Here is a 115343-nt window from a genome sequence, read left to right as displayed (position 1 = left end):
CACCTACGGTGACCTGCACCAGGCGTCGGGCGAGCACGCGATGAACCGCCTGCTGGATCGCAGGCCCGACATAGACGCCGTGCTGTGCGCCTCCGACCAGATGGCCGTCGGGGCGCTGCGCGCGCTGAGCCGCACCGGGCGCCGGGTCCCCGACGACGTCGCCGTCGTCGGCTTCGACGACTCCCCGATCGCCGGCCGGGTCCGCCCCCGGCTGACGACCGTACGCAGGCCCATCGAGGACATGGGCGTCCGCATGGCCCGCGAGCTGCTCGGCCGCATCGCCGGGGAGGCGTCCTCCGGCCAGGGCGTCGTGCTGAACACGAAGCTCATCATCCGCGACTCCGCGTGATTCTCCGGCCGCGCAGGCCGACCCCCTCAGCAGCCGGCCCCGGCGGGCCGGTGGTGCTCCCCGTCAGGAGGAATCCGCCCATGAAGAGACGGCAAAGGTGGCGACCGTTCCTGGTCGTCCTGTCGCTCCTGGCCGGCATGTTCGCCGCCGGCACCGGCGCGCACGCCGCCGACGTGCAGTGCAAGGTCGACTACTCGGTCAACGACTGGGGCTCGGGCTTCACCGCCAACATCACGCTGACCAACCTCGGTCCGGCGATCAACGGCTGGACCCTGAAGTACTCCTACACCGGCAACCAGAAGCTCACCCAGGGCTGGAGCGGCAACTGGACGCAGTCCGGCCAGGACATCACCGTCACCAACCTGAGCTACAACGGCACGATCGCCACGAACGGCACGACCAGCTTCGGCGCGAACTTCAGCTACAGCGGCACGAACGCCAAGCCGACGTCCTTCTCCGTCAACGGGACGGTCTGCAACGGGGCGCACCAGGCGCCGACCGTGGCGCTGACCAGCCCGGCCGCCGGTGCGACGTACAGCTCGGGCGCGACGATCCCGCTCGCCGCGACCGCGAGCGCCAGTGACGGCGCGACGATCAGCAAGGTCGAGTTCTACAGCGACACGACGCTGCTCGGCACCGACACCTCCTCGCCGTACTCCTTCAGCTGGACGAACGTGCCGGCGGGGGACTACTCGCTGTACGCCAAGGCGTATGACAGCCAGGGCGCCACCGCCGAGTCCACGCCGGTCGGCGTGCACGTCGCCAGCGGCCCCGCCGTCGTCGCGAGCCCGACCGCGCTGACCGTCCAGCAGGGCAAGACCGGGACGTTCGGCGTGAAGCTGTCGAGCCAGCCGGCCGGCAACGTGACCGTCACGGTCGCGCGGGCCAGTGGGAACACCGGCCTCTCGGTCTCCGCGGGCGGCACGCTGACCTTCACCTCATCCAACTGGTCGACCGCGCAGAACGTCACGATCAGCGCGGACTCCTCCGGCACGGGCGCGGCGACCTTCACCGCCAAGGCGACCGGATATGACACCGCGAGCGTCACCGTCACCGAGATGAAGTCGAACGGCGCGTACGAGGACCGGTTCCTCACCCTCTACAACAAGATCACCGACCCGGCCAACGGTTACTTCAGCAAGGAGGGCATCCCGTACCACTCAGTGGAGACGCTGATGGTCGAGGCGCCGGACCAGGGCCACGAGACCACCTCCGAGGCGTACAGCTACCTGATCTGGATGCAGGCGGTGTACGGGAAGGTCACCGGCGACTGGAGCAAGTTCAACAACGCCTGGGCGATCATGGAGAAGTACATGATCCCGTCCCACGCGGACCAGCCGACCAACAGCTTCTACAACGCGAGCAAGCCCGCGACGTACGCGGCCGAGCACGACCTGCCCGACCAGTACCCCTCGCAGATCGACTCGAGCGTCACCTCCGGCCAGGACCCGATCGCGGCCGAGCTGAAGTCGGCCTACGGCACCGACGACGTCTACGGCATGCACTGGCTGCAGGACGTCGACAACGTCTACGGCTACGGCGACACCCCCGGCGGCGGCTGCGAGGCGGGCCCGAGCACCAACGCGCCGTCCTTCATCAACACCTACCAGCGCGGCCCGCAGGAGTCGGTCTGGGAGACCATCCCGCAGCCGACCTGCGACAAGTTCACCTACGGCGGCAAGAACGGCTACCTGGACCTGTTCATCAAGGACTCCAGCTACGCCAAGCAGTGGAAGTACACCGACGCCCCGGACGCCGACGCGCGCGCCATCCAGGCGGCGTACTGGGCCGACACCTGGGCCAAGCAGCAGGGCAAGGGCTCGGACGTGTCCGCCACGGTCGCCAAGGCGGGCAAGATGGGCGACTACCTGCGGTACTCCTTCTTCGACAAGTACTTCAAGAAGATCGGCAACTGCACCAGCCCGAGCTGCCCGGCCGGAACCGGCAAGGACAGCGAGCACTACCTGCTGTCCTGGTACTACGCCTGGGGCGGCGCGACCGACTCCAGCGCCGGCTGGGCCTGGCGGATCGGCGACAGCGCCTCGCACTCCGGCTACCAGAACCCGATGGCGGCGTACGCCCTGACCAACGACTCGGCCATGGCGCCGAAGTCCGCGACCGGCGTCGACGACTGGAAGAAGAGTCTGCAGCGGCAGCTCGAGTTCTACCGCTGGCTGCAGTCCTCCGAAGGCGCCATCGCCGGTGGCGCGACCAACAGCTGGGGCGGCGCGTACGGCACGCCGCCGTCCGGCGACTCGACCTTCTACGGCATGGCCTACGACTGGGAGCCGGTGTACCACGACCCGCCGAGCAACCAGTGGTTCGGCTTCCAGGCGTGGTCGATGGAGCGGGTCGCCGAGTACTACTACGTCACCGGTGACACCACCGCCAAGACCGTGCTGGACAAGTGGGTGGCCTGGGCCACGGCCAACACCCAGCTGAATCCCGACGGGACCTACCAGATCCCCTCGACCCTGCACTGGAGCGGCCAGCCCGACACCTGGAACCCCTCCAGCCCCGGCTCCAACGCCAACCTGCACGTCACGATCGCCGACTACACCAATGACGTCGGCGTGGCCGGGGCGTACGCCAAGACCCTGGCCTACTACGCGGCCAAGTCCGGCAGCACCACGGCCAAGTCGACCGCGCAGACGCTGCTCGACGACATGTGGGCCAATGACCAGGACGGGATCGGCATCTCGGTGCCGGAGACCCGTACGGACTACAACCGGTTCACGCAGGCGTACAGCACCTCCAACACCAACCACGACGGCGTGTACGTGCCCTCCGGCTGGACCGGCACGATGCCGAACGGCGACAAGATCGACAGCAACGCGACGTTCCTGTCGCTCCGCTCCTGGTACAAGCAGGACCCCTCCTGGTCGAAGGTCCAGTCGTACCTGAACGGCGGAGCGGCGCCGGTCTTCAACTACCACCGGTTCTGGGCGCAGGCGGACATCGCGACGGCGATGGCGACCTACGGCCAGCTCTTCAACCAGTGATCGACCGCTCCGGGGGCGCCGGCCGGCGCCCCCGGAGCACCCCACGCCCCCTCCGCCCCGCCCGATGGAGCCGTTCCGACCCCGGAAGCGCTCCGAACCGTCCTGAGGAGGACACACCCTTGTTGAAAGTCAACCCCCGCCGCGGCGTCGCGCCGCGGATGGACCGGGCAGTCGTGGCGATCGCCGCGCTGCTGCTCGGCCTCGTCTCCGTGCTGTTCGGCATGGGCCGGGCCCACGCGGCCGCTGGCTGTAAGGTGACCTGGTCGGTGAACCAGTGGAACAACGGCTTCACCGCGAACATCGGGATCACCAACCTCGGCGACTCGCTCAGCTCCTGGACCCTGGAGTGGGACTTCGCCGGGAACCAGCAGGTCACCCAGGGCTGGAGCGGGACGTTCTCCCAGTCCGGCAAGCACGTGACGGTGAAGAGCCTGTCCTACAACGGCAGCCTCGCCACCAACGCGTCGACGTCGCTGGGCTTCAACGCCTCCTACTCCGGGACGAATGACGCCCCGACGTCCTTCACCCTCAACGGCACGACCTGCACCGGGTCCGCCGGAGGCGGTACCCCGACGCCCACGCCGACCCCGACGCCCACTCCGCCCGGAAACGGCGGATCGCACGCCGACAACCCGTTCACCGGCGGCAAGGGCTACGTGAACTCCGAATGGTCCACCGAGGCCAAGAACGACGGCGGAAGTGCGATCGCCAACCAGCCGACCGCCGTGTGGCTGGACCGCATCGCGGCGATCAACGGAGTCAACGGCGGGATGGGCCTGCGCGCCCACCTCGACGCCGCTGTGGCGCAGGGCGCGAGCTATGCGCAGTTCGTCATCTACGACCTGCCCGGTCGTGACTGCGCGGCGCTCGCCTCCAACGGCGAACTCGGCCCGACGGACATCGGCCGCTACCAGACCGAGTACATCGACCCGATCGCCTCGATCATGAGCGACTCGAAGTACGCGAACCTCAAGATCGTCACCTACATCGAGCCCGACTCGCTGCCGAACCTGGTCACCAACGTCAGCGGCAACACCGCGACCACCCAGTGCCAGACGATGCAGCAGAACGGCAACTATGTGAAGGGCGTCCAGTACGCGCTGAACAAGCTGCACGCGATCAGCAACGTCTACACCTACCTCGACGCCGGCCACCATGGCTGGCTCGGCTGGGACAGCAACTTCGGGCCCGCCGCGCAGCTGTTCGCCACGGTCGCCAAGGGCACCACGGCGGGCGTCAACAGCGTCGACGGCTTCGTCATCAACACCGCCAACTACTCTCCGACCACTGAGCCGTACCTGCCGGTCAACGACCAGACCCGCGCGTCGACCTGGGTGGACTGGAACTACTACGTAGACGAGTCGAGCTTCGGCGCGGCCTTCCGTCAGCAGCTGATCTCCGACGGCTTCCCGTCGAGCATCGGCATGGTGATCGACACCTCCCGCAACGGCTGGGGCGGGTCGGCCCGGCCGACCGGACCGAGCACGGCGAGTGACATCAACACCCAGGTCAACGCCGAGCGCGTCGACCGCCGGCCGCACGTCGGTGACTGGTGCAACCAGTCCGGCTCCGGCCTGGGCGCCCGGCCGACCGCCGCTCCGGCCGCCGGCTTCGACGCCTACGCGTGGGTCAAGCCGCCGGGCGAGTCCGACGGGTCGAGCACCAGCATCCCGAACGACGAGGGCAAGGGCTTCGACCAGATGTGCGACCCGACCTACGGCGGGAACGCGCGCAACGGCAATAGCCCGACCGGTGCCATGGCGAACGCCCCGCTGTCCGGTCACTGGTTCTCCGCGATGTTCCACCAGCTCCTGCAGAACGCCTACCCGCCGGTGCAGTAGGACACCGGTCGCCATGACGCGGGCCTGACCCGCGCCACCGACGCCGGGCGGAGGCGGTGCCTCATGTCGCCTCCGCCCGGCCCACCAGGAAGCCCTGCGGCCACGCGGGGAAGCCCCGGAGAGTGACCTTCCCGGGGCGATCGAAGGACTGGGCACCGGGGTCGGACCCTACGGTGGGAGCGCCGTGACCCCGGTGCCCTTTCGTCATGTTCGAAAGTCTCTGGTTGAACGGCAACCTTTCCCGGCCCTGCGGCGACTGGACGGATAGAACGCCGGGGCCGCCACCGAACGGTGTGGGAGCGCCGGGTGGCCCCGGCGTCTCTCCGACGGTGACTCAGTGCCGCGCCCCGGACTCCGCGATCCAGTCGGGCAGGGGCTCGCGGGCCGCCAGCCACGCAGAAGGAATGCCGTCCACGCCCGTGTGGGCCGCGACGATGCCGCCGGTGATCGCTGCGGTCGTGTCGATGTCCCCGCCGACGGCCACGCAGGTGCGCACCGCCCGCTCGTAGTCGGACAGGTGGCGGACGGCGGCCCACAGGCAGAACGGCACGGTGTCCGCGGCGAGGACCCGGGAACCGTTGCCGAGTTCGTACGCCGCCTCCTCCCGGGTCCGGTCGAGCAGGCCCGCCGCCCGCTGGACGCCGTCGTGCACGGCACCGCGCGGGGTGTGCGTGAGGACCGCGTCGAGGAGCCCGTCCGCGTCTTCGCGCGTGACGTACGACGCGGCGACGGCGACCGCCACCGCGCCGGCGACGCCTTCGGGATGCGCGTGCGTGACGACGGCCGAGGCGGCCGCCTCCAGCGCGACGCGTTCGAGGTCACCGGGGTAGTAGGCGCCGAGCGGCGCGACGCGCATGGCGGCTCCGTTGCCCATCGACCCGCGACCGCCGAACTGTGCGGGGGAGACGGTGCGCCAGGACTCGCCGTCGCGGAGCGCCCGCAGGAGGACGACGGTGCCCGGTCCGTACCCGCGATAGGGGTCGTACCGGTCGGCGAACGCGGCGGCGAGGGCGTCGCGGTTCACCTCACCGTGCCGGTGCAGGACGTCGAGGAGGTTGCAGGCCATCTCGGTGTCGTCCGTCCACGGCCAGGGAGCGGGCGGCACGGCGGTCTCGTCGAGGAGCAACGGGCGGTTCTCGGTGGCGAAGAACTGGGCGCCGAACGCGTCGCCGACGGACAGCCCCGCGAGGGAGGCGAGAGCGGTCATCGCCCGTCACGGTAGCGGACGCCGGGACGAACTTACTACGTAAAGGCGGCCGGCCGGGTCCGTCCGGCCGTGTCTCACCGAGCCGTGCGGGCCCGTCTTCCGGTCCGCCTCTTGACGTGGACGGTTTCCGCCGTGTTTCATACTCCTCACTCCCGTAAACGTTTACGGAAGCCGCTTCAGCGGTCTGTAAACGTTTACGGCAACAAGAACGACAACCACGGGTGCTGCGCGCACTCGTGGGCGAGGCCGGAGGGAAGCCGTGGCTCAGGGACCGACGATCACGACGATCGCCGCGCGTGCGGGGGTCTCGATCGCTTCGGTGTCGCGCGTGCTGAACGGGCTGCCGACCCGCGAGGACACCATACGGAAGGTGATGGCCGCGGCCGACGAGCTCGGCTACGTGCCGAACGCCGCGGCCCGCTCGCTCAAGTCCAACCGCACGTACCAGGTCGCGTTCGCGATGGCCGACATCGGCAACCCGACGTACGTCGCGATGGTCCGGGAGATCCAGCCCGTGCTGAAGGCCGCCGGGTACCGCCTGGTCCTGCACTCGACCGACGGCGACGTCGACGACGAGCTCGACGTGCTCCGGCGGCTGGGGGAGCGTTACGCCGACGGGCTCATCATCAGCCCGCTGCGCGGTTTCGCGCAGCAGCACCTCGACCTGCTGGCCGGCGCGCCGGCACCGGTCGTCGTGATCGGCTCGGTGCCCCAGGACACCCCGGTCGACAACGTGCGGACCGACTCGCGGACCGGCGTGCGGCTGGCCCTGGAGCATCTGTACGGCCTCGGGCGGCGGAGCATCGGCTTCCTCAACGGCCCGCTCGACACGATCCCGGGCGCGGCGCGCGCCGCCGCGTACACCGACGCGCTGGCCGCGCTCGGCCTGCCGTACGACCCGGACCTGGTGGAGGTCGGCGACTTCTACCGGGCCGCGGGCGCCCGGGCGGCGCACCGCCTCCTCGAACGCTCCCGGCCGGACGCGCTCCTGTGCGCCAACGACCTGATCGCGCTCGGCGCGCTCGACGCCCTCCGGGAGGAGCGCCTGCGGGTGCCGGAGGACGTCGCGCTGGTCGGCATGGACGACACCGAGCTGGCTACCGCGGCCTGGCCGACGCTCACCAGCGTCAGTCTCGGGTCGGCCGAGCGCGGCCGGCGGGCCGCCGAACTGCTCCTCGACCGGCTGGAAGACGGCGCCGCCGCGCCCCGGATCGTCACGGTCGAGCCCACGCTCGTCGTACGCGCCTCGACGGAGGGAGCTTCGTGAGCCCAGTGACCGCAACCCGGCCCGCCGCCCGCCCCTCTCGAGCCGGACGCCCGGCGTCAGGCCCGAGGCCGCGCCCCAGAGGCGACCGGGGGACGCTGCTCCTGCTGCTGCCGGCCCTCATACCGGTCCTGCTGTTCAGCCTCGGGCCGCTGCTGTACGGCATCTACCTGTCGTTCACGGACGCGCGCGGCGGCCGGAACGCCGTCATCTCCTTCGTCGGACTGAAGAACTTCGGTGACGTCCTCGCGGACACCGACTTCTGGTCGTCGTTCAAGATCGGTCTGATCTGGGCGGTCAGCGTCACGGTGCTGCAGTTCCTGGCCGCGCTCGGCCTGGCGCTGCTGCTGAACCAGAACCTCCGGTTCCGCACGTTCGCGCGGGTGCTGGCGATGGCGCCGTGGGCGATGCCGCCGATCGTGATCGGGCTGATCTGGCGGCTGGTGTACCACCCCAACGCCGGCATCCTCAACGCGATCCTGCAGGACCTGCACATCCTCGACCACAACGTCGACTGGCTCAACAACTTCAGTACCGCGCTGCCGGCGATCATCGTCGTCGGCGTCTGGACCGGGATGCCGCAGACCACCGTGGTGCTGCTCGCCGGGCTGCAGGGCGTGCCGAAGGAACTGCACGAGGCCGCCGCCGTCGACGGCGCGAGCGTGTGGCACCGCTTCTGGAACGTGACACTTCCGCAGCTGAGGACGGTGATCGTCACGATCACCGCGCTGGACTTCGTGTGGAACATCAACCAGTTCGCCATGGTCTACGCGCTGACGCAGGGCGGCCCCGGCGGCCGTACGCGCCTGCCGATGCTGTTCGCGTACGAGGAGGCGTTCCGCTACGGGTTCTTCGGGTACGCGGCGGCGCTCGGCGTCGCGATCACCCTCGTCGTGCTCGTCGTCCTCGGCTTCTACCTCTGGCGCCAGATGAAGGAGAGCGCCCGGTGAAAAGCACCCTGAAGTACGCCGGGCTGCTCGGCTACATCGTCTTCCTGGCCTTCCCGCTGCTGTGGCTGCTGTCGACGGCGTTCAAGACGCCGCGCGAGATGGCGACCCTGCACCCGCGCTGGATCCCGAAGCACCCGACGCTGCGCAACTTCAGCGACGCGTTCGCCGCGCAGGACCTCACCGGCAGCGCGGTCCGCAGCCTGATCGTCGCCGTCTCCGTCGCGGTGCTGACCGTGGTCATCGCGCTCCCTGCGGCGTACGCGCTGGCGCGACGGCGTTCGGTGTTCAACCGGATCGCGATCGGCTGGGTGCTCGTCAGCCAGGTCTTCCCGGTCGTGCTGATCATCATCCCGCTCTTCATCATCCTGCGCCGGCTCGACCTGGTGAACACGCTGCCCGGGCTGGTCCTCGTGCACGTCACCTTCGTCCTGCCGTTCGCGCTGTGGATGCTGCAGGGGTACGTCCGCGGGGTTCCCCGCGAGTTGGAGGAGGCCGCCTCCGTCGACGGCGCCGGGCGGGTGCGGACGCTGGTCAGCGTCGTCGCGCCGCTACTGGCTCCCGGGGTCGTCGCCGCCCTGCTGTTCTCCTTCATCTCCTCGTGGAACGAGTTCTTCTTCGCCCTGGTGATCCTCAAGGACCCGGACAAGGCGACCCTGCCGCTGACGCTGGTGAAGTTCACTGGCGCGGAGCAGGCCGCCCGGCTCGGCCCGCTGGCCGCCGCGTCCCTGTTGGCCACCATTCCCAGCCTCATTTTCTTCGCCATCATCCAACGCCGGCTCCGCTCGGGCCTTACCGCCGGCGCCGTCAAGGGTTAGTAGGAGGTACCCATGCGTCGCGGTCTTCGCTCCGCGTTCGCGGTCGCCGCTGCCACCGTCATCGGCCTGACCGCCGGCTGTTCCGGGGGCGGCAACGACTCCGGAAAGCCGGTCACCCTGAAGTTCCTGAGCCTGGCCTGGCAGAAGGACTCGCTGGCCGCCAACAAGCGGCTCGTCGCCGAGTGGAACAAGGCCAATCCGAAGATCCAGGTCCAGTACGTCCAGGGCAGCTGGGACAACGTCAACGACCAGCTGGTGACCTCCTTCGAGGGAGGCGACCCGCCGGACGTCATCCATGACGACTCGTCCGCCCTCGCCGGGTTCGCCGGGCAGGGCTACCTCGCGGACCTGACCAAGCTGATCCCGACCGAGCTGAAGAACGACATCCCGGACGCCGCCTGGGGCACCGCGACGTTCGACGGCCAGGGCGGGCAGGGGATCTACGGGGTGCCGTTCCTGCAGGAGTCGCAGGTCATCCTCGCCAACAAGAAGATGCTCGACGCCGCCAAGGTGCGCATCCCCACGGCGGACAACCCCTGGACCTGGGACGAGTTTCAGCAGATCAGCAAGAAGCTCACCGTCGGCAAGCGGTACGGCATCGCGTGGCCGCTCAAGTCGCCGGTGAACAAGGTGCTCAACCTCTCGCTGAACTTCGGCGGCACGTTCTTCCAGACCTCCGGCGGCAAGACGACGGTCAAGGTCGGCCCGCAGGAGAAGGAGGTCCTGCAGCGGATCCACGACCAGCTCTACAAGGACAAGACCGCCGACCCGTCGACGCTCGGCATGGGCACGACCGACCCGCTCCCCGGGTTCTACGCGGGCAAGTACGCGATGGTGCCCGCCGGGATCTACCTGCGCCAGCAGGTCGTCGAGCAGGCGCCGAACGGCTTCCAGTGGGTGACGATCCCGCCGCTGAAGGGCCAGACGACCCAGCAGGGCGCGATCTCGCAGACGCTGTCGGTCGCCGCCGACAGCAAGCACCCCAAGGAGTCGATGAAGTTCATCTCCTGGTTCCTGAACGGGCAGCACCAGGTGGACCTGGCCAAGGGTGACTGGTTGATCCCGACGAGCAAGACGGCCGCGCAGGACCCGTCGCTGACCACCGACAAGAACGGCTGGAACGTCGCGACCGCCTCGGCCAAGAGCCTGATCCTCGCGCCGTACCTCAAGGTCAACGGCTTCGACGAGTTCAAGAGCAAGGTGGCGACGCCGGCCCTGCAGTCCTACTTCGCCAACAAGATCACGATCGACCAGTTGGCGCAGAAGCTGACCGAGGACGGCAACAAGGTCCTGGAGCGCTACAACAAGTGAGCGAGTTCCGCGACCGCGCCCGGGGGTGTCTGCTCGGCCTGGCGGCCGGCGACGCCCTCGGGCGGCCCGCCGAGAACCTCACGCCCGAGGAGATCACCAGACGGTGGGGCCGCCTCACCGAGCTGGAGCCCGGGCCGGACGGCGGCCCGGCGGGCACCGACGACACCGAGTACGCGATCTTCGCGGCGTCGCTGCTGACGGCACATGGCTCGGCGCTCACCACCGAGGACGTCGTCGCGGCGTACGAGGAGCAGGTCCTGCCGATCACCGGGCCGATGAAGGGCGCGGGCTTCTCCGAGCTGGGAACGGTCCAGGCGCTGCGGCGGGGACTGACCCCGCCGCTGACCGGACGCCGGCACGACCACGGCTGGTCCGACGGCCTGGCGATGCGCGCCGCCCCGTACGGGGTGTTCGCGGCGGGAGATCCGGACGAGGCGGCCCGGCTCGCGGCCGTCGACGGCGCGGTCAGCCACAGCGGCGAGGGGATCCTCGGCGGGCGGGCCGTCGCGGCGGCGGTCGCCGTCGCGATGACCGGCGCGTCGCCCGCCGACGTCGTGGCCGGCGGACTGGGCGCGGTCCCGGACGACTCCTGGACCGCCCGCAGCGTCCGCGCGGCCGTACGGATCGCCTCCGGGCGGGACCGGGACGGACTGGCGACGGACCTGCACGAGGCCGTGGTCGTGCGGCACTATCCGTGGACCGACCTGGCCCCGGAGGCGGTCGCGCTGGCGTTCGCCGCGTACCTGGTCGGCGACGGCGACGTCGAGGAGTCCGCGGTCACCGCGGTGAGCCTGGGGCGCGACGCCGATACCACCGCGGCCATCGCCGGGGCGCTCGCGGGGGCGGGCCGCGGCGAGGGCGGCGTCCCGGAGCGCTGGGCGCGGGCCATCGGCCCGGTCCGCGGCGCCTGCCTGCCCGCCGTGGCGGGCCGGGACGTCCGCGAGGTCGCCGAGGCGCTGGCACGGGCGCGTACGGCGTCGGACGGCTGAACGAGCGGAGGAGACAGATGTCATCGGGGGATGTACCGGACCGGGTCCGTGGCGCGTTCGCCGGGCTGGCGATCGGTGACGCGGCCGGCTGGCCGGCCGCCCGGCACCGGTGGGGCCTGCTGGCACCCTGGACCCGCCGGCTCGGCCGCGAGCTCGACGGCTTCGCCGAGGACCACCGGGTCACGACGCTGCCGGTGCCGTTCGCACTGAACCAGCCGGTCGCGGCCCTCGGGATCGGCCCGTCCGACGACGCCGAGTGGCTGGCCTGGACCGCGCGCACGCTCGGCACCGACCGCCGCGCGGCGTTCGAGGCCCTGGGCGACGACGTACGGGCCCGGATCTCGGTGCGCACAGCGCTGGACAACCTGGCGCGCGGTGTCGGCCCGCCCGCGAGCGGCCACGACAACCCGCACTTCTTCGACGACGCCGCGGCCGTGCGGGCGGTCGCGTTCGGCGCCGCCCAGCCGGGAGAACCGGAGACGGCGTCGCGGGCCGCGCGCGCCGACGCGCAGATCACCAACGCCGAGGACGGCGTGCACGCGGCCGGCGCGATGGCCGCCGCGATCGCCGTCGCGGTGGCCGGCGCCCCGGCCGGCGACGTCGTCGCCGCCGCGCTGGCCGAACTGCCCGCGGGCACCGCGATCCACCAGGCGGCGACCGCCGCGCTCGACCTGCCCGGCGACGCGTTCGGCCTCGTCCCGAGCCTGGACGCGGCCCTGCAGGACCACGTGTACAGCTACGGCGTCGCGGCGGCGCGGACGGTGCCGGTGGCGCTCGCCCTCACCCGCGCGTCGGACGGCGACCTGGCGCGGGCCGTCCCGGCCGCCGCCTGTCTCGCGTCGCTGGCCGACTCGGCGCCCGCCCTCACCGGGGCGCTGACCGGCGCGGTCACCGGATGGGCGGCCCTGCCGGAGACCTGGCGGGAGCGCGCCCGGCACCTCGCCGGGTGCTGCCTGCCGGTACTCGCGGGCGCCGATCTCATCGCCATCGCCGATCGACTCAGCGGTCCCGGAGGGGCCGGGACCGCTTACCAGGAGGAACAGGCATGACTCCGTTGCAGGACAAGGCCGTCGGGGTGCTCGTGGGCGCGGCGGTCGGGGACGCGCTCGGCGGGGCGACGGAGGGGTGGACCCCCGAGCAGATCCGGGAACGCTACGACGGCCCCGTCACCGGCATCGTCCCCCCGTACTTCGCCGACTGGCGCAACGCGCGCCCGATCGCGCCGTACCACAAGGGCGACGGGCACGTCACCGACGACACCCTCATGACGCACGCCCTCGTGCGGGTGTACGAGAGGGCGGGCGGCCACCTGGACGCGTACTCCGCCGCCGAGCACCTCGTGCCGGAGATGATGGGGGAGAAGCGCTGGATCCCCGAGCTGGAGGCGGAGGCACTGCCGCTGCAGCGGGTGTTCCTCGCCGAGAAGTGGCTGGTGCTCCGGCTGCACTACGGCCACATCGACCCGCGTGAGGCGGGCGTGGGCAACATCGTCAACTGCGGCGCCGCGATGTACATGGCGCCGGTCGGCGTCGTCAACGCCGCCGACCCCGACGGCGCGTACGCCGAGGCGATCGACCTCGCCGGGGCGCACCAGTCCAGCTACGGCCGGGAGGCCGCGGGCGTGTTCGCGGCGGCCGTGGCCGAGGCGATGCGGCCGGGCGCCACGCCGGACTCGGTCGTCTCGACCGCCGCGCGGCTCGCCAAGGACGGCACGAAGGCGGCGATCGAGGCGGTCTGCGAGCGGGCCCGCGACCACGCGCGCTGGGAGGGTTCCTTCGAGGCCCTGCGCGAGGCGATGCGGCCGTTCGACACCGTCGCCGACACCTACCGCGACCAGGGGATGGGCGCCCGGCGACCGAGTCGCACGCACAGCATCGAGGAGCTGCCGCTCGCGCTGGCGTTCCTGCTGATCGCGGGCGGCGACTACCGCGAGACCGTGCTCGGCGCGGTCAACTACGGCCGTGACGCGGACTCGATCGCCAGCATGGGCGGCGCCATCGCCGGCGCGCTGGGCGGCAGGGCGGCCGTACCGGCCGACTGGCGCGAGGACGTCGCCGTCGCCAGCCGCCTGGACCTCGAGGCGCCCGGTCTGGCGATCGCGGCGGTGGCCGATCGCGTGCACGCCGCCGACGTGGCCCGGCGGCGCGCGCACGAGCAGGCGTTCGCGGAGCTGCGGTGATGCGGCTGACCTGGGTCCAGCCCGAGGACCTGATCGGGCATGAGCTCCGCCAGGCCGCGCAGGACGGCCGCGACGTCGCCGACGTCACGGCGCGCTGGCACGCCGCCGGCGGGCACGACGCGCCGCCGCGCGCGGGCGCCTCGCCGGAGCCGGCGTCGCCGCAGCTGCGGACGCTGGCCGAGCAGCTGCTCGACGAGCTCGCGGCGGTGCCGTCGCCCTACGACGAGCCGACCGAGCTGGACGAGATCATCGCCGCCTCCCCGGACTGGCCCTCCGCCGCGCCGCGCCCGGCGTCGCTCGATCGGCTGCACGGCGCGTGGCTCGGCCGGGCCGCCGGGTGCGTGCTCGGCAAGCCCGTGGAGAAGATCCCCCGCACGGGCATCCGGGAGATCGCCGAGGCGACCGGCAACTGGCCGATCCGCGGCTGGTTCACCGCCGAGGGACTCCCCGCCGAGCTCGCCGAGCGGTGGCCGTGGAACCGGCGCAGCGCGGCCAACAGCCTCGCCGAGAACCTCGACGGGACCCCCGAGGACGACGACCTCAACTTCCCGATGCTCGCCCTGGCGATCCTGGAGCGGTACGGGCGGGACTTCACGACCGACGACGTCGCGCAGGCCTGGCTGGACGAGCTGCCGGGCGGCCGCGTGTTCACCGCCGAGCGGGTCGCCTACCGCAACCTGCTGCTCGGCGTCGAGCCGCCGCGCACGGCGACGTACCGCAACCCGTTCCGGGAGTGGATCGGCGCGCAGATCCGCGCCGACGTGTACGGCTGGGTCAACCCCGGCGACCCGGCGGCCGCCGCGTCGATGGCGCACCGGGACGCTCGGCTCAGCCACACGGCCAACGGCCTGTACGGCGCGATGTTCGCCGCGGCGATGTGCGCGGCCGCCCTGGTCGCCGACACGGTCGACGAGGTCGTCGAGGCCGGACTGGCGGTGGTGCCGCCGGAGTCCCGTCTGGCGCGGGCCGTACGGCAGGCCGTCGCGTCGGCCCGTACGGAGACCGACTTCGAACGGGTCGCCGACGGGCTGTACGAACGCCACGGCGACCTGCACTGGGTGCACACGATCAACAACGCCGCGCTGGTCGCCGCCGCCCTCGTCGACGGCGCGGGCGACTTCACCCGGTCGATCGCGGCCGCGGTGGCGGGCGGCTGGGACACCGACTCCGACGGCGCGACGGTCGGCTCGGTCGTCGGCGCCCTCCTCGGCGCCGGGCGGCTGCCCGACCAGTGGACCCGGCCGCTGCGCGACCGCGTCGCGAGCAGCCTGACCGGATTCGACGGCGTACGCCTCAGCGACCTGGCCGCCCGCACCGCCGTCCTCGCGGAGCAGCGATGACAGAACGGAGGGACGGATGACCCGCCCGCTGGACGGCGTCCGCGTCCTGGACCTGGCGACCCTGTTCGCCGGGCCGATGGCCGCGATGTTCCTCGGTGACTTCGGCGCCGAGGTCGTCAAGGTCGAGCACCCCCGCCGGCCCGATCCCGCGCGCGGGCACGGCGCGGCCAAGGACGGGATCGGCCTGTGGTGGAAGATGCTCGGCCGGAACAAGCAGACGATCACCCTGAACCTCTCGGAACCCGAGGGGCAGGACGTCCTGCTCCGCCTGGCCCGCGACGCCGACGTCATCATCGAGAACTTCCGCCCCGGCACCCTCGAACGCTGGAACCTGTCCTACGAGCGGCTGAAAGAGGCCAATCCCGGCCTCGTGCTGGCCCGGGTCACCGGTTTCGGCCAGTTCGGCCCGTACGCGCGGCGGCCCGGTTTCGGAACGCTCGCCGAGGCGATGAGCGGGTTCGCGGCGATGACCGGCGAACCGGACGGGCCGCCGACGCTGCCGCCGTTCGGACTGGCCGACGGCATCGCCGCGCTCGCCACGGCGTACGCGGTGATGACCGCGTTGCGGGCCCGCGACCTGACCGGCGACGGGCAGGTCGTCGACCTGTCGATCCTCGAGCCGATCCTGACGGTGCTCGGCGGCCAGCCGACGGGCTACGACCAGCTCGGGCTGGTCCCGCCGCGCACCGGGAACCGGTCGGTCAACAACGCGCCGCGAAACACCTACCGGTGCGCGGACGGCTCCTGGGTCGCCGTCTCCACCTCCGCGCAGAACATCGCCGAGCGGGTGATGCGCCTCGTCGGACGGCCCGAGTACGTCGACGAGCCGTGGTTCGCCACGGGCGCCGGCCGGGCCGCGCACGCCGACGAGCTGGACGGGGCGGTGGCGGCGTGGGTGGGGGAGCGGACCCGGGACCAGGTGCTCGCCGAGTTCGAGAAGGCCGAGGCGGCGGTCGCGCCGATCTACGACGTGCGCGACATCATGGCCGACCCACAGCTCGCCGCGCTGGACGCGATCACGACCGTCGACGACCCGGACTTCGGCCCGCTGCGCATGCAGAACGTCCTGTTCAGGCTGTCGGCCACGCCCGGCGAGCTGCGCTGGACCGGGCGAGCGCACGGCGCCGACACCGACCACGTCCTCGGCGCGGCCGGCCTGACCGCCGACGAGATCGACGCGCTCCGCGCCCGCGGGGTGATCTGAGAGTGCCGGCGCCCCGTACGTCTCCGTCGGACGCGCTCGCCGCCCGTGAGGTGAACTGACCGTGCCCACGCTGCTGTACGTCCCCGCCGACCGGCCCGACCGGGTGGCCAAGGCGCTCGCCACCGCCGCCGACGTGGTGATCCTCGACCTGGAGGACGCCGTCGCCCCAGCGCACAAGGACGCGGCCCGAGAACACGTCTCGGGGTTGCTGGCGGATCCGCCGCGTCCGATCCAGGTGCGCGTCAACGACGTGCGGACCGCATGGGGCCGCGCCGACCTGGCGGCCCTGGCCGCACTGCTCCCGGCGACGGACGGCGTCCGCCTGCCGAAGATCGAGTCCGTGGACCAGGTGCGGCGGATCGCGGAGCTCGTCCCCGGGACCGGCCTGCACCTGCTCCTGGAGTCGGCGCTGGGCGTCGAGCGGGCCCACGACCTGGCGACCGCCCACCCGGCGGTGGCCTCCATCGGGCTCGGCGAGGCCGACCTCAAGGCCGACCTCGGCGTGGCCGACGAGACGGGCCTGGTCTGGGCGCGGTCCCGGGTCGTCGTCGCGGCGAGGGCCGCCGGCCTGCCCGCTCCGGTGCAGTCGGTCCACCCCGACATCCGCGACCTGGACGGGCTGGCCGCGTCCTGCCGGCTCGGCCGCGCCCTCGGCTTCCGCGGGCGGGCGGCGATCCACCCGGCCCAGCTGCCGGTGATCGCCGAGGTCTACCGCCCGACGGACGAGGAGATCGCCGCCGCCCGCCGCGTGGTCGCGGCCTACGAGGAGGGCGACGCCACGGGAACGGGGGCCGTCGCCCTCCCCGACGGCGGTTTCGTCGACCTCGCCGTCGTCCGCCAGGCGCGGAACGTCCTGGCCGAGGCCGCCGGCGGGCGGTCGATGACGACCTGATCCGTGTGGCCGGATCAGGGGAGGCGGACGACGTCGCCGGTCGTCACGCTGGCGTGCGCGGCGTCGAGCACCGTTGCCGTCGCGACCGCGTCCCAGGGGTCGACGGGCAGCGGGCCGGTCCCGCGCACCGCCGCGGCGAACGCCGGGTAGAGCAGATCCCACCGGCCGCGCTCCGACGGGACGGGCTCGGCGTGATCGCCGCGTCGTACCTGCCCCCAGTGCTCCTCCGGCTCCGCGCCCCAGCGATCGCCCTCCGAGGCCGGAGATGCGCCGGCGAGCAGCATCGCCTCCTGCCCGTCGACGCCGTCGACGAGGTACGCGCCGGCGGTTCCGCTCGCGCGGAACCGCGGGCCCGGCGCCCCCTGCCGCCAGCTGCCCCACAGATGGGACCGCGCGCCGTCTCGGTGGGTCAGCGCGACGAACACGTCGTCGTCGAGCCCGCCATCGCCGACGTGCCACTCGGCGTACACCCGCTCGACCGGGCCGCACAGCACGAGCGCCTGGTCGACGAGGTGACTGCCGAAGTCCAGCAGCGTGCCGCCGCCCGCGGCCGGCGGCCCCGGGTCGGGCGCGAACCGCTCGAACCGCGACTCGAATCGCGTCAGCGTGCCGAGCGTCCCCGCGTCGACCAGCCGCCGCAGCGTACGGAAGTCGGAGTCCCAGCGGCGGTTCTGGTAGACCGTCAGGGCCACGCCGAGCCGCTCGGCCAGCTCCACGGTCTCCCGGGCGGCGCCCGCGTCCAGCGCGAACGGCTTGTCGCAGACCACCGCGAGACCGAGTTCGAGCGCCTGCCGCGTCAGCGGGAGGTGCGTGTCGGCCGGTGTCGAGATCGCCACCGCCTCGGCCCCGGCGGCGGCCAGTTCCTCCAGCGACGCGTACGCCGGCCGGTCCAGCTCGGCGGCGACCTGTTTCCGGCGTTCGGGGGAGGTCGTGACGACCCCCAGGAACGCGCACTCCGGGGCCGAGGCGAGCAGCGGCGCGTGGAAGTACCGGCCGCCGAAGCCGTATCCGACGAGGCCGATGCGCAGCGGTGCGGTCATCGTGGGTCCGTCCTTTCTCGGTGTCACTGGAAACGGCCGGGGCGGAACGACTCGAGCAGCGGGTTGGCCTCCCCGGTCACGATCTCGTCGGCGAGCAGCTCACCGGCGATCAGTCCCAGCGTCGCACCGCTGTGCGTGAAGGCCACGTGCAGGCCGCTCACCTGGTCGAGCTCGCCGAACACCGGCTCGCCGTCGCCGGGGATCGGCTTGCGGCCCACCCCGTAGGAGTCGAGGACGAGCACGGGGTTGCCGGTCAGCACCGCGGACGCCTCGCGCAGCAGCCCCTCGACGGTGGCCTCCTTGACCTCGTACGTGCCGTCGGCCCGCTCGACGACCTCGCGCGCGGCGGCGTCGGAGTCCATCACCAGCGCACCGCCGGGAGCCGGGCGCACGGCGACCCACGGAGTGTTCAGCACGGCCCGCAGCGCGGTGCCGGCCGGCTTGGCGCGTACGAGCAGCGCCGGCGGTGTCGCGTCGTCGATGGTCGCGCCGAACCCCCGGGCCATGCGCGGAACGTCCGCTCCCGTCGCCACCAGGGCGGCGTCCACCTCGATCCGCTCGCCGGACGCCGTCCGCACGGCGGTGACCCGGTCGCCCTCGGCGGCGACGGAGGCGGCACCGGCGCCCTCGACGACGCGGCCACCGGCCGCCGTGAGGTCGTTCACGAGCCACGAGATGAGCGGTACCAGGTCGACCCAGCCCTCACCCGGGTTGAAGATCGCCCCGTCGTCGGAGATCGCGGCCGGGTCGACGCCGGGCGTCCAGTCGGCGACCTCGTCCCGCGTGAGCCAGTGCGCGTCGTACCCGTTGCGCCGCATGTGCTCGAACGCCGCCCGGTGCCCGTCGGCCTCCCCGGGTGCGGCCCAGGTCAGGCCTCCGTCGAACGTCAACCAGCCGGCGGAGGACGGCACACGGGCCGCGAACGTGCGGTACCGGTCCATGCCCAGCAGCCGCAGCCGGTGGTACGCCTCGGAGCGACCGCCGCCGAAGGAGTTCAGCCACGACAGCGAGCGGCCGCTCGCCCCGTCGGCCGGCCGACCCGCCGTGACCAGGACGACGTCCGCTCCGCGCCGTGCGAGCCGCGCCGCGGCCGACACCCCGATGATGCCGCCGCCCAGGACGGCGACACGGGGCCGGGACAGGGAAGTACGCATGACAGAGCCTTTCAATGAATCGAGTAGCGATGCCGTACGGAGACGGCGCACAGAGAGCGATGCGGCGGCGCGTCAGAGCGGGGCGGTGCTGGACCGGACCTCAAGGCGGGTCGGAAGAACGATCCGCGCGCCCGGGCGGTCCTCTCCCCTGATGCGGCGGAACAGACGCTCGGCGGCGGTGCGGCCCATGTCCATGGGGGACTGGGCCACCACGGTCACCGGCGGGTCGACGAGGGCGGTCCAGTCCAGGTCGTCGAATCCGACCAGCGACACTTCGGTGGGGATCTTCACGCCCCGCTTGCGCGCGGCCGTGAACACCCCCTGGGTGGTGACGTTGTCGGCGGCGAACACGGCCGTGGGCGGCTCGGCCAGCATCAACAGCGCATCGGCCTCCGCTTCGGCGTACCGGACCGCGTCGAGGCTCGTGAAGCGGACCAGCTCTCGCGCCGAGACGGCGTCGTAGGCGTCCAGCGCGGCGAGGTATCCGCGGATGCGGTCGATCGAGGGACGCACCGCGCCCCGTACGCCCAGCCTCCCGGTGTCCTCCCGAACGACCAGCTCCGGCCCTTCGTGCGGAACCACGGACGCGACCAGGCCCACCCGCCGGTGCCCGAGTTCCAGCAGGTGCGCCATCGCGCCGTAGGCGGCGGCCTCGTTGTCGATGACGACGCTGTCGGCGTTCATCCTGGCGCTGGTCCGGTCGAGCAGCACCACCGGGACGCCGCGCTCCTGGGCCCGCCGGAGGTGGCCCATGTCGGTCACCGAGATCGGCGACACGACGATGCCGTCGATCTGCTTCTCCAGCAGCACCTTGATCGCGTTGCGTTCGACGTCGAGCCGGTCGTCGACGTTGAACAGGATCGCCTCGTAACCCTCCTCGTGGGCGACGTCGCACACCCCGCGCATCGCGGCGGCGAAGTAGGGGTTGGCGATGTCGGCCGCGACGAACCCGATGCTCCGGGTGCCGCCGGAGCGCATGCTGCGCGCGACGACGTTGGGCTCATATCCCAGCCGCGCGGCGGCCTCCTGGACACGTTCGCGCAGGTCGTCCCGGACGCGGCCGTAGTTTCCGAGCGCGCGCCCCGCCGTGGCCACCGAGACGCCGGCCTCGCGGGCGACGTCGGCCACGGTCGGGCGTCGCCGGCCGTTCCTGGCGCCCGTATCGCCTGCCATCACAGGACCTGCGCCAGGAACTTCTTCAGCCGGGGCGACCCGGGCGCGTCGAAGATCTGCTCGGGCGGACCGGCCTCGACGACCACACCGGCGTCCATGAAGACCACCGTATCGGCGACCTGACGGGCGAAGCCCATCTCGTGGGTGACGACGACCATCGTCATCCCGCCGCGGGCGAGGTCGGCCATCAGCTGGAGCACGCCCTTGACCAGCTCCGGATCGAGCGCGCTGGTCACCTCGTCGAACAGCATGACCTCGGGCTCCATCGCCAGGGCGCGGGCGATGGCGACGCGCTGCTGCTGGCCGCCGGACAGCTGCGCGGGCCGATGCCCGCTGCGGTCGGCCAGGCCGACGTCCTTGAGGCGCTGCATGGCGGTCGCGGTGGCCTGGTCCTTCGGCATCTTCTTGACGGTGGTCAAGGCGAGCGTAACGTTCTGCAGCGCGGTTTTGTGGGGGAACAGGTTGAAATGCTGGAAGACCATGCCGATGCGCTGCCGCAGCACGTTGACGTCCAGGGTGGAGGTGTCCTCGCCGTCCAGCAGCACCTGCCCGGAGGTCCGCGTCTCCAGGCCGTTGAGGCACCGCAGCATCGTGGACTTGCCCGAGCCGGAGGGGCCTATGACGCACACGACCTTCCCGGCGGGCGCCAGGAGGTCGGCGCCGCGCAGGACCTCCAGCGGCCCGAACCTGATCCGGATGTCGCGGGCCTCCAGCGACGAGCCCCGGTAACGCCGCCCGGTGGTGGCGGCCGGCTGTGACGATGTCACGCGAGCGCTCCTTCCGCGTTGACGGCCGGTGCCTCATCGGCGACCAGGGCACGGCGGGAGCCCTCGCGCAGCCGGCGGTCGATGTGATTCACCAGGTGGGTCAGGGGGACGGTCAGCAGCAGGTAACACAGGCCGGTCGCCAGCAGCGGGGACAGGTTCCCGGTGGCCACCGAGCTGTCCTGGCCGATGCGGAAGAGTTCGCGCTGGCTGGTGACCAGGCCGAGGAAGTAGACGAGGCTGGAGTCCTTGATGATGGCGATGAACTGGTTGACCATCGCCGGCAGCACTCGCCGTACGCCCTGGGGCACGACCACCAGGCGCAGCGCCTGGCCGTGGGTCATCCCCAGGGCCCGGCACGCCTCCCCCTGGCCCTTCTCCACGCTCTGGATCCCGGATCGAAAGATCTCCCCGATGTAGGCGGCGGACATCAGGCTCAGCGCCAGGATGGCCACCGGGTACGGCGACTCCAGCCAGCCGATCTGCGCCGAGAACACGCCCTCACCGACCATGAGGATGGTCAGCGCCGCGGGCAGGCCGCGGAACAGGTCGGTGTAGACCCGGGCCGGCAGCCGCAGCCACCAACGATGCGACAGGCCCATGACGGCCAGCACCATCCCGATCACGCTGCCCAGCAGCGAGGACAGGATCGCGAGGACCAGCGTGTTGCGCAGCCCGTAGGTCAGCAGGTCCGGCAGCACCTGGCGGATCAGCTGCCAGTCGAAGAAGTTCCGGAGAAGGTCGTTCACGACTTACCCCTTGGCGGTGTAGGGGGGCAGTTGGCCGCCGGTGGGCACCGGGTCCTGCGGGAAGTACTGCCTGTACAGCTTCAGCCAGGTGCCGTCGGCCACGACCTGCTTCAGCGCGCCGTTGAGCGCGGTGACCAGCGTGGTGTTGCCCTTACGCACCGCCCACCCGGCGGGGAAGGCCGTCGCCGGGATGGTGATCGGCTGGACGAGGTGCAGGTCGGGGTACTTCTTGATGATGGCCAGGTTCGGGTCGAAGTCGTTGAAGAACGCGTCGACCCGCTTGTTCTTCAGGGCCAGGTCGGCGGAGTTGTCGTCGGGGAACCGTACGACGTTCGCGCCGGGGATGAAGGTGCTCGTGTTGGCGTCCTCGATCGAGCCCTGCAGGACCGCGACCTTCTTGCCGCGCACCGTGCCGACGTCGGCGGTGATCCCACTGTCCGGGCGGGTCAGCACGCCGAAGTAGCCGGCGAGGTAGCCGTCGGAGAAGTCGACCATCTTCTTGCGCGGCGCGGTGATGCCGACGGCGGCGGCGACCGTGTCGAACTGCCGGTTGTTGACGGCGGGCAGCAGCGCGGAGAAGTCGAGGGAGACGAAACTCGTCTTGAGGTTCAGTTTCTGCGCGACGGCGTCGATCAGGTCGATCTCGAAGCCGGCGAGCTTGCCGTTCTCCTCGTAGGAGTACGGCTTCATGTTGTTGGTGGTGCCGACCTTGAGGACGCCCGCCTTGGCGACGCCGGTGGCGGTGCCCGCCTGCGCGGACTGCGTCTTCGAACCGGAGCCGCAGCCGGTCACCGTGAGCAGGGACACCGCGATCGCGGCGACCGCCGCTCGTGCCGCGGAAAGCTTTCTCATCGATTCTCCAATGCGTCGGGGAACGGCGTCATGCCGTGAGGTCGAACGGGGCTGGTGGAGGGAGAAGGCGCCGGACGCGGTGCTGAGTTCGCGCGCGTGACCGAAGGCCGAACGACGCTGGTCGGCGACCGAGAGAACGTTCTCTCGCTTCGATTGCAGAGAACGTTCTCACGCAGCCGTTCCGTCGTCAAGACCCTGTGGAGGCGCCCATGGAAACAGTGGTGACCGCGCTCGCGCGGGCGTGCGGCGGCGGGGTGGGCACCGCTGTCGACGGGGTGCGATGCGTGGTGTGCGGCGCCGGAACTCTTGACGGCCGCCGTCGATCGGACCATTATGAACATACGTTCATGAACGCATGTTCATTTCGTCTGTCGAGTGGGTCGTGATGTCGCAGATCGTCAATGCCGTGCAGGCCGAGGCGTGGAACGGGTACGAGGGGGAGCACTGGGCCGGCCATGCCGACCGGTACGACGCCGTGAACAGCGGGTTCAACCGGTTCGTCCTGGAGGCGGCCGCGATCGGCGAGCGGGATCGGGTGGTGGACATCGGCTGCGGCAACGGGCAGCTGACGCGGCTCGCCGCCCGTACGGCCCGATCCGGCCGCGCCCAGGGGATCGACCTGTCCGCGCCGATGCTCGCCAGGGCCCGCGCCCGCGCGGCCGAGGAGGGCGTGGCGAACGTGACCTTCGAGCAGGCGGACGCGCAGGTCCACGCGTTCCCGGCGGGCGGCTTCGACGCGGCGATCAGCCGGTTCGGGGTGATGTTCTTCGCCGACCCGGTCGCCGCGTTCGCCAACATCGGCCGCGCGCTCCGGCCGGACGGGCGGCTCGCGTTCGTGTGCCTGACCGGGTTCGAGGGCACCGACCTGGGGGCCGTCTTCGGGGCGATGGCCGCCCATCTGCCCCGGCCCACCGGGCCCGACGGCCGCGGCCCCACCTCGTTCGCGGACCCCGCGCGCGTACGGGAGGTGCTGACCGGGGCCGGATTCGGCGAGGTCGACTGCACGCGCGTCGAGGCGGACCAGACCTGGGGCCGGGACGTCGCCGACGCCGCCGCGTTCATCCGTGACTGGGGGCCCGTCCGATACCAGTTGCGCCAGGCGAGCCCCGAGGCGGCGACCCGGGCGAGCGACGCCCTCGCGACCGTGCTCCGGTCCTTCGCGAGGCCCGACGGCGTGCGGCTGCGCGGCACGGCATGGCTGGTGACCGCGCGGCGCCCCGCCTGAGGGCCGCCGCTCCCCGCGCGGCTCACTACGATGCCTGCTGATGGCACCGAGAAGAGCGGCGGCGCTCCGCGACGGCGGCGAGCAGAGCCTGCGCGCACACCTGATCGCCACCGCCGAACGCCTGATCTCCGAGCGCGGCACGGCCGGGCTCACCGTGCGCGGGATCGCCCGCGCGGCCGGGGTCGCCGACGGAGTGCTCTACAACCACTTCGCCGACAAGGAAGAACTGCTGGCCCACGCCCTGCGGGCCCGCGTACGGGCCGTTGAGCGTGCCCTCGGCGAGCTGCCCGAGCCGGGCGGCGGCACCATCGAGGGCAACCTGCGCGCCTACCTCGTGCACGGTCTGGACCTGCACCGGGCGATCCTGCCGGCGTTCGCCGGGCTGCTCGCCCAGCCCGAGGTCCTCGCCCGGTTCGCCGACCTGGTGCGGCCGGGGGACGACTGGCGGGACCGGCTGATCGGCTACCTGCGGGCCGAGCGCGAGCTGGGGCGGCTCGCCCCGGACGCGCCGGTGGAGCCGGCGGCGCGAATGCTGGTCGGCGTCTGCCACGAGACGGTCCTGTCCCAGTTGCTGCGGCACGCCGGGGCGCCGGACACCGCGCCCGCCTCGCCGGACGAGATCGACGCCGTGGTCGCCGCCGTGCTGCGCGGCATCGGCCGCTGACCGGTCCCTCGGTCCAGAGCCCGCAGGACCGGGGCGTCGCTCGCGCGGCGGCCCGGGGAGCGGTCCCCGGCCGGGTCGGGCCGGACGCCGCCGGGCGGGCGGCAGCGGCGGCCCGATAACGTGCGGCCATGAGACTCGGTGTCCTGGACGTCGGATCGAACACCGTTCACCTGCTGGTGGTCGACGCGCACCACGGCGCGGCGCCGCTACCCGCCTTCTCCCACAAGGACGAGATGCGGCTGGCCGCGCACCTGGAGGGCGACCGGCTGTCCGCGGAGGGCGCGGCGCTGCTGGAGAGCTTCGTGGCGGACGCCATGCGCATCGCCGAGGACAAGGGAGTGGAGCGGCTGATCGGATTCGCCACCTCGGCGGTCCGTGAGGCGGCCAACGGAGAGGACGTCCTGGCGAAGGTCCGCGCCGAGAGCGGCGTGGACCTGCAGGTGCTCCCCGGGGAGGAGGAGGCGCGGCTGACGTTCCTGGCGGCCCGGCGGTGGTTCGGCTGGTCGGCCGGCCGGCTGCTGCTCCTGGACATCGGCGGCGGCTCCCTGGAGATCGCCGCGGGCGCCGACGAGGACCCGGACTTCTCGGCCTCCCTGCCGCTGGGAGCGGGAAGAGTGACCCGTGACTGGTTCTCCGCCGATCCGCCGCCGCCCGAGGAGGTGCGCGCGCTGCGCAAGTACGTCCGGGCGGCGATCGGCCGCGAGGTCTCGGGGGTGACCCGGCGCGGCACGCCGGACCACGCCGTGGCGACGTCCAAGACGTTCAAGCAGCTCGCGCGGATCGCCGGGGCCGCCCCGACCGGGCAGGGCCCCCTGGTCCAGCGGGTGCTCAGCCACGCGGACCTCACCGAGTGGGCCGAGCGGCTGGCCGGGATGACCGCGGCCGAGCGCGCCGAGCTGCCGGGGGTGTCACCGGGCCGGGCGCCGCAACTCGTCGCCGGGGCGATCGTCGCGGACGCCGCGATGGACCTGTTCGAACTGCCCGAGGTCATGATCTGCCCATGGGCGCTGCGGGAGGGCGTCATCCTGCGTCATCTCGACGCGTTGCCCGCGTGGACCTGACCCGCCGCGCGTACCGGCCACGGCCAGGAATGTTGACACGTGCGCGTTCGCGGCCAACTATGAGCAGGATTAATCATGATCAGGCTCGGGCCGGATTCGGGGTGCCAGCCCGACGACTCCTCTCGGGAGGTAGCGGGTGCTGTCATGGCGTGACCGACCGGTCGCGATCGCCGTCTCTCTCGCAACCCTGACGCTGGGCGCCTTCGCCGCGGTGCCCGCCGCGGGCGCCGCGCCCACCGCGGGCCCGCGGGTCACCCACGATGCCCACGCGGTGACCCTCACGGTGCCCGCCTCGGCCGGAGCGCCGGGATACTCCGTCAAGGTCGCCACCGGCTCACTGACGATCACGACCAGACGCGGCGGGCACACCGTGCTGGCCACCGCGGGCGGTACGACCGGCGGCCTCCGCTTCCGCTCCGGCGGAGCGTGGCAGCGGGCCACCAAGGTCACCCACTGGTCCTGGAAGAACGGCGTCCTGCGCCTCGACGCCGCCACCACCCGGGACGGCGTCACCGCCGAGGCGCTGATCACCCCGAAACCCGACCGGTACGCCCTGTCCTGGAACGTCAAGGGCGGCAGCGCCGACCAACTGGGCCTCGCCTTCGACCTGAAGTCCGCGGGCCACTGGTACGGCCACGGCGAGGCGGCAACCTCCAAGGGCGGTCCGACCACGGACCAGCCGTGGCCGCTCGACGCCGGCAACGTGCACGACAGCGCCTTCGGGCCGGCGTCGTACGAGATGGTCGACCCGTTCTGGTACACCTCCAGCGCCACCGGGCTGCTCGTCGACACCGGCGAGGTGATGGACGTCGCCATCAACGACGCGAACGACGGCCTCGGCCGCTTCACCGTCGCCTCCGGCGGCACCTACAACGCGACCGTCTTCGTGGAGTCCGACCCCTTCCAGGTCTACCGCGACCACACCGGCGTCGTCGGCAAGCCCGCCAAGAGCGACGCCACCTACACGCAGTTCGAGAAGCCGCTCTGGAACTCCTGGGCGCAGTTCTACACCAAGGTCGACCAGACCAAGCTCCTCGACTACGCCCAGAAACTGCACGACAACGGCATCCCCGGGCACACGATCCAGCTCGACGACCGGTGGGAGTCCAACTACGGCAACCTGACCTTCAACACCAAGACCTTCCCCGACGCGCGCGCGATGTCGGACAAGATCCACGCGATGGGCTATGACTTCGGCCTCTGGGTCACCCTGTGGATCAACCTGGACTCCACCAACTACCAGTACGCCGTCGACCACGGCTACCTGCTGAAGGACAAGGCCGACCCCACCAAGCCGTGCACGGTGAGCTGGTGGAACGGCACCGCCGGCATCGTCGACCTGGCCAACCCCGACGCCAAGGCCTGGTACGTCGCGAACATCAAGAAGCTCATGAGCACCTACGGGGTGGACGGGTTCAAGTTCGACACCCGCTTCTTCGACGACACCTGCGCGCCCGACAAGGGCTACCAGCGCGCCGACTACCAGCGGCTCGGCGCGCAACTGGCCGACCAGTTCGACCTGCAGGGCGCGGGCATCCGCGTGCACTGGAGCGGGTCGCAGCAGACCGGCTTCGTCATCCGCCAGGTGGACAAGGGGACCGGCTGGAACTCCCTCGCCGCCTCGGTCGCGCAGAACCTCGCGATCTCCACCATCGGCTACCCGTTCGTCGAGACCGACATGATCGGCGGCTCGCTGAGCCAGCCCGCCCCGGCGAAGGAGGTCCTCATCCGGTGGGCCCAGTCGGCCTCGCTGATGCCGCTGATGTACTCCTCGACGTCGCCGGCGGGAACGAACGACCCGAAGACCGGCAAGCCGGTCCCCTACGACCAGGAGACCATCGACCGGTACCGCGACGCCGTCCAGGCGCACGGCCGGCTCGCGCCCTACATCTGGGACCAGGTGAAGCACAGCGTCGCCACCGGTGACCCGATCATGCGCCCGCTGTTCTTCGACTTCCCGAGGGACGCCGGGGCGTACACGGTGAGCGACGAGTGGATGCTCGGCCCGGCCGTGCTCGCCGCGCCGAAGCTGAGCAGCGGCGACACCCGTGACGTGTTCCTGCCGACGGGGAAGTGGTTCGACGTCAACCGCGGTACGGTCGTCCAGGGCCCGAAGATCCTGCGCGGCTACCGCGTGCCGCTCGACGTCACACCGGCGTTCGTCGACGTCAAGGCCGCGGGCGCCGACAAGGCGATCCGCGCGCTCAGGCGCACCGGCGCCGCGCCGACGGCCGGCTGACCGGAGCGGTACGCGTGACGGCCGCGGCCGGTGACCCCCGTCACCGGCCGCGGCCCGCTCGGCGGCGGCCCCGGCTGGAGCGGTCGCCTCAGGCGGCGGGCGACCAGTAGTCACCCGCCATGACGATGTAGACGAGCATCTTTATCGTCTCGCCGTAGTACGTGTCGCCGTACGGGTTGGTGGCCAGGAAGTTCCACAGCTTGTCGGTCCAGCCCTGGTCCCCGGCGGCCATGGCGGCGACCCCGACCGGGTCGTTGGCCGCCTCGGACTGGTCGTCGGTCTGGGTGGGGGTGCCGTCGAGCTTGGTGTGCGGGTAGATCTTGGCCGGGTCGCCGCCCGCGTGGCTCTTGTAGCTCGCGGACTCCTTCGTCGCGACGCCGACGCTCACGGACGAGCCGTACAGCAGGGCGTCGGTGCCGATGTGCCACGGCACGCGCACGGAGTTGTATCCGACGATGTTGTCCGGCTGACTCTCCTGGTAGTCGGCGGGGGCCGGCTTCGGGCCGGTGGTGTTCGCGTTCACCACGAAGTCCGACAGCAGGTTCGCGGTGGGGGAGTACTTGGCGGTGAACTCCTGGATCACGGCCTCAGTGCGGGTGACGACCTTGTTCCAGTCGTGCGCCGGGTCGTACGCGGCGAAGGCGCGGAGGTGGTCGAGCATGTGGTCGGACGGGCGCGTGTCGGTGTCCGGCCCGTCGTCCTCGCACTTGAGATGCCCGTCGGGGGCCACGTCCGCGGCGTAGAGCTTGGCGAGCCAGTCCTTGGCGGCGGTGGCGTACCCGCCCCACTGCCGGTCGGCGAGGATGAGGCCGTAGCCGACGTCCAGGTCGCCGTCGGTCGCGGCGTCCGGTGTGCCCGAGTCGGCGTACTTGCAGGAGCTGCCGTCGATCTTCCACTGCATCATGCCCTGGGAGTCGCGGTGGGTCGACGCGACGTGCCAGAGACCGTCGAACTCCGTCTGGGCGTTCGCGTCGTACCCGGCCATCAACGGCACGATGTTCATTCCGTAGCCCTGTGCCTCCGAGACGGTGCCCTTGTTCGGCGCGTCCCCGGTCGCGTAGACGAGGTACCCGCCGCAGGCGGCGCGCAGGTACTTGCTCTTCCAGGAGTCGTACTGCTTCTTGACGGCGGCGTCCCGCGCGGACTGGCTCGCGGACGGCAGGACGCCGGTCCGATAGGTCACATGCGCGGGGAAGGGATGGGCGGGCACGGCGGCCGCCCGGTCCGGCCGGAGATCGGCGGTCGACGCGCCGGCGACCGGGCCGGTCATGGTGATGGGGAGGAGGGAGAGAGCGGCGACCACGGTCGCCATGGCAGTGGTCCGGGCCGTTCGGTGGAACATGGCGGGCTCCTCGGAGGGGACACTGCGCCGCCGGTCCGGCATGCCGGAACTTCCCGACGGCTTGTTAGGAAGGTTTCCTAACAAGCTCCGAGGATGAGTCGATTCCGCCCGTACGTCAATAGGGAACGGCGAATGAGCCGGGGCGGGCCGGGAGATCCCCGGTCCGCCCCGCGGCTTCAGTGGTGGTGGCGCACCACATGGTGAACGACCACGTGGTGATGCACCACGTGGTGGTGAGAGTGGCCGCAGGCCGACAGTGCCAGCAACGCCGGCACGAACCCCACGACCGCCGCCGTCGCCAGCCGGATCCGCCGAACCTTCACGTCTTCCTCCGAGAGAGTCGCACCTTCAGGCTTCATCCGGCTTCCCCGGAGAAAACCTCCATGAACGAGATTACAGACGCGGCGCGGCGTTGATCGGTTCCAGCCGATTTCCCCTCAGGCGACGGCCCTGCCGGTGTCTCTCGGTCACAGCCCCATGCAGGCGAGGGCGCGCTGGAAGGCCGCCTTCTGGCCGTCGGCCTGGCCCGCCGCGCCCAGCAACTCCGCCAGGTCGAACCAGGCGCGGGCCGCGGGCCGGTGCGCCTCCATCTTCTCCAGGTAGTCCACCGCCTGGAACAGGGCGGCCACCGCCTCATCCCGCAGGCCGAGGCGCGCCTGTGCGTCGGAGAGCACCGTATAGGCCTCGGCGATGACCTGCCCCGCGGTGTCGCCGAGAAGGTCGGCCGCCTGCCGGGCCAGGCTCGCAGCCTCCACCGGGTTGCCGAGCACGATCTCGGCGCGAGCCTGGTGCAGCAGGCAGGAGGCGAGGTCGACGGTGCTGGTCGCGGTGGACTCCATCTCGCGCTGCGCGTGCCGGAGCACTTCGAGTGCCTCCGCCGCCCGGTCCGGCCGCGCGCAGAGCAGGAAGTGACCGTAGGCCCCCCGGAGGCGGCTCAGGTTGCGGGCGTCGTCCTCCTCGCCCAGGAGCGCGATGGCGCGCTCGGCCAACCTGAGCGCGCCCGGCGCGTCGCCGCTGAGCTCCGCCGCCCACGCGGCGTTCCAGTAGGCGGCCATCCGCGCCTTGGGCGTGCCGATGGCCTCCGCCCGCGTGGTCAGCATGTCGGCGAACTGGCGCGCGTAGGCGAGGTCACCGCGATGGATGTACGCCGCGAGGATCGTGGACCCGAGCATCACCATCGCATCGCTCCACTGGCCGCCCATCGCGGTGAGCTGGTCGAGGGCCTCTTCTCCCACCTGGATGCTGGTCGTCAGGTCGCCGAGCTGCCGGTGGCAGCGGATCAGCGCGGTGTGGACCTTCGCCCACTGGTCGGGCTCGGTGGTGGGCGAGATCATCCCCGCCGCGCGTTCCAGCTCGCCGAGCGCCTCCTTCAGCGCGCCGGTCGCTTCCAACGCTAGGGCGTGCCCCCAGCACGCTTCGTGTGCGAGCCCGGGAATATCGGTCACGGCCGGATGGACCGAAACCTCGGCGAAACGGATCCGCGCCTCGTCGGCCGCGCCGTTCTCCAGAGCGATGTGCGCGTAGCGCAAAGTCTCCCGGAGGCCGGCGATCGCCTCCTCGCTCACGCCGGTCAGCAGGTAGGACTCGGAGCAGTCGAGCTTGCGGGCCAGCAACGCGATCATGCTCGGCGCCGGCGTGCGCTTGCCGCTTTCGATGAGCGAGACATAGCTGTCGGAGAGCTCAGGCCAGGCGAGCTGTGCCTGAGACAGGTTCTTGCGCAGCCGCAAAGTCCGAATCCGTTCACCGAGTGATTCTTGCCCTGGCATCTCGCCCGCCTCTAGAAGAAAATGACACTGCCACAGGAAAGGATAAGAAAGAATGTCACGTCTGCGCAGGGTCATAGCCCTGGTCTTCGTTTCGACTATCGGGTCACTGATCGTGAGCGGAACCGTCGGTTCCGTCACGTCGGCGTCCGCCGGAGCGGCGGGGTCGAGCACCTCGGTAACCGTTGCCCTGTCCGTGCCCGCACCGGGCGACCTCACCTGCTGCTGATCGAGGTCCGAACCGCTGCTCTGTAGTACGAGCGCGGATGTTCGGAATTGTGGTGGGGTGGCCGCCGGGAGGCGACTCCACCACAAACCCCGAGTTCACGGCGATGCCGATGCGCCGTCCGGTCATGCGGGCGTGCTGGAATCAGCGCCCCCGTCGCGGTGTTGTCGAGTGACATGGCGGCCCGACGGGTGGCCGGCATTCGATGACGAGGAGCTCCAATGGCCACGACGACCCTGACCGCCGAGAACTTCGACAAGGCGGCGGGCAGCGACGGCATCGTGCTGGTCGACTTCTGGGCGAGCTGGTGCCCGCCGTGCCGGATGTTCGCGCCGATCTACGAGGAGGCCTCGGCCACGCATGAGGACATCGTCTTCGGCAAGGTCGACACCGAGGCCGAGCAGGACCTGGCCGTGCGATTCGACATCACGTCGATCCCGACCATCATGGCGATCCGCGACGGCGTCATCGTGTTCGCCCAGCCCGGCGCGCTTCCCGCCGAGTCGCTGGAGAGCCTGATCGAGCAGGTGCGCGCCCTGGACATGGACGACGTGCGCAGCCGCCTGGCCAAGAAGGCCTGACATGAACGACGGAGTCCGGTCGGCGACGCCGACCGGACTCTCACCGTGGTCCGCCGGTCAGGACCGGGATCAGGACAGGACCGGGATCAGGCAGAGACCGAAGATCGCGTAGAAGACGGCCGCCACGGTCAGGGTCCGCCCGGAGAGGCGGCCCTTCCACAGCATCGCCAGCAGGTAGACCATGGCCGCCATCGTCACCACTCCCGCCAGGAGCAGGGCGTGGTCGAACCGCCAGGGCGTGAACAGGATGCCCAGTCCGGACGGCACGGTGGCCTGGATCATCATCGCGCCGCTGATGTTGGCGAGGGCGAGAGGCGTCTTGCCCTGCCGCACCCAGATGATCGCGTTCATGATCTCGGGAAGCTCGGTGGCGATGGGGGACAGCAGCAGCGCGGTGACCGACGCGGAGAGGCCGATCATCGGGCCGATCGCGTCGAGTTGGTGCACGAACAGCTGTGACGCGAAGAAGATGATCACAAGGGTGACGAGCGTCTGGGTGACGACGGCCCACGTCGCGGGCACCTCGCGACGGCGCTGCAGGAGCAGCGGCTCGAGGTCGGCGCCGTCGCCGTGCTCACCGCCGTCGCGCAGCTCCCGCCAGAAGTAGACGGCGTACGCGGCGAAGAACAGCAGGCCGAGCCACGGCTTGAACGCGAAGGCCACCAGCCCCACCGCCACCTTGACGACGAAGATCGCCAGGAACCAGCGCTGGTCGCGGGCGAGCTTGCGGACGTCACCGAGGTCCTCCCGCGGCGGAGCCTCGTCCGGGAGGTCGGGAGACGCGGTCGCGGCGGCTCCGGCGCTGACGGGGGCGGCCGTTCGGGCGGCGGCCTGAACCTTCCGCCGTCGCGTCAGCAGCACGAAGCCCGTCACACCGTAGGCCACGGTGGCCAGCGCCAGCGGACCGCCCATCGCCGCGCCGACCCCGATGTCCTTCTGCTGGGCGCCCGAGCCGAACACCACGGCGACGAAGGTCACGACGCTCTCGGGGAGCGCCGTGCCGAACGCGGCCAGCAGGGTCCCCACGGCGAGCGGCCCGACCTTCAGCCGGACGCCGAGCCACTCGACGGCGTTGACGAACCACTCACAGGACAAATAGATCGCGATGGCACAGGCCAGCAGGATCACGACGTGCAGCATGTGTTCCTCGAAGATCGGCCACCGTGAGACAGAGAGCGGACCTCGGCTCACGGTGATCAGCGGTCACCGACAGCCGAAGGTCTCGTCCACCCCTGTCATGGGGCCCGGGCACCGGGAGCGCTCAGGCGCTCCAGTATGTCGACGACCGGCCGGCGGGACTACTCCCCTTCGCGGCGCCCAGCTTACTCGACGTGACGACCACCCGTTCAACGCCCAGAAGTGCTCGCATTCCGCGATACTCGTTCGGTCGCCACCACTTATCCTGATCTTGGAGGCAGTGCCGCATGTCCACCGAACCGCCCGCTTCGGAGCCTCTCTCGTCCGGGGCCGACCGGCGGCGGTTCCTCCTGGTGGGCGCGGTCGCCGCGGCCGGGCTCGGGACGGGGCTCGGCCTGCTGTCGGAGGGCGGGGCCGGCCGCCCGGCGAACCGGCACGGCGCGGCGGCGCGGGGAACGCCCGCGGCCCGCTCGCGGTACCTGCAGATCGTCGCGCACGAGGACGACGACCTGCTCTTCATGACCCCTGACCTGTCCGAGTCGCTGCGGGCCGGATCGCCGCACCTGACCGTCTACCTCAGCGCGGGGGAGAGCAAGGCCGGCGTCCCGCCGGACACCCACGACGTCAACGCCTACGTCGCCGAGCGGGAGAACGGCCTACGGGCGGCGTACGCGCTCATGCTCGGCGTCCGCAACCGCTGGCGGCGGGAGACCCTCAGCGTCGGGACGCTGCGGCTGCTCTCGTACATCCTCGTCGACCGGCCGGACATCCGGCTGGTGTTCCTCCTGGTGCCGGACGGGCGTGACCCGCGGGCCAGTCTGGGGTGGCACACACTGGGCAAGCTGTGGAGCGCCACCGACCACGCGGACGTGTGCGGATGGACGCAGGCGCCGGACGGGTCGCCGTACCGGCGGTGCCTGAGCCGGGAGGACGTGCTGAGCGCGCTCACGGGCCTGATGCAGAGTTTCCGGCCGACGGTCGTGCGCTCCCAGGACACGGCGCCGGACGAGAGGTACAGCGCGGACCACCCCGATCACATCGCCGCGGCCCACTTCGCCGCCGAGGCGGTACGGCGCCACGCCGCGCGCCATCCCGAGCAACTGCTCCTGCAGGTCAACTACCGGGACTACAACGTCCGCAATCTCGCGGTGAACCTCAGCGCGGCCGACAACCGGTACAAGCAGCGCGTGTTCGCGGCCTACTCCGCGCACGACTACCGCATCAACGCCGAGAACCCCCACTGGGACGCCTACGAGGCGCGCATGGTCTACCGGTGGCCGCGCGGCACCGGCTTCACCGCCACGGACGCCGTGTACGCGGTGGGGGCGGGCCGCCTGCTCGTCTGGCGGCGGACGAACGGCGGCTGGTCGGCGCCGCGGTCACTCGGCGACCCGGGCGGCCCCCTCGCCCCGGCCGTGGCCGCGGCCGGGCCGGTGGTCCTCGGCCTGCGCTCCGACACCGGTGAGGTCGTCGCGTACGGCCAGGGGCGCTGGCGGTCGCTCGGCCGTCCCGATCCGAAGAAGGTCCACAACCAGGCCGGCGTCCCGGTGGCCGTGGTCGACGGCTCCGGCATGATCGCCGCGTTCGTGCGCAACGGCCGCGGCGGCGTGAGCGCCCGGTTCCTCGGCACGGGCGGCTGGAGCCGCGCGTGGACCGACCTGCCGGGAGTCGACCTGAAGCAGGTCATCTCGCCGCAGCCGAAGAAGAAACACCATCGGTACGGCGACGTCCAGGACGGCCTGGCCGCGGTCGTCACCGACGCCGGGACGATCGAACTGTTCGCCGCGACCCGCTCGCAGATCCTGTGGTGGCGTCAGCGCCAGCCGGGCAAGCCGCTCGCGTTCGCGGGGACCCTGCCGGTGGCGGGCGCGATCGCACCGCTGGCCGCCGAGGCGGTCGGCGACCGGATCCAGGTGATGTTCCGTGAGCCGTGGACCGGCCGGACCCTGGCGATCTCCCGGGCCATGTCGTCCGCCGTCTGGGACGGCACACTGGCCGTCCGGGCCGCGTCCCACCTCGACGGCGAGCCGCCCGTCGTCGGCGCTTCGCCGCCCTATCAGGTGCTCGGGGTGCCCGCGCCGTTGCCGGACGGCTCGCAGGTGTGCGCCCTCGGCGCCGACGGGCGGCTGCACGTGGCGCCGCGCTCGGCCGCCAGAAAGGCCGCGTGGCGGGCGATCGGCCGCTGATACCATGGTCCCGTGGCGACCATGTTCGAGACGACGACGCCGGGCGAGCCCCGGCGCGACGGCCGCCTGCACTGACCTGCACGGCCGAGGCCCCGGGAGCTATCCCGGGGCCTCGATGCTGTCCCGGTTCGCTCCCGCAACGCGAGAGGAGCGACCATGGAGTCGATGGCGTCCCCCGGACCCGCACAATCGATAGCATTCGATCCCGACATCCCTGACCATCGAGGAGTTCCCGTGTCTGAGCTGCGCATCACCCTCGACGGAAGCGAGCGTGTGGTGGCGGCCGGCACCACCGCCGGAGACGCGCTCGACGCCGACGGCCGCACCGTCATCGCCGCCCGCGTCGGCGGCCAGGCGCGCGACCTGGCGTACGTCCTGCGTGACGGCGACGTCGTCGAGCCCATCCAGATCGACTCGCCCGAGGGCCGCGCCATCATGCGCCACTCCGCCGCGCACGTCATGGCGCAGGCGGTGCAGGAGCTGTTCCCCGAGGCCAAGCTCGGCATCGGCCCGCCCGTCGAGAACGGCTTCTACTACGACTTCGACGTCGAGCACCCGTTCCAGCCCGATGACCTCAAGCGCATCGAGAAGCGGATGCGGGAGATCGTCAAGCAGGGGCAGCGCTTCTCCCGCCGGGTCGTCGCCGACGACGATGCCCGCGAGGAGCTCGCCGCCGAGCCGTACAAGCTGGAGCTGATCGGTCTCAAGGGCGCCGCGGCGGACGAGGAGAGCGTGGAGGTCGGCGGCGGTGAGCTGACCATCTACGACAATCTCGACGCCAAGTCCGGCGAGCTGCGCTGGAAGGACCTGTGCCGCGGCCCGCACCTGCCGACCACCCGGGTGATCCCCGCGTTCAAGCTGATGCGCTCCGGCGGGGCGTACTGGCGCGGCAGCGAGAAGAACCCGCAGCTCCAGCGCATCTACGGCACCGCGTGGGAGTCCCGCGAGCGCCAGGACGAATACCTCAAGATGCTCGAGGAGGCCGAGCGCCGCGACCACCGCAAGCTCGGCGCCGAGCTCGACCTGTTCTCCTTCCCCAACGAGATCGGCAGCGGCCTCGCGGTCTTCCACCCCAAGGGCGGCGTCGTCCGCAGGGTCCTGGAGGACTACTCCCGTCGGCGGCACGAGGAGGAGGGGTACGAGTTCGTCAACACCCCGCACATCACCAAGGGCGACCTGTTCCAGACCTCCGGCCACCTCGGCTGGTACAAGGACGACATGTTCCCGCCCATGGAGCTGGACGGGGCGGAGTACTACCTCAAGCCGATGAACTGCCCGATGCACAACCTGATCTTCGACGCGCGCGGGCGGTCCTACCGTGAGCTGCCGCTGCGGCTGTTCGAATTCGGCAGCGTCTACCGGTTCGAGAAGTCCGGCGTCGTGCACGGCCTCACCCGCGTGCGCGGCATGACCCAGGACGACGCGCACATCTACTGCACCCGCGAGCAGATGGGCGACGAGATCAAGAGCCTGCTCGCCTTCGTGCTCGGCCTCCTGCGCGACTACGGGCTGAACGAGTTCTACCTCGAGCTGTCCACCCGCGACGAGTCGGAGAAGTTCATCGGCTCCGACGAGGACTGGGAGGAGGCCACCGCCGCGCTGCGGCAGGCCGCCGACGAGTCCGGCCTCGACCTCGTCGCCGACCCCGGCGGCGCGGCCTTCTACGGACCGAAGATCTCCGTCCAGGCCAAGGACGCCATCGGCCGCACCTGGCAGCTGTCGACCATCCAGGTCGACTTCAACCAGCCGAAGCGGTTCGGCCTGGAGTACCAGGCCGCCGACGGCTCCCGGCAGCAGCCCGTCATGATCCACCGGGCGCTGTTCGGGTCGATCGAGCGGTTCTTCGGCGTGCTGCTGGAGCACTACGCGGGCGCGCTGCCGCCGTGGCTCGCCCCGGTGCAGGCGGTCGGCATCCCCATCGCCGACGACCACGTCCCGCACCTGCGCAAGATCGCGGCCAAGCTCCGCGAGCGGGGCATCCGGGTCGAGGTCGACACCTCCTCCGACCGAATGCAGAAGAAGATCCGCAACGCGCAGAAGCAGAAGGTGCCGTACATGCTGCTGGCCGGCGACGACGACGTCGCCAAGGACGCCGTGTCGTTCCGCTACCGGAACGGCGAGCAGAAGAACGGCGTCTCCATCGACGAGGCCGTCGACGAGATCGTCAAGGCCGTCGAGAGCCGCATCCAGGTCTGAGACGCCCGTTGATCCCTGGCGTGTGCTGCGCCTAGAACGCAGCACACGCCAGGGATCTCTCTCAAACGCCGATCACAGCCAGCGCAGATCGGCGAACATCCGGCGGGCGGCGCCCGCCGGGCTCGACCACTCTCCGATGTTGCCTCTGCCGAAGGTGACCGCCCGTCCGTCGGGCAGGGCCATGCCCCAGGCGACGAACTCGGTGCCGTCCGCGTCGTCCTCCCGTACGAGCGCGAACATCCGTGGCAGCTCCGGCCGACGGCGCAGCCGTGCTGAGAGCCGGGCGATGAGGCCCCTGCCGTGGTAGACAGAGGGCGCGGATCGTTGGTGCATCGCGACTCCTTCGGTCGGCGTGTGGTCGAGGCGGGTGCCGGGCCGTCAAACTCGGGCACCCGCTTCGACCTTTTTCATTCCCATGCGCATGTGCGTTGGGTAGCTGTACGGTGACACAGAGCAAAGAGAGGTTCAAGGCAAAGCTCAAAATTGGCCTGGGAGGCGACATGGGGAAGCGCGGGCGCGCGACGCTACGGGCTCAGTGGCTCGGTCACCTGCTGCGCGACCTTCGTGAGGCGAACGGCCTCACGCTCAAGGACGCCGCGGAGTACCTCCAGCGCGACCTGTCGATGATCAGCCGCTTCGAGACGGGCGTCTACCCGATTCGCCGCGGCGACGTGATGGCCCTCATCGACCTGTACGGGGTGGAGGAGGCCCGCCAGCGCGAGATCCTCCTTCACCTCGCCACCGAGGTCTGGCAGAAGGGCTGGTGGGACAAGTACTCCGGCCAGGTCGACGGCTCCCTCATCGACCTCGTCTGGCTCGAAAGCCGGGCGGAGTACATCGGTGCCTACAGCATCTTCCCGGTGACCTCTCTGCTGCAGATCCGGGCCTATGCAACGGCCCTGATTCGAGCGGCCGACCCAGACGCTCCGGTCGAGAGCGTCGAGCGATGGGTGGAATTGCGGATGTCGCGGCAGCGCATCCTGGACGGTAGCGTTCAGTTGGACGTTGTACTCGATGAGGCGGCGCTTCGCCGGTCCGTCGGTGGCTCGGAAGTGATGAACGCCCAGATCAGGCACATCCTCACTGCGGCCGAACGCCCGAACGTCGATATTCGCGTCTTGCCTTTCACCGTAGGCGCGCACGCCAGCCCGGACGGTGGGTTTCGACTTATCAAGATGGCGGATCCATTTCCCAAGGTCGCGCACGTGGAGGGACCGGGAGGCTCCCTGTACGTCGAATCGGCCGAAGCGGAACGACTCGCCGCCAGATACGATCGCCTGCGAGAGTCTGCGCTAGACCCCGATGACTCCATCGGCTTCATTACGGCCTTGGGGAAGGAGCTGGCATGACCGGATCCCCGGATCCCTTTTGGCGAGTCAGTACCCATAGTTCCGAGGGCAGCGGTAACTGCGTCGAGGTGGCTGTCGTAACGGCCTGACATGAATGACCGAGCGCTCGTTCGGGACCCGTGGGCGGGGTGCTCGGGAGGCGGCCCTATGCTGCTGGCATGACCGAGTCCGACCATGAGGAACAGTACGGAGTCGGGGAGCCCGACCAGTTCCAGCGCCTGTGGACCCCGCACCGGATGGCCTACATCAAGGGTGAGAGCAAGCCCACCGGGGCGGGAGCGGACGACGGCTGCCCGTTTTGCGAGATCCCGAAGATGAGCGACGAGGACGGTCTGATCGTCCGGCGCGGGGACAGCGCGTTCGTCGTCCTCAACCTCTACCCGTACAACTCCGGTCACCTCATGGTGTGCCCGTACCGGCACGTCGCGGACTACACCGAGCTCGACGACGCGGAGACCGCCGAGGTCGCCCGGCTCACCCAGGACGCGATCACCGCGCTGCGCAAGGCGAGCGGCGCCCACGGCTTCAACGTCGGCATGAACCTCGGCACGGTCGCCGGCGCGGGCATCGCCGCTCACCTCCACCAGCACATCGTGCCCCGGTGGGGTGGGGACACCAACTTCATGCCGGTCATCGGCCAGACGAAGGTGCTGCCCCAGCTGCTGCGGGAGACCCGCCAGCTCATCGCGGACGCCTGGCCGCACGACTGAGGCCCGGTCGAGGCCTCAGCGGAAGTTCCGCGCGGCGAGCAACCATTCCGGCGTGCCCCGCATGTAAGAGATATGAGATTGAAGATCGCTGCGGAGCGGGGCGCGGCCTGGCACGGACCGCGCGACGGCGCCGGCGGCGCATCGCCGGAGTATGCCCTGGCGGCGGAGCCCGATGTCGCCACAGGGCAGGACCACGGCTCGGCCGTGGTCCTGACAGCCGTCTTCCGCCGACACCACCTGGAACTCGTCCGGATGGCGTTGTTCATCGTCGGGGACCAGGCCACCGCCGAGGACGTCGTCCAGGACGCCTTCGCGGCCGTGCACCGCCGGATCGACCGGTTGCGCGATCCCGAGAAGCCGTTGCCGTACATCCGCACGTCGGTGATCAACGGCTGTCGCGGGGTGCTGCGCAGGCGCGCGATCGCGCGGCGCTTCGGCGGCGACTACGAACCGCCCATCTGGTCGGCGGAGTCGGCCGCGCTGCTGGGGGAGGACCGCCGTGAGGTCTTCGTCGCGCTCCGATCGCTGCCGCGCCGCCAGCGTGAGGCGCTGGTGCTGCGCTACTACCTCGATCTCTCCGAAGCCGAGATCGCCGAGGTGATGGGCGTCAGCCGTGGCACCGTCAAGTCGACCACCTCCCGGGCGCTCGCCGCGCTCGCCACCAAGCTCGGGGAGGAAGCATGACCAGGACCGAAGATCGTCTTCGCCAGGCCTTCACCGAGGGGGCCCGTACGGTGCGGCCGGAAACGGTACGGCCGCTGTCCCTCCCGAGATCTCGCCGGCGGTTTCCGTGGGCGGTGCCGGCGATGAGCGCGGTCGCGGTGGCCTTCTCGGTCGCCCTCGTCGTGATGGTCAGTGGGCGCTCGCAGCCGGACGCGGCGGCGGGAGGCGGCGGACCGGCCTTCATCGTGGCGGCGACCGGGTTCGGCGAGTCCCCGAAGGGCGCGTCGCGGGTCGAGGTCCGCGACTCCAGGACGGAGCAGCTGTACGACACCAGGGCGGCGTCGCACGGCCTGACCTTCCAGTACGTCGGCGCCGCTCAGGACAACCGGACCTTCTTCGTCATGGAGGTGCCGATCCGGCAGACCGCGTGCAACACCATCCACATCTACCGCATGCGGGTCGCCGACAGCGGCAAGATCTCCTCCTTCACCCCGTTGGGAACGCGGATCCAGGGCGGGACCATGCGCCGGGAGGCGCTGCCAGGAGGGCTCGCCGTCTCCCCGGACGGCAAAAAGCTCGCCTACGCGGTGCTGCCCTGTGGCATCCCGGCGGACCGTCTCTTCTACAAGATCGGCGTGGTCGATCTGCGGACCGGCGCGCAACGGGAGTGGACGGACCCGCGGGAGAGCGTCGTCTCCAGTCTGTCCTGGACGGCCGACGACCGTAAGGTCGCCTTCCTCCGCCGGGAACCCACCCATCAGCCGGACGACGGGAACCACCCGTTGACCAAGAACGGTGTGGTCAGGCTCCTGGACACGGACGCGAACGGCTCCAGCCTGCTGTCGAGCAGGATCCTGGTCCGCCAGTCCGCGCGGCTGACGAACCTCTGGGCGGCCGCGATCAGCGGGGACGGGGACACGATCAGCGTGGTGGGGGAGTACACGCCGCTCGACGGGGCGTACACGATCTGCGAGATCGCCGTCGCCGACGGTCGGGTGCTCCGCACGCTCTACCACGAGACCATGGACGGACAGCCTGTGCCTCCGCTTCCCAACTGGTCCGGGCGCGTCGCGCTTCGAACCGATCCGAGCGGTCGTCACCTGCTGTTCCACGACGGTGGGAACCTGAACGACGTCGGGTTCGGTCGTATCGACGACGGCCGGTTCCGTACGCTGCAGCACACCGACGCCCATGACGAGGCGTTCGACCCGAACGACCTCGCCTGGTGACGGGAGCCGCTGAGGCACCGCCGTGGGTCCGATACCGGCAGGGCCCGCGGCGAGCCGTCGGCTCCGCCCCGCACCGATGGCGGTTGACCGGCTCGGCGAGAATGAGGCTCATGGGGCGACCGGTTCTGGTGTACGACGGGGACTGCGGCATCTGTACGAAGGCCGTCCGGCTCATCGGGGACACCGGGCCGTCCGAGGGGCGTCGGCTGCGGGTGCCGGCGGACGCCGAGGTCGTCGCCTTCCAGGACGCGGACCTGGCGGCGCTCGGCACGACCGCCGAGCGTGCCGCGTACGAGGTGCTCTGGATCGAGGCCGGTCGCGTCCACGGCGGAGCGCAGGCGGTGGCCCGGGTGCTGATCAGTGCCGGCGGGTGCTGGCGGCCGCTCGGTCTCCTCGTCCGGGTCGCGCCGTTCCGCTGGGCCGCGCACGGGCTGTACCGCCTGATCGCGAACAACCGGCACCGGCTGCCGGGCGGCACCCCGGCCTGCGTCCTGCCCGCTGCCGAGCGCCCCGGAGCCCGCTGAGCGGCGGGCGAGGTCGTCGCGGCCCTGGCGTTTGGACGTGCGGGCGTGGAAGTCAGCCGACCGAGGGGTCGCCGTCCGCCGTCACTGCGCCGTGCGGGTGCCCGGCGCGGCGGCGCCCGCCTGGATCAGTTCGGAGACGGTGACGAACTCGAAGCCCTTGGCGCGCAGCCCGCGGATCATCGGGGAGAGGTTCCGCAGCGCCACGAGGCGGTCCTGGTGGCCAGTGTCGTGCGCGAGCAGGATCGTGCCCGGCGCGGTGTTGTTCACGATGTAGTCGACCAGCTTGGGCGGGTGCTTCTCGTACGTCTTCTCCAGCATCTTGATCGACCACAGGACGAGGTTGTAGCCGAGGACACCCGCCGCGCTGAGCGTCGTGCCGCCGATGTTGCCGTACGGCGGGCGCAGGTGCCGCGGCTCCCGTCCGGTGATCTCCGAGATGGCGGCGTGCGCCCGCCGCATCTGGGACAGCGCCGCCCGGTGGTCCAGTTGCGCGAGGTTCCGGTGCGCCCAGGTGTGGTTGCCGGCCTCATGCCGGTCCATCCGGCCGTGCACGAGGCGGGCGTTGCGCACGAGGCGCTGCCCGACGAGGAAGAACGTCGCCTTGACCTTCTCCTCGTCCAGGATGTCGTGGACCATCGGCGTCCAGTTCGGCATCGGGCCGTCGTCGAAGGTGAGGGCCACCAGTTTCTGGGAGGTGTTCACCGCCCAGGTCACGTCGACGTGCCCCTCGCCCGGCCGCCACGGCCCCGCTGACGGCACGGCCATCGCCGAGTGGGGTGTGGCGGGTGCCGCCTCCGCCGAGTCGATCGCCGCTCCGGCGGCCAGTCCGACCGCCGCCCCCGCGCCACCGAGCGCCACGGCGCGCAGAACCGAGCGTCTGCCGTGCTCCTCAGCCCCCGTATCAGCCATGCCGAGATCATCTCAAACGGTTGGTTAACAAATCGTCATCCCGGAGGATGAGCGATTTGTCCTCCCAGGCGCTCTGGCGCGCCGTGTCGCCCGTACGCCGGGCGTACGGGTGACACGGCGCACGGGCTACTCCTTCGCCTCGGCGACGACCTTCTCGGCGAGGTGCGACGGCAGCGGCTCGTACCGCAGGAACGAGCGGCTGAACGTCCCGGTGCCGTGCGACATCGACCGCAGGTCGATGGCGTACCGCGTGATCTCCAACTGCGGGACCTCCGCCTTGATCAGCGAACGCCCTCCGGCGACCGTCTCGGTGCCGAGCACCCGCCCGCGCCGGGACGACAGGTCCGACATCACCGCGCCGACGTAGTCGTCCGCGACCAGCACCGACACCTCGTCGACCGGCTCCAGCAGCAGGATCTGCGTCTTGCCCGCCGCGTCCTTGAGCGCCAGTTGCCCGGCGGTCTGGAAGGCCATGTCCGAGGAGTCCACCGAGTGCGCCTTGCCGTCGTGCAGGGTGACCCGGACGTCGACGATCGGGTAGCCCGCCATGACCCCGCGCTCCATCTGCATCCGCAGGCCCTTCTCGACCGACGGGATGAACTGCCGCGGGACGACGCCGCCGACGATCTTGTCGACGAACTCGAACCCGCCGCCGGACGGCAGCGGCTCGACGTCGATGTGGCAGATGCCGTACTGCCCGTGCCCGCCGCTCTGCTTGACGTGCCGGCCCAGGCCCTGGGCCTTGCCGCCGAAGGTCTCCCGCAGCGGAACCCGCAGCGGCACGGTCTCCACTTCGACGCCGTACCGGCTGTGCAGCCGGTCCAGGAGCACGTCGGCGTGCGCCTCGCCCATGTTCCACAGCACGAGCTGGCGGGTCTCGGAGTTGTTCTCCAGCCGCAGCGTCGGATCCTCGGCCACCAGCCGGGCCAGCGCCTGGGACAGCTTGTCCTCGTCGGCCTTCGACTTGGCCTGGATCGCCGTCGGCAGCAGCGGATCCGGCATCGACCAGGGCGCCATCAGCAGCGGGGCGTCCTTGGAAGAGATCGTGTCGCCCGTCTCGGCGTGGGTGAGCTTTGCGACCGCGCAGATGTCCCCCGCGATGCAGGAGGACATCGTGCGCTGGGCCTTGCCCAGCGGAGAGGTGATCGCGCCGACCCGTTCGTCGACGTCGTGGTCCTCGTGGCCGCGGTCCTCCAGCCCGTGCCCGGAGACATGCACGGTCTCGTCCGGCCGGAGCGTGCCGCAGAACACCCGGACCAGCGAGATCCGGCCGACGTACGGGTCGGAGGTGGTCTTGACGACCTCGGCCACCAGCGGCCCGCCCAGATCGCAGTTCAGGTCGCCCGCCGGTGAGCCGTCGACCTTGGTGACCGCCGGGATGCCGTGCTCGAGCGGCGACGGGAACGCCTGCGTCATCACCTCCAGCAGCTCGCGCATGCCGATCACCGGCCCGGGGTGGTCCCCGTGCGGGACCGACGTGGCCAGTACGGGATAGAAGCTGCCGCGCGCCACGGCCTTCTCCAGATCCTCGACCAGGACCTTGACGTCGATCTGCTCCCCGGAGATGTAGCGATCCATGAGCGTCTCGTCCTCGCTCTCCTGGATGATCCCCTCGATGAGGGCGCCGCGCTGCTCCGTGAGGCGGTCCAGGAACTCCGGGTCCGGGTCGCGTTCGACGCGCTCGCCGGAGGAGTAGTCGAAGCACTTGCCCGTGAGCAGGCCGATCAGGCCGGCCTCGCACGGGAAGTAGCAGGGCAGCACGCCCTCGCCGAAGGCGTCCTGGCAGGCGGTCAGCACCTCGTCGAAGTCGCCGCGCTGCTGGTCGATCTTGGTGATGACGACCGCGCGCGGCATGCCGACCAGCGCGCACTCCTCCCACAGCATCCGGGTGAGGCCGTCGACACCGTCGACCGCGGAGACCACGAACAGTGCCGCGTCGGCCGCCCGCAGCCCGGCCCGCAGGTCGCCGACGAAGTCGGCGTAGCCCGGAGTGTCGAGGAGGTTGATCTTGATCCCCGCGTGCGTGAACGAGGCGAGCGAGAGGTTCACCGAGCGCTGCTGGCGAATCTCGACCTCGTCATGGTCACTGACCGTCGAGCCGTCCTCGACGCGACCGGGCCGCTGGATGGTACCGGTCGCAGCGAGCAGCGCCTCGACGAGCGTCGTCTTACCCGCTCCGGAGTGGCCGACCAGCGCGATGTTGCGAATCTTGTCCGGCTGGTCGACCGTCGGTGCCCTACCGGCGGCTTGGGGAGCTGTCTTGTCCGCCACGTGCCCACCTCCAAAGGACGGATGGGTGTGACGGGCGCCACACCCGTGGTCACCACCATTACCGTCCCGGCCACATATCACAAGGGGTGACCAGGATCGGGTTGAGGCCTACCTGATATGAGCCGTTCCCACCTGCACCGACGCCACGCACTACGATTGGCCCGCCCGGGGGATGGCGCGGCTACGGCCACGGGGCGATGAAATCGCGGCCAGAAGACGATCAGAGGATGGCAATGCTCAACCAGTTGCGGCCGGCCCTTTCGCGTGTGATCACGCCGGTGGGCAGGGCGCTGGCCCGCACAGGTCTCACTCCGAACGCGATCACCCTCATCGGCACGCTCGGCGTCGTCGGCGGCGCGCTCGGCTTCTACCCGCGCGGCGAGTTCTTCTGGGGAACCGTCGTCATCACGGTGTTCGTGTTCTTCGACATGTTCGACGGCGCCGTGGCGAGGGTGACGGGGAAGACGAGCCGCTTCGGCGCCTTCCTCGACTCCAACATGGACCGGGTGTCCGACGCGGCGATCTTCTCCGGGCTGATCTTCTACTTCGCCCGGCAGGACCACCAGGACCTGCTGATGATCGGCCTCGCGCTGTTCTGCCTCGTGTCCGGCGCGCTGGTCTCGTACGCGCGGGCGCGCGCCGAGGGCATCGGCGTTGGCGCCACCGTGGGCATCGCCGAGCGCGGCGAGCGGCTGATCGTCAGCCTCGTCGCGATCGGCCTCGACGGGCTCGGCGTCCCGTACGTCCTGGCCATCGGGCTCTGGCTCCTCGCCGTGGCCAGCGCCATCACCGTCGTGCAGCGGTTCGTGGCGGTGCGCCGCCAGCTCGAGGTGCTCGAGGTGAGCGAGCCGTCATGAGGGACGAGGCGGCGGACGCGGCGTACGCGCTGGGCTGGGCGGCGGTCCGCCGGCTGCCCGAGCCGGTCGCCCGGGACATCTTCCTGCTGATCGCCGACCGGACCTGGCGGCAGCGCGGCCGCGGCGTGCTGCAGTTGGAGAAGAACCTCCGCCGGGTCGTCGGCCCGGACGTCTCCGAAGAGGACCTGCGCGAGCTGAGCCGCCGGGGCATGCGCGCGTACATGCGCTACTGGATGGAGGCGTTCCGGCTGCCCGCGACCCGGCGGGAGCGGATCCTGTCCGGCATGCGCATCACCGGCATCGAGGACCTGCGCAAGGACGTCGACGACGGGCGCGGCGTCGTCGCGGCCCTCCCGCACATGGGCAACTACGATCACGCGGGCGCCTGGATCACGCTGTCCGGGGTGCCGTTCACCACGGTGATGGAGCGGCTGCGGCCCGAGTCGCTGTACGACCGGTTCATCGCCTACCGGGCGAGCCTCGGCATGGAGGTGCTCCCGGCCACCGGCGGCGACGGCGACGTCTTCCGCACCCTGGCCGCCCGGCTGCGCGAGGGCCGCCTGGTCTGCCTGGTCGCCGACCGGGACCTCACCGCGTCGGGCGTGGAGGTGGAGTTCTTCGGCGAGACCGCGAAGATGCCCGCCGGGCCCGCCGCGCTGGCCATCGAGACGGGCGCCGCGCTGCGCCCGGTCACCCTGTGGTACGAAGGAGCCGACTGGGCGGTTCACGTCCATGAGGAGATCCCCGTGCCCGACGAGGGAGAGCGGCAGGACAAGGTCCGCGCGATGACGCAGTCCCTCGCGGACGTCTTCGCCGGCGGCATCGCCGCCCACCCGGAGGACTGGCACATGCTGCAGCGGGTCTGGCTCGAGGACCTCCGGTGAGATGAGATGAGTGAGACGGCACGGGCGGTGGGAAGGACGGGCGGTCGATGAAGATCGGGATCGTCTGTCCCTACACCTGGGACGTTCCCGGCGGCGTCCAGCAGCACGTCCGTGACCTCGCCGAGGCGCTGGTCGCGCTCGGCCACGAGGTGTCGGTGATCGCGCCCGCCGACGACGACACGCCGCTGCCCTGGTACGTCGTCTCCGCGGGCCGCGCCGTGCCGGTGCCCTACAACGGCTCGGTGGCGCGGCTGGCGTTCGGGTTCCTGTCCGCGAGCCGGGTGCGCCGCTGGATCCGGGAGGGCGGGTTCGACGTCCTCCACGTGCACGAGCCGGCCGCCCCCTCGCTCGGCGTCCTGGCCTGCTGGGCCGCCGACGGGCCCATCGTCGGCACCTTCCACGCCTCATTCGAGCGGTCCCGTGCGCTGTCGGCGGCCGGCCCGATCCTGCAGAGCGCCCTGGAGAAGATCACCGCGCGGATCGCGGTGTCGGAGAAGGCGCGCAAGACCCTCGTCGAGCACCTCGGCGGCGACGCCGTGCTCATCCCGAACGGCGTGACCACCGAGCGCTACGCCATGGCCGAGCCGCTGCCCGGCTGGCCCGGAGACGACGGCGCGCTCGGCTTCCTCGGCCGCATGGACGAGCAGCGCAAGGGCCTGCCGATCCTGCTGTCCGCCTTCGAGATCCTCGGCCGGCGACGGCCTCGGCTGCGGCTGCTGCTGGCCGGGCCCGGTGACGAGGAGGAGATCCTCGCCCGGGTCTCACCGGGTCTTCGCGACCGGGTCGTCATGCTCGGCCTGGTCAGTGAGGCCGAAAAGGTCCGCGCGCTGCACTCCGTCGACGTGTTCGTCGCGCCCAACACCGGCGGGGAGAGCTTCGGCATCGTGCTGGCCGAGGCCATGTCGGCCGGAGCGCCGATCCTCGCCAGCGACATCGAGGCGTTCCGGCGCGTGCTGCTCGACGGCCGGGCCGGGGCGCTGTTCCCGGTCGGCGACGCGGAGGCGCTGGCCGCCGCGGCGGCCGACCTGCTGGACGACCCGCCCCGCCGCAAGCAGCTGTCGGCGGAGGCCAAGACGGCCGTGCGCGCCTACGACTGGTCGACCGTCGCCCGCGACGTCGTACGCGTGTACGAGACCGTCGCCGGGGACGCCACCGTCGTCGAGACGTCGGCGATCTGAGCATGTACCACGTCCTGCTCAACATCGCGCTCGCCGCCGCGGTCGTCATCCTGCTGGGCGTCTACGTCTCCTGGCGCGCCACCCGCATCGACCGGCTGCACGTGCGCCTGGAGACCGCGCGCGCCGGGCTCGACGTCGCGCTCGTCCGGCGCGCGGCGGTCGCCCTGGAGCTCGCCGCCTCCCGCCTCCTCGACCCGGCCACCAGCCTGCTGCTGGCCGCGGCCGCGCACGAGGCCCGCATCGCCGACGCCGACAACCGGGAGTTCGCCGAGAGCGACCTGTCCCGCGCGCTACGGGCCGTCATCGAGCAGCCGGGCTTCCGCGACACCCTGGCCGGCCGCGGGGACGGCGCGGCCCTGCTCGAGGAGCTCGACGCCGCCGCGCGGAAGGCGGCGTACGCGCGCAGTTTCTACAACAACGCGGTGACCGCGACGCGCACGGCGCGGCGCAAACTCCTGCCGCGCCTGCTGCACCTGGCCGGCCGGGCGCCGCTCCCGGAGTTCTTCGAGATCGACGACGCCCCGCCGGAGACCTCGGCCGGAGCGGTACCAGCGCGCTGACCGGCCCGGATGCGCGGGCGGTGCCGTCGGCGGACGAGCCGTTCGGCTAGTCTGGCCCTTTCCCGGAATAGTGGGAGAGGACGCCTCATGTCCGTTCTCCAGCCGCATAAAGGTCCACGCGCCGCCGTGCTGAGCACGGCCGCGCTCACCGTCCTGACGTTCTCGGCGTGTTCCAGCGAGCCGAACAGCGCCGCCCCGCCGCGGGCCGTGGGCACCCCCACCCCGGCGGTGTCCGCCACCCCCTCCCCGTCGGCCCGGGCCGTCCATCCGTTCACCGGCCGGCCGGGCGCCCGGAACGGCCCCGTTCTGGCGGTGAAGGTCGACAACACCCGATCCGCGAAGCCGCAGCGCGGCCTTCGCTCGGCGGACATCATCTACGTCGAGCAGGTCGAGGGCGGTCTGTCCCGCATCATGGCGGTCTACTCCTCGACCCTTCCGCCCCGGGTCGGGCCGGTCCGCAGCGCCCGGATCTCGGACCTGCACATCCTGCCGCAGTTCGGCCGCCCCGCCTTCGCCTACTCCGGCGTGCAGAGCAAGATGAAGCCCTACCTCGCCCGGGCGCCGCTGATCGACGTGTCCCCGGACAAGGCATCCGCCGCCTACACCCGGCTCGGACCGCATCCCGCTCCGTACAACCTGTACGCGTCACCACAACAGCTGCTCGCCGGCGCCCCCGGAGCGACGAAGGCCCGGGACATCGGCTTCCGGTTCGGGACCGCACCGTCGGGCGGCACCCCGACGACGTCCTACACCGCGCGCTACCCGTCGGCGACGCTCGAATTCCGCTGGTCGGCCAAGGAACACCGCTGGCTCGTGTCGCAGGACGGCCGTCCGGACCAGGCCGCCGAAGGCGGGCGGCTCGGCGGCCAGACGGTCGTGGTCCAGCGGGTCCGCACGACCCGGTCGCAGTTCCACGACTTCCTGGGCAACTACACGCCCCTGGTGCAGACGGTGGGGAGCGGCACCGCGACGGTGCTGCGCGACGGCAAGGCGTACGACGCCCGCTGGTCCCGCGCGGCCGAGGATCAGGGCACGACCTTCACCACCCCGTCGGGGCAGCCGATGACGTTCGCGCCCGGCCAGGTCTGGGTCGTCCTCGTGAACGCGGGCCGTCCCGTCACCCCGTGAACGCGGGCATGATCGGGCCTCGGCGGAGCCCGGCACCGGCCCCTCCCACCTGGAACTACCATGGAGAGCGACAAGCGTGATCGATTTCTCCTAAGAGGTAGCCCGTGTCCACTGCCACCCCCGCCCAGCCCACTGCCACCCCGGAGACCGGCACCGCCCGCGTCAAGCGGGGCATGGCGGAGATGCTCAAGGGCGGCGTGATCATGGATGTCGTCACCCCGGAACAGGCCAAGATCGCTGAAGACGCCGGCGCCGTGGCGGTCATGGCGCTCGAGCGGGTGCCCGCCGACATCCGCGCCGAGGGCGGCGTCTCCCGGATGAGCGACCCGGACATGATCGAGGGCATCATCAACGCGGTGTCGATTCCGGTCATGGCCAAGGCGCGCATCGGACACTTCGTCGAAGCCCAGGTCCTGCAGGCGCTCGGCGTCGACTACATCGACGAGTCCGAGGTCCTGACCCCGGCCGACTACGAGAACCACATCGACAAGTGGGCGTTCACCGTGCCCTTCGTCTGCGGCGCCACGAACCTCGGCGAGGCGCTCCGCCGCATCACCGAGGGCGCGGCCATGATCCGCTCCAAGGGCGAGGCCGGCACCGGTGACGTCTCCAACGCCACGACGCACATGCGCCGGCTGCGCCAGGACATCCGGCGTCTCGGCGCCCTGCCCGAGGACGAGCTGTTCGTCGCGGCCAAGGAGCTGCAGGCCCCGTACGAGCTGGTCAAGGAGGTCGCCACGGCCGGCAAGCTGCCCGTCGTGCTGTTCACCGCGGGCGGCATCGCCACCCCGGCGGACGCCGCGATGATGATGCAGCTGGGCGCCGAGGGCGTGTTCGTCGGCTCGGGCATCTTCAAGTCCGGTGACCCGGCCAAGCGCGCCGAGGCGATCGTGAAGGCCACCACCTTCTACGACGACCCCGACGTCATCGCCAAGGTGTCCCGCGGGCTCGGCGAGGCGATGGTCGGCATCAACGTCTCGACGCTGCAGGACTCCGACCGGCTCGCCGGGCGCGGCTGGTAGGGACGACGGGCCCGCGTCGCCGTCCGGGCATGAGGACCGAGCATCCTGGAGAAGGGGCCCCCGGCCAGGGGGCCCGGAGGGCCCGTCACCCGGGCGCGCAAGATCCCGGCACGGTCGGGCCCTCCCCAGTCCGGCGTCGGCGGGCTACCCTGACTGGGCCCGGCGGCGTGACGCTTCCGCGGTACCCGTGCAGTGGCCGCAGGAGGGACGAGACCCATGGCGTGGTCCATCGCGCTCGCGTGTGCGAGCGTTGACGATCCGGTCCGGGCGTTCCGGCAGGGCCTGACCCCGGACCCGGACGCCGCCGCCGACCTGGCGCGGCGGCTCTACCCCGAGTCGGCGATCGTCGAGAGCGGCGACACGGTCCTGGACTTCGCGCTGTGGCCGTTCGAGGACGAGCTGTTCGTCGGCGCGTACGGCGACGCGCTGGTCGTCTGCGACCGGCGGCTCTACGACGTCGACGACCAGGCCCGTACACTCGCCGACCAGATCGCGGCGGCGCTGCCCGGCTCGACCTGCGGCGTGCTCGTCCTGCACAGCATGGTGTCGGGGTGCTGGTTCCGGTGGTACGCCGGCGACCGGCCGCGCCGCGACGTGTTCGTCACGGCCGAGGACGGCGTCGTCGTCGACCTGGGCGAGCGGCTCCCGGCGGAGGCGCCCTTCTGGAAGGCGATCGACGAGGGTGCGCCCGACGTGCCCCTGCCGTTCGACTACGAGGAGTTCGGCCTGGCGCTGGCCCGCGAGTACCTGTTCGGCCGGGGCCTCGGCGAGCGCGGCCGGGACGGCTTCCTGCCCCTGGAGCTCTCGCTCCGCCGGTTCAAGATCCGTTCACTGAGCAGGATGGGCAGAGGCTCTCACTGACCGGCGAGCACCTTCATGTCGGCCTCTTCGATCACCTGTTGCAGGTGCAGGCCGTGGCGCACGTCGAGCTCATGCGGCCTGCCGTCGTGGATCGCCTCGACGAACTCCGCGATCATCGTGTCGTACGCGTCCCGTCCGACCGCGGCGGCGCAGTCCAGCTCCGCCACCCCACCGGGCCCGAAGACCTCCGCGTCGGCGCGGTGCGATCCGGCGTCGTCGGTGGGGAACAGGAACGCCTCACTGAACCGGCCGCCCGGGTGTTCCAGCGTCAGCCCCGTCCATCCCGACGAGTCGACGCGCGCGTGTACGGCGAGGGCGCGCCCGAGGGCGGCGTCGAGCAGGTCGATCAGGTCGGGTCCGAGGGTCCGGAGCACGCCGCGTTCGGCCGGTAGCGCGGGCATCGGCGGGGCGGCGACGCACCGTCCGGTTCCGCCGCGCGGCCGCGTCCGTCGTACCTCCTGGGCGAGGAACTCCCGTACGGCGGACGCGTAGCGCCAGGTCAGGGCCACCTGGGTCGGGGCGCCCGTGGTCCGCGCCGCGATCGCCAGGCGCTCCGCCCCCGCGAGGTCGCCGGCGATCGGCCGGCCGAGAAGGACGGCCCTGCCGTGGCCCAGCGCCATCAGGGCGAGCTCGGCCTGAGCGGCCGGCGGCAGCGCGTACACGATGGCGTCGCACTCCCGGACCATGTCGTCGTGCCGGGCGAAGTCCCGAACGGCGTGGCGTTCGGCGAGCCGCCGCGCGTCCTGCGGCGACGGCGCCCATACGCCGGCGAACACAAGGTCCGGATGCGCCGCGATCGACGGGGCGTAGGCCTCTGCGGCCCGGTGATCCGCGCCGGCGAGGCCGACCGTGACCTCCACACCTCCACCATAGGCTCCGAAGGTTCTCGACCAGCGCCCGATATCCGGTTTGAGGCATTCCGCTCTGGATAATTCGGTCATAGCCTTAATTGCAGCGCCGCATCGGAGCGCAGATGGCACCAGGGGGTGCAGAACAGTGTCCGAGCCCGACAACATCGGTGACCGGCTCAGGTCGCTCCGCGAAGGGCGCTCCCTGACCCGGCAGGAACTCGCGGACGACTCCGGAGTGGACGTCGACCTGATCGAGAAGCTCGAGCACGGCCGGCGGCAGACGGCGCGTTACACCTCGCTGACCAGGCTCGCGGACGCGCTGAACGTCGGGATCTCCCGGCTGCTCGGCGGCCGGCGGCCCGAGGAGCGCGCCCCGGCCATGCCCGACGACGTCCGACAGGTCCGCGACGTCGTCGCGTCGGCGGACTCGATGCCCGGCATGGACGCCGACGACGCCGGCGAGGCCCCCGACCTCGCCGAGCTGAACGCCGCCGTCGACGCCGCCTGGCGCGACTACCGGGCGGGGAACCTGAGGCGGCTCGTCGGGGTCCTGCCGGGCCTGATCGGCGAGGCTCGCCTGGCGTCGAGCGAGCTCGGGCCGGGCGCGGCCGGGCCGCTCGCCGAGGCGCACGAACTCGCCGCGCGCCTGTTCGTGCACTACGGCAGGTGCGACCTCGCCGAGATCGCCACCGAACGCGCGATCCGGGCCGCCGAGGGCGGCAGCGACGAGCTCGAGTGGGAGACGCTCCACGGCACCTACTCGTGGACCCTGCTCTGCGAGGGCCGCCACCGGGCGTCAGAGGAGCACGCGCTCTCGATCGCCGCGAGCACTGAGCCGGCGATGGACGAGACCGCGCTTCGCGACCTGACGGTGTGGGGCGGCCTGATGCTGGCCGCCATGGCGGCGGCCAGCGCGGCGGAGCGCACCGCGTCGATGACCGAGTACCTGGGAATCGCCGGGTCGGCCGCGCACCGGTTCGCCCGCGATCGCCTCGACCACCACGTGGGATTCGGCCCGGCCCGCGTGGCGACGCAGGCCACCCGCGACTACGCGATGCTCCACGAGCCCGGCCTGGCACTGCGCGCGGCCGAGGACGTGCACGCCGACGAGCTGCCGCGCAGGTCGTACGGCCGCCATCTGATCGACGTCGCGCGGGCCCAGGCGGAGATCCGCGACCTGCGGGCCGCGGAGGAGACGCTGCGCGCGGCCGAGAGCCTGTGCGCCGAGTCGTTCTCACCCGCCGGACCGGCCTGCGCCGTGGTCGGCGACGTCGTGGTCGACGTCGGGCACCTGACCCCGGAGCTGCGCCGCATGGCGCGGTCCGTCGCGGTCCAGGTGTGAGGCGCGGCGCGGGCGGGACGCCGGGCGCGGGCCGGAAGGCGACGCGCGGCAGGTGACGGGCGCGGGCCGGGAGGCGACGCGCGGCAGGCGGCGGGCGGGGCGCGCCCACGCGAGCGGGGGAAGATCACTCCCTGCTGTCGTTGTTATGACAGGCACTAGGCTCATTGTCCGTACATCTCATTCTGAAGGGCTGATTCGTGGCTGCTGTCCCGACGATCGGCGTGCTCGCACTGCAGGGCGACGTCCGTGAGCACCGGCGCGCGCTGGAGTCCTGCGGCGCCTCGACGGAGTCCGTCCGCCGTCCGGAGGAGCTCGAGCGCGTCGACGCCATCGTCATCCCCGGTGGGGAGTCCACGACGATGTGGCGGCTCGCGCGGACCTTCGAGCTGCTGGAGCCGCTGCGCAAACGGATCGAACAGGGCATGCCGGCCTACGGTTCCTGCGCCGGCATGATCATGCTGGCCGACCGGATCGCCGACGGCGCCGAGGGTCAGGAGACCATCGGCGGCATCGACATGCTCGTGCGCCGTAACGCCTTCGGTCGTCAGGTCGACTCCTTCGAGGAGGACATCCACGTGACGGGCCTCGACACGGCGTACCACGCGGTGTTCATCCGGGCTCCCTGGGTGGAGTCGGTCGGCGGCGCCGCCGAGGTCCTCGGTCGTGCGGAGTCCGGCGACGCCGCCGGTAGGATCGTTGCGGTCCGGCAGGGGCACTTGCTCGCGACGTCGTTCCATCCGGAGCTCACCGGCGACGCGCGGATCCACCGGCTCTTCCTCGACATGGTGAAGGGAACCCAATGAGCGGCCACTCCAAGTGGGCGACGACGAAGCACAAGAAGGCCGCCGTCGACGCCAAGCGGGGCAAGCTTTTCGCCAAGCTCATCAAGAACATCGAGGTGGCCGCCCGGACCGGCGGAGGCGACCCGGACGGCAACCCGACGCTCTACGACGCGATCCAGAAGGCTCGCAAGAACTCCGTGCCGCTCGACAACATCGAGCGGGCCCGCAAGCGTGGCGCGGGCGAGGAGGCCGGGGGCGCCGAGTGGCAGACGATCATGTACGAGGGCTACGCCCCCGGCGGTGTCGCCGTGCTGATCGAGTGCCTCACCGACAACCGCAACCGCGCCGCCTCCGACGTGCGCACGGCCCTCACCCGCAACGGCGGCTCGCTGGCCGACCCGAACTCGGTGTCCTACCTGTTCAACCGCAAGGGCGTCATCATCGTGCCCAAGGAGGGCACCTCCGAGGACGACGTCATGATGGCGGTGCTCGACGCGGGCGCCGAGGAGGTCAACGACCTCGGCGAGTCGTTCGAGGTGATCTCCGAGGCCGGTGACCTCGTCGCGGTCCGCAAGGCCCTGCAGGACGCCGGCGTCGACTACGAGTCCGCCGAGGCTAACTTCCTGCCGAGCGTCAGCGTCCCCGTCGACGAGGACAACGCCAAGAAGGTCTTCCGCCTCCTCGAGGCGCTGGAGGACAGCGACGACGTGCAGAACGTCTTCGCCAACTTCGACGTCTCCGACGAGATCATGGAGAAGATCGAGGCCTGATCCGCCGGGGCGGGAGCGGCGCCCGGCTCCGGCGCGGGCGTCCCGGGCGATGCCGTAGCGTACCCACGTGGACATTCGCGCGCTCGCCCCGGAGGACCTCGTTGCCGCCTACGACCTGAGGATCCGGGCCTTCGGGCCGGTCGACCAGGCGCAGTGGCTCCGTCAGTTCCGCCCCGCCGTGCGGCGGGGACAGGTCCTCGGGATCTACGACGGCGACCGTCTCGTCGGCTCCGGCCGGTACCACCGGTTCGAGCAGTGGTGGCACGGCCGTCCGGTGCCGATGGGCGGCGTCGCCAGCGTGTACGTCGCTCCGGAGGAGCGCGGCCGCGGGATCGGACGCCGCTTCGCCCGGGGCCTGCTGGACTTCATGGACGGTCTGCCGCTCACGGCGCTGTACCCGGCCACCGCGCCGGTCTACCGTTCCGCCGGGTACGAACACGCGGGCGCGCAGCACTTCGTCACCGTCCCGGCCGAGGCGCTGCGCACGCTCGCCACCGGCCCGGTCAAGGTCCGGCGCGCGGGGCGGGACGACGTCCCGGAGATCGTCGGTGTGCTGCGCCGGCTGCACGCCGAGGCGCGGGACAACGGGCCGATCGACCGCGGCGAGGACTGGTTCCTCGACCTGCTGGACGGCGACGACGTCTTCGCCTATCTCGCCGAGGACGGTTTCCTCGCCTACGGCTGGAGCGCGGACGGCCGGGACCTGATCGTGCACCGCTGCGTGGCGGGTTCCCCTGAGACGGCCAGGGCGCTGTGGGCGCTGGTCGGATCGGGCTCGTCGGTCGCCCGGAGCGTGCACGCCTGCGTCGCCCCGGACGACCCTCTCTTCTGGCTCCTGCGCGACCGTTCCCACGAGGAGATCAAGCGCGTCTCGTGGATGCTGCGGGTGCTCGACGCGCCCGCGGCCGTGGCCGCGCGCGGCTTTCCCGACGGCCTGTCGGCGGAGATCCCCCTGGCGGTCACGGACGAGCAGCGGCCGGGCAACGCCGGCGCGTGGCGGCTGACCGTCGGCGGCGGACACGGCGCCCTGACCCGCGCCGAGGCCGAACCGGGCGCCGTCCACCTGTCCGCGCGGGGGTTGGCCGCCCTCTACGCGGGCGTCCCGATGATCCGCCTGCGCCGCTCGGGCCTCGCGGAGGGGGACGCCTCCACCGACGCGCTCCTCGACGCGGCGTTCGGCGGGACGCCGTACATGCTCGACTACTTCTGATCTCCGATGCGACACGCCGGGGCCGTGGCGGCCCGACGTCGTACGCGGCGAGTAGCCTCGCTGCGAACATCTGTTCGGAGCGGAGAGGAGTGGTCGTGCGGGTACTCGGCGTCGATCCCGGCTTGACCCGGTGCGGGGTGGGCGTGGTCGACGGCGCGCCGGGCGCGCAACTGCGGCTGGTGAGCGTGGACGTGATCCGCACCAGCCCCGACGACGACATCGGGACCCGGCTGGTCGGCCTCGAGCGCGGGCTGGAGCGGTTCCTGGACGAGTTCCGCCCGGACGCGGTGGCCGTCGAGCGGGTGTTCAGCCAGCACAACGTCTCCACCGTCATGGGCACCGCCCAGGCCGGCGCCATCGCGATCGTCTGCGGGGCGCGGCGGGGCCTGCCCGTCGCGCTGCACACCCCGAGCGAGGCCAAGGCCGCCGTCACCGGCAACGGCCGGGCCGACAAGGCCCAGGTGACCAGCATGGTCACCCGGCTGCTGCGGCTGGACGCCCCGCCGCGGCCCGCCGACGCCGCCGACGCGCTGGCCCTCGCCATCTGCCACGTGTGGCGCGGTGGCGCTCAGGCGCGCATCCAGGCGGCGAGGATGAGAAGGTACGGAGTCGAGAGGTGAGCGCGGAGGACGGCCGCTCCCGGGCGGTTCCGGCCGGCCACGGTGAGGACGCACGCCCGGCCGGTCGGCTCGCGGCGCACGGAGGGACAGGGCAGTGATCGCATTCGTCAGCGGGAAGGTCGCCGGCGCCGGACCGGACGGGGCCGTCATCGACGTCGGCGGCGTCGGCCTGTCCGTCCAGTGCACCCCGGCCACGCTCGCCGGGCTGCGCGTCGGCGACCAGGCGCACGTCCCCACCTCGATGGTCGTCCGCGAGGACTCCCTCACGCTGTACGGCTTCGCGGACGACGACGAGCGCGCGATCTTCGAACTGCTGCAGACGGCGAGTGGCGTCGGCCCCCGGCTCGCGCTGGCCATGCTCGCGGTCCACCCGCCGAACGCCCTGCGCCGCGCCGTCGCCACCGAGGACGTCACCGCCCTCACGAAGGTGCCGGGCATCGGTAAGAAGGGCGCCCAGCGCATCGTCCTGGAGCTCAAGGACCGCCTCGGCGCGCCCACCAACGACCTGGACATGCCCCTCCCGGTGACCCGCGCCGTGCCGTGGCGCGACCAGGTGCACGCCGGCCTCACGAATCTCGGCTGGTCCGGCAGGGACGCCGACGCCGCCGTCGACGCGGTGGCCGCCGAGATCGACGGCCAGGAGACTCCGGACCTCGCCACCCTGCTCAAGCTGGCCATGCGAAGGCTGAGCCGATGACCCCGGCGTCCGTCGTACGAGCCGGGCGCGCGCGCCAGGCGGGGCTCGCGTCTCGTATCGGGGAGGCGTACCGGGCCGCTGGGGGAGCGGGTGCGTCCGTCGTACGTTCCGGTGGCGACGCGGGCCGCGTCGGTGGGGGAGCGGGCGCGTGAGCGACGAGCGGTTCGTCTCGCCGATCGCCGACGGCGACGACAAGGTGATCGACGCGGCGCTGCGGCCGAAGCGCCTCGAGGAGTTCATCGGCCAGGCGCGGGTGCGCGAGCAGCTGTCGCTCGTCCTGCACAGCGCCATGCGGCGCGGCCGGGCACCGGACCACCTCCTGATGTCCGGGCCGCCCGGCCTCGGCAAGACCACCCTGGCGATGATCATCGCCAGTGAGCTGGGCGTGCCGCTGCGGATCTCCTCCGGTCCGGCGATCGAGCGCGCCGGCGACCTCGCGGCCGTGCTGTCCACGCTCTCCGAGGGCGAGGTGCTCTTCCTCGACGAGATCCACCGGATGGCCCGCCCGGCCGAGGAGATGCTGTACGTCGCGATGGAGGACTTCCGGGTCGACGTCGTGGTCGGCAAGGGGCCGGGCGCCACCGCGATCCCGCTCGACATCGCGCCGTTCACCCTGGTGGGCGCCACCACCCGGGCCGGGCTGCTGCCCGCCCCGCTGCGCGACCGGTTCGGGTTCGTCGCGCACATGGACTTCTACGAGCCCGCCGACCTCGAGCGCATCATCCAGCGGTCGGCCCGGCTCCTCGACGTGCGGATGGACGACGCGGGCGGCGCCGAGATCGCCCGCCGTGCCCGGGGCACGCCCCGGATCGCCAACCGGCTGCTGCGCCGGGTCCGCGACTACGCGGAGGTGCGCGCCGACGGCGTGATCACCGAGGAGGTGGCCCGGCAGGCGCTGACGCTGTACGAGGTCGACGCCGACGGGCTGGACCGGCTCGACCGGTCGGTGCTGGAGGCGCTCCTGACCAAGTTCGGCGGCGGTCCCGTGGGCCTGTCGACCCTGGCGGTCGCCGTGGGGGAGGAGCCGGAGACCGTCGAGGTGGTGGCCGAGCCCTTCCTGGTGCGCAAGGGCCTCATCGCCCGCACCCCCCGGGGACGGATCGCGACACCGGCCGCCTGGCGGCACCTCGGTCTAGCCCCGCCGCCCACGACGGAAGGTACGCTTTTCGAAGTGGCGGAGGAGTGACGGGGAACTTCTCGGCGCGCGGGTTCGTCCCGTCGTTGCCGGGGTTTCAGGTACTCCTTTACACTCCGGAGCCGGTCGCCGTCAGCAGATGGCACGCCTTTCGCGGCGCGAACAAGTCGACGGCGGGCTCAACTCTCACATCGGAAGGATGCCCCGGTGCAGGGCAACACAACTTTTACAGCGCTCACTCACGTCGTCGCGGCGAAGGGCGGCAGCAACCCGCTGATGTCGCTGCTTCCCCTGATCCTCATCGTCGTGGTCTTCTATTTCCTGCTGATCCGTCCGCAGCGCCGGCGGCAGCAGCAGCAGTCTCAGCTGCAGAACCAGATCGTGCCCGGCCAGCGGGTCATGACGACCGCCGGTCTGCTCGCGACGGTCGCCGCCGTGGAGGACGACGCGCTCGTCCTTGAGATCGCCCCGGGGGTGGAGGTCCGCTTCGTCAAGCAGGCCATCGCCCAGGTCCTGGACGACTCCTCTGATGAGGAAGAGGATGAGGAGTCCGACGAGGCCGAGGAGCTCGCTCAGGAGCACGCCGCCGACGAGCCGACGGCCGACGCCGAGCCGGAGCCCGAGGTCGCGCAGGACGACATCGAGCCGAAGACCGACGCGAAGACCGTCGCGGAGGACAAGAAACCAGCGGAAACGTTGAAGGACGGCGAGCAGAAGGCCGGCAAGAAGCCGTCGGCCTGACCAGCACCTGACCGTAGACGAAGGACGAAAGACGACCGTGGCTCCGCCAAGCAGAAACACTGCAAAACCAGGGCGCGTTCTCCTCGCGCTGTTCGCGATAGCCGTAGCCCTGGTGGGGCTGATGTTCTGGCAGGGCCAAAAGAAGCCCAAGCTGGCACTGGACCTCGCGGGCGGCACCACCGTGACGCTCACCGCGGAGCCCACGAAGCCCGGTGCCAAGATCGGTGACTCCGAGATGGGCCAGGCCATCAAGATCATGCGTGAGCGCGTGAACGGCCTGGGCGTCTCCGAGGCCGAGGTGACCAAGCAGGGCAACAACGTCATCGTCGTCCAGGTCCCCGGTCAGGGGCAGGAGCGGGTCGTCAAGACCATCGGCACCACGGCGAAGCTGGAGTTCCGCCAGGTGCTCGTCGCCGAGCCGGTGGGTGTTCCGCGGCAGACGCCGACCTCCACGCCCAGCCCGACGAGCACGGGCAAGACCAAGGGCGGGGCGAGCCCCTCCAGCAGCGCCAAGCCGTCGAGCAGCGCGAGCGCCAAGCCGTCGGGCAGCGCGACGCCGAAGGGCCGTGCGCTCGCGCAGGCCCTCACCAAGGCGACGCCGAAGCCTTCCACGTCCGGGAAGGCCTCGCCCAGCCCGAGCGCCTCGCAGTCGCTCACCCCCGAGCAGCTCCAGCAGTTGCAGCAGCAGCTCCAGCAGCAACAGCAGCAGCAGACCGGTGAGGACTTCTCCGGCGTCGACCCGGCGGTCAAGGCGCAGTTCGACAAGCTCACCTGCGTCGGCAACGACGTCGGCCAGGGCAGGACGCTGGACCCGGCCAAGCAGGCCGCCGTGTGCGCCAAGCCGGACCCCAAGACCCACAAGGTCGACTACAAGTTCATCCTGAGCCCGGCCAAGATCTCCGGTGAGCAGGTCACCAAGGCGCAGGCCATGCCGCCGGACCCGCAGAACGGCCGGGTGCAGTGGGTCGTCAGCCTCGACCTGAACGGCACCGCGACCAAGTCCTTCGCCACCTTCACCCAGCAGGCGGCCGCGCTCGGCGAGAACAACACCCGCAACCACTTCGCGATCGTCCTCGACGGCACCGTCTACTCCTGGCCGGGTGTCAAGGAGGCGATCACGTCGGGCAACGCGCAGATCGAGGGCCAGTTCAACCAGCAGGACGCCACCGACCTGGCAAACGTCCTGAAGTACGGCGCGCTGCCGCTGAAGTTCACCCAGAGCTCGATCGAGTCGGTCTCGGCGACCCTCGGCAAGGACCAGTTGACCGCCGGCCTGGTCGCCGGCGCGATCGGTCTCGGCCTGGTCGTGCTGTACTGCCTCTTCTACTACCGCGGTCTCGGCTTCGTCGCGATCTTCAGCCTGGGGATCGCCGCGATGCTCACCTACGAGGCGGTCGTGCTGCTCGGGAAGTTCATCAACTTCCGGATGTCCCTGGCGGGCATCGCCGGTGCGATCGTGGCGATCGGCATCACCGCCGACTCCTTCGTCGTCTTCTTCGAACGGCTGCGGGACGAGGTCCGCGAGGGCCGCACGCTCCGCACCGCCGTCGAACGCGGCTGGGTCCGCGCCCGGCGCACGATCATCGTCGCGGACGCCGTGTCGTTCATCGCGGCCCTGCTGCTGTACTGGTTCGCCATCGGCGGCGTGAAGGGCTTCGCCTTCACCCTCGGACTCACCACGCTGATCGACGTGATCGTGGTGTTCTTCTTCACCAAGCCGCTGGTCACGCTGCTGGCCCGGACGAAGTTCTTCGGCCGGGGCCACCGGTTCTCCGGACTTGATCCGAGCACGCTGGGCGTGAGCAAGCGCGCCACCACCCGTCCCGTCGGCACCAAGGAGGCCTGATGTCACGCCTGGGCAACATCGGTGGTCGCCTGCACCGCGGCGAGATCTCGCTCGACTTCGTCGGGCGGCAGAAGACCTGGTACGCCATCTCCGGGCTCATCCTGGTCGTCAGCATCGTCTCGCTGCTCACCCTCGGCCTGAACTTCGGCGTCGAGTTCAAGGGCGGCACGGTCTTCCAGTTCCCGACGAAGCCAGGGCTGACGACCTCCGACGCCCGCGCCGCGGTCAAGGACTCCGGGGTCGTCAAGGAGGACCCCATCGTCCAGAAGACCGGCACCGGCTGGCGCGTCCAGACCGAGAGCCTGAGCTCCGCGGACGTCACGAAGGTCCAGGACTCGGTGCAGCAGAAGCTGCACCTGGCCAAGGCCGACGACGTCAGCCCGCAGAGCGTCGGCGCGAGCTGGGGCAAGGACATCTCCCAGAAGGCCCTCGAAGGTCTGCTGGTCTTCCTGGTCGCGATCATCATCTACCTGTCGATCGCGTTCGAATGGCGGATGGCGGTCGGGGCGATCATCGCCCTGGCGCACGACATCCTCATCACGGTCGGCGTCTACTCGCTCGTGCAGTTCGAGGTGACGCCGTCCTCGGTGGTCGGCCTGCTGACCATCCTCGGCTACTCGCTGTACGACACGGTCGTCGTGTTCGACAAGGTCCGGGAGAACACCCGGTCGCTCACCACCTCGAACACCATGACCTACAGCCAGGCGGCGAACCTCGCGGTCAACCAGACCCTGGTCCGGTCGATCAACACCACGTTCATCGCGCTGCTTCCGGTCGCGGGCCTGCTGTTCATCGGCGCGGGAGTGCTCGGCGCCGGCACCCTGAAGGACCTGGCCCTGGTCCTGTTCGTCGGCATGCTGGCCGGCGCGTACTCCTCCATCTTCATTGCGACGCCGATCGTGGCCGACCTGCAGGAGCGGCAGGAGAAATACCGGACGCTGGCCAAGCGGGTGGCGGCCAAGGCCAACAGCGCCAAGCGCAAGGCCAAGCCGGAGGTCGAGGTCGCCGAGCTGCCGGAGGACGACGTCCAGGACGAGGCCGAGGCATCCTCTGTCGGGGCCGGTGTCCGGGTCGTGCAGAATGGTCCGCGGCAACAGCCACGCCGGGGCGGCTCCAAGGGGCGGCCCAGCGGCAAGAAGAAGCGCTGAGCCGAAGAACGAGCATCGTGCCCATCTCGCGGCGGATCGCCTGATCCGCCGCGAGATGGCGTCTAGGAGGAGGAACGTGTCCTCGCGACCGGTCGACCTGACGAAGCTGATCAACGAGCGGATCCGCGAGGTCCCCGACTACCCCAAACCCGGAGTGGTGTTCAAGGACATCAGTCCGCTGCTGGCCGACCACACCGCGTTCGCGGCCGTCGTCGACGCCATCGTGGCCTACTACGGCCGGGGCACGATCGACAAGGTCGTGGGGATCGAGGCGCGCGGCTTCATTCTGGCGGCTCCGGTGGCGTACCACTTCGGCGCCGGATTCGTGCCGGTCCGCAAGAAGGGCAAGCTCCCGGCGGCCACGTACACCGAGAGCTACGACCTGGAGTACGGCAGCGAGACGATCGAGGTGCACCAGGACGCCCTCGCACCCGGCGAGCAGGTGCTCATCGTCGACGACGTGCTCGCCACCGGCGGCACGGCCGCCGCGGCCGCCCAGCTCGTCCGCCGCTCGGGCGCCGAGGTGGCGGGCCTGTCCGTCCTCATCGAGCTCGGCTTCCTGAAGGGCCGCGACCGGCTGCCCGAGCTGGACGTCCACGCGCTCATCCAGGGCTGAGGCGCGCTCTCCCTCCACCCCTTCGCCGGCGAGCCCGTACGCGTGCCTCTGCGGCCGCGTACGGGCTCTTCTGCGTCGCGGACCGCTCCGCACGACACGCCGAGAGCCCGACCGGCACGGGGCCGCTCTACCGGGCGAGAGCCGGGCCGGTACGAACATCACTGCACGTTGAGAGCCTGGACCATGCGGTTGACGATCGGGCCTGCGGCGTCGGCGCCGAAGCCGGTGCCCTCGGTGACCACCGCGAAGGCGATCTTCGGATCGTCGGCCGGGGCGAACCCGGCGAACCACCGCTCGTTGTACGACAGGCCGGTCTCCGCGGTACCGGTCTTCCCGGCGATGTCGCCGGACACCTTGCCGCGCGCCGTGCCGGTCGAGACGACCTCCCGCATCATGTCCTGGAGCTGGCTCGCGGTCTGCGCGCTGGTCGCCCGGAAGAGTTCCTTGGGCGAGGCCGCCTCGATCTCGGACTGGTCCGGGGAGGTGACGCGCTGGATGAGGTACGGCTTCATCACCACGCCGCCGTGGGCGGCCGCCGCGGCGGCGAGGGCCATCTGCAGCGGCGTCGCGGAGACGCTGCCCTGGCCGATGCCGCTGCGCCCGACGTCGTCGCCGCCCATGTTCTTCGGGTAGACGCTGGCGGCGCTGCGCAGGTTGTTCTCGATCGGGATGTGCTGTCCGAACCCGAAGCCGGACGCCTCGGCGCCGAGGCTCTTCTGGCCCATGTCCAGCGCGAGCTTGCCGAACGTGCTGTTGCACGACTGCGCGAACGCCTCGATGAGCGGCAACTGCCCGCCGTTGCACGGCCCGGAGTCGGCGTCGTTGTGCAGGGGGTTCCCGGAGGGCAGGGTCAGGACGCCGGGTGTGTCGACGGGGCTGTCCTTGCTGAGCCCCCGCTTGTCCATGCCCGCCGCCGAAGTGATGATCTTGAAGGTGGACCCGGGCGCGAAACTTTCATCGATCGCCTTGTTGATCAGAGGGCTGCCGGCGGCCTTGAGCAGCCGCTCGTACGCCTTCGCGGACGCGGTCGTGGAGTGGACCGCGATGCTGTTGGCGTCGAACGACGGATAGGACGCCATCACCTTGATCGCGCCGGTCTTCACGTCGATCGCGACGGCCGCCGCCCGGCGTGCGGTGCTCTCGCGCAGGGCCGCGTACGTCGCGCGCTGGGCCGCCGGGTCGATGGTCGTGTGCACGGTGGCGCCCTGGTTCGTTTTGCCGACGATCGCGTCGAACCAGTGCTGGACGGTGAGCCGCGGGTCGGTGCCGGCCAGCAGACCGTCGGCGGCGGCCTCCACGCCGGTCACGCCGCCGCTCGGCGCGAAGTATCCGGTGATGGGCGCGAACACCTCGGACTCGGGGTACTCGCGCTGATACCGGAAGTCCTTCTGGCCGGTGTCGCGCGATCTGGCGATCACCGTGCCGCCCGCCATGATCAACCCGCGGTTCCGGTTGAACTGCGCGAGGAAGTGCCGGGCGTTCAGCGGGTCGTCGCGCAGCTTCTGCTCCTGTGCGCCCTGGATGTAGGTCACGTTGATCATGAGCGCCAGGACCATGAGCAGCGCGAAGACCGTCATCCTGCGGAGTGTCTTGTTCATCGAGCTCACTTTCGCCGGTGCCGTCCCAGCATCTCGCGAGATCGTCCGGGGCTCCCCTCGGCCCCTGCTCGGAATGGGTGATGGGCGCCGACTGGAAAACGACTACGGATAAACTGTGGTTCCGACGCATGAATTGGGAGGCTGAGTGCCCGGTGAGGTGGTCTCGTCCGACGCGGTATCCGATGCCGCGCTGACCTCGCGGGCCCAAGCGGAGCCCCCATCGCCGGCGGCGCCCGGCGGTCCCCCCGAACCGAAGCCGGATGACGGTGACGCGACGCCAACGAGCGCGGCCGCGCCGTCCGCCGCCCGGGTGCGCAGAAGGCTCGCCCGGCTCGGCGCCCAGCGTGGTCCAATGATGAATCCCGTACTCGAACCTTTGATCAAAACGCTCCGGAACACCCATCCGAAGGCGGATGTGCGTACCGTCGAGCGCGCCTACGACGTCGCCGCCCACCATCACCGCCACCAGAAGCGCAAGAGCGGTGATCCCTACATCACCCATCCCCTCGCCGTCGCGACCATCCTCGCCGAGCTGGGGATGAACACCGAGACGCTCTGCGCCGCGCTGCTGCACGACACCGTCGAGGACACGAACTACACCCTCGACCAGCTCCGGACCGACTTCGGCGACGTGATCGCCGCACTGGTCGACGGCGTCACCAAGCTCGACAAGGTCAAGTACGGCGAGGCAGCCGAGGCCGAGACCGTCCGCAAGATGGTCGTGGCGATGTCCCGCGACATCCGGGTGCTGGTCATCAAGCTGTCTGACCGGCTGCACAACATGCGCACCCTGCGCTACCTGCCGCGGCCGAAGCAGGAGCGCAAGGCCCGCGAGACCCTGGAGATCTTCGCGCCGCTGGCCCACCGCCTCGGCATGAACACGCTGAAGTGGGAGCTGGAGGACCTGGCCTTCCAGACGCTCTTCCCGAAGCGGTTCGACGAGATCGCCCGCCTGGTGTCCGAGCGCGCCCCCCGGCGCGACATCTACCTGCAGGAAGTGATCGAGAACGTCTCGGCCGACCTGCGCGAGGCCAAGATCAAGGCGACGGTCAAGGGCCGCCCGAAGCACTACTACTCGATCTACCAGAAGATGATCGCCCGCGAGGTCGGCTTCGAGGAGATCTACGACCTCGTCGGCATCCGTGTCCTCGTCGACACCGTCCGTGACTGCTACGCCACACTCGGCACGATCCACGCGCGATGGAACCCGGTCCCCGGCCGGTTCAAGGACTACATCGCGATGCCGAAGTTCAACATGTACCAGTCGCTGCACACGACGGTGATCGGCCCGGAGGGCAAGCCCGTCGAGCTACAGATCCGTACCCGCGCGATGCACAACCGCGCCGAGTACGGCATCGCGGCGCACTGGAAGTACAAGGAGGAGACGGTCGGCGGCGGGGCGCCCGGCAAGGCGGGGGACATGGCCTGGCTCCGGCAGCTCCTCGACTGGCAGAAGGAGACCACCGACCCGGCGGAGTTCCTCGAGTCGCTGCGCTTCGACCTGTCGGTCTCGGAGGTCTTCGTCTTCACCCCGAAGGGGCAGGTCCTGGCCCTTCCGCAGGGCGCGACCCCGGTGGACTTCGCGTACGCCATCCACACCGAGGTCGGGCACCGTACGATCGGCGCCCGGGTCAACGGCCGGCTCGTGCCGCTGGAGTCGACCCTCGACAACGGTGACACGGTGGAGATCTTCACCTCCAAGTCGCCCGACGCCGGGCCCAGCCGGGACTGGCTCAACTTCGTCAAGAGCGCCCGCGCCCGGAACAAGATCAAGCACTGGTTCTCCAAGGAGCGCCGCGAGACCGCCATCGAGCAGGGCAAGGACGCCCTGGCCCGGGCGATGCGCAAGCAGAACCTCCCGCTGCAGCGCCTGCTGTCCGGCGAGGCGCTGGTGGCGCTGGCGCACGACCTGCGCTACTCCGACGTCTCGGCGCTGTACGCCGCGATCGGCGAGAGCCACGTGTCCGCGCAGAGCGTCGTGAGCAAGCTCGTCGACGCCCTGGGCGGGGTGGAGAGCGCCGCCGAGGACCTCGACGAGACCGTCATCCCGACCAAGAAGCGACGGTCCAGGCCCGCGGGCGACCCGGGCGTGGTCGTCGCCGGTGACCCGGACGTGTGGGTGCGCCTGTCCCGGTGCTGCACGCCGGTGCCGGGCGACGAGATCGTCGGCTTCGTCACCCGGGGCAACGGCGTCTCGGTGCACCGGGAGGACTGCGTCAACGTCGCGAACCTCCGCACCCAGCCCGACCGCATGGTCGACGTCAAGTGGTCGCCGGGGGAGGACTCGGTCTTCCTCGTGGCCATCCAGGTCGAGGCGCTGGACCGCACCCGGCTGCTGTCCGACATCACGCGGGTGCTGTCGGACCAGCACGTCAACATCCTGTCGGCCTCCGTCGCGACCAACCGCGACCGGGTGGCGATCAGCAGGTTCAGCTTCGAGATGGGCGACCCGAAGCACCTGGGCCACGTCCTGAAGGCCGTCCGCAACGTCGACGGCGTCTACGACGTCTACCGCGTCACGAACTGAGGCGAGTAACGCAAGCGGCCCGGTCTCCACTGGAGACCGGGCCGCTTGCGTTCAGGTTCTCGGGATCAGGAGAACTCGGCGAGAGTGCGCTCGGCCTCCTCCAGCCACGCACGGCGCGCCGCCAGGGCCTCCTCGGCGTCCCTGACGTCCTTGTCGCGGCCACCGCTGCGCGCCTTGTCCAGGCGTGCCTCGAGCTGCTGGATGGAGGAACGCAGCTGCGTGACCGTCGCCTCGGCGCGCGCCCGGGCCTCCGGGTTGGTGCGCCGCCACTCGGACTCCTCGGCCGAGCGTACGGCCTCCTCCACCCGGCGTAGCCGGCCTTCGAGCTGGTCCCGCGAGTCGCGCGGCACCATCCCGATCGACTCCCAGCGCTCCTGGATCGTGCGCAGCACCTGGCGGGCGGAGCGCACGTCCCGGATGGGGAGCAGCCGCTCGGCGTCCTCGAGGACCTTCTCCTTGGCCTCGGCGTTCTGCCGGAACTCGGCGTCGCGCTCGGCGAAGGCGGCGGACCGGGCGGCGAAGAAGACGTCCTGCGCGCCCTTGAACCGCGCCCACAGCTCGTCCTCGACCTCTCGGGACGCCCGCCCGGCCATCTTCCACCGGCGCATCAGGTCGCGGTAGGCGGCGGCCGTGGGACCCCAGTCGCCCGAGTTGCTCAGCGACTCGGCCTCGGCGACCAGGCGCTCCTTCTCGTGCCGAGAGGTCTCCCGCTCCTCCTCCAGGTTGGAGAAGTACGCCTTGCGGCGCTTGGTGAAGGCGTTCCGGGCCGTCGACAGGCGCTTCCACAGCGCCGTCTCGGTCGGCCGGTCGACGCGTTCGGCGGCCTTCCACTCCTCCACCAGCTGGCGGAGGCGCTCACCGCCGTTCTTCCAGTGCGTCTCCTCGGCGGCGATGCGCTCGGCCTCGGCGACGATCCGCTCCTTGACCTCGCGGGCGTGGCCGCGGGCCTGGTCGCGGGCGACCTTGAGCTCCTCGCGCCGGCGGCCGAGCAGCCCGGTCAGGGCGTCCAGCCGCCGCGCCAGGCTGTCCAGGTCACCGACCGCGTGCGCCTCGGTCACGGACTCCCGGAGCCGGGCGATGCTGTGCTCGGCCTGCGCGGGAGCCAGATCCGTCGTCTTGATCCGCTGCTCCAGCAGATCGATCTCGGTGACCAGCGCGTCGTACTTGCGCCGGAAGTACGCGAGGGCCTCTTCGGGCGCGCCCGCCTGCCAGGAACCGACGGTGCGCTCGCCCTCGGCGGTCTTGACGTAGACGGTGCCGTTCTCATCGACACGGCCCCAGGGATCAGCGGTCACCGTGGCCCTCCCGGTCGTGGAGCGTGCCCGCCATGAGCGGCCGGACGACCCGGACGGAGCCGTCTCCGCCTGCCCCGTGCCGGATTCCCCAAGGATCGGTGGCGCTGCACACCGTTGCCTCCTGTTTCAAGGCCCGGGCCGTTCGTCGGGCGCCGGACCCACCGTGACGACCTCGGGAGCCGTACTCCCGCAGGCCACCCTAACCTTCCCCATTACCCCATCTTCGCGACGGTGAGGTGTTTTATTTCAATTTTCTTCTTTGGGGCGGTCATCCCGGACTGCGGGTCTGCGGCGGTCGCTCCGGCCTTGGCGACCGAGTCGACGACGTCCAGTCCCTGCGTGATCTCGCCGAAGACCGTGTAGTCGGCGGGCAGTTTCGCGTCGCCGTACATGATGAAGAACTGGCTGCCGTTGCTGTTCGGCTGGCTGCTGTGCGCCATGGCGATCATGCCGCGCTTGTAGGTCGCCTGTCCCGAGGCGTCGGCCTTGGGGACGTTCTCGTTGCCGAAGCCGTACGCCGGGCCGCCGCTTCCCGTGCCGGTCGGGTCGCCGCACTGCAGCACCTTGATGCCGGTGTCGAGCCGGTGGCACTTGGTGTTGTCGAAGAACTTCTTGGACGCGAGGTACTGGAACGAGTTGACGGTGCAGGAGGCCTTCGTGCCGTCGACCTTGGCGACGATCTTGCCCTGGTCGGTGTCGATCGTCATCTCGTACGTGCCCTTGACCGGCTTCACCGGCGGCGTGCCGACGTTCTTGGCGCCCGGGTCGGACATCGGCTGGTAGGCGCACTCGCCGGGCTTCGCCGAGACGGTCGGCGTCGCGCTGGCCGACTTCGACGCGGACGCGGCCGTCGTCGTGGTCTTCTTGTCCGACTTGTTCATCGCGAACGCGATGGCACCGCTTCCGCCGGCGATCACTGCCACGGCGGCCACCGCGCCGATGATCTTCATCCTGCGTGCTTGCGCCTGCCGGGCCGCGCGGCGCTGCATCTGGCGCTCGTAGCGCTGCCGGGCCAGCTGCTTCTTGCGGTCTTTACCCGCCACCGGTGTCGCACCTCATTGATTCGCGTCATGAACAGGGAAACGTGTTGCGCATCGTAGCGGTCCTGGCCGGTATTTTCCTGAGTGGCCCACAGAGGCCGGCAAATCGTCCAAGACCGGACGCCCTGCGGCGCTCCCGCGTATGTCGTTCGCGGTCGGCCACGTGCCGCCGGTACGCTCAAGCTGCCGGAAGCAGGCGCCTTAAGAGAGGACGATCGTGCTCATCGCCGGGTTCCCCGCCGGGTCCTTCGCCACGAACTGCTACGTCGTGGCACCCGCGGCGGGGGAGGAATGCGTGATCATCGACCCTGGCCAGAACGCCGAGTCGGGGGTCGAGGAGCTCCTCCGCGAGCACCGGCTCAAGCCGGTCGCCGTGGTGCTCACGCACGGTCATATCGATCATGTCTGGTCGGTGGCCCCGGTCTGCGGTGCCCGAGACGTCCCCGCGTACATCCATCCCGACGATCGGGACCTGCTGGCCGACCCGGCCAAGGGCTTCCCGCTCGGCGTCGGACAGCAGCTGCTGGGCGGTCTCACCTTCAGCGAGCCCGACGACGTACGGGAGCTCGCCGACGGCGCGACGCTGACGCTGGCGGGGCTGGAGCTGATCGTCGAGCACGCACCGGGCCATACGCCCGGGTCGGTGACCTTCCGGCTCGCGGACGAGCAGGTGATCTTCTCGGGTGACCTGCTGTTCGCGGGCTCGATCGGCCGCACCGACCTGCCGGGCGGCGACCACCCGGCCATCCTGGAGAGCCTGGCGCGGGTGTGCCTGCCGCTCCCGGACGAGACCACCGTGCTGCCCGGCCACGGCACGCAGACCACGATCGGCCGCGAACGGGCGACCAATCCGTTCCTCAAGGACATCGCCCCGATCGACGGCCCGCACAGGGGACTTTGAGAACACCACCATGAGCTCGAACTTCCAGGCCCCCCGAGGGGTCAGCGAGTATTTTCCGCCGCGCTCGGCGACCTTCCTCGCCGCCCGCGACGCCTTCGCCGCGGCAGCCACGCGCGCCGGCTACGCCTACCTCGAACTTCCGGTCTTCGAGGAGACCCGCCTGTTCGCGCGCGGCGTCGGCGAGTCGACCGACGTCGTCAGCAAGGAGATGTACACCTTCGAGGACCGCGGCGGCCGCTCTCTCACGCTACGCCCGGAGTTCACCGTCGGCGTGCTGCGGTCGGTGCTCCAGCACGGGCTCAACAAGGGTGAGCTGCCGGTCAAGGTCTGGGCCGTTGGCCCGGCGTTCCGCTACGAGCGCGCCCAGAAGGGCCGGTACCGCCAGTTCTACCAGGTGGACCTCGAGGCGATCGGCTCCGAGGACCCGGCGGTCGACGTCGAGACGATCGCGCTCGCCTGGGACTTCTACCGCGGCCTCGGCCTCACCCGCCTCTCCCTGCACCTCAACTCCCTGGGTTGCCGGGAGTGCCGTCCGGCGTACCGCGCGGCGCTGCAGGAGTTCCTGCGCCGCCTCGACCTGGACGAGGACACCCGCGCCCGGGTCGAGATCAACCCGCTGCGCGTGCTGGACGACAAGCGGCCCGAGGTGCGCGCCCAGCTCGAGGACGCCCCGCTCGTCACCGACCACCTGTGCGGCGCGTGCAAGGCGCACCACGACCGGGTCCGCGAGCTGCTGGCCGACCTGTCCATCCCGTGGGTCGACGACCCGCGCCTCGTGCGCGGCCTCGACTACTACACCCGCACGACGTACGAGTTCGACCACCCGCTGCTCGGCGCGCAGTCCGGCATCGGCGGCGGCGGCCGGTACGACGGGCTGTCCGAGGACATCGGCGGCCCGCCGCTGCCCGGCATCGGCTTCGGCCTCGGCCTCGACCGTACGGTCCTGGCCATGGAGGCCGAAGAGGTCGCCGCGGTCGCCGAGCGAGGAGTCGACGTGTACGGCGTGCCGCTGGGCGAGGAGGCCGAGCGTAAGATCTTCGGGTTGATCGCCCAGCTGCGCCGCGAAGGTGTCGCCGCCGACATGTCCTACGACGGCAAGAAGCTCAAGGGCGCGATGCGCGGGGCCGGCCGGTCCGGGGCGGCGTACGCCGTGATCCTCGGCGAGCGAGATATCGCCGCCGGGTCCGCGCAGGTCAAGGACCTGGCCAGCGGCGACCAGGTCGCCGTTCCACTCGCCGAGCTCGTGACGACGTTGAAAGAAAGGCTTGCTCAAAGATGATCCGCACACACGAGGCGGGCTCGCTGCGCCGGGACCACGCCGGGCAGCAGGTCGTGCTGGCCGGCTGGGTGGCGCGCCGCCGCGACCACGGGGGCGTCACCTTCATCGACCTGCGCGACGCCTCCGGGATCGCCCAGGTCGTGTTCCGCGAGGAGGACACCGCGCACGACCTGCGCTCGGAGTTCTGCGTCAAGATCACCGGTGAGGTCCGCGTACGCCCCCAGGGCAACGAGAACCCCGAGCTGCCGACCGGCGAGATCGAGGTCGTCGCCTCCGAGATCGAGGTGCTCAGCGAGTCCGCGCCGCTGCCCTTCCCGATCGAGACGGACGCCAACGTCAACGAGGAGGTGCGCCTCAAGCACCGCTACCTCGACATCCGCCGGGAGGCCCTGGCGCGCTCACTGCGCATCCGCTCGCAGGGCTCCTACATCGTGCACGACGTCCTGCGGGGGCACGGGTTCGTCAACGTCGAGACGCCGACGTTCACCAGCTCCACGCCGGAGGGCGCCCGCGACTTCCTCGTCCCGGTGCGGCTCAAGCCGGGCCACTGGTACGCCCTGCCGCAGTCGCCGCAGCTGTACAAGCAGCTGCTCATGGTGGCGGGCCTGGAGCGCTACTACCAGCTCGCTCGCTGCTATCGCGACGAGGACTTCCGCGCCGACCGGCAGCCGGAGTTCACCCAGATCGACATCGAGATGAGCTTCGTCGAGCAGGAGGACGTCCTCCAGGTCGCCGAGGACCTCGTCGGACGGCTCTGGAAGGAGATCGTCGGCTACGAGATCCCGCGTCCGATCCCGCGGATGACCTACGCCGACGCCCTCAGCCGGTACGGCTCGGACAAGCCGGACCTGCGCTTCGGCAACGAGCTCGTCGACGTGACCGAGTACTTCGCCGGCACGTCGTTCCGCGTGTTCCAGGCGCCGTACGTCGGCGCGGTCGTCATGCCGGGCGGCGCCTCCCAGACCCGCAAGGAGCTGGACGGCTGGCAGGACTGGGCCAAGTCGCGGGGCGCGAAGGGGCTGGCGTACGTCCTCGTGCAGGAGGACGGCACCCTCGGCGGCCCGGTCGCCAAGAACATCTCCGAGGAGGAGCGGTCCGGCCTGGCCGCCAAGGTCGGCGCCAAGCCCGGCGACGCGGTGTTCTTCGGCGCCGGCAAGCCGCACGCCACCCGCGAGCTGCTCGGCGCGGCCCGCCTGGAGATCGGCCGCCGCTGCGGCCTGATCGACGAGTCCGCGTGGGCGTTCACCTGGGTCGTCGACGCGCCCATGTTCGAGGAGACCGACGAGGGCGGCTGGACGTCCGTCCACCACCCCTTCACCTCGCCCAAGCCGGAGTGGGTCGACTCCTTCCACGACAAGCCGGGTGAGGCGCTCGCCAACGCGTACGACATCGTCTGCAACGGCAACGAGATCGGCGGCGGCTCGATCCGTATCCACCGCGGCGACGTGCAGGAGCGCGTCTTCGAGACCTTGGGCCTGGACCGCGAGGAGGCCCAGGCGAAGTTCGGCTATCTGCTCGACGCGTTCAAGTACGGCCCGCCGCCGCACGGCGGCATCGCGTTCGGCTGGGACCGGGTCGTCATGCTGCTGGCCGGCCGCGACACGATCCGCGACGTAATCGCGTTCCCGAAGGCCGCGTCCGGCTTCGACCCGCTGACCGGCGCGCCCACGCCGATCACCGAGGAGCAGCGCAAGGAGGCGGGCATCGACGTCCGCCCGGAGGACGAGAAGCCGGCCGAGCCCAACGAGCCCGGCCACATCGTCCGCCCCTCCACCGAGAAGTACTGAGGGCCTGATCGGCGGGGATCCCGTGCAGGGATCCCCGCCGACGTCTCAGTCCCACCAGAAAGTCCACCTCGGCGCGCTGACCAGCCGCTCGGCATAGGTGGCGAAGACGACGAAGAAGTCCTGCTCGATGTTGTCCGGGCAGAGGAGATAGTGCTCCAACGCGAGCCGGTTCGCCTCCTCCGGGCGTGGGGGAGCGGCGACCGAAACATGGACGGTGCCCCCGTCAACGGCGATCAGCCGCGTGCCGAAGCGGCCCTCCCACGACCGGATCACCGCCCAGAGCTCCCACAGGTCCACGTGGTTGCTGGATTTGTGGAAGCTGATGGCCAGCAGGGCGTCCGCGCTGCGCTCCACCGGGACGAGAGCGAGATGGAGCGGTTGGCCGTCCTGCGCCAGCTCGGCCACCATGGCGGCGGCGTGCTCGCCCACGTCGCACGTCGGCGTGGACCCGACGGCCAGACCCGGCCACACGTCGAACGGCGGGCCGGGATCATCGGGCCAGGGCACCACGTCCTCGGGGACCTCGACCGGGGGAGCGGCGTCCCATTCCGCCTTCTGCCGCAGGTAGCGCTCCCACTCCTCCCGGAAGTAGTCCGTCACATCGAAGGCCGAGTCGTCCAGGGGCCCTTCGCCCGGATGCCAGACGTCCTCGTAAAAAGCCAGCAAGACGGGGAACAGCCCGGTCTCGGTCCGCTGCGCTTCGAGCTGTCGCCACCGGTCGGCGGCGTCCTTCAACGGTTCGTCACTGCACCAGAACACGGGGAGATCACTGTGTTCGTCGGACGAGTAGCAGCTGGCTGCGGAGACAAGGTGCCCTGAGGGCAGGTCAGCGGGTAGACGGGCGAAGGCGTTCGCAAAGGATCTTTCAGTCACGCGGCCGACTGTAGGAACCACCGCCGACAAGATCGGCCGTGCCGAACGCTCGGCAAGGGCGTCGCCGAAGCGGGGCGTAAGGGGTGGACCGGCGTGTCTGGGCGGCGTTCACCGAGCGTTTGCGCCGAGCTGACGACGCTTCAGCGCCGAGCGTCGCCCAGGCCACGGGAAGCGGAAGAAGCGACCGCTAGGAGCGCCCCCGTACGAGGTGCGGGGGCAGGAGAGGTTCGGCCGCCCGGCAAGAGGGTCAGGCGTGGTAGGCGGCGATCGCGGTCTGGACGAATGAGCGGATCAGTGGGTTCGTGTCGCTCTCGTTCCATGCCACCACCAGGCGGCTCAGCGGCATGTCGATCAGCGGAACCACGGTGAGCCCCTCTCCCGGTTCGTGGTCCAGGAGAGTCATGCCGACCGTGCCGTTCCAGAGAACCGCTTGCCGGCATTCCTGGACGGCCCGCACCACCGGACCCTCGCGAGGCTCCCCGCCGCTCCAGTACGACTGCCAGTGGGGGTCGGTGCCCTCCGGGAAGAGGAACCAGCGGCGGTCGGTCAGGTCGGCCAGCTTCAGGCTGTCACGGCGGGCCAGCGGATCGTCGGCGCGCAGCAGCGCGCCCACCGGGTCGGCGCGAAGCTCGCGCACGGTCAGACCGGTCTCGTCGAACGGCCCGCGGGTCAGGGCGACGTCGACCACTCCGGCGTGCAGCCCGCAGGTGGGATCGGTCAGGTCGGTCTCGCGGACGCGGACCTCGACGCGCGGGTGCCGACGGTGGTAGGCGTCGGCCAGCCGCGTCGCGCCCGGGTCCGTGGTGTCACCCAGGATGCCGACGGTGATGGTCGCGGCGCCGGCGGCCGCGGCCACACGGGTGCGTACCCGGTCGGCCTGGGCGAGCAGGGCGCGTGCCTCATCGAGCAGCACCGTCCCCACCTGAGTGAGCGTGACACCGGCCGAGGACCGGTCGAACAGCGTGGCACCGACCTCGGTCTCCAGTTGCTTGATCGCCCGGCTCAGTGGCGGCTGACTCATGTGCAGCCGGGCGGCGGCCCGGCCGAAATGGAGTTCCTCCGCGACCGCGACGAAATAGCGCAGCGTGCGTAGCTCCATGGTGCGACGATACTCGTACGGTATCGAGGCCCCAGAAGGGGTCTTGGACAGTCTCAGCGCCCTGACGGTGGAATCGGGGCATGACAGATGAAACGAAGGCCGGCGCACCGCTCGCCGAGCCCGCCGTATCGGTGGTCGGTCCGGATGACGGCGAGACGATCTTCCTGGGTACCACGCGACTGCGCGTTCTCGAGGACGGCGGCAACACCGGGCACCGCCTCGGGCTCGCCGAGTCCGTCCTCGCGCCGCACACGCCCGGACCGCCGCAGCACCGTCACGCCCAGCACGACGAGGGTTTCTACATCATCTCCGGCATGGTGCGGTTCACCGTCGGAGAGAAGGACTACGACGCGACCGCGGGCACGCTCGTGATGGTCCCGCCCGGAGCCCCGCACACGTTCGCCAACGTGACCGACCAGCCGGCCGTCATGCTCAGCACTTTCACTCCGGACCTTTACGTGCAGTACTTCCGGGACCTACAGGACATGATCGCCGGTGGCCGGACGGTGACCCCAGAGGCGACCATCCGAACGATGAGCCGTTACGCCACTGAGCCCGCCACTGACTTCGCCTGAACGCCGGCAGGACGAGCACTGCCCGGCCGCCCGTACATCAGAACCTATGGATCGGAATCGTGAACGTCGCTTATTGGATCGTCGCCGGCCTGCTCGCTCTCTTCTACCTCTACGGAGGCGGGGTGAAGGTCGTCCGGAGCCGTGAGCGGCTCCGGCCGATGATGGCCTGGGTGGACAGCACACCGATGCCGGCCGTTCGGGCCATCGGGCTGATCGAAGTGCTCGGCGCGATCGGGCTGATCCTCCCACCGCTGACCGGCATCGCACCCTGGCTCGCCCTCGCCGCGGCCATCGGATTCGTGGTCCTGCAGATCGGCGCGACGAGGGTTCACCTGAGTCGCGGGGACCGTCGGATCGCTCTCAACCTGACGCTCCTTCTCACTGCGGCCGTGACCGTCTGGCTGGCGACGACATGGCGGTGACTTCGGGCAGGGCCGGCTCATGAGGTCCGCGTCGCCCCCGCGAAAATCGGTTGTTCGGGTCACGGTGAGCCGACATCGTGGCGTCTCATGCGGACGTACGAGATCAGGGCCGATCATGACCGCACGTCGATCGTCGTCTACCAGGCGTACCGGCCGGAGATCGGCCGGCCGGCGGTCGAGCGGGGACGGTTCGGACCGCCGTTCTCACGGACGCGCATGACCTGGATCAAGCCGTCGTTCCTGTGGCTCATGGCGCGCAGCGACTGGGCGCGCAAGCCGGGTCAGGAGATGATTCTGGCCGTCCGCATCAGCCGGGAGGGCTGGGAGGAGGCGCTGTCGCAGGCGGTGCCGACCCACGCCGACCGGCGCCTCTACCGCGACGGCACCGAGTGGCGCGCGGCGTTCAAGCATGCTCGGGTCCACGTCCAGTGGGACCCGGAGCGGACGCTGCGCGGGCAGCCCCTCGATGCCCGCAGCATCCAGGTCGGACTCAGCCGGCACGTCATCGATCGGTACGCCGACGAGTGGATTCTGGACATCCAGGACATGACCCCGCTGGCTCGCAAGATCCAGCGGCTGCTTCACGACGGCGCGTCGGCGAAGGCCGGGGCCCTGGTCCCGCGTGAGCGCGTCTATCCCCTCGATCCGGAACTCGCCCGGCGCATCGGCGCGGATGTCTGAGACATCCCATCCCTTGCGTCGGCTCGCCGAATGAGACAACGTCTGAATGGCGAACGTTATTAGGCCGATCGTCAATACGAGGTTGCGATGCCCGCCAGCGCGAAGCCCGCCACGTACGATCCGTTCGACGAGGCGTTCCAGATCGATCCGTACCCGGCGTACCGGCATCTGCGCGACCACGATCCGGTGCACCGTCATTCCGGCCCGCCGTTCTGGGCGCTGTCCCGCTTCGACGACATCTGGAACGCCGTACGGGACAACGCGCGTTTCTCCTCGGAGCAGGGGCTGACCTTCCATCCGGACGAGATCGGCACCCTCGGCCTCGCGCCGACCATCGTGATGCTCGACCCGCCCCGGCACGGGCAACTGCGCGCATTGATCGGCAAGGGCTTCACGCCGCGTCGCGTCGCCGCGCTGGAGGACCTGATCCGCGGATTCGTGCGGGCGCGCATCGCCGACCTGGAGCGCAGGACGGCCGACGGCGAGCCGGTCGACCTGCACCGGGACTTCTCCTCGCCGATCCCGACCTTCGTCCTGGCGCATCTCCTCGGTGTGCCGGAGCGGCACCGCACCCGGTTCGACCCGTGGGTGACCGCGTTGACCGGCCTGCAGGACAGCGGCTTCCGGCTGGAGGAGTCCGCCGCCGTCAGCGCCGTGGCCGAGATGTTCGAGTACTTCTCCGAGGTGATCAGTGCCCGCCGCCGCGACCCCGGCGACGACCTCATCAGCGCGCTCACCGCGGCCGAGGTGGACGGGGAGCGCCTGACCGACTGGGACATCCTCGGGTTCTGCTTCGTGATGGTCGCCGGCGGCAACGACACGACCGGCAATCTCATCTCGCACGGCGTCATGCTGTTGGACGCCCACCACGACCAGCGCGAGCGGCTGGTCGCCGATCCCGCGCTGATCCCGAACGCGTTGCTGGAGTTCCTCCGCCTGGAGGGCTCGGTGCAGGGGCTGGCGCGCACCACGCTGCGCCCGGTGACGCTGCACGGGGTGGAGATCCCGGCGGGGGAGAAGGTCATGATGCTGTACGGCGCGGCCAACCGCGACGAGCGCGAGTTCGGGCCCACCGCCGACCGGCTGGACATCACGCGCGAGATCCCCCGGCACCTCGGCTTCTCCAGCGGCGTGCACTTCTGCATCGGCTCCCACCTGGCGCAGTTGCAGGCGCGGGTGGCGTTCGAGGAACTCCTCGCCCGCCAGCCCACGGTGGGGGTCGACCTCGCCGGGGCGCGGCGGTTGCGGTCGGCGTTCACCCGGGGGTGGGTCAGCCTGCCGGCCACGGGGATACGCGTACGCGGACGGGCCCGCTGACCACCGAACGTCATTCGGACATTCAACACTTTTCCTGTAGGGTTGATCGATAACCTCCTGGAGAGGGGCCCTCTCGTGCGCTTCCCGCTGACCTCTCGCACGGCGACGCTCCTGGCCATCGGCGTCCTCGCCGCCTCCGCCTTCGCCACCCCGGCCGCCGCCTCATCCGTGCCTCTTCCCCCGCACAACCCGTACGCGGGCCCGGACGGCACCGCCACCATGCACGCCGACACCGGGTCCTCGGACGCCACCACGCTGTCCGGCCCCGGCCCGGGGACGCTGAAGTCCCATCTGGCGGAACTGGCCTCGGCCTGCCCGACCGTCCTGGTCGGCTACGACGGCCGCCCCGTCGCGCTGTGCACGACGATCCTGGGCCAGACCCCCACCGTGCATCTGCTCGACCCGGCGAGCGGCGACTCGATCGCCGAACTCGCCCTGGCCAAGGGATCCTCCGTGCTCGGCGGCGTCTACGCCTACCTGGACGACAAGGACCGCCTCGTCCTCGTGGACGGCGACCACGACCTGGTACGGATCGGGCACCACCAGGCGGCCGACGGCTCCTGGCGGCTTCAGGTCGACGGCTCGCTGTCGCTCGCCGGCGCCCTCGCGGACGACGACTCGGTGATCGGCGTCTCACCGGACTGGCAGGGCCGCGTCTGGTTCGCCACCGCGAACGGCGTGGTCGGCACCGCCGACGACAGGACGGGCGTGGTCCGGACCCTCTCCCTCCCGGCCGGCGAGACGGTCGCGAACAGCATCTCCACCGCCCCCGTCGGCACCGCCGTCACCTCGACGCACGCCACGTACCTCCTCACCGCCGACGCGGACGGCACTCCGCGCATCCGCTGGCGGCGGGCGTACGACCGTGGCCCCGGCCGCAAGCCGGGCCAGCTGAGCTGGGGCAGCGGGTCGACCCCGACCTTCTTCGGCCCGACCGACGGCACCGACTACCTGACGATCGTCGACAACGCCGCGCCCACCGTGAACCTGCTGGTCTACCGGGCCGCGACCGGAGAGCCGGTCTGTCAGGTGCCGGTGCTCAAGGCCGGCGGCAGCGGCAGTGAGAACTCACCGATCGGCGCGGGCGACTCGGTGTACGTCGCGAGCACGTACGGCTACCCGTATCCCACCCAGCCGTCCGACGCCACGGTGCCCGCCACCGCCGACTTCGTGGGCGGCCTGTCCCGGGTCGACGTTCGCCCCGACGGATCCGGCTGCACGCTGCGCTGGGACAACAGGGTCCGGTCCGCCGCCGTGCCCCGGCTGTCCCTCGGCGACGGGCTGATCCACGCGGTCCTGCGCGAACCGGTGATCCCCGGAACGGCCGCCACCTCGATCCTCGACCCGTACTACTACGCCGAGATCGACCCCGGCACCGGCTCCGTCGTGCGCAGGAAACTCCTCGGCGTCGGCGCCGTGTACGACACCCTCCAGATGGTGGGCGGCATCGCTCCCGGTCGCGTGACCTACCAGGGCACCGTCACCGGCATCGTGCGCGTCTCGAACTAGAGCACCGGGCGCGGGAACCATGGCGCGGCGGTCTGCTTGGTGTTGTACCTACTAGTATGTACATTCGGCTCGCGGTAGGAGCCGGCTGGTCCAAGATCAAGGAGGAAGCCGAGATGCCGCTCGTACGTATCGATGCGCTGGGGACCGACAAGGAGCGGCTCGACGCGCTCGGCCGGGCCGTGCACGAGGCCTTGGGCGAGACGATGGGTTTCCCGCCCGACGACCGGTTCCAGGTCCTGACCGGGCACGACGGCACGAGCAGCACGCTGCGTTACGACGACTACCTCGGCGTGCACCGGGACGACGGGATCGTCTACGTCGCGATCACCATGCGGTCCGGGCGTCCGCCCGAGCGGAAGCGGGCGCTCTACCGGCGGATCGCCGAGCTCGCCCACGAGTACGCCGGGACCGAGCCGCGGAACGTCTTCATCACCCTGACGGAGAACGAGTCGATCGACTGGTCGTTCGGCGACGGCCTGGCGCAGTACGCCCCGGGGGACTAGGGCCTGTCTCAAAGTCCCCGTCCGTAGCGAGTGCCGCCTGGGCGCCGCGCAGTAGGACAGCGGGCTTTGAGACAGGCCCTAGGCGGGGAGGCGGCCGCTTGTGCGGGCCTCGTCGTCGAAGCCCAGCCGGTCGTACAGCCGCATGGCCGCCGTGTTGCCCTCATAGACGCCCAGGCCGACCCCGTCACAGCCCTCCTCGAACAGCCGCCGCATCGCCCAGACCGTGATCGACGCGCCCAGCGCCCGGCGGCGGGCGTCCGGGTGGACCGCGATCGCCGCGACCTGGCCGACCTCCGTGGCGGACGTGGTGTCGGCCAGGCAGGCCAGGAGTCCGTCGGCCTCGCCCCGTACGGCCGCCCAGCGGCGCGCCCTGCCGTCACCGGGCCAGACCGACCAGTCCGAGGTCGTGAGCTTCAGCAGGTCCGTGATCGCGTCACCGTCGTCGTACCAGTCGACGAGGTCCTCCGCGGGCTGGACCGGCGGCACCTCGTACGCGACCCGATACCGCCAGTCGCTCGGGTCGGCGAGCGGCAGCGGCGTGCCGCGCGGCACGTTGACGTGCACGCCCGAGGGGAGTTCGTCTCGTAGCCCGGTCAGCAGGCCGGCCACCGCCGCGGGCGTGCCGAGCCCCACGACCCGTTTGATCGTCGCGCGGTCGCGGTTCAGGTCCAGGAAGGCGACCGCGCCGTCGGCGCGCCAGGCCGTGCCGCGTCGCGCGGGGTGCACGCTCCGGATCAGGGGGTGGCCTCCGGTGATCGCCAGGAGGTCGTCGATCGAGGAGGGGGTCACGCCGCACAGGGTAACGCCGCCCTCAGCCGGCCTGATCACGACCCATCGCCGAGGGTTGGCCGGTCTCCGGCACCGTGGGGCGTTCTGTCGGTGCTCCCGCACCAAGGCGTGATCCTTTCCATGTCACAGGCGGCCGGGCTGCCTCGTCTCGGGGAGCGAGGACAAGGGCTCGCGCCGGGTGGCGCGCCATTCACCCGAGACGTCCTTCGCACCGGAACAGAGCAAGGAAATCGGACATGATCAGAATCGGCATCATCATCGGCAGCACCCGCCCCGGCCGCAACGGCGACCAGGTGGCCCGATGGGTGCGGGACCTGGCGGCCGAACACGCGGGCGACACCGCGGAGGTCGAGCTCGTGGACCTGGCCGACTACGCGCTTCCCCTGCTCGACGAAGCCATCCCACCGGCCCAGACGCCGGGCCGGCAGCCGCACACCCGGCGATGGGCGGAGCGGATCGGTTCGCACGACGCCTACGTCATCGTCACCCCCGAGTACAACACCGCTCCGCCCGCCGCCTTGACCAACGCCATCGATTACCTCCATCGGGAGTGGGGCGGCAAGCCGGTCGCCTACGTCGGTTACGGCATCTTCGGCGCGGTCATGGCGGTGCAGAAGCTGCGCGCGCAGGCGGGCGTGCTGCGGATGGCCGACATCGGGCCGCAGGTAGCGCTGTCGCTGCACGAGGACTTCGTGAATTTCGCCGACTTCCGGCCACGGGAACTGCACACGGCGCAGGTGCGCGGACTGGTCGACGAGTTGCTGGCGTGGGCGCAGGCACTGGGCCCGTTGCGCGCGGCTTCCCAGGCCGGCTACGAGCAGGCGTAGTAGCCGAGAAAGGACAGTCGTCATGCGTATCACGATCTTCGGAGCCAATGGTCCCACCGGCCGCCTGCTCACCGACCAGGCACTCGCCGCCGGGCACGAGGTCGCCGCGGTCACCCGGCGGCCCGACTCGTTCCCGCTGAACCACGATCGGCTCCAGGTGGTCGGCGCCGACGTGCTCGATCCGGCGGCCGTCGACGCCGCCGTGGCGGGGCGGGACGCGGTGCTGTCGACGCTCGGGGTGCCCGCCGGGAAGGAGCCGATCAGCACCTACTCGCGCGGGACGGCCAATATCCTCAGCGCGATGGAACGGCATCAGGTGCGCCGGCTCGCCGTGGTCAGCTCCAGCGGGGTCGACCCGCACCCGTACTCCGATGGCGGGTTCCTGTTCAACCGGGTGCTTCTGCCTTACGTGACGAAGGTGCTGGGGAAGACGATGTACGACGACATGCGGCGGATGGAGACGCTGGTCCGCGCCAGCGATCTGGACTGGACGATCGTGCGCCCCAGCGCGCTCTACCACTCGCCGTCGGTCACCGGCTACACCGTTGTCGAGGGCCACGCCGACGGCAGGTTCACCGCCCGTGCGGACCTGGCCGCGAGCATGCTGGCCCTGCTGGACGACGACCGCCACCTCCGCGCCACCGTCAGCGTCATCACCACCGCCGACAACCCCACCCTGCTCCAGTGGATCCGCCGCGAGGCGCTCGCCAAGAACTGAGGGGTGCGTGCCCGACGTGCCCGGGGCAGGGGGTCCGCGCGGAACTTACCGGGTGACGCCGCCCTCGGCCGACCCGATCACGACCCCGGCTCCGGTGAATCCGGGGACGTACGGGAACCTCATGTCGATCAACGGGGGAGATCCGCCGTTTTGCGGGTAGTCCCCGGACGGCGAAAGGGCGGGGCATGGGGATGGACACCGCGGGACCCAGGGCGGCGGCGTGGCATCGCTCACGGCTCGTGTCGGGGCTGGGGCAGGCCGCACTGATCGTTCTCCTGTTCTACGCGTACCGGGTCGGCCGTCGCCTCGCGGAGGCCGGTCCGGCCGAGGCCGTGCGGCACGCGCGGTCGGTCTGGCGCGCCGAGCGCCTGCTCCACCTGCCGAACGAGGCGTCGCTGCAGCACGCGGCGCTGCACTGGGACGGATGGGTGCGGGTGGCCGACGTCTACTACGTCACCGTGCACTTCCCGGCGACGGCGGTGTTCCTCGCGTGGGTCTGGTGGCGGCACCGGGAAGGCTGGCCGCGGGTACGGGCCGCCATCATCCTGTCGACGGCGCTGGCCCTGGCCGGTCACTTCCTCTACCCCCTCGCACCGCCACGCCTGCTGCCCGGCACCGGCCTCGTGGACCTGATGAACGTCTACGGACCGTCGGCGTACGCCGAGGCGCCCGGCCACGGCGCGTCGAACCAGTTCGCCGCCATGCCGTCGCTGCACGTCGGCTGGGCGATCCTCGTCGCCTGGGGGATCATCCGGTACGGCGCCGGCCGGGCGCGCTGGGCGGCGATGGCCTACCCGGTCGCGACGACCTCCGTGGTCGTCCTCACCGCCAACCACTACTGGCTCGACGGTGTGGCCGGGGCCATCGTGGTGATCGTCTCCGTCGCGCTGAGCGGCGTCGGCGAACGGATAGTGTCGAGGCGTGGTGCGCAGGGAATCTGAACAGGCCGACAGCCTCTTCGACACGCCGGCCGAGGAGGCGCAGCAGGCGAACGCGCCGCTGGCGGTCCGGATGCGCCCGCGCGGCCTCGACGAGGTCGTCGGCCAGGAGCATCTCCTCGGTCCCGGCACCCCCCTGCGCCAGCTCGTCGAGCGGGACGTCGCCATGTCCCTGGTGCTGTGGGGGCCGCCCGGCACCGGCAAGACCACCCTCGCGTACGTCGTCAGCCAGGCGACCGAACGCCGGTTCGTGGAGATCTCCGCGGTCTCCGACGGCGTCAAGCAGGTCCGCGCCGCCATCGACGTGGCCAAGCGGGAGCTGGGCATGGGCGGCCGGCAGACCGTGCTGTTCGTCGACGAGGTGCACCGGTTCAACAAGGCCCAGCAGGACGCCCTGCTGCCCGCCGTCGAGAACCGCTGGGTGTCCTTCATCGGCGCGACCACCGAGAACCCCTTCTTCTCCGTCATCAGCCCGCTGCTGTCCCGCTCCCTGCTGCTGACGCTCCAGCCGCTCGGCGACGACCAGCTCCGCGAGGTGATCCGCCGGGCCCTGACCGACGAGCGCGGCCTCGGCGGCGCGGCGGAGCTCGCCAAGCCCGCCGAGGACCACCTGGTACGCCTGGCGGGCGGCGACGCGCGCCGGGCGCTGACGTACCTGGAGGCCGCGTCGTACGTCGCTCCGAACGGCGCGCCGATCGACGTCGACGTCCTGGAGAAGGCCGTCGACCGGGCGGCGGTCCGCTACGACCGCGAGGGCGACCAGCACTACGACGTGATCAGCGCCTTCATCAAGAGCATCCGCGGGTCCGACGTCGACGCGGCGCTGCACTACCTCGCCCGCATGATCGAGGCCGGCGAGGATCCCCGCTTCATCGCCCGGCGGCTGATCGTGCACGCCAGCGAGGACATCGGCATGGCCGACCCCACGGCCCTGCAGACCGCGACGGCCGCCGCGCACGCCGTGGAGTTCGTCGGCCTGCCGGAGGCCCGCATCAACCTCGCCCAGGCGGTGATCCATCTGTCCCTGGCGCCCAAGTCCAACGCCGTGATCCGGGCGATCAACGAGGCCGGCGGCGACGTGCGGCGCGGGCTCGTCGGCCCGGTGCCGCCGCACCTGCGGGACGCCCACTACAAGGGCGCGGACAAGCTCGACCACGGGAAGGGCTACCGCTACGCCCACGACTTCCCCGGCGGGGTGGTCGAACAGCAGTACGCGCCGGACGCGGTGGCCGGGCGGGAGTACTACCATCCGACCAGGCACGGCATGGAGGCGCGCTTCTCCGACGTGGTCGAGCGGCTCCGCGCCGTTCTCCGCGGCAGGCGCGCCGACTGAGATCAGTGCCGTCGGCCGGTCCGGCAAGGTCGTCCGGGCGCGTTTTCGCAAGCCCGGGACGGTAAGGTCGGTCCGACCGAGTTCTCCGCGACCCGAGGAGGAGGAAGCCGCGTGTTGACGGGCGAACAGCTGGCCGGGCTCATCGTGGCCATGTTCTGGGCGATACTCGTCTCCTTCCTCGCCTACGTGCTCTTGAAACTCGCCCGGTTGCTGACCGAGGCCACCAAGACCGTCGCCGAGCTCGGCGACCGGACCGCTCCGCTGCTGGACGACATGGCCGGCACCGTGGAGCGGGCCAACGAGCAACTGGACCGGGTCGACGTGATCACCAAGAACATGGGCAGCGTCAGCCAGAACGCCGCCGCGGTCAGCACCACCGTCACCTCGATCGTGGGCGGCCCTCTCGTGAAGGCCGCGGCGTTCTCCTATGGTGTCCGTAAGGCCATCGGTTCCCGTGGCCACGGCAACCAGGACGGCAAGCGATGATCCGGCGGTTGTTCTGGTTGTCGCTGGGCACCGCGTTCGGCGCCTGGTCGGCGTTCCGGCTCAAGCGGGCGGTGCGCGCCGTCCTGCCGGGCAGCCTCGCCCACCAGGCCACCGGGCTCGGCCGGACCGTACGGGGGTTCGCCGGCGACGTCCGCGTCGCGATGAACCACCGCGAGGAAGAACTGCGCGACGCCATGCGCCTCGACGCACACACCGATACTGACAAGGACCTGCACTGATGGAGTCGGCAGAGATCGCCCGCCGTTTTCTCCGCTTCTTCGAGGAGCGCGGCCACACCGTGGTGCCCTCGGCCAGCCTGATCGCCGAGGACCCCACGCTGTTGCTGGTGAACGCGGGCATGGTGCCCTTCAAGCCGTTCTTCCTCGGCCAGCGGACCCCGCCGTACCCCCGGGCCACCAGCGTCCAGAAGTGCATCCGGACCCCGGACATCGACGAGGTCGGCAAGACCACCCGGCACGGCACGTTCTTCCAGATGCTGGGCAACTTCTCCTTCGGGGACTACTTCAAGGAGCAGGCGATCCCATTCGCGTGGGACCTGCTGACCCGGCCGGAGTCCGACGGCGGCTTCGGGTTCCCGGAGGACCGGCTCTGGGCCACCGTCTACCACGACGACGACGAGGCCTTCGAGATCTGGCACAAGAAGGTCGGCGTGCCCGAGGACCGCATCCAGCGCCGCGGGATGGCCGACAACTTCTGGTCGATGGGCGTGCCCGGCCCCTGCGGTCCCTGCTCGGAGATCTACTACGACCGCGGCCCCGAGTACGGCCGTGAGGGCGGCCCGGTCGCCGACGAGGACCGCTACCTCGAGGTCTGGAACCTCGTCTTCATGCAGTTCGAGCGGGGCCCCGGCGCGGGCAAGGAGGGCTGGCCGATCCTCGGCGAGCTCCCCGCCAAGAACATCGACACCGGCATGGGCCTGGAGCGCATGGCGGCGATCCTCCAGGGCGTCGACAACATCTACGAGATCGACACCATGTGGCGGATCCTCGACCGCGCCGCCGACCTCACCAAGACCAAGTACGGCCGCGACACGCGGGCCGACGTGTCCCTGCGCGTGATCACCGACCACGTGCGCAGCGGCACGATGATGGTCGCCGACGGCGTCGTGCCCTCCAACGAGGGCCGCGGCTACGTCCTGCGGCGCATCCTGCGCCGCAGCATCCGGCACCTGCGACTGCTCGGCGCCGGCGACGAGCGCTACCTGCACGAGCTCACCGCCGTGGCGATCGACGGGATGGGCGAGACCTACCCGGAGCTGCGCTCCGACGCCGCCCACATCCACACGGTCATCGACGCCGAGGAGCAGTCCTTCCTCACCACGCTCCGCACCGGCACCGCGATCTTCGACGCCTCGGTCGAGGAGACCAAGCGCCGCAAGGAGTCGACGATGTCCGGCGTGCAGGCGTTCACGCTGCACGACACCTACGGCTTCCCGATCGACCTCACGCTGGAGATGGCGGCCGAGCAGGGCCTGTCCGTCGACGAGAACGAGTTCCGGCGCCTGATGGACGAGCAGCGGCAGCGCGCCAAGGCCGACGCCGCCGCGAAGAAGACCGGCAACCTCGACGTGTCCGTGCTGGGCAGCCTCCTCGAGCAGACCGGGTCGGTGGTCTTCACCGGATACGACGCGGTCGCGGGCGAGGCCCGGGTGGTCGGCCTGCTCGTCGGCGGCGCGAGCGTGCCGTCGGCGGGGCAGGGCAGCGAGGTCGAGGTCGTGCTCGACCGCACCCCGTTCTACGCCGAGGGCGGTGGCCAGCTCGCCGACCAGGGCGTCATCCGGTTCGGCAACGGCGCCGAGGTCGAGGTCCTCGACGTCCAGTCGCCGCTGTCCGGTCTGGTCGTGCACCGCGGCCGGGTCCGCAGCGGCGAGGCGCAGGCGGGTGACACCGCGTACGCCGAGATCGATGTGGAGCGGCGCCGGGCGATCTCCCGGTCGCACACCGCCACGCACATGGTGCACCGCGGGTTCCGCAACGCGCTCGGCGAGTCCGCCGCCCAGGCCGGTTCGGAGAACTCCCCGGGCCGCTTCCGGTTCGACTTCACCGCCTCGGGCGCCGTTCCGCTCAGCGTCCTGCGCGACGTCGAGGACGAGGTCAACGCCATCCTCATCGACGACCTCGGTGTGCACGCCTCGGTGCACCCGATCGACGAGGCCCGCAAGATGGGCGCGCTCGCGCTCTTCGGCGAGAAGTACGGCTCCGAGGTGCGCGTCGTCGAGATCGGCGAGTACTCCCGCGAGCTGTGCGGCGGCACGCACGTCGCGCGCTCCGGCCAGCTCGGCCTGATCAAGGTGCTCGGCGAGCAGTCGATCGGCGCGGGCGTGCGCCGGGTCGAGGCGCTGGTCGGCATCGACGCCTTCCGGTACCTCGCCAAGGAGAGCGTGCTCGTCGCACAGCTGTCCGAGCAGCTCAAGACCCGGCGCGAGGAGCTCCCGGAGCGGATCTCCGGAGTGGTCACCCGGCTGCGCGAGGCCGAGAAGGAGCTGGAGAAGGTCCGGTCGCAGCAGGTCCTGCAGGTCGCCGGTGAACTGGCGGGCGGTGCGGAGGACATCGGCGGCGTCGGCTTCGTCGCCCACCGTGTGCCCGACGGCACCAGCGCCGACGACCTGCGGCGGCTCGCGATGGACGTTCGCGGCCGCCTGCCCGGCCGGCCGGCCGTCGTGATCATCGCGGGGGTTCCCAAGGACCGTCCCGTGATCGTCGTCGCGACCAGCGATGAGGCCCGCGCCCGCGGCCTGCGCGCGGGCGCGCTCGTCGGCGTCGCCGCGAAGGTCCTCGGCGGTGGCGGGGGCGGCAAGGACGACCTGGCGCAGGGCGGTGGCGCGAACCCGGGCGCCATCGACGAGGCCCTGGGCGCCGTCCGCCGGACCGTGGCGGCCACGTGAGACAAGGCGTGCGCATCGGCGTCGATGCGGGCAGCGTCCGCATCGGCGTCGCGCGTAGCGACCCCGGCGGCATCCTGGCCTCTCCCCTGGAGACCGTGCGGGCCGGGAAAGGCGACATCGACCGGATCGTTCGGATCGTCGCCGAGAACGACGCGATCGAGGTGATCGTCGGGCTGCCGACCTCCCTCTCCGGGCGGGAGGGACCGGCGGCCGCGACGGCCCGCCGGTTCGCGGAGAAGATCGCACGGCTCCTGGATCCCGAGACGGTACGGCTGTTCGATGAGAGACTCACCACCGTGACAGCCGAAAGTGGCCTCCGGGACAAGGGAGTGCGCGGGCAGGCACGGCGGAAGGTCGTCGACCAGGCGGCGGCCGCGGTGCTGCTCCAGGCGGCGCTCGAGGCCGAGCGCTTGACGGGCCGTCCCCCTGGGGAGACTGTCCAGGGGGACTCATGAGCGACGCAGATCTTGATTTCTTGCGCCAACTCTCCGAGCGCCAGCAGCAGCGCCCGGAGCCTCCGGGCGGTGCGCCTCGGGCCGGCCGGGGAGGCCGGGGGCGGCGCCGCAAGAAGAGCCGTAAGGGCCGCAGGCTGGCGCCGTTCATCGCGCTGGCCTTCCTCCTCGTGGTCGTGTGCGGTGGCGGCTACGTCGGGCTGACCACGATCAACGGCATGCTCAACCCGCCCGACTACAAGGGCGAGGGCAGCGGCAGCGTCACCGTCTGGATCCATGAGGGCGACTCGGTCGCCCTCATGGCGAACCGGCTCAAGGACGCGGGGGTCGTCAAGTCGGTCGACGCGTTCATCAAGCTCGCGACCAAGGACACCAGGGCGACGAGCATCCAGCCGGGCTACTACCACCTGCGCCGGCAGATGTCGGTGAAGTCGGCGCTCGACCTCCTGCTCAGCGACGCCTCCCGGGCCGGTCGCCTCACGATCCCCGAGGGCAAGCGGGTCGTCCAGATCCTGCCGCTGCTGGCCAGCAAGACCCACATCCCGCTGAAGGACTTCCAGAAGGCCGCGAAACACCCCGAGAAGCTCGGCCTGCCGTCGTACGCCAAGGGCAGGCTCGAGGGCTACCTCTACCCCTTCACGTACGACCCGGACCCGAAGGCCACCGCGACGCAGGTGCTGCGCTCGATGGTCGACCAGTTCAAGAAGGTCGCGGCCAACGTCGACCTGGAGGCCAAGGCCCGCGATCTGGGCATGTCGCCCGGCGACGTCGTGACGATCGCCAGCCTCGTCCAGGCGGAGAGCGGCCGGGCGGAGGACATGCCGAAGGTCGCCCGGGTCATCGACAACCGCATCCACAGTTCCCAGCCGTGGATGCGCAAGCTGCAGTTCGACAGCACCGTCATGTACGCCCTGGGCAAGTACAACACCGTGGCCACTCTCGCGGAGACCAAGACGCAGAGCCCGTACAACACCTACGTGGTCAGCGGCCTGCCGCCCGGCCCGATCGACAACCCGGGCGAGGTGGCGCTCAAGGCCGCGCTCGAACCCGCGAAGGGCGACTGGCTCTACTTCGTGGCCCCCGACCCGAAGAACAAGATCACGAAGTTCACGTCCAGCTACCCCGAGTTCCAGAAGCTGAAGCAGGAACTCGCGCGCAACACGGGGCACGGATGACGCACGCCGCGGTCCTCGGATCGCCGATCGCGCACTCGCTGTCACCGGCGCTGCACCGTGCCGCGTACGCCGCGCTCGGCCTCGACTGGACCTACGAGGCCGTCGAGTGCCGCGAGAGGGATCTGCCCGGCCTGCTGGAGCGGCCGTGGGCGGGCCTTTCGCTCACGATGCCGCTGAAGCGGGCCGTGCTGCCCCTCCTCGACGAGGTGTCGGGGCTGGCGCGCGCGGTGGGCGGCGCGAACACCGTGGTCTTCCAGGGCGGGCGCCGGCTCGGTTTCAACACCGACGTGTACGGCATGGTCACCGCGTTGACCGAGGCCGGAGTGCGGTCGCCCGGGTCGGCGGCCGTGCTCGGCGGCGGGGCGACCGCGTGCTCCGCCCTGGCGGCGCTGCGCGACCTCGGACTGTCGAAGGCCGTGGTCGTCGTACGGAGCCCGGGCCGCGCCGCCGAGGCCGTGTCGGCGGCCGACCGGCTGGGCGTCTCGGTGACGGTGCAGACGTTCGCCGACGCGATGCCGCACGCCGACCTCATCATCTCCACCCTGCCGGCCCACGCCGCCGACCCGTACGCCGCGGCCATCGCAGGGGCCACCGACGCCCTCTTCGACGTCGTGTACGCGCCCTGGCCGACGCCCGCCGCCGAGGCCGTCGGCGGGCGCGGCGGCATCCTCGTGGGCGGGCTGCCGATGCTCGTGCACCAGGCCGCGCGCCAGGTCGAGCTCATGACCGGGCACGCCCCCGCACCCGTCGAGGCGATGCGCGCCGCGGTCTCCTGACACGCCGCTGCGCCGCGCCCTCGGCGACGCATGGGCGGACGGCGGGACGAAGCGCCTGTCCGGCTGCATCATCATGGGAGGGTGCTCGCCGACGTCGTTCCGTACCTCCGTTGCCCGCTGTGCGCGGGTGACCTCGCCGTCGCGGGAGCGGCCCTGCGCTGCTCCGAGGGGCACGCGTTCGACATCGCCCGGCAGGGCTACGCCAACCTGCTGACCGGCAAGGCCCACCTGGGCACCGCCGACACCCCGGAGATGGTCGCGGCGCGCGCGGACTTCCTCGGCGGCGGTCACTTCGCCCCGCTCACCGAGCTGATCGCCGAACGCGCGGCCGCGCTCGATCCGGGGGACGGGTGCGTGCTGGACGCCGGCGCGGGCACGGGCCACTACCTCGCGGCCGTCCTCGACCGGATGCCGGGGCGGTCCGGCATCGCGCTGGACATCTCCAAGCACGCCCTGCGCCGGGCCGCGAAGGCGCATCCGCGGATCGGCGCGCTCGTGTGGGACGTCTGGCGGCCCTTCCCCGTCCGTACGGGCACGGTGTCGGTCCTCATCGATGTCTTCGCGCCGCGGAACGGCGCGGAATTCCACCGGGTGCTCCGGTCCGGCGGGACGCTGATCGTGGTCACGCCGGCCGCGCATCACCTGGGGGAGGTGATCGGGCCGCTCGGCCTGATCTCCGTGGACGAGCGGAAGGCGGACCGCGTTTCCGACTCGGTGGGTGAGCGGTTCGCCCCTGTGGGAACGTGGGCGCTGGAGGTTCCGCTGTCCCTCACCCGCGCCGAGGTCCGGTCGCTCGCCGCCATGGGTCCGAGCGCCCGGCACGCCGATCCCGGCGCGTTGCGGGCCGCGATCGGCGCCCTTCCGGAGCCGATCAAGGTGACCGCGGCCTTCGAGGTGCGCGCTTTCGGCGTACGGTAGACACGCGCTTTCGACGTACGGCCGGAAAGCTGGTACCTTTGACTTTTGACTGGCCTGGCGTTCACGCGTCGGGCGCGCAAGCGGAGGTCACCTCCCACCTGATCGGCCGCGCTCCCTCGGGAGTGGAGAGGCTGATGGGTCCCGGTCAGGCACGCTGTCGGCGTGCCCACCTCGTCGGCTTCGGCCGTCGGGGCGTCCGGTGGTGGCCCTGCATGCGAGTCGTGCGGGGCTTTTTCGTTTGAAGGGGCCCGGGGCATGGCCGGTCAGGACAGCTCGAAAGCCCCAAGGAGGTCCCATCAGCGCCGAACCGCGTATCAACGAGCGCATTCGCGTGCCCGAGGTCCGGCTCGTCGGTCCGAACGGCGAACAGGTCGGCATCGTGCCGATCGCCAAGGCACTCGACCTTGCCCGGGAGTCCGACCTCGACCTCGTCGAGGTCGCCCCGACCGCGAGGCCGCCCGTGGCCAAGCTCATGGACTACGGAAAGTTCAAGTACGAGTCCGCGATGAAGGCCCGCGATGCGCGACGTAACCAGGCGCACACGGTCATCAAGGAGATCAAACTCCGGCCGAAGATCGATCCGCACGACTACGGCACCAAGAAGGGCCACGTCGAGCGGTTCCTCAAGGCAGGTGACAAGGTCAAGGTCACGATCATGTTCCGTGGCCGCGAGCAGTCCCGACCGGAGCTGGGCTTCCGGCTGCTGCAGCGGCTGGCGGAGGACGTCGAGGAGCTCGGCTTCGTCGAGTCGCGGCCCAAGCAGGACGGCCGCAACATGATCATGGTCCTCGGCCCGCACAAGAAGAAGAGCGAGGCCAAAGCCGAAGGTCCGCGCGCGACCGGCAGTCGAGCGCGGCGGCAGGAAGAGCAGGAGCACGGTTCCCCGGCCTGACCGGGCCCTGCTCCGCCACGACCCTGCTCACTGAGCGGGGTCGTCTCGCGATGAGGTACGCACACCGCGCCTCCCCGGCGTCCGGCACTCCCTGAGGAGTCGCCGTGCGCCCGGAATGAGGTGCACGGACATAGGGAGACGTCGGCGACCATGCCGAAGATGAAGACGCACAGTGGTGCCAAGAAGCGTTTCAAGAAGACGGGCACCGGCAAGGTCATGCGCCGCCGCGCCAACCGTAACCACCTCCTCGAGCACAAGCCGACCAAGCGCACGCGCCGGCTCGACGGAGCGGTCGTCCTGTCGAAGAGCGACGAGAAGAAGATCAAGAAGCTGCTCGGCGACTGAGCCCGGCACCACCTGATCGCCGGGCTCCGGCATCCATGCGGTGCCGAGAGTCCCGTTAGTCGAACGACCGGCCGGCCTAAAAGGCACGGCCTCCACGAAGGAGTTTCAAGACGTGGCACGCGTGAAGCGGGCGGTCAACGCCGCCAAGAAGCGTCGGGTCGTCCTCGAGCGGGCGAGTGGCTACCGTGGCCAGCGGTCGAGGCTGTACCGCAAGGCCAAGGAGCAGCAGCTCCACTCGATGACGTACGCCTTCCGTGACCGGAAGGACCGCAAGGGCCAGTTCCGTCGCCTGTGGATCCAGCGGATCAACGCGGCGGCCCGCGCGAACGGCATGACGTACAACCGGTTCATCCAGGGTCTGCGCGAGGCCGGCGTCGAGGTCGACCGGCGCATGCTCGCCGAGCTCGCGGTCAACGACGCCGCGGCGTTCACGGTCCTGGTCGAGACGGCCAAGAAGGCGCTGCCCGCCGAGGGCAGCGCGGCCGCCTGACGGTATAGATAACGACGCTGATGGCGGGCCGCGAGCTGACCTCTACTCGATCACCACGGGTGAAGGCGGCTCGTCGGCTCGCCAAACGCGCGTTCCGCCGCCGCGAGCGGCGGTTTCTCGCCGAGGGCCCCCAGGCGGTACGCGAGGCCCTCGCGCTCGACGGCGTCCTCACCGAGCTGTTCACCACGGCCGAGGCGGAGATCCGCCACCAGGATCTGATCGCTCAGGCCGAGCGATCCGGGGTTCCGACCTTCCGGGTGAGCGGCGAGGTCATGGCCGAGCTCGCGCAGACCGTCACCCCACAGGGTCTCCTCGCCGTCTGCGCGTTCGTGGACGTCGACCTGAGAGCGGCGCTCGAGCCGCAGCCGCGCCTCGTCACCGTGCTGGCGCACGTGCGGGACCCGGGGAACGCCGGCACCGTGCTGCGCACCGCCGACGCCGCGGGGTCCGACTCGGTGATCTTCACGGACGCGTCCGTCGATCCGTACAACGGCAAGTGCGTCCGCGCGTCGGCGGGCAGCCTGTTCCATCTGCCGGTCGTGGTCGGGCCACGGTTCGACACCCTCATCCCGGCCCTGAAGGAGTCCGGCCTGACGGTCCTGGCCGCCGACGGCGCGGGGAAGTGCTCCCTGGACGCCGCCCTGGACAAGGGAACCCTCAGCGGCCCGACCGCCTGGGTGTTCGGCAACGAGGCGTGGGGCCTGCCGGACGAGATCCTGGACGCGGTCGACGAGGTCGTACGCGTCCCGATCTACGGCGGCGCCGAGAGCCTCAACCTCGCCACCGCCGCCGCCGTGTGCCTGTACGCTTCGGCCCGCGCCCAGCGGGCCGGCGAGTCCTCCTGACGCCGCGATCCTCAGCGAAGGGCCAGGGTGAGGGCCACCCCGAGCCCGAACGTGACGACGACGGCCCGTAGGACGCCCGGAGACAGGCGGCGGGCCACGCGGGCGCCGAAGAAGCCGCCGACCAGACTGGTCACCGCCATGATCGCGACGGCCGGCCAGCGCACCGGGCCGAACAGCGCGAAGGCGACGAGGGCCACCGTGTTGATCACCAGGGACAGCACCGCGCGAACGGCGTTGAGCCGCTGCAGGTGGTCGTGCACGAAGACGCCGAGCAGGCCGAGCAGCATGACGCCGAGCCCGGCGCCGAAGTACGCGCCGTAGGCGCCTCCGACCAGGACGCCGCCGTGCAGCATCATCCGGTGTCCGGTCCCGGTGAGGCGCTGCGCGGCGTCGAGGCGGCGCTTCAGCCACGGCTGCGCCGCGAGGAGCAGGCTGGCCAGCGCGACCAGCACCGGCACGAGCGCGGCGAAGACGCTCGCCGGGGTGAGCAGGAGCAGGACACAGCCGGCCACGGCGCCGAGCACGCCGGTCACGCTCAACGCGATGGCGCGTCCCCGCCGGCCCACCAGTTCGGCGCGGTAGCCCGCGACACCGCCGACATAGCCCGGCCACAGCGCGACCGTGTTGGTCACGTTCGCCGTGAGGTTCGGACAGCCCACGGCCAGCAGGGCGGGGAACGAGATCAGCGACCCACCGCCGGCGATCGCGTTGACCCCGCCGGCCGCCACGCCGGCCGCGCCGAGCAGCCCCATGTCGAGGAGGTCCAAGTCCGGCTCCTTCCGGGGCGCCGGGCCGTGACCCGTCGCGGACGGCCCCGTCGCGGTCGCGGAGAGTGAGTGGCGTCGATCGAGACTGTAGCCGGGGCCGCGCTCCCGCCGTTACCCGGCCGGCGGGGCGAGCCCCGCGATAGGGGACGCCTCACATGATCGGGGGCGTGGGCGGGACGTTCGATACCGAACGCAACAGTGACGTCTTCTCGCTGTAACAAATCAGCGACCCGATTCGTTCATTGGACGAAAAGGCGACATGATCGGTGGTGTCGATTCCGCCGCGCCGGATCGGTCGACCGGCCCGCAGCCGGTTCCCCTTCCCGGTGCCCGTCGCGGCGTCGACGTGGATTCCGATGAACGGGGCAAAAGGGTTGGAAACGAACATAAGAGGCATTCCGCTGCCTCGCCGTCGTGCGGCGGCGGGTTGCGAGAGAGGTCCGGGCAGGTCTCCGCTGGCGCGCGGGGGCGCCCACCGGTGCCAGGCGCAGGCCGGGCGCGTGATGGCGGCCCGGGTGGTCCGGCGCAACGGCGCCGCGGCGGTCGTGGCGATCGGCGGCGAGATCGACGTGCAGACGGCGGGGCGGCTGCGCGCGGATCTCCTGGAGCTCATCGACGGCGGGCACATCAACCTCGTCGCCGACTTCGACGCCGTCCGCTTCTGCGACGCCGCCGGGCTCGGCGCGCTGGTCGCCGTGGGCAACCGGCTGCGGGAGAAGGGCGGCACGCTCCGCCTGGCACGGGTGCGGCCGGCGCAGCGGAGGATTCTGCGAATCACTCGGCTCGACGAGTTGTTCCCGACGTATGACACGGTCGATGAGGCGTTCGGTAACTGACATCTGGGCGACATGTCAGGAACATCCGTAATTAACGACACTGGCGTGGCGGTATTTACGTCGTCCGCACTAGAGTCAGGCCTGCACTGTCAATATGGAGCCGGGGGAGGTGGCCGCGGTCGTGGGCGGACCGGTTCCGCGCGACGTTGAACCCTCCGCCGGGCAGACGGCGCAGCGGGGAGTCTCTTCCGAGCAGCGCGAGGTCTCTCCCGAGCGGTGGGACGTCGCTCCCGACTCGCTGCCCGACGGGCTCGTCGTGGCCGACGCCGATCGGCGGGTCGTGGTCTTCAACCGGGCGGCGGCCCGGCTGACCGGCATCGCGCCGGCCGCGGCCCTCGGCCGCGACTTCGCCGACGTGCTGCCGCTGCGCGACGCCGACGGCCGCGACTGGTGGAAGTGCCTCGACCCGTACGGCGGCCTGGCCACCCGCACCCGTCACCCGGAGCGGCCGCTGTACCTCGGCGACGGGCCGGAGCTGCTGGTCACCGCCTCCTACGACCGGGAGGCGGACGGCACCGTCCGCCGGTTCACGATCGCCCTGCGGGACGCGGCCGAGCGCGCCCGCCACGAGCGCGGGCGGGCCGACCTCGTCTCCACCGTCGCCCACGAGCTGCGGTCCCCGCTGACGAGCGTCAAGGGCTTCACCGCCACCCTGCTGGCCAAGTGGCACCGGTTCAACGACGACCAGAAGCGGGTCATGCTCGAGACGGTCAACTCCGACGCCGACCGGGTGACCCGGCTGATCACCGAGCTGCTGGACGTCTCGCGCATCGAGGCGGGCCGCCTGGAGATGCGCCGCCAGGTCGTCGACGTCGTCGAGGAGGCCCGCAAGATCATCGCCGGCCGGGTCGCGGCGGGCGACCCGGCGAACCGCTTCGAGCTTCAGGTCCGGGGCGAGTTGCCGGAGATGTGGCTCGACCCGGACAAGATCGACCAGATCATCGGCAATCTCGTGGAGAACGGCCTGCGGCACGGGGCTGGTACCGTAACGATCGTGGTGGAGCCGGACGCGAGCACGCGTGGAGCCGTCGTCGCCGTGCGCGACGAGGGTGAGGGCATCCCGCCGGAGGCGGCCCAGCGCGTCTTCCGCCAGTTCTGGCGCGGCCACGGCCAGCCCCGTGGCGGCACGGGCCTCGGTCTCTACATCGTCAAGGGCCTCGTCGAGGCGCACGGTGGCACCATCTCGGTACGGCGCGCCCCGGGTGGCGGCGCCGAGTTCCGATTTAGTCTGCCCGCCGGGGCTCCAGACTTCGCCTGAGAGCGCCGCGGGCTTCCCGAGCGGCCCGTCCTGCCATGATCATCTGATGGCCGCGTCACGGGCCGCAGGCCATGCGCCGACTAGACTCGTTCGCCGTTCCGCCATTGCTGGAGTAACTGACACTCATGTCCGCACCCAATAAGTCCTATGACCCCGTCGAGGTCACCGCGCTCCATCCGGACGAGGTGGCCCGCGCGCGCGACGAGGCGCTCGCCGCGATCCAGGCCGCCGCGAGCCTCGACGAGCTGAAGCAGGTCCGCCTCGCCCACGCCGGCGACCGCTCGCCGCTCGCGCTCGCCAACCGGGAGATCGGCGCCCTGCCGCCGCACGCCAAGGCCGAGGCGGGCAAGCGCGTCGGCACGGCCCGCCGTGAGGTCTCCGAGGCGCTCAAGACACGCCAGGCCGAGCTGGAGGAGGAGCGCGACCAGCGCGTCCTCGTCGAGGAGGCCGTCGACGTCACCCTCCGGCTCGACCGCGCGCCGCGCGGCGCCCGGCACCCGGTGACCACCATCGCCGAACGCATGGCCGACGTCTTCGTCTCCATGGGCTTCGAGCTGGCCGAGGGCCCCGAGGTCGAGGCCGAGTGGTTCAACTTCGACGCGCTGAACTTCCCGCCCGCCCACCCGGCGCGCGAGATGCAGGACACCTTCTTCGTCGAGTCCGAGGACTCCGGGCTGGTCCTGCGCACCCACACCTCGCCGGTGCAGATCCGCGCCCTGCTGACGCGTGAGCTGCCCGTCTACGTCGTGTGCACCGGCCGTACCTTCCGCACCGACGAGCTCGACGCGACGCACAGCCCCGTCTTCCACCAGATGGAGGGCCTCGTCGTCGACGAGGGCATCACGATGGCCGACCTGCGCGGCGCGATCGGCGCGTTCGTCACCGGCATGTTCGGCGCGGGCCTGAAGACCCGGTTCCGCCCGTACTACTTCCCGTTCACCGAGCCGTCCGCCGAGGTGGACATGCAGTGCTTCGTCTGCCGCGGTGCCTCGGCCGAGCCGGGCGGCGAGCCGTGTCGCACCTGCCGGTCCGAGGGCTGGATCGAGCTGGGCGGCTGCGGCATGGTCAACCCGCGGGTGCTGGTCGCCGCCGGGGTCGACCCGGAGCGGTACAGCGGCTGGGCGTTCGGCCTCGGCGTCGAGCGCACGCTCATGTTCCGGCACGGTGTCGAGGACATGCACGACATGTTCGAGGGTGACGTGCGCTTCACCCAGGCGTTCGGGATGGAGATCTGATGCGCGTCCCTGTTTCGTGGCTGCGGGAGTACGCCGAGCTGCCCGCCGAGGTCACCGCCCGCGACATCGCCCAGAAGCTGATCGCGGCCGGTCTGGAGGTCGAGTCGGTCGAGGCCGTCGGGCACGACGTGTCCGGCGTGGTCACCGGCCAGGTCCTGGAGATCGAGGAGCTGACCGGCTTCAAGAAGCCGATCCGGTTCTGTCAGGTCGACGTCGGCGAGGCGGAGCCGCGCGGCATCGTCTGCGGGGCGACCAACTTCACCGTCGGCGACCGGGTCCCGGCCTCGCTGCCCGGGGCCGTCCTGCCCGGCGGCTTCAAGATCGCCGCGCGCAAGACGTACGGCCGGGTCTCCGACGGCATGATCTGCTCGGAGGCCGAGCTCGGCCTGGCCGAGAGCAGCCCCGGCATCCTCGTGCTGCCGCCGGACACCCCGCTCGGGGCGGACTTCGTCGAGCTGGTCGGGCTGCGCGACGAGGTGCTCGACATCGCGATCACCCCCGACCGGGGCTATACCGCGTCGATCCGCGGCATCGCGCGGGAGGCGGCGACGGCGTTCGGCGTACCGTTCCGCGACCCGGCCGACCTCGAGATCCCGGCCGAGACCGGCGAGTCGTACCCGGCGAGCATCGCCGACCCGACCGGCTGTGACCGCTTCGTGCTGCGGGAGGTGCGCGGCTTCGCGCCGGACACGCCGTCGCCGCTGTGGATGCGGGTCCGGCTGGCCCGCGCCGGGATGCGCTCGGTCTCCCTGGCCGTCGACGTCACCAACTACCTCATGCTGGAGCTCGGGCAGCCGCTGCACGCCTTCGACCGGGCCAAGCTGACCGGCCCGATCGTCGTACGCCGCGCGGAGCCCGGCGAGCGGCTGGAGACCCTCGACCACGTCGTACGGGATCTGCACCCCGACGACGTCCTGATCACCGACGGGTCGGGTCCGCTCTCGCTGGCGGGCACGATGGGCGGCCTGAACACCGAGATCGACGAGAAGTCGACCGACATGGTGATCGAGGGCGCGCACTTCGCGGCGAGCGACCTGGCGCGCCAGGGCCGCCGGCACAAGCTCAAGAGCGAGGCGCTGTACCGCTTCGAGCGCGGTGTCGACCGGGAGCTGCCGCTCGTGGCGACCTACCGGGCCGTGCGGATGCTGGCCGAACTCGGCGGCGCGGAGATCCTTCCGGGGGTCACGCACGCCGAGGCGCCGGCGGAGACCGCCACGATCACGATCCCGGCGAACCACCCGGACCGCGTCGCGGGCGTGACCTACGGCCACGACACGGTCGTCAGGCGGCTCCGCGACGTCGGCTGCGAGGTCACCGGCGAGGACGTCCTGACCGTGACCCCGCCGTCCTGGCGGCCGGACCTGTGCGACCCGAACGATCTCGCCGAAGAGGTCATCCGGCTCGAGGGGTACGAGAACATCCCGGCCCGCGCGCCGCGCTCGGTGGCCGGCCGTGGCCTCACCCCGGCGCAGCGGCTGCGCCGCCGTGTCGGTCGGGCCCTGGCCGCCGCCGGATACCACGAGGTGATCAACTACCCGTTCGTGTCCGCGGCCGACGCCGGCGCCCTGCAACTGCCCGCCGACGACGCCCGCCGGCGCGCGCTGCGGCTGGCCAACCCGCTGACCGAAGAAGAGCCGTTCCTGCGGACGACGCTGCTGCCGGCGCTGCTGCGCTCGCTGCACCGCAACCTCGGGCGCGGCTTCTCCGACGTCGCCCTGTTCGAGACGGGCCTGGTGTATCGGCCTCGCCCGGACGCCCCGACGCCGCCCCGGCCGCCGGTCGACCGGGCGCCCACCGCCGAGGAGCTCGCCGCGATCGAGGCGGCACTGCCCGACCAGCCGTTCCGGGTGGCCGTCGTCCTGGCCGGACAGCGTGAGCCGGCCGGCTGGTGGGGCGAGGGCCGCCCGGCGACCTGGGCCGACGCCATCGAGGCCGCCCGGATCGTCGCGGCCGAGGCGGGCGTCGAGCTGGAGGTCAAGGCGGACCAGCACGCCCCCTGGCACCCCGGACGCTGCGCCGCGCTGTTCGCCGACGGGACGCTCGTCGGCCACGCGGGGGAGCTGCACCCCCGGGTGACCAAGGCGTTCGACCTGCCGGCGCGCGCCTGCGCGATGGAACTCGACCTGAGCCGGCTCGAGTCGAAGGCGGTCGGCACGGTGCTCGCGCCGCACATCGCGACCTATCCGGTGGCCACCCAGGACATCGCGCTCACGGTGGCCCATGACGTGCCCGCCGCCGAGGTGGAGACGGCCCTGCGGGCGGGCATCGAGACGCACGGCGCCGCGGGGCTGCTGGAGTCGATCCGGCTGTTCGACGTCTACACGGGGGAGCAGGTCGGCGAGGGCAACAAGTCGCTCGCCTACACGCTTCGCTTCCGCGCGCCCGACCGTACCCTCACCGCCGAGGAGACCACCGCCGCCCGGGACGCCGCCGTGGCCGCGGCGGCCGAGCGGGTCGGCGCCGTCCTGCGGGGCGCCTGAGGAGGCCTGTCGCGAAGTCCTCGTCCGTAGGACTTCGCGACGGACTCCAGGTCCGCGCCGTGGTCACGCACGCGTGACCACGGCGCGTCGGCCGGGCGTACGACCGGGTCGGTGGCTCAGACGGTGGCGATCGCCGGGTCGCTGGTGCTCGGGCGCCCGCTCTCGACGTGACCGGCCAGCCGCCGGAGGAACCTCTCATCGTCGGACACGACCGACAGGTCGTACCAGCCGTGGCGGCGACGGGCGGACGCGACGTGCACGGCGCGCCCGCCCGGCCGCAGCCGGTACGTCACCGGCCGCTCGTCGCCGTAGGCGTCCTTGACCGTCAGCCGTACGGGCTGCTCGCCGTCGTTGGTCAGCACCAGGCGAACCCGTTCGGCGCTCCCGTCGTGGCGTGCCGACACCTCCGGGCCGGCGCCGCCGCGTCCCGCGAGCCGCCGGAAGAAGCCGTTCGGGCCGTGCACCTCGAAGTCGTACGCGCCCGGACCCCACGTCCCGGAGAGCCGCGCGCCGCGCCCGACGGTGTAGGTCCAGGGCCCGCCGGCGTGAGTCGCGGAGGTGACCTGGAGGGCGGCGGCCGCCGCACCGTGCTCGGCGAACTCGATCACCAGACCGCCGGCGCTCGCGCGACCGTCCGCCGTCAGGTCGTACGGGAGCGGCCGGGCGGGACGCAGTCCGCGTTCCTGACGGGGCAGTGCCGGGTGTGCCGGCGGCTTCGGCACGTAGTCGGGGTGCCGGTCGCGGTCGGGCGGAAGGTACCCGCTGGTGTCGGGGAGGGCGGGCATCGCGGCGGCCGTCCGGCCGAATTCGAACGCCGAGGTCAGGTCGCCGCAGACCGCTCTGCGCCAGGCCGAGATGTTCGGCTCCCGGACCCCGAGACGCTGCTCCATGAAGCGGATGATCGAAGTGTGGTCGAAGATCTCCGAGCACACCCAGCCGCCCTTGCTCCACGGCGAGACCACGAACATCGGGACGCGCTGCCCGAGGCCGTACGGGCCCGCGACGTCACCGCCGGGCCCCGACGGGTGGTAGACCTCGCCGGTGACGTCCACCGTCGAACGTCCCTGCGCGGGAGACGACGGAGGGTACGGCGGCACCGCGTGGTCGAAGAAGCCGTCGTTCTCGTCGTAGGTGATGAACAGCGCGGTCCTGCTCCACACGTCCGGGTCGGCGGTCAGCGCGTCCAGGACCTGGGCGATGTACCAGGCGCCGTAGTTGGCGGGCCAGTTCGGGTGCTCGGTGAACGCCTCGGGAGCCGCGATCCAGGAGACCTGCGGCAGCCTTCCCGCCTTGACGTCGGCGCGGAGGATGTCGAAGAGCCCCTGCCCGTGCTTGGCGTCGGTGCCGGTGCGCGCCCGGTCGTACAGCGGATCGCCGGGCTCGGCGTTCCGGTACTGCGTGAAGTACAGCAGCGAGTTGTCGCCGTAGTTGCCGATGTAGGCGTCCCCGGTCCAGCCCCAGTAGCCCTTCGCGTCGAGGCCGTCGCCCACGTCCTGGTAGATCTTCCAGGAGATCCCGGCCTTCTCCAGGCGCTCGGGGTAGGTGGTCCAGGAATATCCCGCCTCGTCGTTGCCGAGGACCGGACCGCCGCCCTTGCCGTCGTTGCCGGTGTAGCCGGTCCACATGTAGTAACGGTTCGGGTCGGTCGGCCCCATCATCGAGCAGTGGTAGGCGTCGCAGATCGTGAAGGCGTCGGCCAGCGCGTAGTGGAACGGGATGTCCTCGCGCGTGAGGTAGGCCATCGTGGTGGCGGTCTTGGCCGGCACCCAGCGGTCGTACGCGCCGTTGTTCCAGGCCGCGTGCCCGCCGTTCCAGCTGTGGTCGAGGTCCTGGAGGAAGCGCAGGCCGAGGTCGGTGGCGTCCGGCCGGAACGGAAGGACGTCCTTGGTCCCGTCGGACTGGTACCAGACCGGCTTGCCGCCGGGCAGCGTCACGGGACGCGGATCGCCGAAGCCGCGCACGCCGCGCAGCGTGCCGAAGTAGTGGTCGAAGGACCGGTTCTCCTGCATGAGCACCACGATGTGCTCGATGTCGCGCAGGGTGCCGCTGCGGCGGGCGGCGGGGATCTCCGCGGCGCGGGCGATGCTCGTGGACAGCGCGGTCATCGCGGCCGTACCACCGGCGAGCTGCAGGAATCGTCGACGGTCGATGCTCATGAGGTCCTGCCTCGGGGTTCGGGGTCATCGGGGCAGGACAGTGATCTCAAGCGATTCGCAACTCATCACGGCCGACGGGACAAATCCGGGAGAAGCCTTGGCCAACCCGTTCCCGCGCCCGGGAACGGGAGGCGCCTCGGCGCGTCGGCGGCACTCGCTCCGGGTGCCGCCCGAGTGCGAGGCGCCCGCCCGCGTTGCTCGGGAAACCGCCGGGCGCGTCAGCTCGCGCCGAGTCTCCGGAGCGGCTTGCGCTTGGCGGCCTTCTTCACCGCGGCCGGCAGGTCCCGCAGCGGGCGTTCCCGGTCGCGCTCCTCCCGCTCGCTGAGCCGGCCGAGGGCGAACGCCTCGATGGCCGGCGTCCCGGGTCGGCGGGCCAGCTCACCGAGTCGCTCGGCGGCGACGACGCCGTCGTGATGGGCGCCGAGCAGCTCCTGCAGCCGCTCGGCCCGGCGGAGCAGCTTCTTGGCGGGTGAGCCCAGGGCGGGCGCGGCGGCCTCGGCGGTGTAGCGGGCGCGCTTGGCGGCCTTCCTTGTCCGGTGCAGTGCCGCGTCGCGCGCGGGACCGGCGGGCAGGCCGGCCGCGTGGGCATGGCGGCGCAGCATCTTCCGCCAGGCCTTGGCGACGGCCTTGGCCGTCTCCGGCCGGGCGGCTCGGCCGGCGCGTCGGTCGAGGAGAGGCGGGGCGGCGAGGAAGGCGTCGACGCTGTCGAGGAGGGCGAGGTAGCGCGGCGTCGACAGCGCCTCCCGGAGCCGGTCGCGGGCACGGAGCTCCTCCGCCGCCATTCCGGCGAGCCAGCTCGGCTCCTGGTCGGTATCCGGCAACTGCGCCAGGCGCCGCTCGAACCGCGCCCGGAGGACCTCCAGGTCGCGGACCTCGCCCAGGGCGTCGGCCAGCCACTTCAGCTCGGTCTCCAGGCCGGCGGCGCGAGCCGGCTCGATCAGGCGCCGGTGGGTGCGCAGGAGGCTGCGCATCCGCCGGGCGGCCACCCGCATCTTGTGCACCGAGTCGTCGTCGTGGTCGGCCAGCCGGACCAGGGGGTCGTACGCCAGCATCTTCGCGAAGTGCTTGCCCAGGTAGGTCACCAGCACGTCGCCGGCGGTGCCGGTGGCCGGCGGCCGCGCCGTGGCGGGGACCGTCTCCAGGGTCCGTGCCAGCTTGGATCGGGCGGCGGCCTCGCGGGCGCCGGCGTCGAGCAGGTGGTCGCCGACAGCGGCCAGGAAGTCGTCCGAGGCGGTGACGGCCTCGATCTCGATCTCCCGCCACGCCATCAGGCGGACCTCGCCGCCGTTCCGCCCGAACGGGTGCGCGTGCACCGTGTCGTCGGCGAGTTTCGCCAGCACCCGGCCGTCCTCGTCGAGCAGCGGGCGTTCGACCCGGCGGGTCTCCACCTCGGCCACGGGGATCAGCGGCCGGCCACGGGTGTGGGCGGTGACGAGCGTGACCAACTCCGCCGGAACGTCCTGCGCGCTCTCGGCGAGCGGCAGCCGGATCTCACGCTTGGTGTTCTTGCCGGCCGGCAGCTTCAGATGCCATCCGGCGTCGTCGCCGCCCTGGCGGCGGCGCAGGGTGATCCCGCGTGCGGCGAGGCGCAGGTCCTCGGTGTCGAAGTAGCGGGCCTGGAGGGTGTGCGTCGCGGGGGCGCCGACCCGCACCTCCAGGTCTGGAAGCACGAAGTCGGCGTCGGCGTCGTACTTTCGCTCGAGCTCCGTATGGCGAGCCACGTCTTTCTCCTTAAACAGCGCTATATCGGGGCAAACGACATACCCAGATCGCGGCCGTCGAAGAATCGTCGTGGCGGGAGAGTGGCCGTCCGAGGAGCGGAGACGGTGATCAGTGCGCCTTCTGGGCGGCGGTGATCAGTGCGCTCTCCGGCCGGCGGAGATCAGTGCGCCTTCTGGAACGCGGTGACGGTGGTGCCGCCCTTGGTGCAGTCGGCGCCGCGGCCGTTCTGCTGGATCTGGTCGGACGGGTAGATCACGCATGACCAGCCCTGGACCGCGAGCCCGCCTCCGCTGCCCTGCCCGGGTGCCTTGCCCTCGGCGACCGCGGCGAAGAACGCCTTGTAGACCGAGACCGCCTCCCCGCACGGGGCCGAGCCCTTGGTGACCTTGAGGTATGCGGAGGCGCCGCCGGCGGCGTCGATCTGTCCGCAGTCCACCGCGCCGGCCATCACCGTTTTCGTGGCCTTCGGCGTGCCGCCCGAACCGCAGGCGGCGGCGAGGAGCAGGACGGCCAGCGGCGGCGAGAGCACGGCGATGCGGCGCATGGAGGGACACTAGCGTCTTCTCGGATGCCGGAACGGCGGTTGCATGATGATGCAGGGAAATGCATACTTAACGCATCGGCGGAGGAGGAGACGATGGGCACGCGTGCGGCGGTCGCCGGAGCGAGCGGCTATGCGGGCGGTGAGCTGCTGCGCGTTCTGTCCGGCCACCCCGAGTTCGAGATCGGCGCGCTGACCGCCGCGTCCAGCGCGGGCACTCTCCTCGGGACGCACCAGCCGCATCTGTACCCCCTGGCGGACCGAATACTCACGGAAACGACATTCGAGACCCTGGCCGGCCATGACGTGGTCTTCCTGGCCCTGCCGCACGGGCAGTCCGGGCCGATCGCGGAGGGGCTCGGCGACGACGTGCTCGTCGTCGACTGCGGCGCGGACTTCAGGCTCTCCGACGCGGCCGAGTGGGAGCACTACTACGGCGGCACGCACGCCGGCACGTGGCCGTACGGCCTGCCGGAGCTGCCCGGCAACCGCGAGCGGCTCCGCGACACCCGGCGCATCGCGGTGCCGGGCTGCTACCCGACCGTGTCGCTCCTGGCACTGTTCCCCGCGTACGCCGCCGGGCTGGCCGAGCCCGACGCCGTGATCGTGGCCGCCTCCGGCACCTCCGGTGCGGGCCGGGCGCCCAAGCCCAACCTGCTCGGCAGCGAGGTCATGGGCTCCATGAGCGCGTACGGCGTGGGCGGCGTCCACCGCCACACCCCGGAGATCACCCAGCAGCTCTCCGCGGTGGCCGGCCACCCGGTCACCGTGTCGTTCACGCCGACCCTCGCGCCGATGAGCCGGGGGATCCTCGCCACCTGCTCGGCCAAGGCCGCGCCGGGCGTCACCGCGCAGCGCCTGCGCGAGGCGTACGCCCAGGCGTACGCCGACGAACCGTTCGTCCGCCTGCTGCCCGAAGGGCAGTGGCCCGCGACCGCCATGACGCTCGGCGCCAACACCGCCGTCGTCCAGGTCGTCCTCGACGACCGGGCCGGCCGTGTCGTCGCGGTGGCCGCCATCGACAACCTGACCAAGGGCACCGCCGGCGGGGCCGTGCAGAGCGCGAACCTCGCCCTCGGTCTGCCCGAACAACTGGGTCTCACCACGATCGGAGTCGCCCCGTGAGCGTCACCGCCCCTCTCGGCTTCAGAGCGGCCGGCCTGGCCGCCGGCATCAAGAAGGGCGGTGAACGCGACCTCGCCCTCGTCGTCAACGACGGCCCGTCCCGCGCGGCGGCCGGTGTCTTCACCCGCAACCGCGTGAAGGCGGCGCCGGTGCTGTGGTCGGAGCAGGTACTGCGCGGCGGGCGGGTGCGCGCCGTCGTGCTGAACTCCGGCGGGGCCAACGCCTGCACCGGCCCGGCGGGCTTCCAGGACACGCACCAGACCGCGGAGAAGGTCGCCGCCGTCCTCGACGACTCGGCCGGCGAGATCGCGGTCTGCTCCACCGGCCTGATCGGTGAGCGGCTGCCCATGGACACGCTGCTGGCCGGCGTCGAGGAGGCGGCCCGCGAGCTGTCCCGCGACGGCGGCCTCCCGGCGGCCGACGCGATCCGGACCACGGACACCGTCGCCAAGATCGCCTTCCGCCGGGCGACCGACGGCTACACGGTCGGCGGCATGGCCAAGGGCGCGGGCATGCTCGCGCCGGCCCTCGCCACCATGCTCTGCGTCATCACGACCGACGCCGACGTCGACGCGGCGACCCTCGACCGGATCCTGCGGCGGGCGTGCGCGGTGACCTTCGACCGGCTCGACACCGACGGCTGCATGTCCACCAACGACACCGTCCTGCTGCTGGCCAGCGGCGCGAGCGGGGTGACCCCGTCCGAGGACGAGCTCGCCCAGACGGTCACCGACATCTGCGCCGACCTGGCCCGGCAGCTGCTGCTCGACGCCGAGGGCGCGACCAAGGCGATCGCGATCGAGGTCGTCGGCGCGGCCGACGACGAGGACGCGGTCCTCGTCGGGCGCGCGGTGGCCCGCAGCAACCTGCTCAAGTGCGCGATCCACGGCGAGGATCCGAACTGGGGCCGCGTGCTGGCCGCCGTCGGCACGACCGACGCCGTGTTCGATCCGGACCGGCTCAACGTCGCGATCAACGGCGTCTGGGTGTGCCGCAACGGCTCCGTCGGCGACGACCGCGCCAAGGTCGACATGCGGCCGCGGGACGTGACCATCACGGTCGACCTCGGCTCCGGCGCCCACACCGCGACCGTGCACACCACCGACCTGACCGCCGACTACGTCCACGAGAACTCCGCGTACTCCTCATGACGACGAAACCGCGCATACGTACGCAGGCGAGCGCCGCCGCCCTGCAGAAGGCGGCCACGCTCATCGAGGCGCTGCCCTGGCTCGAGGAGTTCCACGGCACGACCGTCGTGATCAAGTACGGCGGCCACGCCATGATCGACGACGAGCTGCGGCTGGCCTTCGCCCGCGACGTCGCCTTCCTCCGGTACGCCGGGCTCCGCCCGGTCGTGGTGCACGGCGGGGGCCCGCAGATCAACGCCCAGCTCGACCGGCTCGGGCTGGAGAGCACCTTCACGGCCGGGCTCCGGGTGACCACGGCGGAGACGATGGACGTCGTCCGCATGGTGCTGGTCGGCCAGGTCGGGCCCGACGTCGTCGGGCTGCTCAACCAGCACGGCGCGTTCGGCGTCGGCATGTCGGGAGAGGACGCCCGGCTGTTCACCGCCGAGCGGAAGACCGCGGTCGTGGACGGCCGGGAGGTCGACCTCGGGATGGTCGGTGAGATCATCGACGTCGACACCGGCGCGGTCCGCAGCCTCCTCGACGACGGCCGCATCCCGGTGATCTCCAGCATCGCCCGCGGCGAGGACGGCGAGGTCTACAACGTCAACGCCGACACCGCGGCGGGTGCGCTGGCCGTCGCCCTGCAGGCCGGCAAGCTGATCGTGCTGACGGACGTCGAGGGCCTCTACTCCGACTGGCCGGCCGACGGCTCCGCGGACGCCTCCGAGGTGATCGACCAGATCACCGCCGACGACCTGGAGACGCTGCTGCCCGACCTGTCGGCGGGCATGGTGCCGAAGATGGGGGCCTGCCTGCGCGCCGTACGCGGCGGGGTGCCGCGCGCCCACGTCCTCGACGGCCGGGTCCCGCACGCGCTGCTGCTGGAGGTCTTCACCGACGAGGGGATCGGAACGATGGTGGTGCCGTCATGAACGACCTGCGGAAGCGGTTCGAAGCCGCGCTGATGCCCAACTACGGCGTCCCGCCGGTCGCGCTCGCCCGCGGCGAGGGCTGCCGGGTCTGGGACACCGACGGCGCCTCCTACCTCGACCTGATCGGCGGCATCGCGGTCTCCTCGCTCGGCCATGCCCACCCGGCGCTCGTGCAGGCGGTGTCCGCGCAGGTCGCCACCCTCGCGCACACCTCGAACCTGTTCCTGCACGAGCCCGAGGTGCTCCTCGCCGAGCGGCTCCTCGGCCTGCTCGGCGGCGACGGGCGCGTGTTCTTCACCAACTCCGGCACCGAGGCCAACGAGGCGGCCTACAAGCTCGTCCGGCGGCACGCCGGCCCCGGCAGGAGCTACGTCGTCGCGGCCGAGAGCGGCTTCCACGGCCGGACGATGGGCTCCCTCGCGCTGACCGGCAAGGCGGCGATCCGCGAGCCGTTCGGCCCGTTCCCCGCGGACGTGCGTTTCGTGACGTACGGCTCGGTCGACGAGCTGCGGGCCGCCGTCACCGGCGACTGCGCGGCCGTCTTCCTCGAGCCGACCCAGGGCGAGGCCGGGGTCATCCCCCCGCCGGAGGGCTACCTCACGGCCGCGCGGGCGATCTGCGACGAGGCCGGCGCGGCGCTCGTCCTCGACGAGATCCAGAGCGGCATCGGCCGCACCGGGACCTGGTTCCAGCACCAGCACGAGGGCGTCCGGCCCGACGTCATCACGCTGGCGAAGGGGCTCGGCGGCGGACTGCCCATCGGCGCCTGCGTCGGCTTCGGCCCGTACGCCACCGCGTTCGGCAAGGGCGACCACGGCTCGACGTTCGGCGGCAACCCGGTGGCCTGCGCCGCCGCGCTCGCCGTGCTCGACACCATCGAGCGCGACGGGCTCCTCGACCACGTCACCAAGGTCGGCGACCGGCTCGCCGCCGGCATCGAAGCGGTCGACCACCCGCTCCTCGCGGGCGTACGCGGCGGGGGGCTGTGGCGGGCGATCGTCCTCACCGAGCCGAAGTCCGCGGCCCTCGAGGCCGCCGCCCGCGACGCCGGCTTCCTCGTCAACGCCGTCGCACCGCAGGCCGTCCGGCTCGCCCCGCCACTGATCATCACGGCGGACGAAGTGGACTCCTTCATCGCGGCTCTGCCGGGCATACTAGGGGCGACATGACCACGCCCCTGACCAAGACGGCACGGCAGTCGCGGATCATCGAACTGCTCGGCCGCAACGCCGTGCACTCCCAGAGCGAATTGGCCCGGCTGCTCGCCGACGCCGGTGTCGACGTCACGCAGGCCACCCTGTCGCGCGACCTCGTCGACATCGGCGCGGTCAAGCTGCGGGCCGAGGACGGCTCACTGATCTACGCGGTGCCCGGGGAGGGCGGCGAGCGCATCCGCCGCGCCCGGACCGGCGCCGCCGAGACGTTCGGCGGCCGCCTGGCCCGGCTCGCCCAGGAGCTGCTCGTCTCGGCCGAGGCCTCCGCCAACCTCGTCATCGTACGGACGCCGGCCGGCGCCGCGCAGTTCCTCGCCTCGGCCATCGACCACGCCGACTGGCCGACCGTGCTCGGCACGGTCGCCGGCGACGACACCGTCCTCGTGATCGCACGGGATCCCTCCGGCGGCGCCGACCTCGCGGCCGCTCTGCTCGCGCTGACCGAACGGCGCCCGGACGAACGCGCCGTGCGCGGTCCGCGTGACGTCGGCGACCCCGCCGGCCAGACATGGGAGCCCGTCGGTGCGGACGCCCCCGGCGTCCGAGGCGTCGGCGCGCCGACGCTCCCGGAGCACGCCGAACGACGACCGTAGGGGGCGTCCGGCGCCACCGGACACCCCCTGAGGGCACCGCCCGGCGCGGCGCCCGACCGATGCTCCGGCCCGGAGCACACCCCGGCACCCGCCGGGAACATTTTCATGATCGAGCTTTTCGGCCGCCTACGGACGGCCGCCGACACGGCCCGCCTGACATGCAGTAGTTTCGCATCGGCGGCCGGTCAAGGACGCCTGCCAACAGCTTCCCAGGGAGAAGAACAGCGTGACGGACGACCAGCAGCGCAAGACACCGACCAGGTTGTGGGGCGGCCGGTTCGAGGGCGGTCCGTCCGAGGCCCTCGCCCGGCTGTCGGTCAGCGTGCAGTTCGACTGGCGGCTCGCCCCGTACGACCTGCTGGGGTCGCGCGCCCACGCGCGGGTCCTGCACCGGGCGGGCCTGCTCACCGAGGACGAGCTGCGCCGCATGCTCGACGCGCTCGACGATCTCGACGACGCCTGCCGCTCCGGCGAGTTCCGGCCGGCCGTCGCCGACGAGGACGTCCACACCGCGCTCGAACGCGGCCTCCTCGAGCGCCTCGGCGCCCTCGGCGGCAAGCTGCGCGCCGGGCGTAGCCGTAACGACCAGGTCGCCACCGATCTGCGGCTCTACCTGCGGGACCACGTGCGGCAGATCGTCTCCCGGCTCGTGGAGCTGGAGACCGCGCTGATCGCGCAGGCCGACCACAACCTCGGGGTCGCCGCACCGGGGATGACCCACCTGCAGCACGCCCAGCCGGTGCTCTTCTCCCACCAGCTCCTGGCGCACGTGCACGCGTTCGCCCGCGACGTCGACCGGCTGCGGGACTGGGACAAACGGGCCGCGATCAGCCCGCTCGGCTCCGGCGCGCTCGCCGGGTCCTCCCTGCCCCTCGACCCGGAGGCCGTCGCCGAGGAGCTCGGCTTCGCCGCGGCCGCCCCCAACTCGATGGACGCCGTCAGCGACCGCGACTACGCCGTCGAGTTCCTCGCCGCGGCCGCCCTGATCGGCGTGCACCTGTCGCGGCTGGGGGAGGAGGTCGTCCTCTGGGCGTCCCAGGAGTTCCGCTGGATCGAGATGGACGACACGTACGCCACCGGGTCGTCGATCATGCCGCAGAAGAAGAACCCGGACGTCGCCGAGCTCGCCCGCGGCAAGTCCGGCCGGCTCATCGGCCACCTCACCGCCCTGCTGACCACCCTCAAGGGCCTGCCGCTCACGTACAACCGCGACCTGCAGGAGGACAAGGAGGGCGTGTTCGACGCCGTCGACACCCTCCTGCTCGTCCTGCCCGCCGTGTCCGGTCTGATCGCCACCATGCGCGTCAACACCGAGCGTCTGGAGGCCCTCGCGCCCCAGGGCTTCGCGCTCGCCACCGACGTCGCCGAACTGCTCGTCCGCAAGGGTGTGCCGTTCCGCGATGCGCACGAGGTCGTCGGCCACCTCGTCGTCTGGTGCCAGGTCAACGACAAGGACTTCGGCGACCTGAGCGACGATGAGCTCGCCAAGGTCTCCCCGCACCTGACCCCGGACGTACGCGACGTGTTCTCCGTGCAGGGCGCGCTGGCCGCGCGGAAGGCGTACGGCGGCACCTCCCCGGAGCGCGTCGCCGAGCAGCTCACGACGCTCCGCTCCCTCGTCGACGGCCACGCCTCCTGGGCGGCGTCGGGGGCCTGATGAGCGCTCCGCTCCCGCGCGCGTTCTTCGACCGGCTGCCCGAAGAGGTGGCGCCCGACCTGCTCGGGTGCGTCCTCGAGCGCTCCTTCCCCCAGGGCACGGTCGCGGTGCGCCTGACGGAGGTGGAGGCGTACGCCGGGCCCCTCGATCCGGCCTCGCACGCCTACCGGGGCCGGACGGACCGCAACGCCGTCATGTTCGGTCCGCCCGGCCACGCGTACGTGTACTTCACGTACGGCATGCATTACTGCGTGAACCTCGTGTGCCTGGAGGAGGGCATCGCCGCGGCCGTACTGATCCGGGCGGGGGAGATCGTCGAGGGCCGCGAGCTGGCCATGGCGCGCCGGCCGCGCTCCTCGGAGCGCGACCTGGCCCGCGGTCCGGCCCGGCTCTGCGAGGCCCTGGCGATCGACCGCGCCCTGTACGGCGCCGACGTGTGCGATCCGGAGAGCCCTCTGCGCGTCCTGCCGGGCGCGCCGGCCGCCGAGGTGCGCACCGGCCCCCGTACGGGCGTGACCAGTGCCAAGGACGTGCCCTGGCGGTTCTGGATCGACGGGGACCCGAGCGTCTCCGCCTACCGTCTGCACACCCCTCGCCGACGGGGCCCGGAGGCGCGCCGCTAGATCCGCGAGACCGGCCGCGCCGGAAGGTCCGTCCGCGGTCGGCCGCGCTCGGCGGGGGAAATCGGTGGGAGACCCGCCGGACGCCCCGTTACCTTGATGTCGAACCGGTCCGGCATCCTTGGTAGAGACCGGACGTACGTACGAGACGAGGAAGAACGTGGCCGACATACTGGACGATCTCGCCTGGCGGGGCCTGATCACACAGTCCACCGACCTGGACGATCTGCGGGCGATGCTCGCCTCGGGGCCGGTCACGCTCTATTGCGGTTTCGACCCGACCGCGCCCTCTCTCCACGTGGGGAGCCTGGTGCAGTTGCTGACGCTGCGCCGGTTCCAGCACGCGGGCCACCGGACGATCGGGCTGGTCGGCGGCGCGACCGGGCTGATCGGCGATCCGAGCGGCAAGAGCGCCGAGCGCACGCTGAACTCCGAGGAGGTCGTGGCCGGCTGGGTCGAGCGCATCCGGGCGCAGGTGTCGCGATTCCTCGACCTGACCGGCGACCGCGGCCTGATCGTCAGCAACCTCGACTGGACCGGCCCCATGTCGGCCATCGAGTTCCTGCGGGACATCGGCAAGCACTTCCCGGTCAACCGCATGCTCGCGCGGGAGACGGTGAAGTCGCGGCTGGACACCACCGGCCTGAGCTACACCGAGTTCAGCTACGTGCTGCTGCAGTCCATGGACTTCCTGGAGCTGTTCCGCCGGTACGACTGCCGGCTCCAGACCGGCGGAAACGACCAGTGGGGGAACCTCACGGCGGGCGTCGACCTCATCCGGCGAGTGGAAGGGGGCAGCGCGCACGCGCTGACGACCCCGCTCGTCACCCGCGCCGACGGCACGAAGTTCGGCAAGACGGCCGGCGGCGAGACGTACTGGCTGGATCCCGAGCTGACCTCGCCGTACGCCTTCTACCAGTTCTGGCTCAACGCGGACGACCGCGATGTCTCGACGTACCTGAGGTACTTCAGCTTCCGGAGCCGTGAGGAGATCGAGGAGCTGGAGAAGGCGACGAGCGAGCGCCCGGCCGCCCGAGCGGCACAGCGAGCCCTCGCCGAGGAGCTCACCACGCTCGTCCACGGAGCCGAGGAGACGCAACGCGTGATCGCCGCGTCTCGTGCGCTGTTCGGCCAGGGCGACCTGGGCGAACTGGACGAGCGCACGCTGGGCAGCGCGCTCGCCGAGGTGCCGTCCACGACCGTGTCCGGGCCGCTGCCTCCGGTCGTCGACCTGCTGACGGCGACCGGACTGGTGGGCAGCAAGTCCGAGGCCCGCCGCACGGTCGCGCAGGGCGGGGCGTACGTCAACAACGTCAAGGTCACCGATGAGGCGGCCGTACCCGACCAGGGCGACCTCCTGCAAGGCCGCTTCCTCGTGCTGCGGCGTGGCAAGCGGAACATCGGCGGAGTGACGGTCGCCTCCGACTGACCTCGCCGGGCGGCGCCCCTACCGGGGTGCCGCCCGGCCCGAGCACGCACGGACGGTACGCGAGCCGGGACCGGGTCGCGATGCGTCCTGTCGGCCGTAGCGGTGGGAGAGGCCGCCGTCGATCGTCCGAACGTACGGTCTCCTTCGAGCCTCCTGGTTTTCGAGATCACGAGTCGAGACTCAGACGGATCCCGGCGATCAGCGCAGATGCGATCACGTAGCGCCGATTTGACGGGTTATCCAGGTGGACGTAATGTTCTCTTCGCCCCAAGGGGAGCGGGACGCCGGAAGGCGGCCGGCCCAGGGGAAACCCACACGGAGTGTTGTTCTGGTCCGGACGGTGTCTGGACCGGGGTAGCATGGTGTGGTCGCCCCGAGACGGGATGCGGAACGCCGGTTGGATCTGGCGGTCGGCCCGTGGGGAACTTCTGGATGGTGCTGCTGCGGCCGGTTCGCTGGCCGGGGTTGCTGCTGTCTGGAGGGGCGTTCCGGCTGTGTGTGTCGGTCCCATAAAGATCTACGGATCGGGGTTGACAAACGGAGCGGGGGCGCTAAGATAGAAGGGTTGCCCCAGACGGGGTCCGGCGGAAGTCGGGTCTCGGACGGTGTGTGTCCGTTTCTTGAGAACTCAACAGTGTGCTAAAAGCCAGTGCCTTTATGGTCCTCGCTGATCGTGGTCGATTTCGGTTGGTCATGGTTGGTTTGGATTCCTTTGGCAAGAATAACTCTTGCCGGGATTGTTTTTCTCTTCA

General features: G+C 71.3%; 106 protein-coding genes and 1 pseudogene (1 of these 107 running past the window's edge). 81 read left to right on the top strand and 26 right to left on the bottom strand.

The features are described 5' to 3' along the window. From ABD978_RS20405 to ABD978_RS20395, 3 genes are all read left to right on the top strand, one after another. Nucleotides 1–349, top strand: the 3' portion of a protein-coding gene (locus ABD978_RS20405) for a LacI family DNA-binding transcriptional regulator (protein WP_345356536.1). It extends 665 nt beyond the left edge of the window; 349 of the gene's 1014 nt are visible here — the last part of the coding sequence; its start codon lies beyond the left edge, outside the window; its stop codon occupies nt 347–349. Between the two features lie 80 nt (nt 350–429). Continuing rightward, nucleotides 430–3351, top strand: a complete 2922-nt coding sequence (locus ABD978_RS20400; protein WP_345356533.1) for a glycoside hydrolase family 48 protein — start codon at nt 430–432, stop codon at nt 3349–3351. A 119-nt stretch (nt 3352–3470) separates the two neighbouring features. Further along, a complete protein-coding gene (locus tag ABD978_RS20395; RefSeq protein ID WP_345356530.1) occupies nt 3471–5192 on the top strand; it encodes a glycoside hydrolase family 6 protein in 1722 nt (573 codons plus the stop codon). Nucleotides 5193–5526: 334 nt separating this feature from the next. On the opposite strand, the gene ABD978_RS20390 is transcribed toward ABD978_RS20395, so the two are convergent. Further along, nucleotides 5527–6399, bottom strand: coding sequence for an ADP-ribosylglycohydrolase family protein (locus tag ABD978_RS20390; protein WP_345356527.1), 873 nt, complete (start codon nt 6397–6399; stop codon nt 5527–5529). 259 nt (nt 6400–6658) lie between these two features. Between ABD978_RS20390 and ABD978_RS20385 the strand changes: the two genes are divergently transcribed. From ABD978_RS20385 to ABD978_RS20340, 10 genes are all read left to right on the top strand, one after another. Further along, nucleotides 6659–7666 (top strand): LacI family DNA-binding transcriptional regulator, encoded by a 1008-nt coding sequence (locus ABD978_RS20385; RefSeq protein ID WP_345356524.1) that lies wholly within the window; start codon nt 6659–6661, stop codon nt 7664–7666. Further along, entirely contained in the window at nt 7663–8613 is a 951-nt protein-coding gene (locus ABD978_RS20380) for a carbohydrate ABC transporter permease (RefSeq protein WP_345356521.1), read from the top strand. The genes ABD978_RS20385 and ABD978_RS20380 overlap by 4 nt, the downstream gene beginning before the upstream one ends. Beyond that, nucleotides 8610–9428, top strand: coding sequence for a carbohydrate ABC transporter permease (locus tag ABD978_RS20375; RefSeq protein ID WP_345356518.1), 819 nt, complete (start codon nt 8610–8612; stop codon nt 9426–9428). The genes ABD978_RS20380 and ABD978_RS20375 overlap by 4 nt, the downstream gene beginning before the upstream one ends. A 12-nt stretch (nt 9429–9440) precedes the next feature. Next, the gene (locus tag ABD978_RS20370) at nt 9441–10739 is read left to right on the top strand and encodes an ABC transporter substrate-binding protein (RefSeq protein WP_345356515.1); all 1299 of its coding nucleotides are present in this window, start codon (nt 9441–9443) and stop codon (nt 10737–10739) included. Continuing rightward, complete coding sequence (locus ABD978_RS20365) at nt 10736–11728, top strand: ADP-ribosylglycohydrolase family protein (RefSeq protein ID WP_345356513.1); 993 nt, start codon at nt 10736–10738, stop codon at nt 11726–11728. The genes ABD978_RS20370 and ABD978_RS20365 overlap by 4 nt, the downstream gene beginning before the upstream one ends. A 17-nt stretch (nt 11729–11745) precedes the next feature. After that, on the top strand, nt 11746–12777 hold the full coding sequence (locus ABD978_RS20360) for an ADP-ribosylglycohydrolase family protein (protein WP_345356511.1): 1032 nt from the start codon (nt 11746–11748) through the stop codon (nt 12775–12777). Then, nucleotides 12774–13907 (top strand): ADP-ribosylglycohydrolase family protein, encoded by a 1134-nt coding sequence (locus ABD978_RS20355; protein WP_345356509.1) that lies wholly within the window; start codon nt 12774–12776, stop codon nt 13905–13907. Before ABD978_RS20360 ends, ABD978_RS20355 begins: the two co-directional genes overlap by 4 nt. Continuing rightward, nucleotides 13907–15247 (top strand): ADP-ribosylglycohydrolase family protein, encoded by a 1341-nt coding sequence (locus ABD978_RS20350; RefSeq protein ID WP_345356506.1) that lies wholly within the window; start codon nt 13907–13909, stop codon nt 15245–15247. Before ABD978_RS20355 ends, ABD978_RS20350 begins: the two co-directional genes overlap by 1 nt. Nucleotides 15248–15263: 16 nt before the next feature. Beyond that, nucleotides 15264–16451 carry a CaiB/BaiF CoA transferase family protein gene (locus tag ABD978_RS20345; protein WP_345356503.1) on the top strand — a complete coding sequence of 396 codons (1188 nt, stop codon included), beginning with the start codon at nt 15264–15266 and terminating at the stop codon, nt 16449–16451. A 61-nt stretch (nt 16452–16512) separates the two neighbouring features. Beyond that, nucleotides 16513–17343 (top strand): HpcH/HpaI aldolase/citrate lyase family protein, encoded by an 831-nt coding sequence (locus tag ABD978_RS20340; protein WP_345356500.1) that lies wholly within the window; start codon nt 16513–16515, stop codon nt 17341–17343. Nucleotides 17344–17357: 14 nt separating this feature from the next. On the opposite strand, the gene ABD978_RS20335 is transcribed toward ABD978_RS20340, so the two are convergent. The 6 genes from ABD978_RS20335 to ABD978_RS20310 all read right to left on the bottom strand — a co-directional run bounded on the left by ABD978_RS20335 (nt 17358) and on the right by ABD978_RS20310 (nt 23075). Next, on the bottom strand, nt 17358–18383 hold the full coding sequence (locus ABD978_RS20335) for a Gfo/Idh/MocA family protein (RefSeq protein ID WP_345356497.1): 1026 nt from the start codon (nt 18381–18383) through the stop codon (nt 17358–17360). 23 nt (nt 18384–18406) lie between these two features. Continuing rightward, nucleotides 18407–19537, bottom strand: coding sequence for an NAD(P)/FAD-dependent oxidoreductase (locus ABD978_RS20330; RefSeq protein ID WP_345356494.1), 1131 nt, complete (start codon nt 19535–19537; stop codon nt 18407–18409). 72 nt (nt 19538–19609) lie between these two features. Then, entirely contained in the window at nt 19610–20710 is a 1101-nt protein-coding gene (locus ABD978_RS20325; RefSeq protein ID WP_345356491.1) for a LacI family DNA-binding transcriptional regulator, read from the bottom strand. After that, entirely contained in the window at nt 20710–21477 is a 768-nt protein-coding gene (locus tag ABD978_RS20320; protein WP_425550737.1) for an amino acid ABC transporter ATP-binding protein, read from the bottom strand. The genes ABD978_RS20325 and ABD978_RS20320 overlap by 1 nt, the downstream gene beginning before the upstream one ends. Beyond that, a complete protein-coding gene (locus ABD978_RS20315; RefSeq protein ID WP_345356488.1) occupies nt 21474–22223 on the bottom strand; it encodes an amino acid ABC transporter permease in 750 nt (249 codons plus the stop codon). The genes ABD978_RS20320 and ABD978_RS20315 overlap by 4 nt, the downstream gene beginning before the upstream one ends. A 3-nt stretch (nt 22224–22226) precedes the next feature. After that, nucleotides 22227–23075 carry an ABC transporter substrate-binding protein gene (locus ABD978_RS20310; protein ID WP_345356485.1) on the bottom strand — a complete coding sequence of 283 codons (849 nt, stop codon included), beginning with the start codon at nt 23073–23075 and terminating at the stop codon, nt 22227–22229. Nucleotides 23076–23430: 355 nt separating this feature from the next. On the opposite strand from ABD978_RS20310, the gene ABD978_RS20305 reads away from it, so the two are divergent. The 4 genes from ABD978_RS20305 to ABD978_RS20290 all read left to right on the top strand — a co-directional run bounded on the left by ABD978_RS20305 (nt 23431) and on the right by ABD978_RS20290 (nt 28264). Next, entirely contained in the window at nt 23431–24300 is an 870-nt protein-coding gene (locus tag ABD978_RS20305) for a class I SAM-dependent methyltransferase (protein WP_345356482.1), read from the top strand. A 40-nt stretch (nt 24301–24340) separates the two neighbouring features. Then, nucleotides 24341–24964: a TetR/AcrR family transcriptional regulator gene (locus ABD978_RS20300; RefSeq protein WP_345356479.1), complete on the top strand. Its 624-nt coding sequence runs from the start codon at nt 24341–24343 to the stop codon at nt 24962–24964. A 128-nt stretch (nt 24965–25092) separates the two neighbouring features. Continuing rightward, on the top strand, nt 25093–26025 hold the full coding sequence (locus ABD978_RS20295) for a Ppx/GppA phosphatase family protein (protein WP_345356476.1): 933 nt from the start codon (nt 25093–25095) through the stop codon (nt 26023–26025). Between the two features lie 136 nt (nt 26026–26161). Continuing rightward, nucleotides 26162–28264, top strand: a complete 2103-nt coding sequence (locus ABD978_RS20290; protein ID WP_345356473.1) for a glycoside hydrolase family 31 protein — start codon at nt 26162–26164, stop codon at nt 28262–28264. A gap of 88 nt (nt 28265–28352) precedes the next feature. On the opposite strand, the gene ABD978_RS20285 is transcribed toward ABD978_RS20290, so the two are convergent. The 3 genes from ABD978_RS20285 to ABD978_RS20275 all read right to left on the bottom strand — a co-directional run bounded on the left by ABD978_RS20285 (nt 28353) and on the right by ABD978_RS20275 (nt 31543). Then, a complete protein-coding gene (locus tag ABD978_RS20285) occupies nt 28353–29606 on the bottom strand; it encodes a glycosyl hydrolase family 8 (protein ID WP_345356470.1) in 1254 nt (417 codons plus the stop codon). Between the two features lie 176 nt (nt 29607–29782). Continuing rightward, nucleotides 29783–29929: a hypothetical protein gene (locus ABD978_RS20280; RefSeq protein ID WP_345356467.1), complete on the bottom strand. Its 147-nt coding sequence runs from the start codon at nt 29927–29929 to the stop codon at nt 29783–29785. Between the two features lie 144 nt (nt 29930–30073). After that, nucleotides 30074–31543, bottom strand: coding sequence for a helix-turn-helix domain-containing protein (locus ABD978_RS20275; protein ID WP_345356464.1), 1470 nt, complete (start codon nt 31541–31543; stop codon nt 30074–30076). Nucleotides 31544–31816: 273 nt separating this feature from the next. Between ABD978_RS20275 and trxA the strand changes: the two genes are divergently transcribed. Continuing rightward, a complete protein-coding gene (gene trxA / locus ABD978_RS20270) occupies nt 31817–32176 on the top strand; it encodes a thioredoxin (RefSeq protein WP_345356461.1) in 360 nt (119 codons plus the stop codon). A gap of 69 nt (nt 32177–32245) precedes the next feature. Here trxA and ABD978_RS20265 read toward each other — a convergent pair whose 3' ends face one another. After that, nucleotides 32246–33316 (bottom strand): sodium:calcium antiporter, encoded by a 1071-nt coding sequence (locus ABD978_RS20265; RefSeq protein WP_345356458.1) that lies wholly within the window; start codon nt 33314–33316, stop codon nt 32246–32248. A gap of 284 nt (nt 33317–33600) precedes the next feature. Between ABD978_RS20265 and ABD978_RS20260 the strand changes: the two genes are divergently transcribed. Together ABD978_RS20260 and thrS are read left to right on the top strand one after the other, a co-directional pair. Beyond that, entirely contained in the window at nt 33601–35499 is a 1899-nt protein-coding gene (locus ABD978_RS20260; RefSeq protein ID WP_345356455.1) for a PIG-L family deacetylase, read from the top strand. 165 nt (nt 35500–35664) lie between these two features. Next, nucleotides 35665–37695 (top strand): threonine--tRNA ligase, encoded by a 2031-nt coding sequence (gene thrS, locus ABD978_RS20255; protein ID WP_345356614.1) that lies wholly within the window; start codon nt 35665–35667, stop codon nt 37693–37695. A 72-nt stretch (nt 37696–37767) separates the two neighbouring features. On the opposite strand, the gene ABD978_RS20250 is transcribed toward thrS, so the two are convergent. Next, nucleotides 37768–38028: a hypothetical protein gene (locus ABD978_RS20250; RefSeq protein ID WP_345356452.1), complete on the bottom strand. Its 261-nt coding sequence runs from the start codon at nt 38026–38028 to the stop codon at nt 37768–37770. A 110-nt stretch (nt 38029–38138) separates the two neighbouring features. On the opposite strand from ABD978_RS20250, the gene ABD978_RS20245 reads away from it, so the two are divergent. From ABD978_RS20245 to ABD978_RS20225, 6 genes are all read left to right on the top strand, one after another. Then, nucleotides 38139–39044 (top strand): helix-turn-helix domain-containing protein, encoded by a 906-nt coding sequence (locus ABD978_RS20245; RefSeq protein WP_345356449.1) that lies wholly within the window; start codon nt 38139–38141, stop codon nt 39042–39044. Next, nucleotides 39041–39133 (top strand): DUF397 domain-containing protein, encoded by a 93-nt coding sequence (locus ABD978_RS43940; protein ID WP_364443110.1) that lies wholly within the window; start codon nt 39041–39043, stop codon nt 39131–39133. Before ABD978_RS20245 ends, ABD978_RS43940 begins: the two co-directional genes overlap by 4 nt. A 69-nt stretch (nt 39134–39202) precedes the next feature. Further along, nucleotides 39203–39754: an HIT family protein gene (locus ABD978_RS20240; RefSeq protein WP_345356446.1), complete on the top strand. Its 552-nt coding sequence runs from the start codon at nt 39203–39205 to the stop codon at nt 39752–39754. Between the two features lie 78 nt (nt 39755–39832). Then, nucleotides 39833–40438 carry a SigE family RNA polymerase sigma factor gene (locus ABD978_RS20235; RefSeq protein WP_345356443.1) on the top strand — a complete coding sequence of 202 codons (606 nt, stop codon included), beginning with the start codon at nt 39833–39835 and terminating at the stop codon, nt 40436–40438. Beyond that, nucleotides 40435–41646, top strand: coding sequence for a beta-propeller domain-containing protein (locus ABD978_RS20230; protein ID WP_345356440.1), 1212 nt, complete (start codon nt 40435–40437; stop codon nt 41644–41646). The genes ABD978_RS20235 and ABD978_RS20230 overlap by 4 nt, the downstream gene beginning before the upstream one ends. 110 nt (nt 41647–41756) lie before the next feature. Further along, nucleotides 41757–42170: a thiol-disulfide oxidoreductase DCC family protein gene (locus ABD978_RS20225; protein WP_345356437.1), complete on the top strand. Its 414-nt coding sequence runs from the start codon at nt 41757–41759 to the stop codon at nt 42168–42170. 81 nt (nt 42171–42251) lie between these two features. Here the strand turns inward: ABD978_RS20225 and ABD978_RS20220 are convergent, their stop codons facing one another. Continuing rightward, nucleotides 42252–43079, bottom strand: coding sequence for a polysaccharide deacetylase family protein (locus tag ABD978_RS20220; RefSeq protein ID WP_345356434.1), 828 nt, complete (start codon nt 43077–43079; stop codon nt 42252–42254). A 126-nt stretch (nt 43080–43205) separates the two neighbouring features. Continuing rightward, complete coding sequence (locus ABD978_RS20215; RefSeq protein WP_345356431.1) at nt 43206–45350, bottom strand: elongation factor G-like protein EF-G2; 2145 nt, start codon at nt 45348–45350, stop codon at nt 43206–43208. Between the two features lie 233 nt (nt 45351–45583). Here ABD978_RS20215 and pgsA point away from each other — a divergent pair, with 233 nt between their 5' ends. The 7 genes from pgsA (at nt 45584) to ABD978_RS20180 (ending at nt 51840) form a co-directional block, all read left to right on the top strand. Continuing rightward, entirely contained in the window at nt 45584–46207 is a 624-nt protein-coding gene (pgsA, locus tag ABD978_RS20210) for a phosphatidylinositol phosphate synthase (RefSeq protein WP_345356611.1), read from the top strand. After that, entirely contained in the window at nt 46204–47091 is an 888-nt protein-coding gene (locus ABD978_RS20205; protein WP_345356428.1) for a phosphatidylinositol mannoside acyltransferase, read from the top strand. Before pgsA ends, ABD978_RS20205 begins: the two co-directional genes overlap by 4 nt. Before the next feature lie 47 nt (nt 47092–47138). Continuing rightward, nucleotides 47139–48269, top strand: coding sequence for a glycosyltransferase family 4 protein (locus ABD978_RS20200; protein WP_345356425.1), 1131 nt, complete (start codon nt 47139–47141; stop codon nt 48267–48269). A gap of 2 nt (nt 48270–48271) precedes the next feature. Then, a complete protein-coding gene (locus ABD978_RS20195; protein ID WP_345356422.1) occupies nt 48272–48829 on the top strand; it encodes a hypothetical protein in 558 nt (185 codons plus the stop codon). Nucleotides 48830–48916: 87 nt separating this feature from the next. Beyond that, nucleotides 48917–49957: a DUF3048 domain-containing protein gene (locus ABD978_RS20190; protein WP_345356419.1), complete on the top strand. Its 1041-nt coding sequence runs from the start codon at nt 48917–48919 to the stop codon at nt 49955–49957. Nucleotides 49958–50061: 104 nt separating this feature from the next. Then, a complete protein-coding gene (pdxS, locus tag ABD978_RS20185) occupies nt 50062–50979 on the top strand; it encodes a pyridoxal 5'-phosphate synthase lyase subunit PdxS (protein ID WP_308206030.1) in 918 nt (305 codons plus the stop codon). A 216-nt stretch (nt 50980–51195) separates the two neighbouring features. Continuing rightward, entirely contained in the window at nt 51196–51840 is a 645-nt protein-coding gene (locus ABD978_RS20180) for a DUF6928 family protein (protein ID WP_345356416.1), read from the top strand. Here ABD978_RS20180 and ABD978_RS20175 read toward each other — a convergent pair. Continuing rightward, nucleotides 51834–52700, bottom strand: coding sequence for a Gfo/Idh/MocA family protein (locus tag ABD978_RS20175; protein ID WP_345356413.1), 867 nt, complete (start codon nt 52698–52700; stop codon nt 51834–51836). The genes ABD978_RS20180 and ABD978_RS20175 overlap by 7 nt on opposite strands. Before the next feature lie 136 nt (nt 52701–52836). Between ABD978_RS20175 and ABD978_RS20170 the strand changes: the two genes are divergently transcribed. The 11 genes from ABD978_RS20170 to ABD978_RS20120 all read left to right on the top strand — a co-directional run bounded on the left by ABD978_RS20170 (nt 52837) and on the right by ABD978_RS20120 (nt 63598). Further along, the gene (locus tag ABD978_RS20170; RefSeq protein WP_345356410.1) at nt 52837–54033 is read left to right on the top strand and encodes a helix-turn-helix domain-containing protein; all 1197 of its coding nucleotides are present in this window, start codon (nt 52837–52839) and stop codon (nt 54031–54033) included. 197 nt (nt 54034–54230) lie between these two features. Further along, nucleotides 54231–54836, top strand: coding sequence for a pyridoxal 5'-phosphate synthase glutaminase subunit PdxT (gene pdxT / locus ABD978_RS20165; RefSeq protein ID WP_345356407.1), 606 nt, complete (start codon nt 54231–54233; stop codon nt 54834–54836). Next, nucleotides 54833–55585 (top strand): YebC/PmpR family DNA-binding transcriptional regulator, encoded by a 753-nt coding sequence (locus ABD978_RS20160; RefSeq protein ID WP_345356404.1) that lies wholly within the window; start codon nt 54833–54835, stop codon nt 55583–55585. The genes pdxT and ABD978_RS20160 overlap by 4 nt, the downstream gene beginning before the upstream one ends. Nucleotides 55586–55652: 67 nt before the next feature. Next, nucleotides 55653–56795 (top strand): GNAT family N-acetyltransferase, encoded by a 1143-nt coding sequence (locus tag ABD978_RS20155; RefSeq protein ID WP_345356401.1) that lies wholly within the window; start codon nt 55653–55655, stop codon nt 56793–56795. Between the two features lie 95 nt (nt 56796–56890). Then, nucleotides 56891–57415 carry a crossover junction endodeoxyribonuclease RuvC gene (ruvC, locus tag ABD978_RS20150; protein ID WP_345356398.1) on the top strand — a complete coding sequence of 175 codons (525 nt, stop codon included), beginning with the start codon at nt 56891–56893 and terminating at the stop codon, nt 57413–57415. Nucleotides 57416–57509: 94 nt separating this feature from the next. Next, entirely contained in the window at nt 57510–58112 is a 603-nt protein-coding gene (ruvA, locus tag ABD978_RS20145; protein WP_345356395.1) for a Holliday junction branch migration protein RuvA, read from the top strand. Nucleotides 58113–58260: 148 nt separating this feature from the next. After that, on the top strand, nt 58261–59298 hold the full coding sequence (gene ruvB, locus ABD978_RS20140; protein ID WP_345356392.1) for a Holliday junction branch migration DNA helicase RuvB: 1038 nt from the start codon (nt 58261–58263) through the stop codon (nt 59296–59298). 156 nt (nt 59299–59454) lie between these two features. Further along, nucleotides 59455–59988, top strand: a complete 534-nt coding sequence (yajC, locus tag ABD978_RS20135; protein WP_345356389.1) for a preprotein translocase subunit YajC — start codon at nt 59455–59457, stop codon at nt 59986–59988. Between the two features lie 121 nt (nt 59989–60109). Further along, nucleotides 60110–61834, top strand: a complete 1725-nt coding sequence (gene secD / locus ABD978_RS20130) for a protein translocase subunit SecD (protein WP_345356386.1) — start codon at nt 60110–60112, stop codon at nt 61832–61834. Continuing rightward, nucleotides 61834–62982 carry a protein translocase subunit SecF gene (gene secF / locus ABD978_RS20125; RefSeq protein ID WP_345356383.1) on the top strand — a complete coding sequence of 383 codons (1149 nt, stop codon included), beginning with the start codon at nt 61834–61836 and terminating at the stop codon, nt 62980–62982. The genes secD and secF overlap by 1 nt, the downstream gene beginning before the upstream one ends. Nucleotides 62983–63058: 76 nt before the next feature. Next, on the top strand, nt 63059–63598 hold the full coding sequence (locus tag ABD978_RS20120; RefSeq protein ID WP_345356380.1) for an adenine phosphoribosyltransferase: 540 nt from the start codon (nt 63059–63061) through the stop codon (nt 63596–63598). Between the two features lie 158 nt (nt 63599–63756). Here ABD978_RS20120 and ABD978_RS20115 read toward each other — a convergent pair whose 3' ends face one another. Further along, nucleotides 63757–65196 carry a peptidoglycan D,D-transpeptidase FtsI family protein gene (locus ABD978_RS20115; protein ID WP_345356377.1) on the bottom strand — a complete coding sequence of 480 codons (1440 nt, stop codon included), beginning with the start codon at nt 65194–65196 and terminating at the stop codon, nt 63757–63759. A 145-nt stretch (nt 65197–65341) separates the two neighbouring features. Between ABD978_RS20115 and ABD978_RS20110 the strand changes: the two genes are divergently transcribed. Further along, nucleotides 65342–67723 (top strand): RelA/SpoT family protein, encoded by a 2382-nt coding sequence (locus ABD978_RS20110; RefSeq protein WP_425550736.1) that lies wholly within the window; start codon nt 65342–65344, stop codon nt 67721–67723. A gap of 65 nt (nt 67724–67788) precedes the next feature. Here ABD978_RS20110 and ABD978_RS20105 read toward each other — a convergent pair whose 3' ends face one another. Then, nucleotides 67789–69018 carry a DUF349 domain-containing protein gene (locus tag ABD978_RS20105; protein WP_345356371.1) on the bottom strand — a complete coding sequence of 410 codons (1230 nt, stop codon included), beginning with the start codon at nt 69016–69018 and terminating at the stop codon, nt 67789–67791. A 212-nt stretch (nt 69019–69230) separates the two neighbouring features. Beyond that, nucleotides 69231–70061, bottom strand: a complete 831-nt coding sequence (locus tag ABD978_RS20100; protein WP_345356368.1) for a peptidylprolyl isomerase — start codon at nt 70059–70061, stop codon at nt 69231–69233. A 214-nt stretch (nt 70062–70275) separates the two neighbouring features. Between ABD978_RS20100 and ABD978_RS20095 the strand changes: the two genes are divergently transcribed. Genes ABD978_RS20095 through aspS form a run of 3 tightly spaced genes read left to right on the top strand, consistent with a single transcriptional unit; the run spans nt 70276 to nt 74025 of the window. Beyond that, on the top strand, nt 70276–70959 hold the full coding sequence (locus tag ABD978_RS20095; protein ID WP_345356365.1) for an MBL fold metallo-hydrolase: 684 nt from the start codon (nt 70276–70278) through the stop codon (nt 70957–70959). 10 nt (nt 70960–70969) lie between these two features. Beyond that, nucleotides 70970–72238 carry a histidine--tRNA ligase gene (gene hisS, locus ABD978_RS20090; RefSeq protein WP_345356362.1) on the top strand — a complete coding sequence of 423 codons (1269 nt, stop codon included), beginning with the start codon at nt 70970–70972 and terminating at the stop codon, nt 72236–72238. Continuing rightward, the gene (gene aspS, locus ABD978_RS20085) at nt 72235–74025 is read left to right on the top strand and encodes an aspartate--tRNA ligase (protein ID WP_345356359.1); all 1791 of its coding nucleotides are present in this window, start codon (nt 72235–72237) and stop codon (nt 74023–74025) included. The genes hisS and aspS overlap by 4 nt, the downstream gene beginning before the upstream one ends. Before the next feature lie 45 nt (nt 74026–74070). Here the strand turns inward: aspS and ABD978_RS20080 are convergent, their stop codons facing one another. Together ABD978_RS20080 and ABD978_RS20075 are read right to left on the bottom strand one after the other, a co-directional pair. Further along, nucleotides 74071–74784 carry a DUF4253 domain-containing protein gene (locus ABD978_RS20080; protein WP_345356356.1) on the bottom strand — a complete coding sequence of 238 codons (714 nt, stop codon included), beginning with the start codon at nt 74782–74784 and terminating at the stop codon, nt 74071–74073. 361 nt (nt 74785–75145) lie between these two features. Continuing rightward, nucleotides 75146–75997 carry a LysR family transcriptional regulator gene (locus tag ABD978_RS20075; protein WP_345356353.1) on the bottom strand — a complete coding sequence of 284 codons (852 nt, stop codon included), beginning with the start codon at nt 75995–75997 and terminating at the stop codon, nt 75146–75148. A gap of 80 nt (nt 75998–76077) precedes the next feature. Here ABD978_RS20075 and ABD978_RS20070 point away from each other — a divergent pair, with 80 nt between their 5' ends. From ABD978_RS20070 to ABD978_RS20045, 6 genes are all read left to right on the top strand, one after another. Further along, nucleotides 76078–76572, top strand: coding sequence for a cupin domain-containing protein (locus ABD978_RS20070; RefSeq protein ID WP_345356350.1), 495 nt, complete (start codon nt 76078–76080; stop codon nt 76570–76572). 59 nt (nt 76573–76631) lie between these two features. Further along, the gene (locus ABD978_RS20065) at nt 76632–76994 is read left to right on the top strand and encodes a DoxX family protein (protein ID WP_345356348.1); all 363 of its coding nucleotides are present in this window, start codon (nt 76632–76634) and stop codon (nt 76992–76994) included. 87 nt (nt 76995–77081) lie between these two features. Further along, entirely contained in the window at nt 77082–77675 is a 594-nt protein-coding gene (locus tag ABD978_RS20060; protein WP_345356347.1) for a DUF4291 domain-containing protein, read from the top strand. 87 nt (nt 77676–77762) lie between these two features. Next, the gene (locus ABD978_RS20055) at nt 77763–78992 is read left to right on the top strand and encodes a cytochrome P450 (protein ID WP_345356345.1); all 1230 of its coding nucleotides are present in this window, start codon (nt 77763–77765) and stop codon (nt 78990–78992) included. 75 nt (nt 78993–79067) lie between these two features. Then, complete coding sequence (locus ABD978_RS20050) at nt 79068–80501, top strand: hypothetical protein (RefSeq protein ID WP_345356342.1); 1434 nt, start codon at nt 79068–79070, stop codon at nt 80499–80501. Nucleotides 80502–80614: 113 nt separating this feature from the next. Continuing rightward, nucleotides 80615–81004, top strand: coding sequence for a tautomerase family protein (locus ABD978_RS20045; protein WP_345356339.1), 390 nt, complete (start codon nt 80615–80617; stop codon nt 81002–81004). A gap of 78 nt (nt 81005–81082) precedes the next feature. On the opposite strand, the gene ABD978_RS20040 is transcribed toward ABD978_RS20045, so the two are convergent. Beyond that, nucleotides 81083–81793 (bottom strand): GNAT family N-acetyltransferase, encoded by a 711-nt coding sequence (locus ABD978_RS20040; protein ID WP_345356336.1) that lies wholly within the window; start codon nt 81791–81793, stop codon nt 81083–81085. Between the two features lie 236 nt (nt 81794–82029). Between ABD978_RS20040 and ABD978_RS20035 the strand changes: the two genes are divergently transcribed. From ABD978_RS20035 to ABD978_RS19965, 15 genes are all read left to right on the top strand, one after another. Next, nucleotides 82030–82620 carry an NADPH-dependent FMN reductase gene (locus tag ABD978_RS20035; RefSeq protein WP_345356333.1) on the top strand — a complete coding sequence of 197 codons (591 nt, stop codon included), beginning with the start codon at nt 82030–82032 and terminating at the stop codon, nt 82618–82620. 22 nt (nt 82621–82642) lie between these two features. Beyond that, nucleotides 82643–83338: an NAD(P)-dependent oxidoreductase gene (locus ABD978_RS20030; RefSeq protein WP_345356330.1), complete on the top strand. Its 696-nt coding sequence runs from the start codon at nt 82643–82645 to the stop codon at nt 83336–83338. 185 nt (nt 83339–83523) lie between these two features. Then, nucleotides 83524–84279, top strand: coding sequence for a phosphatase PAP2 family protein (locus tag ABD978_RS20025; protein ID WP_345356327.1), 756 nt, complete (start codon nt 83524–83526; stop codon nt 84277–84279). Next, nucleotides 84260–85609 (top strand): replication-associated recombination protein A, encoded by a 1350-nt coding sequence (locus ABD978_RS20020; RefSeq protein WP_425550735.1) that lies wholly within the window; start codon nt 84260–84262, stop codon nt 85607–85609. Before ABD978_RS20025 ends, ABD978_RS20020 begins: the two co-directional genes overlap by 20 nt. Before the next feature lie 111 nt (nt 85610–85720). After that, nucleotides 85721–86095: a DUF948 domain-containing protein gene (locus ABD978_RS20015; protein ID WP_252799986.1), complete on the top strand. Its 375-nt coding sequence runs from the start codon at nt 85721–85723 to the stop codon at nt 86093–86095. Continuing rightward, nucleotides 86092–86334 (top strand): hypothetical protein, encoded by a 243-nt coding sequence (locus ABD978_RS20010; RefSeq protein ID WP_345356324.1) that lies wholly within the window; start codon nt 86092–86094, stop codon nt 86332–86334. Before ABD978_RS20015 ends, ABD978_RS20010 begins: the two co-directional genes overlap by 4 nt. Beyond that, nucleotides 86334–89000, top strand: a complete 2667-nt coding sequence (gene alaS / locus ABD978_RS20005; RefSeq protein WP_345356321.1) for an alanine--tRNA ligase — start codon at nt 86334–86336, stop codon at nt 88998–89000. Before ABD978_RS20010 ends, alaS begins: the two co-directional genes overlap by 1 nt. Then, on the top strand, nt 88997–89455 hold the full coding sequence (gene ruvX / locus ABD978_RS20000; protein WP_345356318.1) for a Holliday junction resolvase RuvX: 459 nt from the start codon (nt 88997–88999) through the stop codon (nt 89453–89455). Before alaS ends, ruvX begins: the two co-directional genes overlap by 4 nt. After that, a complete protein-coding gene (mltG, locus tag ABD978_RS19995) occupies nt 89452–90627 on the top strand; it encodes an endolytic transglycosylase MltG (protein ID WP_345356315.1) in 1176 nt (391 codons plus the stop codon). Before ruvX ends, mltG begins: the two co-directional genes overlap by 4 nt. After that, a complete protein-coding gene (locus ABD978_RS19990; protein WP_345356312.1) occupies nt 90624–91403 on the top strand; it encodes a shikimate dehydrogenase in 780 nt (259 codons plus the stop codon). Before mltG ends, ABD978_RS19990 begins: the two co-directional genes overlap by 4 nt. Before the next feature lie 81 nt (nt 91404–91484). After that, nucleotides 91485–92321 (top strand): putative RNA methyltransferase, encoded by an 837-nt coding sequence (locus tag ABD978_RS19985; protein ID WP_345356309.1) that lies wholly within the window; start codon nt 91485–91487, stop codon nt 92319–92321. Between the two features lie 238 nt (nt 92322–92559). Further along, entirely contained in the window at nt 92560–93213 is a 654-nt protein-coding gene (gene infC, locus ABD978_RS19980; protein ID WP_345356306.1) for a translation initiation factor IF-3, read from the top strand. Between the two features lie 150 nt (nt 93214–93363). Continuing rightward, complete coding sequence (gene rpmI, locus ABD978_RS19975) at nt 93364–93558, top strand: 50S ribosomal protein L35 (protein WP_252783340.1); 195 nt, start codon at nt 93364–93366, stop codon at nt 93556–93558. A 112-nt stretch (nt 93559–93670) separates the two neighbouring features. Beyond that, complete coding sequence (gene rplT / locus ABD978_RS19970; protein WP_345356301.1) at nt 93671–94048, top strand: 50S ribosomal protein L20; 378 nt, start codon at nt 93671–93673, stop codon at nt 94046–94048. 20 nt (nt 94049–94068) lie between these two features. Further along, nucleotides 94069–94893 (top strand): TrmH family RNA methyltransferase, encoded by an 825-nt coding sequence (locus ABD978_RS19965; RefSeq protein WP_345356296.1) that lies wholly within the window; start codon nt 94069–94071, stop codon nt 94891–94893. A gap of 11 nt (nt 94894–94904) precedes the next feature. Here the strand turns inward: ABD978_RS19965 and ABD978_RS19960 are convergent, their stop codons facing one another. Continuing rightward, a complete protein-coding gene (locus ABD978_RS19960) occupies nt 94905–95660 on the bottom strand; it encodes a sulfite exporter TauE/SafE family protein (protein WP_345356293.1) in 756 nt (251 codons plus the stop codon). A gap of 151 nt (nt 95661–95811) precedes the next feature. Next, nucleotides 95812–96048, bottom strand: coding sequence for a hypothetical protein (locus ABD978_RS19955; protein WP_345356290.1), 237 nt, complete (start codon nt 96046–96048; stop codon nt 95812–95814). A gap of 115 nt (nt 96049–96163) precedes the next feature. Here ABD978_RS19955 and ABD978_RS19950 point away from each other — a divergent pair, with 115 nt between their 5' ends. From ABD978_RS19950 to pheT, 4 genes are all read left to right on the top strand, one after another. Continuing rightward, on the top strand, nt 96164–96496 hold the full coding sequence (locus ABD978_RS19950) for an STAS domain-containing protein (RefSeq protein ID WP_345356605.1): 333 nt from the start codon (nt 96164–96166) through the stop codon (nt 96494–96496). Between the two features lie 94 nt (nt 96497–96590). Then, entirely contained in the window at nt 96591–97754 is a 1164-nt protein-coding gene (locus ABD978_RS19945; protein WP_345356287.1) for a sensor histidine kinase, read from the top strand. A gap of 125 nt (nt 97755–97879) precedes the next feature. Next, complete coding sequence (gene pheS / locus ABD978_RS19940; RefSeq protein WP_345356284.1) at nt 97880–98989, top strand: phenylalanine--tRNA ligase subunit alpha; 1110 nt, start codon at nt 97880–97882, stop codon at nt 98987–98989. Continuing rightward, on the top strand, nt 98989–101469 hold the full coding sequence (pheT, locus tag ABD978_RS19935) for a phenylalanine--tRNA ligase subunit beta (RefSeq protein WP_345356281.1): 2481 nt from the start codon (nt 98989–98991) through the stop codon (nt 101467–101469). The genes pheS and pheT overlap by 1 nt, the downstream gene beginning before the upstream one ends. Nucleotides 101470–101585: 116 nt before the next feature. Here pheT and ABD978_RS19930 read toward each other — a convergent pair whose 3' ends face one another. The 3 genes from ABD978_RS19930 to ABD978_RS19920 all read right to left on the bottom strand — a co-directional run bounded on the left by ABD978_RS19930 (nt 101586) and on the right by ABD978_RS19920 (nt 105891). Further along, nucleotides 101586–103625, bottom strand: coding sequence for a phosphocholine-specific phospholipase C (locus ABD978_RS19930; protein ID WP_345356278.1), 2040 nt, complete (start codon nt 103623–103625; stop codon nt 101586–101588). A gap of 218 nt (nt 103626–103843) precedes the next feature. Then, entirely contained in the window at nt 103844–105346 is a 1503-nt protein-coding gene (locus tag ABD978_RS19925; protein ID WP_345356275.1) for a CYTH and CHAD domain-containing protein, read from the bottom strand. 161 nt (nt 105347–105507) lie between these two features. Next, nucleotides 105508–105891 (bottom strand): hypothetical protein, encoded by a 384-nt coding sequence (locus tag ABD978_RS19920; protein ID WP_345356272.1) that lies wholly within the window; start codon nt 105889–105891, stop codon nt 105508–105510. 93 nt (nt 105892–105984) lie between these two features. On the opposite strand from ABD978_RS19920, the gene argC reads away from it, so the two are divergent. The 8 genes and pseudogenes from argC to tyrS all read left to right on the top strand — a co-directional run bounded on the left by argC (nt 105985) and on the right by tyrS (nt 114591). Continuing rightward, a complete protein-coding gene (gene argC / locus ABD978_RS19915; RefSeq protein WP_345356269.1) occupies nt 105985–107013 on the top strand; it encodes an N-acetyl-gamma-glutamyl-phosphate reductase in 1029 nt (342 codons plus the stop codon). Continuing rightward, nucleotides 107010–108164: a bifunctional glutamate N-acetyltransferase/amino-acid acetyltransferase ArgJ gene (gene argJ / locus ABD978_RS19910; RefSeq protein WP_345356266.1), complete on the top strand. Its 1155-nt coding sequence runs from the start codon at nt 107010–107012 to the stop codon at nt 108162–108164. The genes argC and argJ overlap by 4 nt, the downstream gene beginning before the upstream one ends. Next, nucleotides 108161–109078: an acetylglutamate kinase gene (gene argB, locus ABD978_RS19905; protein WP_345356263.1), complete on the top strand. Its 918-nt coding sequence runs from the start codon at nt 108161–108163 to the stop codon at nt 109076–109078. Before argJ ends, argB begins: the two co-directional genes overlap by 4 nt. Then, nucleotides 109075–110247, top strand: coding sequence for an acetylornithine transaminase (locus ABD978_RS19900; protein WP_345356260.1), 1173 nt, complete (start codon nt 109075–109077; stop codon nt 110245–110247). Before argB ends, ABD978_RS19900 begins: the two co-directional genes overlap by 4 nt. Next, nucleotides 110244–110747: pseudogene (locus ABD978_RS19895) on the top strand (arginine repressor); the annotation flags it as partial. The gene ABD978_RS19900 and the pseudogene ABD978_RS19895, both read left to right, overlap by 4 nt. Nucleotides 110748–111111: 364 nt before the next feature. Then, nucleotides 111112–112542 carry an argininosuccinate lyase gene (argH, locus tag ABD978_RS19890; RefSeq protein WP_345356257.1) on the top strand — a complete coding sequence of 477 codons (1431 nt, stop codon included), beginning with the start codon at nt 111112–111114 and terminating at the stop codon, nt 112540–112542. Beyond that, on the top strand, nt 112542–113165 hold the full coding sequence (locus tag ABD978_RS19885; protein ID WP_345356254.1) for a DNA-3-methyladenine glycosylase: 624 nt from the start codon (nt 112542–112544) through the stop codon (nt 113163–113165). The genes argH and ABD978_RS19885 overlap by 1 nt, the downstream gene beginning before the upstream one ends. Before the next feature lie 157 nt (nt 113166–113322). Further along, nucleotides 113323–114591, top strand: a complete 1269-nt coding sequence (tyrS, locus tag ABD978_RS19880) for a tyrosine--tRNA ligase (protein WP_345356251.1) — start codon at nt 113323–113325, stop codon at nt 114589–114591. The last annotated feature ends 752 nt before the right edge of the window (nt 114592–115343 follow it).

This window comes from Actinoallomurus liliacearum, from assembly GCF_039542035.1.
In the GTDB taxonomy this organism is placed as follows: domain Bacteria; phylum Actinomycetota; class Actinomycetes; order Streptosporangiales; family Streptosporangiaceae; genus Actinoallomurus; species Actinoallomurus liliacearum.
This window is presented reverse-complemented; position numbering and strand designations above follow the sequence as displayed.

Coding starts and splice junctions, on each gene's coding strand:
- ABD978_RS20400 (WP_345356533.1), top strand. CDS start 430: ATGAAGAGACGGCAAAGGTGGCGACCGTTCCTGGTCGTCCTGTCGCTC.
- ABD978_RS20390 (WP_345356527.1), bottom strand. CDS start 6,399: ATGACCGCTCTCGCCTCCCTCGCGGGGCTGTCCGTCGGCGACGCGTTC.
- ABD978_RS20370 (WP_345356515.1), top strand. CDS start 9,441: ATGCGTCGCGGTCTTCGCTCCGCGTTCGCGGTCGCCGCTGCCACCGTC.
- ABD978_RS20360 (WP_345356511.1), top strand. CDS start 11,746: ATGTCATCGGGGGATGTACCGGACCGGGTCCGTGGCGCGTTCGCCGGG.
- ABD978_RS20355 (WP_345356509.1), top strand. CDS start 12,774: ATGACTCCGTTGCAGGACAAGGCCGTCGGGGTGCTCGTGGGCGCGGCG.
- ABD978_RS20350 (WP_345356506.1), top strand. CDS start 13,907: ATGCGGCTGACCTGGGTCCAGCCCGAGGACCTGATCGGGCATGAGCTC.
- ABD978_RS20345 (WP_345356503.1), top strand. CDS start 15,264: ATGACCCGCCCGCTGGACGGCGTCCGCGTCCTGGACCTGGCGACCCTG.
- ABD978_RS20335 (WP_345356497.1), bottom strand. CDS start 18,383: ATGACCGCACCGCTGCGCATCGGCCTCGTCGGATACGGCTTCGGCGGC.
- ABD978_RS20330 (WP_345356494.1), bottom strand. CDS start 19,537: ATGCGTACTTCCCTGTCCCGGCCCCGTGTCGCCGTCCTGGGCGGCGGC.
- ABD978_RS20325 (WP_345356491.1), bottom strand. CDS start 20,710: ATGGCAGGCGATACGGGCGCCAGGAACGGCCGGCGACGCCCGACCGTG.
- ABD978_RS20310 (WP_345356485.1), bottom strand. CDS start 23,075: ATGAGAAAGCTTTCCGCGGCACGAGCGGCGGTCGCCGCGATCGCGGTG.
- ABD978_RS20305 (WP_345356482.1), top strand. CDS start 23,431: ATGTTCATTTCGTCTGTCGAGTGGGTCGTGATGTCGCAGATCGTCAAT.
- ABD978_RS20300 (WP_345356479.1), top strand. CDS start 24,341: ATGGCACCGAGAAGAGCGGCGGCGCTCCGCGACGGCGGCGAGCAGAGC.
- ABD978_RS20295 (WP_345356476.1), top strand. CDS start 25,093: ATGAGACTCGGTGTCCTGGACGTCGGATCGAACACCGTTCACCTGCTG.
- ABD978_RS20285 (WP_345356470.1), bottom strand. CDS start 29,606: ATGTTCCACCGAACGGCCCGGACCACTGCCATGGCGACCGTGGTCGCC.
- trxA (WP_345356461.1), top strand. CDS start 31,817: ATGGCCACGACGACCCTGACCGCCGAGAACTTCGACAAGGCGGCGGGC.
- ABD978_RS20265 (WP_345356458.1), bottom strand. CDS start 33,316: ATGCTGCACGTCGTGATCCTGCTGGCCTGTGCCATCGCGATCTATTTG.
- ABD978_RS20260 (WP_345356455.1), top strand. CDS start 33,601: ATGTCCACCGAACCGCCCGCTTCGGAGCCTCTCTCGTCCGGGGCCGAC.
- thrS (WP_345356614.1), top strand. CDS start 35,665: ATGGCGTCCCCCGGACCCGCACAATCGATAGCATTCGATCCCGACATC.
- ABD978_RS20250 (WP_345356452.1), bottom strand. CDS start 38,028: ATGCACCAACGATCCGCGCCCTCTGTCTACCACGGCAGGGGCCTCATC.
- ABD978_RS43940 (WP_364443110.1), top strand. CDS start 39,041: ATGACCGGATCCCCGGATCCCTTTTGGCGAGTCAGTACCCATAGTTCC.
- ABD978_RS20240 (WP_345356446.1), top strand. CDS start 39,203: ATGACCGAGTCCGACCATGAGGAACAGTACGGAGTCGGGGAGCCCGAC.
- ABD978_RS20230 (WP_345356440.1), top strand. CDS start 40,435: ATGACCAGGACCGAAGATCGTCTTCGCCAGGCCTTCACCGAGGGGGCC.
- ABD978_RS20225 (WP_345356437.1), top strand. CDS start 41,757: ATGGGGCGACCGGTTCTGGTGTACGACGGGGACTGCGGCATCTGTACG.
- ABD978_RS20220 (WP_345356434.1), bottom strand. CDS start 43,079: ATGGCTGATACGGGGGCTGAGGAGCACGGCAGACGCTCGGTTCTGCGC.
- pgsA (WP_345356611.1), top strand. CDS start 45,584: ATGCTCAACCAGTTGCGGCCGGCCCTTTCGCGTGTGATCACGCCGGTG.
- ABD978_RS20205 (WP_345356428.1), top strand. CDS start 46,204: ATGAGGGACGAGGCGGCGGACGCGGCGTACGCGCTGGGCTGGGCGGCG.
- ABD978_RS20200 (WP_345356425.1), top strand. CDS start 47,139: ATGAAGATCGGGATCGTCTGTCCCTACACCTGGGACGTTCCCGGCGGC.
- ABD978_RS20195 (WP_345356422.1), top strand. CDS start 48,272: ATGTACCACGTCCTGCTCAACATCGCGCTCGCCGCCGCGGTCGTCATC.
- ABD978_RS20190 (WP_345356419.1), top strand. CDS start 48,917: ATGTCCGTTCTCCAGCCGCATAAAGGTCCACGCGCCGCCGTGCTGAGC.
- ABD978_RS20180 (WP_345356416.1), top strand. CDS start 51,196: ATGGCGTGGTCCATCGCGCTCGCGTGTGCGAGCGTTGACGATCCGGTC.
- ABD978_RS20160 (WP_345356404.1), top strand. CDS start 54,833: ATGAGCGGCCACTCCAAGTGGGCGACGACGAAGCACAAGAAGGCCGCC.
- secD (WP_345356386.1), top strand. CDS start 60,110: ATGTTCTGGCAGGGCCAAAAGAAGCCCAAGCTGGCACTGGACCTCGCG.
- secF (WP_345356383.1), top strand. CDS start 61,834: ATGTCACGCCTGGGCAACATCGGTGGTCGCCTGCACCGCGGCGAGATC.
- ABD978_RS20115 (WP_345356377.1), bottom strand. CDS start 65,196: ATGAACAAGACACTCCGCAGGATGACGGTCTTCGCGCTGCTCATGGTC.
- hisS (WP_345356362.1), top strand. CDS start 70,970: ATGAGCTCGAACTTCCAGGCCCCCCGAGGGGTCAGCGAGTATTTTCCG.
- aspS (WP_345356359.1), top strand. CDS start 72,235: ATGATCCGCACACACGAGGCGGGCTCGCTGCGCCGGGACCACGCCGGG.
- ABD978_RS20075 (WP_345356353.1), bottom strand. CDS start 75,997: ATGGAGCTACGCACGCTGCGCTATTTCGTCGCGGTCGCGGAGGAACTC.
- ABD978_RS20070 (WP_345356350.1), top strand. CDS start 76,078: ATGACAGATGAAACGAAGGCCGGCGCACCGCTCGCCGAGCCCGCCGTA.
- ABD978_RS20060 (WP_345356347.1), top strand. CDS start 77,082: ATGCGGACGTACGAGATCAGGGCCGATCATGACCGCACGTCGATCGTC.
- ABD978_RS20055 (WP_345356345.1), top strand. CDS start 77,763: ATGCCCGCCAGCGCGAAGCCCGCCACGTACGATCCGTTCGACGAGGCG.
- ABD978_RS20045 (WP_345356339.1), top strand. CDS start 80,615: ATGCCGCTCGTACGTATCGATGCGCTGGGGACCGACAAGGAGCGGCTC.
- ABD978_RS20035 (WP_345356333.1), top strand. CDS start 82,030: ATGATCAGAATCGGCATCATCATCGGCAGCACCCGCCCCGGCCGCAAC.
- ABD978_RS20030 (WP_345356330.1), top strand. CDS start 82,643: ATGCGTATCACGATCTTCGGAGCCAATGGTCCCACCGGCCGCCTGCTC.
- ABD978_RS20025 (WP_345356327.1), top strand. CDS start 83,524: ATGGGGATGGACACCGCGGGACCCAGGGCGGCGGCGTGGCATCGCTCA.
- ABD978_RS20010 (WP_345356324.1), top strand. CDS start 86,092: ATGATCCGGCGGTTGTTCTGGTTGTCGCTGGGCACCGCGTTCGGCGCC.
- alaS (WP_345356321.1), top strand. CDS start 86,334: ATGGAGTCGGCAGAGATCGCCCGCCGTTTTCTCCGCTTCTTCGAGGAG.
- mltG (WP_345356315.1), top strand. CDS start 89,452: ATGAGCGACGCAGATCTTGATTTCTTGCGCCAACTCTCCGAGCGCCAG.
- ABD978_RS19990 (WP_345356312.1), top strand. CDS start 90,624: ATGACGCACGCCGCGGTCCTCGGATCGCCGATCGCGCACTCGCTGTCA.
- rpmI (WP_252783340.1), top strand. CDS start 93,364: ATGCCGAAGATGAAGACGCACAGTGGTGCCAAGAAGCGTTTCAAGAAG.
- ABD978_RS19965 (WP_345356296.1), top strand. CDS start 94,069: ATGGCGGGCCGCGAGCTGACCTCTACTCGATCACCACGGGTGAAGGCG.
- ABD978_RS19955 (WP_345356290.1), bottom strand. CDS start 96,048: ATGTTCGTTTCCAACCCTTTTGCCCCGTTCATCGGAATCCACGTCGAC.
- ABD978_RS19950 (WP_345356605.1), top strand. CDS start 96,164: ATGGCGGCCCGGGTGGTCCGGCGCAACGGCGCCGCGGCGGTCGTGGCG.
- ABD978_RS19945 (WP_345356287.1), top strand. CDS start 96,591: ATGGAGCCGGGGGAGGTGGCCGCGGTCGTGGGCGGACCGGTTCCGCGC.
- pheS (WP_345356284.1), top strand. CDS start 97,880: ATGTCCGCACCCAATAAGTCCTATGACCCCGTCGAGGTCACCGCGCTC.
- pheT (WP_345356281.1), top strand. CDS start 98,989: ATGCGCGTCCCTGTTTCGTGGCTGCGGGAGTACGCCGAGCTGCCCGCC.
- ABD978_RS19930 (WP_345356278.1), bottom strand. CDS start 103,625: ATGAGCATCGACCGTCGACGATTCCTGCAGCTCGCCGGTGGTACGGCC.
- ABD978_RS19920 (WP_345356272.1), bottom strand. CDS start 105,891: ATGCGCCGCATCGCCGTGCTCTCGCCGCCGCTGGCCGTCCTGCTCCTC.
- argC (WP_345356269.1), top strand. CDS start 105,985: ATGGGCACGCGTGCGGCGGTCGCCGGAGCGAGCGGCTATGCGGGCGGT.
- argB (WP_345356263.1), top strand. CDS start 108,161: ATGACGACGAAACCGCGCATACGTACGCAGGCGAGCGCCGCCGCCCTG.
- ABD978_RS19900 (WP_345356260.1), top strand. CDS start 109,075: ATGAACGACCTGCGGAAGCGGTTCGAAGCCGCGCTGATGCCCAACTAC.
- ABD978_RS19885 (WP_345356254.1), top strand. CDS start 112,542: ATGAGCGCTCCGCTCCCGCGCGCGTTCTTCGACCGGCTGCCCGAAGAG.